The sequence below is a fragment of the Microbacterium sp. ACRRU genome, from assembly GCF_022346945.1.
Lineage (GTDB): Bacteria > Actinomycetota > Actinomycetes > Actinomycetales > Microbacteriaceae > Microbacterium > Microbacterium mcarthurae.
The window spans coordinates 1-83,873 of record NZ_JAKRNI010000010.1 but is presented as its reverse complement, the minus strand read 5'-3'; the positions used below and the strand labels follow the sequence as shown (position 1 = coordinate 83,873).

Genomic DNA, 83,873 nt, shown 5'->3' with positions numbered 1-83,873 from the left:
GGGCAACGCCGAACAGTGAGCCGTGGCAGCACGTAGACCTGTCCCACCTTCGGGAGGCGACGAAGCACCTTGTGGCGGTGGCCGGCTGACGCTCAATCCACGAGCGTGCCGTGCCCGATCACGGGGAGGTCGCACCCACGACAGCGCCACGCCCGCCCATCGCGATAGCACCGGGTGCCGCAGGCGGGACAGTCCGGGTCTGTGATGAAGAGACCGTCATCTTCCATGTCCGGATCGTTTCATGGTGGGTCGGGGTTGGGAGAGTTATCCCCAGCCTCGGTCCTAGCCCTGCGGCGATCGGAGCCTCGCTGCCTGTTCGAAGATCGGTTGGATTAGGTTCGTCGGGACATCGTCGCCCGACGACTTCCCGTCCGGCGGCGACTCAAGGACGCGCTTGCCGAACAGCGTGAACATCGTCTGTCTCGCCTCCCCGTCCTCGATCTCGTTCACAAAGCCCAAGAAGGCCTTGAGCTGGATCTGTATGCCGTGGGCCCACGTCCCCAGCCGGGCGTAGTTGCCAGCTTGACGTCCGAGATAGGCCGCGAGAGCCCCCAACCCTGACAGCACTGCCAAACGATAGGTGATGCCGTACCAATCGACTGCCTGGCCTTGCACGGGTGCATGACTGAGCGCGAAAACTATCGCAAGCACAATGACAATCCCCAGCACGAAGATCGTCGCGGAACGGAACCAAAACGCTGCCCTGAAATTCTTAGACGCTGTGGTCTGAAATTCCTCCTCGAGGGCTGTGGTAGCTGCTTCGGTGGCCGCCTTCTTCGCCAATCCGACGGCGGTTTCGGCGCCTTCGGCAGCCTTCTTGGCAGCGGCGAGGGCCGTCTGGGCACCCTTCGCGGCTTCTTCCACCTTCGCGATTTGATCACTAACGTAAACCATCACGCCGAGAGCGTGCTCAGATTCGACCGAGGCGCGTTCAATCTTCTTCCGTAGCGTGTCGAGGTCAGTATCCTCAAAACCTGCGCTCTCGCGGTCGGTGAATAGCGCCAGAAACACGTCGAGAGCTCCACGCATCGCCAGGAGTTCGAATCGCTTCTCTCTTCCGTTGGCATGCGTGTATCTGCCGTAGTGCTCGGACGCCTCTTGTCCTGACTCGGCGACGTTGCGCGCCTGCTCCTTTGTCAAGCCCGCATGGCCAGCCCACTCCAAACACGCGTACCACGCGTCCACCAACGGGGTGATCGCGATGTCGTCAATACCCCCGTCTCGGTCGCGGAGGTTCGTCAATTCCCGGAAGAAGTGCCGGTCCAACTCCCCGATTCGCTGCAGATCACTCATGGGTCTTTCCTACCGCTACACGGGCCCCTGCTCGACCGCATCGACCTCGATCTCCGGCTGCAGCGGGTGTCGGACGCGCGTCGTTCGAGTGCCGCGACCGCCGTGACGACGCGAGATGCGCGTACGACCGTGCGGTGCGCGCGCGAACGGGCCGCGCGCCGGTGGGCCGAGACTCCGTGGCGGCGCAACGCGGATGTGCCTGGCACGTGGCTGCGCGGCGCGGCCGCACCCGACCCCGAGGTGTTGCGGCCCCTTGATACCGCGCTTCGCCGGGGCACCCTCACGCTCCGTGGCTACGACCGCCTCCTTCGCGTGCGCAAAATTGACTTTTCGCCTATCTCAGCTAGGGGTCGATCCGGGAATCGGTAACGCCATCAGATGAGCCGCGATCCTCACGACTTGCAGCTCGTTGGGCCCAGTCGGACCACTCCTGCCCGTGGGAGGTTCGCATCAGGGACCACTGCATCGAATGCGTTCCGTCATACCGAGAATCGTCGAGATTCTGCATGCGCGTGTGGTCCTTTATGAGCATCATCTCGATCACCTGCGCCGCGCGCACCAGCTGATCGGCCACATCTTCCTCTTTGAACCGATCGGGTGTGCTCAGGCCATCGGCGGTCAGGTCGACGTAAAAGCCGCTTTGCTTGTCCGCATTCGCAGCACGCGCCGCCTCGAGAGATCTTGCCTGCTGCTCGTCGTGCCACGACTTCCACTCGTTTGCTCCCCAGCTCTCCCACCCGTCGCCGTCGGGTAGCTGGGTCTCGTATCCGCCGCCCCAGAACGCATCGAGCTCGCGTCCAAACTCGTAGGCCGCGGCGTACTTTGCGAGATGGTGCCGGGCGGTCTCGGTGGGCAGGTCGCGTGGGGTCGGCTCTCCCGTCGTCCACGCGTCGGCGAATTTGTCATAGACCGTGGTGGCCTTGCCGAGTTCCTCCTCGGCGAGAACTGCGAGCGATCGAGCCCGGCCGAACGATGCAATGTCGTACAGAGCGTGCGCATCGCGAATCAATCCCGTCGCATTCTCTACTAGGGCGCGCCAGTATTCACGTGCTGCATTGGGGTTCATCACGACCATGGCGTCATCTTGTCAGGACGGCGCATGTTTCCCAGCTTTGGCGCGGCAGCGTTCCGCGCCTCTACGCTTCAAGGGTGCGCGACCTGAACGAGTCCCCCCGCCCGCGTGTTCTTGTGATGCTTCCGGATCATCTCCGCGACCCCGTTCTAAGCATCCTGGGGGAGATATCGGGAACCCAGAAATCCATAGACAGCTTCGAAGAGGTGGATCCCACCGAGTGGGATGCGATCGTGATGATGGGCCGGGCGGGATGGGCGTTCGAATCTTTCGCGGGGCAGTGGCATCCCACCCGGACGGTTCCGACCAATCTGAAGCTCGTCGCGTTGATGGCAAGCGGCGCTCAGTTCGAGGACGTTCTCACTGATGAGAAGGACCGAGCCCACCATGCCCTGCAACTGGTTTGGGGAGAGGGCAAGCGGGCGTTTTTTCCGTCACCCCTCGACGAAGAGCTTGAGGAGTTTGTCAAGAGGTCGCTCTTGCCGGTAGTTCGGGAACGCGAACACCAGTTCGGAGTCAAGGTGGTCGCTCTGACGGATGAAGGCGAGCGCATGGGGCCACCGTTTGAGACGCTTCTGGCGGGTTCGAATGGACTCATCTACGCGGCGCGCTATCAGCGCGCTCCTGGCTCATCGGCTTGGGTCATCCCGAGCGATGTGAATGACCTCCGGCCGTGGCTGGGCCGAATTTTCAAAGAGTGGCATGCCGAGGACCCGGCAACGTTTTTCGGCGCACCGGAATGGATCGAAGATGAGAGGTGGTCCACAGCCGACGAGCGCTCGAAACTGGCTGAAATTCAGCGAGAGAAGAGCGATTTTGAGGCGCGACGGGCCGCGCACGAACGTGAGCTCGCGACACTCTCCGAGGCGTACGAGACCCTGCGCGCCTCGTCTGCGCAGCACGAACGACTGTTGCTCAATGGTCAGGGGATCGAGCTGCAGAACGAAGTCCGCGACGTTCTTCGGGAGATCGGATTTGACGTGGAGGACATGGACCCGACTTGGCACGAGCGTGAGCCTCGTGAGGATTATCGGATTCGCGACGAAGACGAGCCTGGATGGATGGTGATTGGAGACGCCACGGGAACGACTAAGGGCGTCAAGGGAACCAAGCTCATGACGACGCAGCGCTTCGTGACCAAGTTCGTATCGGAGAATCGCACTGCACCTGTGCCGAACTTCTGGCTGATAGCGAACCAGTTTGCCGAACGCGACCCCAGCCAGCGACCTGCTCTGTTGAGGGGCGACGAACTGGCTGTCGTCAAGGATGAAGGCAATCTCGTTCTGGACACTGTGGCGTTGTTCCACCTCATCACGGCTGCGCGCAGCAATCCCGCACTGAAAGAACCGATGCGAACGATGTTGCGAAAGGCCTCCGGCACGCTGTCCGGGGAGGACGCGCTCAACTGGATCACGGCGAACACGACCGCCTGATCGGGCGACGTCCCGATGACGCGTCATCGCTGGACGGGTGGGCGGCAACAGTCACGCGCCCACCCGCCCAGGGACGTCACCCGAGCAGGTCGACAGAGACGAAGTCGAACGGCTTCCTGGTGCGGAAGCCGTAGCGGCCCTCGAACATGAGCCGGAAAGTGTTGTTCTCGGTACGGTTCTTGCCGTCGAAGATCAGCTCGTCGTCTCCCACCGGCAGCAACTCAGCCTGATTCCAGTCCGCGACAATGGCGCGACCCACGGGGAGGCCGAGCGACGTCACGATGGGTGCTCCGAGGAAACCCTCGATCTCGCTACGCGACTTGAACAGGAACGCCCCATTCGTTCCGTTCTCGCGCAGCATCTCGAGCGCCTGCAGGTCGAGAGGGTTGAAAGCCCATCCGGTGATGGTGCGCTCCTGGCCGAGCATCTTGTACTTGGCGGTGGAGAGGGTGCTGAGGAGGTCGCCCACGTATTCCTGGATCTGGAGGCCGGAGGCTTCGAGGATGCCGGTGAAGCGGTCGTCCTCGCCGTCGCCGGAGAGCACGTCCCGCTCGATTGCGGTGAGGGTGTCGTCGCGCAGCTGGACCTCCACCGAGGGGCGCACCATTGCTTTTCTCGCCGGGGGTGTGGACCGCGCCTATCCCCGCGGACACGAGAGCCTGCTCGCGTCTATCACGAAGTCGGGCGCGGTGGTCAGTGAGACCCCGTGTGGCGCTGCGCCGACGACGTGGCGCTTCCTGTCACCCAAACCTCTGATATGACTGCCAGCGCGCGACAATCACAATCTGAGGTCAGGTGCACCAAAAGTCAAGTTGTGATCATTGGCGCGTCAGTGCGCCTTATAGATTGGCCTTGATCTCGAGTCGAGCCGCCTTGGAGAGAAGATGACCGACGACGCACTCGCCCAGGCTGCCGAAGCCGCTCAGCCCACCATCCAGCCTTACGAGCCATTCCCGCCGTTCGAGCATTGGCTCTCCGCGCCGTTTGACTCTTCGGCGTTCGACCGCTTCGTTTCACAGCTGGATGATCTCAGGGCTTCGACTCAACCTGCGATGCTGGAGGACGCCGTGCGCATCGCCACCAAGTGGGCGGCGATCAACACCGGTGCTATCGAGGGCCTTTTCCAGGTAGACCGTGGGTTCACCTACAGCGTTGCGGTCAGCTCTGCAGCCTGGGAGAACATTCACGCGGTCAAGGGCGAGTTTGCTGCTGCGTCAATCGAGGACGCTGTGCGCGCGTACGACTTCGTTCTCGACGCCGCGACCGGTGCGCACCCGATCACCGAGGTCTGGGTGAGGGAGTTGCACCAGATTGTCACCTCCTCGCAAGAGAAGTACACCGTCATCACGGAGGTCGGCTCGCAGGAGCAGGATCTCCCGAAGGGCGAGTACAAGCTCTACCCAAACAACCCATTGAACTTCGACTCCAACGTAGTTCACAGCTACGCGCCGCCTATCGATACGCCTAGCGAGATGGCTCGCCTGATTGAGGAGATGCGTTCAAAGGCGTTCGCCGACGCTCACCCGGTCGTTCAAGCCGCCTACGCACACTATGCCTTCGTCTGTATCCACCCGTTTGCCGACGGCAACGGTCGGGTGGCTCGTGCCCTAGCGGCAACATTCCTCTATCGAGCTTTTGGTGTACCTCTTGTGATCTTCGCGGACCAGAAGGCCGATTACCTTGACGCGCTCGAAGCCGCCGACGCAGGCTCACCGGCCCAGTTCCTTCGTTTCGTGAGTGAACGAGTCATCGACACCGTTGCCATGATCAAGGAGCAGGTGTTGACGGCGGCAACCCCTGCGGTCAGCGATCAGCTCGCCGTTATGCGATCTATGCTCAGCGGTCACGGGGGCCTGTCTCATGGGGAGATCGATGCCATCACCGTGAGGATGAAGCAGGCGTTCGGCGCGGCCCTCGCTAAGCAACTCAAAGAGGAGGCACTTTCCGCACCGCTGTCCGGGCAGGCGATCACCGTGAGCGCATCAGTCAGAAACAGGCCGACGGACTATCGGCTCGTGCCATCCGACGGGTCATATGTCGGTATCCAGATTCAGGGTGAGGCCCCGGCAGCGGCGAATACGGCTGCCTACTACATCGGGATGACCAGGCTGCCGAGCGCCTCGGTGCCGGACTTTGCAGTTGTGCGCCAGGACGGCCATGTAGCACTCACTGCCGAACTGCGCGAACTCCATCCCACCATCTCGCAAGCCTTCGTTTTCCGAGCGGAGGCTGCAGCCCTGCGCGAGTTTCGGCGACTAGTGCTAGAAGCGGCGGCCCAGGCCGAGTACTCGCTTCGTGAGGCTGGGTACCTCTGAAGACGAGCCCATCGCGACCCTCACGGCGCTGTGACCGGTCCGCACGACAGATAACGCCAGCAAGTATTGAACGAGGCGCCCAAGGCCTCCGGTCGCACGAGGCAATTCGTACAGGTTGGCAAGGCTGCCAAAGGGTAATTGGCAGCGAAGGTATGCGGAAATGGTCGCGAGCTGCGCGAGAGCCCACAGGATTGGGGCGGGATCATCGCACGCTGCGGGAGTGAAGGCATGCGCGCACTGCGGCGGCGAACTGACGACGACGAGACCGAAGACCCTGTGCTGAACAAGGCTATGCAAGCTGAACGCCTTCAAAGCCCGCAAGGCGAGGGGGTGAGGTGCTTCCCCCGGGAAAGCGAGCTGCGGCGGCGTGCGAGGCGGCGTCGATCACCAAGCCGATGACCTGCGATAGGCGGGCGTGGCTCAAAGCACTCGCCGGCGAATTCATCGGGGGGCGCTCCGATTGGTCGTACGTGATCGAGTTGGCGCGGGGAGGGTGCCGAGCTGCGCGAGCGCCGGGGCGAGCTGGCTGCAGGAGGGTTCTGAGCGCGGCGCTAGCCGGTTTCAGGTCGCGGCGCCCGTCATGCCGACGGGTCAAGGCCATATTGTCGAGGACATGACTACCCCAGCTGTGCCGCACTCGTTGCATGCCGTCAAGAACTTTGGTTCCAATGCCGCAGACGCCGACCGCCTGCTGAAGACTTGTTTCGAGCGGCATCCCGTGTACGACTCCGTATTGAACGGCGATACCTACCTCGTGTTGGGCCGAAAGGGCGCGGGCAAGACGGCCATCTTTTCCAAGATCACCGAGGACTTCGATCCAACAAAGTCGTTCGCCGCTGCACTGAGCTACAGCGACTATCAGTGGGCGCACCACGCGCTTCAGGCTGAGGCGGGCGCTCAGCAGCAGTTGCGCTTCCGCGCGAGCTGGCGATACCTACTCCTGCTCACACTGGCGTCCGCCATCGTCGGTCGTTCCGGTTCTGCGGGCGACATGTCTGGGGCCGTCTGGGAGGCAACGACGGCGTTGGAAAACTTCTTGGTTGACTCATACGGGTCCGCCAATCCTTCCTTCACCACAGTGTTCGCGCCGACTCGCAGGCTCGATCTGAGCGGCACTTTAGGCTCCTCTCATTTCGGAAAGTTGACTGTCAAGAGCGTCGAGATGAGCCACCTGCCGGTCCACTTCAACGAGGTGAATGCCGCGATGCAGGCCGCGGTCTTCACAGCCAGCGATCCCGAGGTGAGCTACTACATCTGCTTCGACGAGCTCGATCTCGGCTTCAACCCCGACGACAAGGACTACGCCGACCAACTCAGCGGGCTAATCCTCGCCGCGCGAGGCCTCTTTTTGGCTGCACGCAAGGCTGGGCGCGCGATCTACCCAGTTGTGTTTTTGCGGGACGACATCTTCGCGCGCATTCAGTTCGAGGACAAGAACAAGGCCGACGATGAGTCGGTGACGCTTCACTGGGATTACGAAGACGCACCAGTGACGCTCCGGTCTCTCATGGAGAGTCGTTTCAGGGAAGAGCTGGGCACTGATTCGAAGCCGGATGTCGCTTGGGGAGATGTATTTGACGAAAGCGAGCTGACTCGCGGCTCGAAGCCGAAGTACACGTTCATGCTCGACCGCACCTTGCTGCGGCCTCGCGATGTCATCAAGTTCTGCAATGAGTCGCTCGCGGCATACAAAAAAGATCCTGCGGGCGCAGGATTGATTGCCAACAAGCACTTGTACGAGGCGCGAAACGCCTACTCCAAGTATCTGCTGAAGGAGTTTCGCGATGAGATCCACAAACAGATGCCTGAGCACGAGACGGCGACCTCCATCCTGCAGCGAATCGGACTAACGACGTTCTCTCGGGTCGAGTTCGTGGCAGCGGCGAAGCAACAGAAGCTTGACGAACCCGCTGCCGAAGCCATGCTTCGGTCGCTCTTCGATTTCTCGATCATCGGCGTTCGACGCGTAGGTGGCCCGAAGTCCGGTTCGGGGTGGGTTTGGAAGTACCTAGATCCGGAGGCCACCTTCACCGCGAACGAGCAGCAAATCAAGGTCCATCCGGGGCTGAAGGAAGCGCTTCTGCTGAAGGAGCCGCGAGAGAAGCTAGGGCCTGGTTCTAGCATCGACGCGGAAGTCTTGGTGGGCGCCGACGATGGAGATGAAGACTGACGCTCGTCGAACGTTCGCTCAGCTCAGCACGTTAGCGAGCGTGTACGCGGAGGACTTCTCCAAGCGGCGACGAGCGCGGTCATAGCGGCGCGTCGTGCGGGGGTCGGCGTGGCCCATCGAGTCCTGGAGGTCGTGCAGGGTGACGCCGTTGTCCAGCGCGAGGGTGCCGTGCGTGTGGCGGAGCGAATGGGGCGAGATCGAGCCCTCAATGCCCGCACGACGAGCGAGTCGCTGCACGGTGCGGAATGCCTCGGATGCTGCCCACGCCTTGCCGGTGCGGGTCGTGAAGATGTGCGGATTAGCGCTCGCCGCGTCGGTCGTCGTGAGCTGTGTCCCCTCGGCTACGGCCTGCCCCATGTACGCGGCCAGGGCGTGGACTACGGGCGCGTTCAGGACGAGCTTGGACACCTTGCCCCCCTTGCGGCGGACGACGAGCACGCGGTGCCCGGTGTCGCGCTGGAGGTCGTCTACGCGGGCGTTCAGCACTTCAGCGAGGCGGGCTCCAGTGTGGAGGAGGAGGGAGACGAGCGCGTGGGAACGGGGACCGTCCTCGCGGGCGGCGTCGATGAGGTCGCGCGCCTGCTGCCGGGTCATGCCGTTGGTTGAGGAGTGGTCGGCATCCACCTTGGGGCGGGTGACGAGCTGCACCGGGTTCACCTGGAGGATGTTCTCGGCCTGGGCATATCGGTAGAACGACGAGATGGCGGCGAGCTTTCGCGCGACGGTGCTCAGGGCGCTGCCGGTATCGGTCAGCCAGTTGCGCCACCAGTCGAGGTGACGGCGCTCCACGGTGAGGGCATCGAGGTCGCGGGCATCGAGGAACGCGAACCACTCCACGAGGTCTACCTTCTCGCTGATACGTGCGTAGCTGGCGGCGGGCTTCTTCATCTTCTCGGTTCCCATGCGTATCTCCCTTCAGGGTGTGCTACGCGGCAGGGGCGAGGTCCAACCAACACATTTGAAGTTCGGGTCGCGCAACCGCCTCATCGCGGCGCTGGCGGACGCCGTCATCGTTGTCGAGGCGGGGCACCGGAGCGGCTCGCTCAACACCGCTGCGCACGCCGCCCAGCTCGGCCGTGCGCTCGGCGCCGTGCCGGGGCCGGTGACGAGCGCCGCCTCGGCAGGAAGTCATCGTGTGCTCCGCGAATTCGGCGGGGTGTGCGTGACCTCGGCCGCGGACGTGCGCGAGATGCTGGGTGGCCCCGTGGCCGCACCCCCGACACCGGACGGGCGCACGGACGAAACGAGCCGACTCCTCGACGCTCTGTCCTCCCGGGTCGGACGGGACACCGAGGACGTCGCCCGGCGCGCAGGCTTCGCGTATGCCGACGCCCAGGCGCTCCTGGGTCTCGCGGAACTCGACGGGCGCGCCGCGCGCGGAGAGGACGGGCTGTGGAGGTCGGTGAAGCGAGGAAGGTGAGGTCGAGGGAAGGCCCGGGAGCGCCGCTCCGCTGGCGGCAAGCGCGCCCTGCGGTTCCGGAGCGGTCCGAGGGCGCATTCTTGATCTGTGCGTATCTCGGAGGCGATTGAGGGCTACCTGAGCCACCTTGCCGACGTGCGCCGTCTCTCGCCGGCGACGGTTCGAGGTTATCGATCCGACCTCGCACACCTCGTCCGCGTGTCCGGCGACCCGGACATCCGAGACCTCGACGTCGAGGCCCTACGGGAATGGCAGTGGGATGCCACGACCAACGGGCTCAGCAAGGCCACGGCCGCCCGCCGGACCTCTGCTGTGAAGGGCTTCTTCCGGTGGGCGCGGGAGGAAGGCCTCATCGACGCCGACCCGAGCGGTCGCCTCGTCGCGCCCAAACGCGGACGCACGCTCCCCACGGTCGTCACGGCACCCGCGCTCGACGATGTGCTCGCGGCAGCGGAGGCCGAGGCGAGGACGGGCGAAGCCGTTGCCCTCCGCGACCATGCGCTCCTCGAATTGCTGTACGGCACGGGTGCCCGCGTCTCGGAGATCTGCGACCTCGACATCGACGATGTCGACCACGACCGCCGCACCCTGCGCCTGCACGGCAAGGGCGACAGGGAACGAGTGGTGCCGTACGGCGTGCCGGCGGCTCGCGCTCTGAACGCCTACCTGGTCCGGGGCCGACCCGCCCTCGCCCGGCGCGGCGAGAGCGCGGCGAGCGCCGTTTTCTTCGGCGTTCGGGGCGGGCGGCTCGGTCCCCGGGCGGTGCACGCCCTCGTGTCCCGCGTCGTGGCGCCGACGGTGGGGGCGGAATCGTTGGGCCCGCACGCGCTTCGCCACTCGGCGGCGACCCACCTTCTCGACGGCGGTGCGGATCTGCGCTCGGTGCAGGAGATCCTCGGGCACGCCAGTCTCGGTACGACCCAGATCTACACTCACGTCTCCGCGGAGCGTCTGCGCGAGGCCTACCGGCTCGCTCACCCGCGGGCGTGAGCGCGCGGGCCGTCCCGCAACGTTCACCCGCGGGCGTGAGCGCGCGGGCCGTCCCGCAACGTTCACCCGCGGGCGTGAGCGCGCGGGCCGTCCCGCAACGTTCCTCCGCGGGCGTGAGCGCGCGGTTCGTCCCCGCAGCGTTCCTCTCCGGGCGTGTGTGCACGGGTCGTCCCGGCGACGTGGCTCCCCGGGCGTGAGCGCACCGTCCCTTTTCCCGCGCTCGTCGTCTTGGCGTCGAGCGATCCGGCGCCGTACGGTGGCCTCGTGAATCGCCGCCCTCGACTCGTCGCCTCATCGTGCGGGCTGCTCGTCGGCCTCGCGGTGCTCGCGGGCTGCAGCGCGGCACCGGGCCCGCTCATCACCCGTCTCCCGCCGCCGGCGACCTCGGCTTCTCCCACCGCGGCGACTCCATCGTTGACGCGTCCGCCTTCCTCGCCCTCGCCGACAGAGCAAGGAAGCCCTCCCGCCCCGGCGCCTCCGGCGACGTCTCCGGACGGGGCAGCTTCCATCTGCGCGGAGGGCGGCTCGGCATCCGTCTCCGGTGCCGAGAAGACGGTGCGAGTCGAGGGCACCTGTGCGGAACTGTCCGTCTCCGGGTCGGCGCTGACGGTCGACGCGAGCAACGCGACCATCGGCTCGCTCGTCATGTCCGGAGACCGTATCCGGGTCACAACCGCATCGGCGGACACCGTCATCATCCAGGGCAACGACACCGCCCTCACGACCGCTGGCGCGATCGGGCGGCTCGAGATCAGCGGCGACCGGGCAACCGTCACCATCGGTGGCCGGCTTGATTCCGTTCTCGTCCGCGGTCAGGACAGCACCCTCACCGCGACCGGGGGCATCGGCGACAGCACCATCGAAGGACGCGGCAACAGCGTGAGATGACGGGCGCGACGAACCCGACCGGCGTCCGCCGGCGAGTCAGCAGCACGGCAGGAGAACAGCCCGCGGAACCCCGCCGAGCAACCGGAGCGGGTTGACATACTCGCCCTGCCACCGCACGCCGAAGTGAACCGTCTCGGGAGCGGTGTGCCCTCCCTCGGAGATCTCGCCCACCGCGGCACCGCGAGCCACGGGATCGCCGGCGTGGAGATCCGTCGTCACCGGCTCGAGCGTGGTCACGAGGCCGTCACCGTGGTCGATCGTCACCACCGGTCGTCCGGCGACCGGTCCGGCGAACGCGACGGTCCCAGCCGCAGGGGGCCGCACGCGCACGACGGAGCCGAGGTCGATTCCCCGATGGCCCGGTGCATATCGATGGGCGGGGGCCTCGAACGCGCGCACGATCTGAACCACCTCCACGGGCCAGACCCACCCCCGATCGGCCAGGGGATCCGCGTCGTCCGCGACCGAGGGTGCGGGAACGAGGGCGGCCACCACGAAGAGCGCCGTCACCACCATCAGGGTGGAGGCTCTCCGCGTGTCCCATGACGACGAAGAGCGGTGCGCGACCGATGTCATGCGCCGATGGTGCCCGCGAGGGTGACCGCCGCGCAGCCGGTTCTCGCCGATCCGTGCGGACAGCTGCGTTCCGCCCTCGTGGGGAGGAGCGGTCCTGTATGCTGGAGCACGCATCCCGTGTATCGGGATGACTCCGCGTGCCCACAGCGCACCGCACTGGTCTTCGGATCAGCGCACCGCGCGGCATCCACACCCCACGGTCCTCCGCCCCGGCGGAAGGCGGGTGTGTGCCGGGCACCAGGCTCGCCGCTCGATGGAACGGCGCGAAACAACCGCAACCACGGCGCGAGAGCGCCCAGAACAGGAGTACGACCATGGCCGTCGTCACCATCCGCCAGCTGCTCGACAGCGGCGTGCACTTCGGACACCAGACCCGCCGGTGGAACCCGAAGGTCAAGCGCTTCATTCTGACCGAGCGCTCCGGCATCCACATCATCGACCTCCAGCAGTCGCTGTCGTACATCGACAAGGCGTACGAGTTCGTGAAGGAGACCGTCGCGCACGGCGGCACCATCCTCTTCGTCGGCACCAAGAAGCAGGCGCAGGAAGTCCTCGCCGAGCAGGCGACGCGCGTCGGCCAGCCCTATGTGAACCAGCGTTGGCTCGGTGGCCTCCTCACCAACTTCTCGACCGTCTCCAAGCGCCTCGCGCGCATGAAGGAGCTTGAGGAGCTCGACTACGAGAACCCGGCCGAGAGCGGCTTCACCAAGAAGGAGCTCCTGCTGAAGAAGCGCGAGCTCGACAAGCTGCACAAGTCGCTCGGTGGTATCCGCAACCTGCAGAAGACCCCCTCGGCGATCTGGGTCGTCGACGCCAAGCGCGAGCACCTCGCCATCGACGAGGCCAAGAAGCTCGGCATCCCCGTGATCGGCATCCTCGACACCAACGCCGACCCCGACGAGTTCCAGTACCCGATCCCCGGCAACGACGACGCGATCCGCTCGGTGAGCCTGCTCACGCGCATCATCGCCGACGCCGCCGCCGAGGGCCTGATCCAGCGTCACCAGCCCGCCGGTGAGGACGAGGCCGCCGAGCCCCTCGCCGAGTGGGAGCGCGAGCTGCTCGAGACCAACGCCGAGACGACCGAGGCTGCGACCGAGTCCGCTGACGACGCCGCCGGCGCCGAGGCCCACGACGAGGCCGTCGCCGACGCTTCGGGCGAGGAGACCTCCGAGGTCGCCGCCGCCGAGGCCGCCGACAGCAAGTAAGCGAAGCCGCCGCTCACCGCGGCGTCACCCGCACAGGCTACGATCCGGCGGGGTCGTGACTGCGCCCCCGGGCGCGCACGGCCCCGCCGGTCTCACATCAGAACGCACAACGACAAGGAGACGCCACACCATGGCAAACTTCACGATCGCCGACATCAAGGCGCTGCGCGAGCAGCTCGGCACCGGCATGGTCGACACCAAGAAGGCGCTCGAAGAGGCCGACGGTGACGTCGAGAAGGCCGTCGAGATCCTGCGCCTCAAGGGCGCCAAGGGCAACGCCAAGCGCGCCGACCGCTCCACGAGCGAGGGCCTGGTCACCGCTCGCGAGTCCGACGGTGCCGTCACGCTGCTCGAGCTCGCCTGCGAGACCGACTTCGTCGCCAAGAACGACCGCTTCATCGCGCTGGCCGACAAGGTCGTCACCGCGGCGGCCGCGGCCGGTGCCGACTCGGTCGAGGCCGCCCTCGCCGCCGACGCCGACGGCCAGACCGTCGACCAGCTCATCTCCGACGAGGCCGCCATCATCGGCGAGAAGGTCGAGCTGCGTCGCGTCCGCACCATCCGCGGCGACAAGTTCGAGGTCTACCTGCACAAGACCAGCAAGGACCTCCCGCCCCAGGTCGGTGTCGTCCTCGCCTACACCGGTGACGACGCAGAGACGGCCCGCTCCATCGCGCAGCACATCTCGTTCGCGAACCCCTCGTTCCTCACCCGCGACGACGTGCCCGAGGCCGACGTCGAGAAGGAGCGCGAGATCGTCACCGAGATCTCCCGCAACGAGGGCAAGCCCGAGGCTGCTCTCCCGAAGATCGTCGAGGGGCGTGTGAACGCGTTCTTCAAGCAGGTCGCCCTCCTCGACCAGGACTACGCGAAGGACAACAAGCTGTCCGTCGCCAAGGTCGCCTCCGACGCCGGTCTCACCCTGACCGACTTCGCCCGCTTCAAGGTCGGCGCGTAAGCACCGATGACAAGGCCCGGGATGCCACGGCATCCCGGGCCTTTTCCCTGCGCGAGCGGCGTATCGGTCGCGGTGGCGGGGGAGATAGTTTGAACCAGACGAGAGGACATGACACGTGATCGATGAAGCGACCCGGCGCCGCCGCGTTCTGCTCAAGCTTTCCGGTGAGGCCTTCGGTGGGGGACAGCTCGGGGTCAACCCCGACGTCGTCAGCCAGATCGCCCGAGAGATCGCCGAGGCGGTGGATCGCGTCGAGATCGCGATCGTCGTCGGCGGCGGCAACTTCTTCCGCGGCGCTGAACTCAGCCAGCGCGGCATGGACCGCGGCCGGGCCGACTACATGGGCATGCTCGGTACCGTGATGAACTCCCTCGCCCTGCAGGACTTCCTCGAGCAGGCCGGAGCCGCCACGCGGGTGCAGTCCGCCATCTCGATGACCCAGGTCGCCGAGCCCTACATCCCGCGTCGTGCGCAGCGGCACATGGAGAAGGGACGCGTCGTCATCTTCGGAGCAGGCGCGGGCCTGCCGTACTTCTCGACCGACACCGTGGCCGCCCAGCGCGCCCTCGAGATCGGGGCGACCGAGGTGCTCGTCGCCAAGAACGGCGTCGACGGTGTCTACACCGCGGACCCGCGCGTCGACGCCAGCGCCACCAAGCTCGACCACCTCACCTACGGCGACGCCCTGCAGCAGGGCCTGAAGGTCGTGGACTCGACCGCCTTCAGCCTGTGCATGGACAACGGGATGGACATGCGCGTGTTCGGCATGGAACCCGCCGGCAACGTCACACGGGCGCTGCTGGGCGAGACCATCGGTACCCTCGTCACTTCGTGACGCGCGGCGCGGGCCCGGGCGCCGGGCCCGCGCGCGACTAGACTGAATCGATAGTTCCAACGAATGGAGTCACCGTGATCGCCGATGTCCTCGCCGATGCCGGAGCGCGTATGGATCGCGCCGTGGAGGCCGCGAAGGAGGACTTCGCGACCGTCCGCACCGGGCGCGCGAACCCCCAGATGTTCCAGAAGATCCTGGTCGACTACTACGGCTCGCCCACGCCGCTCGCGCAGCTGGCGTCGCTGAACAACCCCGAGGCGCGCACGCTCGTGGTCAACCCGTACGACAAGTCGGCTCTGAAGGCCATCGAGCAGGCGATCCGCGACATGCCGAACCTCGGTGTCAACCCCACCAACGACGGCAACATCGTTCGCGTGACCATGCCCGAGCTCACCGAGGACCGTCGCAAAGAGTACGTCAAGCTCGTCCGCGGCAAGGGCGAAGACGCCAAGGTTCAGGTTCGCAACCTCCGTCGCAAGGCGAAGGACGATCTGGATGCGCTCAAGAGCGAGGTCGGCGAAGACGAGCTCGTGCGGGCCGAGAAGGAGCTCGATTCTGTGACGCGCGCGCACGTCGACGCGATCGACGAGGCGCTCAAGCGCAAAGAGGCCGAGCTGCTCGAGGTCTGACCCATGCCCGAGGCCCCCGACGCCGACGAGACGGCTCCTGCCGCGCCGCCCCTCCGCCGGAGGGCGGATGCGGTGCGCCGTGCACCGGCCAGCGGTGAGTCGGTGACCGCGATCGAGTCGCAGCTCCGCTCCATGCGATCGGATGCCGAGCAGCACATCGCACAGGCGCGAGCGGAGTTCGATCAGGCGAACGAACGGATCAAGCAGCGCACCGGTCGCGATCTGATCGTCGCCATCCTCATCGGAGTCGCGATCGGCGTCGTGGTCGTCGCGTCGCTGATCTTCGTCAAGAGCCTGTTCGCGCTCTTCGCGCTCGGTGCGATGGTGCTCGCGGTCTTCGAGTTCTCGCGCGCACTGCAGGTGTCGGGGCGGCGCGTCGACGTCGGACCGCAGCTCGCCGCGGGTGTCCTGCTTCTGGCGAGCGGGTTCCTGGCTGGACTGTGGCTGCACTGGGTGGCCACCCTGGTGGCCGTCGCTTTCGTGATCGTGTGGCGACTGACCGCTCAGCTTCTGGCGGCGGACGAGCGTTCGCACAACGACGTCCTCGCCGATGTCTTCGTCGCGGTCTTCGTCCAGCTGTACGTCCCGTTCCTCACCAGCATGGCCATGATCCTGCTGGCCCAGGACCGTGGTGAGTGGTGGGTGCTGTCCTTCCTGGTCCTGGCCGTCGTCGCCGACACGGGGGCCTACGTGTCGGGGCTGACGTTCGGCCGTGGGGGGCGGCATCCGATGGCGCCCCGGATCAGCCCGAAGAAGACGTGGGAGGGTTTCGCCGGCGCCTGTGTCGCCGCACTCGTCGCCGGCGTTCTCCTGGCACTCTTCATGCTGCAGGTGCCGTGGTGGGCCGGACTCATCTTCGGTGCCGTGGTGCTCGCGACAGCCACCGTGGGTGACCTCGGAGAATCCATGCTGAAGCGCGACCTCGGCATCAAGGACATGAGCTCGTGGCTCCCCGGTCACGGCGGCGTCCTGGACCGGCTGGATTCGATCCTGCCGTCCGCGACGGCCGCCCTTGCCATGTACTACGTCCTCTCGCCGCTGGGGGTGGCATGACCGACACCGAACGCGACCGACGGACGGCGACGACGCCTTTCCCCGATGCCCCCGGCCGGAAGAAGGGGTACGAGAAGCGGGCGGTGGACACATTCCTAGAAAAGGCGCGTGCGGCCTTCGAGGCCGACGAGCCGGGTGCCCTGCGCTCGACGGAAGTGCGCTCGGCGTCCTTCCCGCTGGTCCGCGGAGGATACGCGATCGGACCCGTCGACGCGGCTCTGGGACGCGTCGAGGACGCCTTCGCCGCTCGGGAGCGCGAGTACGCGCTGTCCCGACTCGGAGCGCGCGCGTGGGTCGCCGAGACGCGCGACACCGCGCAGGTCATCCTTGACCGTCTCGCGCGTCCTCGGGGTTCGCGCTTCGACCGGGTCGGCATCCTGAGTTTCGGATACAGCGTCGACGAGGTCGATGTCGTGGCCGACCGGATCGCCCGCTACCTCGCGACCGGTGATCCCGTCACGCCGGAGCAGGTGCGGTCGGTGGCGTTCCGCGCGCAGCGCGGAGGCTACCGCGAAGCGCAGGTCGACGCGGTGCTCGACGCGGTGGTCGAGGTCATGCTCGCCGTGGGCTGAGCCGGCGTCGCGACCCGAGGAAGGCACCGGTAGAATCGTGCGCACTGTGACTTCCGGATCCGATCTCACGCGCGCGACCTCCCGTCGTGTGGCCCGTCGCGGCCCCGCGGTCGTCGACGTCGTTCACCCGGCTCCGAGCCGTCGGCGCGAGCCGCACTGGACCCGTCGGCGCGGAGTCGTCGCCGTGTTCGCCGCGTGCGCGGCGCTGGCTTTCACCGGGGCCTACGTGGGTCCGATGGGAGGCGCGATCCTGCGCGCGCAAGCCGACGAACCGCAGACGGTGACGCTGTACGCCGAAGGGCTCAGCGATGCGCAGCGGGTGTCGACCGGGGGAGAGAAGCAGGCCCCGACGCTCGACCGCTCCAGCTACAACGTGTACGTCAAGCCGAAGCCGACCCCGACGCCGACGCCGAAACCCACGCGCTCATCCTCGGGGTCCGAGGCATCCACCGGTGGCGGCGGCGGCCCGCTGTTCTACTCGGGTGGCGGCGCTCCGGCGGAGTGGATGGCCGCCGCCGGGATCTCCGAGGCCGATCGCGGATACGTCGACTACATCGTGAGCCGCGAGAGCGGATGGAACCCCAACGCCACCAACCGGTCGTCGGGTGCGTGCGGTCTCGTCCAGGCGCTGCCGTGCAGCAAGGTCCCGGGCAACGGATACGACCCCGTCGACAACCTGCGCTGGGCGACGGGGTACGCCACGGGTCGGTACGGCAGCTGGGCCGCCGCATACGACTTCTGGACCAGCAACCACTGGTGGTGACGGGTCCGTGCCCCGTTCCCGCAAGCGTCGGACGTCGAGCGAGCGTGCCAATGTCTCCCTCGATCGTTTGATCGCCGGCTGGAAACGTACCGAGGTCAAGCGCGGAGTCGAGTGGACCGTGCAGCCCATCTCGGCGCCGCAGGCACAGAAGCCGTACGTGTGCCCTGGCTGCGGGCGGACGGTCGACGTCGGCGTCGCCCATGTCGTCGTCTGGCGGGCGGACGGTGTTCTCGGAGATTCGGCCGATCTGGCTGCCCGCCGCCATTGGCACACCCACTGTTGGAGGATCGCCTGATGGAGATACGCGGACCGATGCTGCTGCCCGCTCATCGCGAGGATGTGGCGTTGACGACCGTCGACGGTTTGACGCTCGTCGGCGAGCTCGCTCTTCCCGAGCGCACCGCTCCCGTGGCGACGCTCGTGACGTTGCATCCGCTGCCGACAGCCGGTGGTTTCATGGACTCCCACATCCTGCGCAAGGCGGCGGGGCGGTTGCCGGCGCTGGCGGACCTGGCGGTTCTGCGCTTCAACACCCGGGGAACGACGTCACCGCGCGGCACGAGCGAGGGAGCGTTCGACGGGGGAGCGTCCGAGGTCTTCGACGTGGCCGCTGCGATCGACTTCGTCCGTGAACGCGGGCTTCCGCGTCCGTGGCTGGTGGGGTGGTCTTTCGGTACGGAGCTGGCGCTGAAGTACGGCCGCGACCACGACATCGAGGGTGTGATCCTGCTTTCGCCGCCGCTGCATCGGGCGACGGCGGAGGAGGTCGCCGCCTGGGCGGGGGACTCGCGCCGCATGGTGGTGCTCGTGCCGGAGTTCGACGACTACCTGCGTCCCGACGAGGCGCGTGAGCGCTTCTCCTCGGTGCCGCACGCGCAGCTCATCGCCGTCGAGGGGGGCAAGCACCTCTGGGTCGGCGAGAACCAGACTCGTCGTGTCCTCACCGAGATCGTCGCGGCGGTGAACCCCGACGCACTCCCGCTCCCCGTCGAGTGGGAAGGTCCCGTCGAAGGCTGAGTCTCAGCGCTCGTTCTGGCGCGGGATGATCACCTCGCGGTAGATGATCAGGATGCTCGCCGCCACGGGGATGGCGATGAGCGCGCCGAGCAGGTTCAACAGCGCGCCGCCGGCGAGGGCGGAGATGACGACGACCGAGCCCGGCACCGAGACGGCACGGTTCATGATGCGGGGCGAGATGACGTACGCCTCGATCTGCATGTAGACGAGGTAGTAGATCGCCGCGGCGAAGATCGCCCACGTCGGCGTCCCGAGGCCCGGGATGAGGCAGGTGAGCACGATGATCGTCGAACCGGTGAGCGTGCCCACGAGCGGGATGAGGGAGAAGAAGAAGGCGATCACGGCGAGCACCGCGGGGAACGGAGCGCCGATGATCGACAGGAAGATCGCGCTCAGGATGCCGTTGATGACGCCGAGGCTGACCTGCCCCATGACGTAGTAGCCGACGGAATCGGTGATCTTCTCCGCGAGTTCGATGAAGCGGGCACGACGGGACGCCGGCACCAACTGGTAGACGGCCGACTTCAGCGACGGCGTCGACGCGGTGAAGTAGATCGTCAGGATCAGTACGATGAACGCGCCGCCGATGCCCGCGGCCACCGCGCCACCGATGGTGAGCAGGCTGTTGCCGACCATCGTCGAGATCGAACCGACATCGAGGGTCGTGAACCAGTTCTGCACCCCTGCCCAGACCTCGTCGATGCGCAGCCACGGGAAGGTCGTCGTCGCCCAGTCCTGCACATTGGCGACGATCTCGTTCCAGCGTCCCGGCTGCAGGAGCTGCTCGATCTGGGTCACGAGCTGCGTGATCTGGCTGACGATGATCGGAACCACCATGAGGATGATGCCCGCGAAGATCCCGAGCACCCCGAGGATCGTGAGCAACACGGCAGCCCAGCGAGGAAGTCCCCGGCGCTCGAGGAACGACACCACGGGGTCGAGACCGAGCGAGAGGAACAGGGCGGTTCCGACGTACAGCAGGATCGTGGAGAGGTTCTGCACACTCCCGATCAGGAGCAGACCAACGCCGACGCCCAGGGTCGCGAGCAGTGCGACTCGGAAAGGGTTGTGGATCTTCATCGCCAGCGACTCCTGCCTCGAAGACGCGTGCGCGCCTCTCTCGAAAGGATACTGAGCGCATCGTGTCCGGATGGGACCGCCGTGCCTCGCCGCGAACTTTCAGCCGGCCTCGGCTAGTCTGAAACGTCGATTCTTCGGTGGCCGCCCGAGTCGCCGGTGGGGATGGTGTGTAGCGTGAGATTCGTCTGGGCCGTGGTGGCGTTCGTCATCGCCGCCGCCATGATCGGCGCGGGCATCGCTCAGCGCACCGTCTTCCAAGGACCGTCCGAGGCGACCGAGTCGATTCAGACGGACGGCGCGACGGCGTACACGCTCATCGATGGGGCCGTGCTCGGAAGCCTCCCCGGCGCGCAGTCTCTGCGGGTCGAGGGCGACGGCGAGGTCTTCGTCTCGTATGGCCGCACCACCGACATGCAGGCGTGGCTCGCCGACGTCCCCTACACCGCGGTGACCCTCGGCGCCGAGGACGCCGTGCAAACCGCCCTCGTGCCCGCCTCGGCCGACACCGCCGCCACCGAGGCGGCGGGCACGCGCACACCCGTCGGCTCGGACCTCTGGCTCGACGAGTACCAGCAGACCAGTTCGCTCAGCACGACCCTGCAGCTTCCCGCGGACATGAGCGTCCTCGTCGCGAGCGACGGCATCGCACCCGCGCCCTCCAACATCACCGTCACCTGGCCGATCGACAACGCGACGCCGTGGGCAGGACCCCTGATCGCGGGCGGCGCCATCGCCCTCCTCGCCGGCATCGTGCTGTACATCCTCGGCATCCGGCACGTCCGCCGTTCGCGGCGCCCCCGGCGCAAGGGACTGCCGCTTCCCGTGACCGAGCCGATCTCGATCGCCGACGCCGATGCGGCGGAGAAGGGCGTGATCAGCGCGTCGCCCGCCCGCCGAGGCCGCGGAGCTCTCGGTCCCGGGCGCCGGGCGCTCGTCGCCGTGCCGGCGCTCGGGCTCTCTGCGGCTCTGTTCGCGGGCTGCTCGGCGGACGCGTGGCCGCAGTTCGGCGCCAGCGAGACGCCGAGTCCGACACCGTCAGTCATCGTGCCCGAGGGGCAGTTCCCGCCTGCCGTGACGGAGAACCAGGCCGAACGCATCGTCTCGCGCATCGCGACGACCGTCGCGGAGGCCGATTCGTCGTTGGATGCCGCTGTGGCCGAGACGCGACTCGCAGGCCCCGCCCTCGCTGAGCGACAGACCAATTACACGCTTCGTGCGGCGCTGCCGGATCGGCCCGCGCTCCCCGCGATCCCGGCCGAGCCGGCGCAGATCATCCTGCCGCAGACGACCGGCACGTGGCCGCGCACGGTGATGATGGTCGTCGAGTCTGCCGAGACAGACGCGCCGACAACCTCCATCATGATGATGACGCAGGAAGACCCGTGGGCGGATTACCGGGTCTCGTTCATCGGCAACCTGGAGGCCTCCACCAATCTTCCGGAGTTGGCCGCGCCCTACGTCGGCGCGACGCAGGTGCCGCCGGACTCCTCCTTCCTCGTGATGCCTCCGGACCAGGTCGCCGCGGCTTACGCCGACCTCATCAACAACGGGCAGAACAGTCCGTCCTGGGGAGCGTTCGACACCGCAAACGACCTGCTCCTGCCGGCGATCGAAGACAACAAGCGCAAGCGCACCGACGAGCTCAACCAGACGGGGCAAGGCACGGCCGAGATCAGCTTCTCCGCGACCGCGGGACCCGCGGAGCCGATCGCCCTGGCGACCCTGGACACGGGCGCGATCGTCGCCGTCAACGTCTACGAGAGCGACACCGCCAAGCCCACCAACGCGGATGCCGTCATCAAGCTCGACAACAACCCCGCGGTGAAGGCACTCACCGGTGTCGACCAGTCGGCGACCGGCTTCACCACCACCTATACCGACCAGATCTTCTTCTACGTGCCCAGCCAGGGATCGGATGACAAGATCCGGCTCCTCGGCTACCGTTCCAGCCTCCTCGAAGCGAAGGTGTCCCCGTGAGCACTCCCACCCCCGGTTCCGTCCTGCGCGGCGCGGTCGATCTGTCGTCGTTGCGCAACCGTCCGCAGCCTCCGGCCGCGACGGGCGAGGCTTCGGCGCCGACCGACTCTGGCGCATCCTCCTCGTCGCTCGTCTTCGACGTCACGGACGCGTCGTTCGGGCAGGTGCTGGAACTCTCGCGCAGTGTTCCCGTCGTGGTCGACCTGTGGGCCGAGTGGTGCGGTCCGTGCAAGCAGCTCAGCCCGGTGCTCGAGAAGGTCGTCGTCGAGCTCGCCGGCAAGGTCGTACTCGCCAAGGTCGATGTCGACGCCAATCCGCAGCTCGCGCAGGGCTTCCGTGCGCAGTCCATCCCGATGGTGGTCGCGCTCGTCGCCGGGCAACCGGTGCCGCTGTTCACCGGCGCTGTGCCGGAGCAGCAGGTGCGCGAGGTGTTCGCGCAGCTCCTCCAGCTCGCGGCCCAGCATGGCGTGACCGGAACGGTCCCCGTCGAGGGCGCCGAGCAGCCGGCGGACGAGCCGGCGGAGCAGCCCCTGCCGCCGCTCCACGCGGAGGCGTTCGCCGCGATCGAGGAGGGCGACTACCCTCGCGCGATCGCGGCCTACGAGCGTGCTCTCGCGGAGAACCCCCGCGATGCCGACGCGCGCGCGGGCCTGGGCCAGGTCCGCTTGCTCGACCGTGTGCAGGGCGTCGATCTCCACGCCGCCCGGGCCGCGGCAGCGGCGGCCCCGACCGACCCGGACGCGCAGTTCGTGGTGGCCGACCTCGACGTCGCGGGTGGGCACGTGGACGACGCTTTCGAGCGACTGCTCGACCTCTTCGCGGCTCTGCCGTCGGACGAGCGTGCCCCCGTCCGGGAGCGGCTTCTCGAGCTGTTCGGTCTCGTCGGCGACGAGGACGCTCGGGTGATCCGCGCGCGATCGCGCCTGGCATCCCTGCTCTTCTGATCCCTGGATTGACGAAGGCCCCGTCCGCGGACGGGGCCTTCGTGGTTCACCGGGTCGTCAGCCGGCGCGGTGGTGCAGCCAGAGCACGCCGAGCGGCGGGACGGTCAGGACGGCGCTTCCGCGCGCGTCGGTCGTGACGGAGCCGAGGTTGCCCTGCCCCGATCCACCGAAGGCCGCCGCGTCGCTGTTCAGCACCTCGGTCCATGTGCCGGCCTCGGGCAGATCCAGGGGGAAGTCGCCGAGCGGAACGCCCGAGAAGTTGCACACGACGGCAATCGTGTTGCCGTGATGGTCGCGCCGGGCGAAGGCCAGAACATTCGGGTTCCACGCCGGGGCGCCCAAGCGCGAGAACGCCGCGCCGTCATGGTCGCGCGACCACAGCGGAGCGTGCTCGCGGTAGACACGGTTGAGCTCCGCGACGAAAGAGTGCAGCTGTGCATGCGACGGTTGGTCGAGCATCCACCAGTCCAGGCCGCGCGACTCGGACCACTCGGACATCTGCCCGAACTCCTGCCCCATGAACAGCAGCTGCTTGCCCGGGTGCCCCCACATGTAGGCGAGGAAGGCGCGCATGTTCGCCAGCTTCTGCCAATGGTCGCCCGGCATGCGTCCGAACAGGCTGCCCTTGCCGTGGACGACCTCGTCGTGGCTGATCGGGAGGATGAAGTTCTCGCTGAACGCATAGACGAAGGAGAACGACAGTTCGCCTTCGTGGTGCGAGCGGAACATGGGATCGCGCCCGATGTACTGCAGCGAGTCGTTCATCCAGCCCATGTTCCACTTGAAGCCGAAGCCCAGACCCGCGTGCGCAGTGGGCGCGGTCACGCCGGGGAAGCTGGTGGACTCCTCGGCGATCATCGCGATGCCGGGGTAGCGCTTGTAGGCGGTGGCGTTGACCTCCTGGAGGAAGCGGATCGCCTCGAGATTCTCGCGACCGCCGAACTGGTTCGGCGCCCACTCGCCCTCGTTGCGGGAGTAGTCCAGGTAGAGCATGGATGCCACGGCATCCACACGCAGTCCGTCGACGTGGAACTCCTCGAACCAGTACAGCGCGTTGGCGACGAGGAAGTTGCGCACCTCGTTGCGGCCGTAGTCGAAGATGAGCGTTCCCCAGTCCTTGTGCTCGCCGCGTCGCGGGTCGGGGTGCTCGTAGAGCGCCTCGCCGTCGAAACGGGCGAGGGCGAAGTCGTCCTTGGGGAAGTGGCCGGGAACCCAGTCCATGATCACGCCGATCCCGGCCTGGTGGAGGCGGTCGATCAGGTACCGCAGGTCGTCGGGGTCGCCGAACCGACTGGTCGGCGCGTAGTAGCCCGACACCTGGTATCCCCACGAGCCGCCGAACGGGTGCTCCGCGAGGGGGAGGAATTCCACGTGGGTGAATCCCTGCGCCGTCACGTACTCGATGATCTCGTCGGCCGCGTCGCGGTAGGACAGCCCGGGGCGCCACGAACCGAGGTGCAATTCGTAGATCGACATGGGCCGGTCGATCGGGGCCGTGCGCGAACGCTCGTCGACCCACGCATCGTCGCCCCAGTGGTAGTCCGATTCGGTCACGACCGACGCGGTGGCGGGGGGCGTCTCCGCCAGTCGGGCCATGGGATCGGCCTTCTGGATCCACGCTCCCGCGCGCGTGAGGATCTCGAACTTGTAGCGGGCGCCGACATCGACACCGGGGAGGAAGAGTTCCCAGACACCGCTGCCGCCCATCGAGCGCATGGCGCTGCCGCTGCCGTCCCACCCGTTGAAGTCGCCGATCACGCGAACCGCGCGGGCATCCGGCGCCCATACGGTGAACGCCGTTCCCGTCGAGCCGTCGAGCTCGCGGAGGTGGGCGCCGAGAACGCGCCACAACTCTTCGTGGCGTCCCTCCGAGATCAGGTGCAGGTCGAGTTCGCCGAGTGAGGGCACGTGGCGGTAGGGGTCGTCGGCGACGTGTTCGCCACCGCCGTCGTAGGTGGCGCGCACGCGGTAGGACCCGGGGGCTGCGGTGTGCACGGCCTCCCAGATGCCCGCGCGGGTGTGGCTCAGCTCGACCGTCGAGCCGTCCGCGAGCTCGGCGACGACCTCCCGTGCGAGGGGGCGCCGGGTACGGATGACCCAGCCGTCGGCGCTCTGGTGCACGCCGAGCACGCTGTGAGGGTCGTGGTGAGCGCCGTGGGCGACGGCATCCAGGAGTTCGGGGGGAAGAGAGGTCATCGCGACTCCTTCACGTGCAGGATGTGCACGGGTTCGGCGAATGCGTCCAAGCGCACGAAGTTGTGGTCGGCCCAGGTCCAGACCTGGCCGGTGATGAGGTCTTCGACCTCGTAGGAAGCGCCCGGCTCGACGCCCCAGATCGTGGTGTCGAGGTGCACGGTCGTCTCGCGCGTCGAGTGCGGGTCGACGTTCGCGACCACGACGATCGTGTCTGCCACGCCGGTGGGCGAGAGCGCCGCGTCCAGGTGCTTGGCGTACACGAGGATGGCGTCGTCGTCGCTCCACTGCACGTGGAGGTTCCGCAGCTGTCGCAACGCCGGGTGATCGCGCCGGATCTCGTTGAGTCGTCGCAGATACGGGGCGAGCGAGTCACCGGCCGCTTCCGCGCCGGTCCAATCGCGGAACTTGTACTCGTACTTCTCGTTGTCGATGTTCTCTTCCGAGCCGGGACGGGCGACGTTCTCGTAGAGCTCGTAGCCGGCGTACACGCCGTAGGTGGGGGCCGCGGTCGCCGCGAGAGCGGCGCGGATCTTGTACGCGGGTCGCCCGCCGAACTGCAGGTACTCGGTCAGGATGTCGGGGGTGTTGACGAAGAGATTCGGCCGCAGGAAGTCGGCCGTCTCGTGGGCGAGACCGTCGAGGAACTCCGCGAGCTCTTCCTTCGTGTTGCGCCACGTGAAGTAGGTGTAGCTCTGCTGGAAGCCGGCCATCGCGAGCCCCTGCAGAGGAGCCGGACGGGTGAAGGCCTCGGCCAGAAACACCACGTCGGGGTCTTCGGCGCTGACGGTCGCGATCAGCCACTCCCAGAACTGCAGGGGCTTGGTGTGCGGGTTGTCGACGCGGAAGATGTGGACGCCCTGCGCGATCCAGTGCCGCACGATGCGCAGCACCTCCGCCCGGATGCCTTCCGGATCGTTGTCGAAGTTGACCGGGTAGATGTCCTGGTACTTCTTCGGGGGGTTCTCGGCGAAGGCGATCGACCCGTCCGGGAGCGTGGTGAACCACTCGGGGTGCTCGGTGACCCAGGGGTGGTCGGGTGAGGCCTGCAGTGCGAGGTCGAGGGCCACCTCGATGCCGTTCGTGCGCGCCGCCTCGACGAACGCGCGGAAGTCCTCGAGCGTCCCGAGATCGGGGTGCACGGTGTCGTGTCCACCCGCGGGGCCCCCGATCGCCCACGGGGAGCCGGGGTCGCCGGGGGAGGTGACGAGGGTGTTGTTGGGTCCTTTGCGGTTGCGTTCGCCGATCGGGTGGATGGGCGGGAGGTAGAGCACGTCGAAGCCCATTCCCGCGACACCGGGGAGCCGGTCGATCGCCGTGCGGAACGTGCCGCTGACGACGGTGCCGTCGTCGGCGCGGGACGCCCCCTCGGAACGGGGGAAGAACTCGTACCAGGCTCCGACACCGGCGCGCTCGCGCTCGACGAGGAGCTCGGCATCCTTGCCGGCCGAGACGAGCCCCATCACCGGACGGTCGGCGAACAAGGCGGCGATGTCGGGGTCGCGGACGACTGCCAGAGCGACGTCGTCGTGCGTGTCGGGGTCGCGGAGCGTGCGCGCGGCCGCGTACAAGAGATCCTTGTCGCTCGCGGGGCGCTTCTTCTCTCCGCGGGCACGGTCGAAGAGCTGCGCGCCCATCTCGCGCATCAGGGCCGCGTCGACGCCGGCAGCGATCTTGACGTCGGCCGCGTGCTTCCACGTCGCGAAGTCATCGGCGAAGGCTTCGAACCGGAACCGCCACACGCCCTGCTCGAGCGGAGCGATCAGAGTCGACCAGCGGTCGAACCCGTCGTTGAGAGGCGACAGGCGGTGCAGGGATTCGTCGCCCGAGGGCGAGAAGAGCCGCACGTGCACGCCGATGCGATCGTGCCCCTCGCGGAAGGCGGTCACCGTGAACGGGACGGCCTCACCGACGAACGCGGACGGACGGAAGCGACCGCCGGGAACCTGCGGGTGGGGGAGCGCCATCGGGATGCGCGGCGTCACCACCCCACGGGAGGGCGTCGGTTTGATCGGACGCACCGGGATCGAGGCGGCGCTGCGCCAGGGGAGAACGGGCGAAGGGGTCGTCGTCGTGGTGGCCACCGTCCGAACCTATCGTGGGCGGACGGGGTTCCCGCAGGGCTTGCCCGGGGCCTTGACAGGACGCTCCGCGTGAACGACGGCGCCTCAGCCGCCCGGTTCGACGCGGAAGAGACGCATCGAGGTCCCCGAGAGCGCGACCGTGTCACCGGGCGAGAAACGGGGCGAGTCGTCGGAGGGCGCCTCGTCCGCGCTGGACCACAGCTCCACATACTCGCCCTCGTCCTCGAGGGCCGGCAGCGTCACATCGACCGGGCTCTCGTTTCCGTGCACGATGAGCAGGATCCGGTTGAGCTCCTCGTGCTCGGGTGTGGACGTCGCCAGATACTGCAGCGTCCGGTGCGAGGGATTGGTCCACCGTTCGCTCGACATGGTCGCGCCGTTCTCGTCGAACCACTCCATGACCGAGGCGGACGGGATGCGTTCGCCGAGACGGGCGAAACGGACGGGGCGCAACGCCGGGTTCTCTCGGCGCAGGGCCAGCAGTCGGCGGGTGTGGGCGAGGAGGTCGTGCTGCCAGGGCGCGAGATCCCAGGAGAGCCAGGTCAGCGGCGAGTCATGGCAGTACGCGTTGTTGTTGCCGCGCTGCGTGCGGCCCATCTCGTCGCCGGCGGTGATCATCGGCACGCCCGCCGAGAGCAGCAGAGTCCCCATCAGGTTGCGCATCGCCTTCCGGCGCGTGGCGAGGATGCCGGGGTCGTCGGTCTTGCCCTCGGCGCCGTGGTTGTACGACCGGTTCGTCTCGGCGCCGTCGCGGTTCTGTTCGCCGTTGCCGAAGTTGTGCTTGACGTCGTACGAGACCAGGTCGCGCAGAGTGAACCCGTCGTGCGCGGTGACGAAGTTGACGCTCGCGAGCGGGCCGCGCTCATCGGAGAAGGTGTTCGACGACCCCGCCAAGCGGGTGGCGAAGCCCCCGATGCCGACCGGGGCGGTGCTGGCGCGGCGGGCGTAGTCGACATCGCTCAGCCAGAAGTTGCGCACGCGATCGCGGTAGCGGTCGTTCCACTCGTGCCATCCCTCACCGAAGCTGCCGGTCTGCCAGCCCCCCATCCCGATGTCCCACGGCTCGGCGATCAGCTTGACGTCCGACAGCGCGTCGTCGTCGCGGATCGCGCGCAGCAGCGGGTGATCCGGGGTGAAGGAGTGGGTCGCGTCGCGACCGAGTGTCACGGCGAGGTCGAACCGGAACCCGTCGACCTGCACGTCGTTCGCCCAGTACCGCAGCGAGTCCAGGACGAGGCGAGCCGCGGCATCCGTGGCGGTGTTGACGGCGTTGCCGCAGCCGGTCTCGTCGATGTAGACGCCGTCGTCGGTCTGACGGTAGTAGGAGCGGTTGTCGATCCCGCGCAGACTCGTGCGGGGCCCGCCGATCCCCTCCTCCGCGGTGTGGTTGTAGACGACGTCGAGGATCACCTCGAGGCCCGCTTCGTGCAACAGCTTCACCATGCCCTTGAACTCCCGAAGGACCGCCTCCGGTCCCTCAGCCCGGCTCGCGGCCGTCGCGTAGGGGGCGTGGGGTGTGAAGAAGTTGACGGAGTTGTACCCCCAGTAGTTGCTCAGTCCGAGCTGCAGCAGCCGGGGTTCTGTGGCGAACGCGTGGACCGGCAGGAGCTCCACGCTCGTCACGCCCAGAGAGAGGAGATGCTCGATCATGGCGGGGTGCGCGAGCCCGGCGTACGTTCCGTGCAGCGCCGGCGGGACCAGCGGATGCCGCTTGGTCAGGCCCTTCACGTGTCCCTCGTAGATGACCGTGCGGTCCATCGGGATCCGCGGCTTGCCGACTCCACCCCAGTCGAAGGACCCGTCGATGACGACCGATCGCCAGTCGCCGAACCCGCCCGAGACGAGCCCGCGGGAGTACGGCTCGATAAGGAGGGAGGCGGGGTTGAAGGTGTTCCCCGGGCCGTGCGGCCCACCGACCCGGATCGCGTAGCGTGCGCCCGGGCGGAGCAGTGGCGTGGATGCCTCGAACACGCCGCCGCCGGTGGGGGTCATGGGCAGGGTCTCGACGGCCCAGTCCAGGTCGACGTCGTCGAAGACCACGAGCTGCATGGTGTCGGCGTGGGCCGACCAGACCCGCAGAGTCCCGCCGTCGGGGCCCAGCCGCACGCCGAGGTCGTCGAGAGTCGACGTGAGCAGGGCAGGGCGCGAGGACGCGGCCGCTTCGGGTGGGACCATGCGTCCTAGGGTAGTGAAGGACATATCCGGGACGCGGGGAGGGTGCATGACCGTCTATCTCGATCATGCGGCCACGACTCCGCTTCGACCCGAAGCACGGGACGCCTGGCTCGCCGCCCATGAGGTGCTCGGCAATCCCTCGTCCATCCACGGTGCCGGGCAGTCGGCGCGGCGACTCCTCGAAGATGCACGCGAACGTCTGGCCGAGGTGCTGGGATGTCAGCCCATCGAGGTCGTCCTCACCTCCGGGGGCACAGAGGCGACGAATCTGGCGCTCAAGGGGTTGTGGTGGTCTCGCTCCGACTCGGCGGAAGCCCTCGTGCTGCCGGACGGCGAGCACCACGCCACGCTCGACACCGTGGGCTGGCTGACCGCTCACGCGGGCGCCGCGGTGCGCCCCGTCGGACTCGACGCGCTCGGCCGCATCCCGATCGACGACTTCTCGGCCGCGCTTTCCGGATCCGCGCTCGCTACGGCGCTGGTGGCCAACAACGAGGTCGGCACGGTGCAGGATGCCGCCGGCCTGGCGCACGCCGCGGCCGAGGCGAGTGTGCCGCTGCATCTCGACGCGGTGTCGGCGCTCGGGCACATCGACGTCGACTTCGCGGCGTGGCGAGGATCGGTATCCTCTTCCTCGGGCCTGGTGGCGCTGTCGGTGTCGGCCCACAAGGTCGGGGGACCGGTCGGTGTCGGCGCGGCGGTGGTGTCACGCCATGCGCGCATGACACCGCTCCTCCATGGGGGCGGCCAGCAGCGCGGACTGCGCGCGGGCACGCAAGACGTCGCGGGGGCGGCCGCGTTCGCGGCGGCGGCCACGGCCGCGGAGGCTCAGCGCGAGCGCGAGGCCGCGCGGCTGCGCGCGCTGCAGGAGCGGCTGGTGCACGGCATCCTGACTTCGATCCCGATGGCGCGACTGCTGGGCGATCCCGAGGACCGGCTCCCGGGCAACGCGCACATCCTGTTCCCGGATGCCGCGGGCGAGACGCTGCTGTTCCTGCTGGACATGGCGGGGATCGCGGTGTCCACCGGGTCGGCGTGCCAGGCGGGGGTCGCCGAGCCGTCGCACGTCGTCCTCGCCCTCGGGCTCGATGACCGCGCCGCGCGTTCGGTGCTGCGCTTCTCGCTCGGGCACACCTCCACGGAGGCGGACATCGAGGCGGTTCTGGCCGCCCTCCCGTCGGCGTACGAACGGGCCGTGGCATCCGGTGCCCGTTCAGCGAGCGCTTCGTAGACTGGGACGATGCGAGTTCTTGCGGCGATGAGCGGTGGCGTCGACTCCGCAGTGGCCGCGGCGCGCGCGGTCGAGGCGGGGCACGACGTCGTCGGGGTGCACCTGGCCCTTTCGCGCGCGGGCGGCACGCTGCGCGCGGGAAGCCGCGGGTGCTGCACCATCGAGGACGCGATGGACGCCCGGCGGGCGGCCGACAAACTCGGCATCCCCTTCTACGTATGGGACTTCTCGGAGCGGTTCCGAGACGACGTGATCGAGGACTTCGTGTCCGAGTACCGCGCCGGTCGCACGCCGAACCCGTGCATGCGGTGCAACGAGAAGATCAAGTTCGCCGCTCTCCTGGAGCGGGCGCTCGAGCTCGGCTTCGACGCCGTCTGCACGGGGCACTACGCCACGCTCGTGGACACTCCCGCGGGGCGTGAGCTGCACCGGGCCTCCGATGCCGCGAAGGACCAGTCGTACGTGCTCGGGGTGCTCACGGCCGCGCAGCTCGCGCACACGTACTTCCCGCTCGGATCGACCCCGTCCAAGGCCGTCGTCCGTGCCGAGGCGGAGGAGCGCGGTTTGTCGGTCGCGCAGAAGCCCGACAGCCACGACATCTGCTTCATCCCGGACGGCGACACGCGAGGCTGGCTGGCCGACCGCGTGGGCGCGGAGACCGGCGAGATCCTCGACCGCTCCGGCGCCGTCGTCGGTCGTCACGAAGGGGCCCACGCGTTCACCGTCGGGCAGCGCCGCGGTCTTCAGCTCGGCGTGCCCGCGCCGGACGGCAAGCCGCGCTTCGTCCTCGAGGTGCGCCCGGTGAACAACACGGTGGTCGTCGGTCCGAAGGAGGCGCTGGCGTGCGCCGAGATCGCCGGGGATCGTTTCACCTGGGCCGGTCGTGCCCCCGAGGCATCCGAATTCTCCTGTCACGCGCAGATCCGCGCGCACGCCGACCCGGTCCCCGCCACCGCGACTGTGCAGGACGGCGTGCTCACGGTGCGTCCCGATGAGCCCTTCGACGGCGTGGCGCCGGGGCAGACGGCCGTCCTCTACGACGGCACCCGGGTCATCGGGCAGTTCACGATCGCGCGTACGGTGTCGGCGGTTCCGGTCGACGCCTGACGACCGTCGGTCCGCGCGTCTCCGGCGGAGGCGCCTCGCAACCCCGCGGGCGATGTCGGAGCCGCTCCCTAAGCTGGGGAGGTGACCGAGCACGACCAGCTTCCCGACGTGTCCCTCGATGAAGCGCGCACCGAGGCCGCGGATCTGACGCAGCGCATCGTCGACGCGCGCGACGCTTATTACGGGCGCGATGCCGAGCTGGTCGACGACGCGACGTACGACTCCTGGATGCATCGGCTCGAGGCTCTCGAGCGGCTCTACCCCGAGCTCCAGGGCCAGGACAGCCCGACGCTCTCGGTCGGCGCCGCCGAGGCGACCGATCTGGTGACCATCGAGCACGCCGAGCGGATGCTGAGCCTCGACAACGTCTTCTCCCCGGAAGAGCTGCGTGAGTGGGCCGTCAAGACCGAGGCGGCGGCGGGTCGTCCGGTGCACTGGTTGAGCGAGCTCAAGATCGACGGTCTGGCCATCAGCCTGCGGTACGAGAACGGCGTGCTCACCTCGGCGGCCACCCGTGGTGATGGCCGGGTGGGCGAGATCGTGACCGAGAACGCGCTGCGGGTCGCGGGGGTCCCGCGGGAGCTCGACGGTGAGGGGCACCCCGCGCTCGTCGAGGTGCGCGGCGAGGTGTTCATCCCGGTCGCGGCGTTCGAGAACCTCAATCGCCTGCAGGGCGAGTACCGTGATCGGGCGGTCGCCGAGGCGCGGGAGCGCGCGAACGCCCGCCGGGGAGGGGCCAAGGCTTTCGACGAGGAGAAAGCCGAACAGGCCGCCGCCCGCCGCTTTCCGGCGTTCGCCAATCCTCGGAACGCTGCCAGCGGCGGGCTCCGGCAGCAGATCGAGAAGAAGTCGGGGCTCGAGCTCGAGGCCGGTCGCGCGCGCATCGCGTCCCTCGCGCTGTACGTGCACGGGATCGGCGCCTGGCCCGACCCGCCGGTGGCCGCGCAGAGCGAGGTCTACGACCTGCTGAAGTCGTGGGGCCTTCCCACCTCGCCGTACAGCCGCGTCGAGTCGACGGTCGAGGGTGTCCTCGACTTCGTGGCGCACTACGGCGATCACCGGCACGACGTCGAGCACGAGATCGACGGTGTCGTGGTCAAGGTCGACGAGCTCTCGCTCCACGATGAGCTCGGTGCCACCAGTCGCGCTCCGCGCTGGGCCATCGCCTACAAGTACCCGCCCGAGCAGGTGAACACCCGCCTCCTCGACATCGTCGTGTCGGTCGGGCGGACAGGGCGTGCTACTCCCTTCGCCGTGATGGAGCCCGCTCGGGTCGCCGGCAGCGTCGTGCGGCAGGCGACCCTTCACAACCAGGACGTCGTCAAGGTCAAGGGCGTGCTCATCGGCGACACGGTCGTGCTGCGCAAGGCCGGTGACGTGATTCCCGAGGTGCTCGGCCCCGTCGTCGAGTTGCGCGACGGAACGGAACGCGCGTTCGTCATGCCGACGGAATGCCCCGAGTGCGGCACGCCGCTGCGCCCCGCGAAAGAGGGCGACATCGATCTGCGCTGCCCGAACGCGAGATCATGCCCGGCGCAGGTGCGCGGACGGGTCGAGCACATCGGTTCGCGCGGCGCTCTCGACATCGAAGCGCTCGGCGAAGTGACCGCCGCCGCGTTGACCCAGCCCGATGTGCCGGCCGAGCCGCCGCTCGACACCGAGGCGGGACTGTTCGATCTCACGGTCGAGCAGCTCGTCCCCATCGAGGTCGTGGTGCGCGACGCTGAGACGGGCGAGCGGAAGATCGACGAGAAGACCGGCGACGAGGTGCGACGGGCGCCGTTCCAGAAGCTCGGGGCCGCGACGTATCCGCCCGGGACGGAAGAGCTCGACCTCACCGAGCGACGCCGTCGCGGAATCCGCAAGGACTACCGTCCGGTGCTTCCGTCCGAGCAGGCGATCAAGCTCGTCGCCGAACTCGAGAAGGCGAAGACGAAAGACCTCTGGCGGCTGCTCGTCTCGCTGAACATCCGGCACGTCGGCCCCGTGGCCGCTCGCGCCCTCGCGCAGTGGTTCGGTTCGTTGGATGCCATCCGCCAGGCCTCCCGCGAAGAGCTCGCCGCCGTCGAGGGGGTCGGCGGGATCATCGCCGACGCCGTCATCGATTGGTTCGAGGTCGACTGGCACCGCGAGATCGTGGAACGCTGGACAGCCGCGGGGGTGCGCTTCTCCATCCCCGGCCATCCCGGCCCGGGCGCGGCAGCCGCAGCAGGCGGCGTGCTGGCGGGCGTCACGGTGGTGGCCACGGGATCGCTCGAGGGCTACACCCGGGAGGGCGCGCAGGAGGCGATCATCCAGGCCGGCGGCAAGGCGGCCTCGAGCGTGTCCAAGAAGACGGACTTCGTCGCCGCCGGGCCCGGTGCCGGATCGAAGCTCGCGAAGGCGGAAGAGCTCGGCATCCGGATCCTGGATGCCGCGCAGTTCCACGTCCTCGTCACCCAGGGGCCTGCCGCTCTCGGTCCGGTTGAGGACGCGGCCGCGGACGGATGACGACGAGCGGGGCGAGGCCGAAGCCCCGCCCCGCTCGTCGGTCGATCCGGTGTCAGCCCTCGCAGGCCTCGCCCGCGGCAGTGAAGCTGTCCTGCAGCGCGGTGACCTGCGGGCCCAGCTCGCTGGCCTTGTTCGGATCGGCGGCGACCTCCTGGAGGAACGTCGAGTAAGTGCGAAGCGTGTCGCTCGCGTTCTGCGCGAGAGGTGCGATCTCTTCGTTCGTGATGCCCGAGAAGTCGTTCTGCACCTTCGTCGCGAGTTCTTCGAACGTGGCGAGGGCGGCCTGCGGGTCTGAGGAGCTGATCGTGCTGCTCGCTTGGGACACGTCCGTGAAGGATGCGCGGATGATCTCGCACGCGTCGTCCTTCGACTGCTCCGTGACGGTCGCGGTCGCCGCCGGTGAGCTCGCCGCCGCCTGACTCGGCGCGGCGCTGTCGTCGGCGCTCGTGGACGAGCCCGCTCCGGAACAGCCCGCGAGCGCGAGGAGCGTCGCGGCAGCGACCAGAGCGAAGGGTGTGCGGGTGGTCTTCATGTGGTGCCCCCAGGGTTCTGTCGGGGCCCGGTACGGCCCCGCGATCAACGTATCGAGGGCGCGGCGCCGCTCGCCGAAACGCTTCCCCCCTTGCGCGGGAGGGGCGCGATGGGGCAGGGGAGGTCACTCGGCGAGGAGACGTTCCTTCACCTGACGTCGAAGGACTTTGCCGATGAGCGATTTGGGGAGTTCATCGACGACGACGACGCGACGCGGCACTTTGTACGGGGTCAGGATGCCGCGAGCGAACGCGCGCACCTCGTCCGGGTCGACGGTCGACCCCTCGGCGGCGACCACCGCGGCCACGACCTCCTCGCCGGAATGATCGCTGGGCACACCGACCACCGCGACATCGGCGACGGACGGGTGCTGCCGCAGCACGTTCTCGACCTCGGTGGGTGCCACGTTGAAGCCGCCGGTGATGATCAGTTCTTTGATGCGGTCGACGATACGGACGAAACCGTCCTCATCGATCGTGACGATGTCGCCGGTCCGGAACCAGCCGTCCACGAACACCGCTTCGGTCTCTTCGGGTTTGCCGTAGTAGCCGGAGAAGACCTGCGGGCCGCGGACGACCAGCTCGCCGCGCCCTCCGGGCTCGACGTCGGAGTGCGGGTCGTCGGGGTCGACGACGCGGCACTCGGTGCCCGGCAGGGGGAGTCCGACGGTCCCCGGCACGCGGTTCTCCGCGACGGGGTTGGCCATGAGCACCGGGGAGCACTCGCTCAAGCCGTAGCCCTCGACGAGGTAACCACCGGTGGCCTTCTCGAACGGCACCACCAGGTCGTGGGGGAGTGCCATGGCGCCCGAGATGGCGATGTCGGTGCCGGCGAGCGAGACGCCCTGCGCCTCGGCGGCCGCGAGCAGACGTTCCGCGATCGGCGGCACGAGCGGCAGGAACGTCGCGGGATGCCGCTTCGTGACCGCGAGGACGAGGTCGGGGTCGAACTTGGGGAACAGCACGAGGCGCGCCCCCATCGACATCGCGAAGGTGAGGCATAGGGTCAGGCCGTACGCGTGGAACATCGGCAGCACCGCGTAGACCACGCAGCCCTCCCCGCGCACGATGGAGGGCACCCAGGCCCGGGCTTGCGCCGCATTGGCGAGCAGGTTCGCGTGTGTCAGCATCGCGCCCTTGGGGGTGCCCGTCGTGCCGCTGGTGTACTGGATGATCGCCAGGTCGGCGGTCGACGGGCGCGGATGCGCATCCGGCAGCGGGTCGTGGCGGACGAGTTCGGCCCACGGTGTGGCATCCGTGGTCTTCTCCGTGAGCGCGGCGCGCGCCTCGCGGGCCTTGGCGATGGGGAGGCGGAGAGCGAGGCGCATGCGCACCGGCATGGCCCGGGTCACATCGACCGACACGAGGGTGTTCACGCGGAGGTCGGCGGGGAACTCCTGCACGGTCTTCACGACCTTGCTCCACACGATCGCGTGCTTCGCTCCGTGGTCTTCAAACTGTTTGCGCAGCTCGCGCGGGGTGTAGAGCGGGTTGTGCTCCACGACGACGGCCCCGAGCCGCAGCACGGCGTAGAAGGCGACGATGTGCTGCGGGCAGTTGGGCAGCACGATCGCCACCGGGTCTCCGGCGCGTACCCCGTGCGCGGTCAGGGCGGCCGCGACCCGTGAGACCTCCGACGACAGCTGGGCATAAGTGGTCTCGCGGCCGAAGAACTCCAGGGCGGGGGCATCGGGGTAATCCCGTGTCGAGGCGTCGAGGATGTCGACGAGCGATCCCGTCTGCGGGTCGAGATCCTCCGGTACTCCGGCGGCGTAGCTGGCGGTCCAGGGGCGAGGCGGGTCGAAGCTCGTCACCGTTCCAGCGTAGGGCGGGGCCGGTCTCGGCGCGCGGTGGGCGCGAACTAGACTTGCCGGGTGTCTGAAATCACCCCTGAACTCGTGCGCCATCTCGGTGTGCTCGCTCGGATCCAGTTGAGCGACGAAGAGGTGCAGAGCCTCACCGGGCAGCTGGATGCCATCGTCGACAACATCGCGAAGGTGTCCGAGGTGGCCACGCCCGACGTCGTCGCGACGAGCCACCCGATCCCGCTGCAGAATGTCTTTCGCCCCGACGTCGTGGGCGACACGCTCACGCGCGACCAGGCGCTGCAGAACGCGCCCGATCAGGCCGACGGACGGTTCCGCGTCACCGCGATCCTGGGGGAGGAGCAGTGACCGATCTCACGCGCCTGAGCGCCGCCGACCTCGCCGTCGCACTGACGTCGAAGGAGGTGTCGAGCGTCGAAGCGACGCGCGCGCACCTCGACCGCATCGCCGCCGTCGACGGTGACGTGCACGCCTATCTCCACGTCAGCGACCACGCTCTCGAGGTCGCGGCCGACATCGACCGGCGTCGCGCCGCGGGCGACGAGCTCGGCGAGCTCGCGGGCGTGCCGCTGGCCGTCAAGGACGTGCTGGTCACGACCGACATGCCCTCCACGAGCGGATCAAAGATCCTCGAGGGGTACATGTCGCCGTACGACGCCACCGTCGTCGCACGGTCTCGTGCCGCGGGTCTCGTTCCCCTCGGCAAGACCAACATGGACGAGTTCGCCATGGGGTCCTCGACGGAGTTCTCCGCCTACGGCCCGACCCGCAACCCGTGGGACCTCGATCGCATCCCGGGCGGCTCGGGCGGAGGGTCGGCCGCGGCCGTCGCCGCCTTCGAGGCGCCCCTCGCCCTCGGTTCCGACACCGGCGGCTCGATCCGCCAGCCAGCGCACGTCACCGGGACCGTGGGGGTCAAGCCCACCTACGGCGGAGTGAGCCGGTACGGCGCGATCGCCCTGGCATCCAGCCTCGATCAGGTCGGTCCGGTCACCCGCACCGTGCTCGACGCGGGTCTGCTGCACGACGTGATCGGCGGGCACGACCCCCACGACTCCACCTCGCTCGCCGACGCGTGGCCGTCGTTCGCCGCGGCCGCGCGCGAGGGGGCCACCGGGCAGGTGCTGAAGGGTCTCAAGGTCGGCGTCATCCGCGAGCTCGACGACAGCGGCTTCCAGAAGGGCGTGTCCGCGTCCTTCCGTGCAGCGCTGGCGGCGATGGAGGCGCAGGGTGCCGAGATCGTCGAGGTCAGCGCCCCGCACTTCGAGTACGGCGTCGCGGCCTACTACCTGATCCTTCCGGCCGAGGCATCCAGCAACCTCGCCAAGTTCGACTCGGTGCGGTTCGGTCTCCGGGTCACCCCGCAGGGCACGCCGACGGTCGAGAACGTCATGGCCGCCACGCGCGACGCGGGCTTCGGACCCGAGGTGAAGCGTCGCATCATCCTCGGTACCTACGCCCTGTCGGCCGGCTACTACGACGCCTACTACGGCAGCGCGCAGAAGGTTCGCACGCTCATCCAGCAGGACTTCGACGCGGCGTTCGCCGAGGTCGACGTCATCGCGACCCCCTCGGCGCCGACCACCGCGTTCCGCCTGGGCGAGAAGATCGACGACCCGCTGCAGATGTACCTCAACGACGTCACGACGATCCCGGCGAACCTGGCCGGCGTGCCCGGCATCTCGGTCCCGAGCGGCCTCGTCGAAGAGGACGGGCTGCCGGTCGGCATCCAGTTCCTCGCTCCCGCGCGTGAGGACGCGCGCCTGTACCGCGTCGGTGCGGCGCTCGAGGCGCTGCTCGTCGACCAGTGGGGCGGTCCTCTTCTCGACCGAGCCCCCTCTCTCACGAACGGAGCGACGCGCTAGTGGCCAAGGACGCGCTGATGGACTTCGACGAGGCGCTCGAGCTGTTCGAGCCGGTCCTCGGGTTCGAGGTCCACGTCGAACTGAACACCGCGACGAAGATGTTCTCCGCCGCACCCAACCCGGCCAACGAGGCGAACCACGGCGCCGAGCCGAACACGCTCGTCGCCCCGGTCGACATGGGTCTGCCGGGCGCACTTCCCGTCGTGAACGAAGAGGCGATCCGATCCTCGATCAGCCTGGGTCTCGCGCTCGGCTGCTCGATCGCCCCGTCAAGCCGTTTTGCACGAAAAAACTACTTCTACCCCGACCTCGGCAAGAACTATCAGATCTCGCAGTACGACGAGCCCATCGCGTTCGAGGGTTCCGTCGAGGTCGAGCTGGAGGACGGCACGATCGTCACCGTGCCGATCGAGCGCGCGCACATGGAAGAAGACGCCGGCAAGCTCACGCACATGGGCGGGTCCACGGGCCGCATCCAGGGAGCCGAGTACTCGCTGGTCGACTACAACCGTGCCGGCGTGCCTCTCGTCGAGATCGTGACGAAGCCGATCTTCGGCGCGGAGCACTCGGCTCCGGCGTTGGCGAAGGCCTACGTTGCGACCATCCGTGACATCGTGCGCGCCCTCGGTATCTCCGAGGCGCGGCTCGAGCGCGGCAACCTCCGGTGCGACGCGAACGTCTCGCTGCGTCCGCGCGGTCAGGAGAAGCTCGGCACGCGGACCGAGACGAAGAACGTCAACTCCATGCGCTCGGTCGAACGCGCGGTGCGGTACGAGATCCAGCGGCAGGCCGCGATCCTGGCCGCGGGCGGGACGATCACGCAAGAGACGCGTCACTGGCACGAGGACACGGGGCGCACGTCGCCGGGCCGTCCGAAGTCGGATGCCGACGACTACCGCTACTTCCCCGAGCCGGATCTGCTGCCCGTCGTCCCCGCGGCGGAGCTGATCGAGGAGCTGCGCGCTGCTCTGCCCGAGCCGCCGGCCGCACGTCGTCGCCGGCTCAAGGCCGACTGGGGCTTCGCCGACATCGACTTCCAGGGCGTCGTCAACGCCGGCCTCCTGGACGAGGTCGAAGCCACCGTCGCCGCGGGTGCGACGCCGGCCGCCGCGCGCAAGTGGTGGATGAGCGAGATCAGCCGCATCGCCAACGCCGAGGAGCGTGAGCCCGCCGAGCTGGTCAGCCCCGAGAACGTCGCGGCGCTGCAGAAGCTCGTCGATGCGGGCACGCTCACCGACAAGCTCGCGCGCCAGGTGCTCGAGGGCGTCATCGCCGGTGAGGGAACGCCGCAGGAGGTCGTCGACGCCCGCGGTCTCGCGGTCGTCTCCGACGACGGTGCCCTGATCGCGGCGATCGACGACGCCCTGGCCGCGCAGCCCGACGTCCTGGCGAAGATCCGCGACGGCAAGGTGCAGGCCGCCGGCGCGGTCATCGGCGCGGTGATGAAGGCGATGAAGGGCCAGGCCGACGCCGCGCGCGTGCGCGAGCTCGTGCTGGAGCGCGCCGCCGCTCAGTAAGGCTCCGGATGCCACGGCTCCCCGGTTCGGATGACCGGGGGCCGTGGCATCCGTCGTTCCGGGCGTCGTGGGGCCGTCCACCTCGATGTCGGAGGCCCGGGGGAGAATGGATGCCATGGGACGCGGAGACGGCACGGGGCGCATCGTCTCGCCGCCCGGCGCCGATGACACGGGGACGGGAATCCTGCACGTCGACATGGATGCGTTCTTCGCCTCCGTCGCCGTCCTGGACGATCCGTCCCTGGCGGGCAAGCCGCTCATCATCGGGGGATCCCAGGGTCGGGGAGTCGTGTCCAGCGCGTCGTATGAGGCGCGCCGCTACGGCGTCAAGTCAGCGATGCCCGTCGCGATCGCCCTGCGCCTGTGTCCCACCGCGATCGTGGTGAACCCGCCCTATTCGCGGTACACCGAGATGTCACGTCAGGTCATGGCGATCTTCGACGAGATCACGCCGCTGGTCGAACCGCTCTCGATCGATGAGGCGTTCCTCGATGTGCGCGGCGCCCGGCGGCTGTGGGGGAGCCCCGGGAAGATCGCCCGCGATCTTCGCGTGCGCGTGAAAGAGCGTACGGGTCTCACCTGCAGCGTCGGGGTCGCCGCGACGAAGCACGTGGCGAAGATGGCGTCGACCATCTCCAAGCCCGATGGCCTGCTCATCGTCGCCGAGGCCGACACCGAAGCGTTTCTGCGACCCCGATCGGTACGCGCTCTGTGGGGCGTCGGGCCCAAGGCCGCCGAGGCTCTCGAATCGCGCGGCATCCGGCTCATCTCCGATGTCCTCGACACGCCGGGCCCCGTGCTCGAGCAGGTGCTCGGGCCGGCGATGGGTCAGCGGATCTGGCATCTCGCCCGCGGCATCGACGCCCGCGAGGTGCACACCGGACGCGCCGAGAAGAGCGTCGGACACGAAGAGACGTTCCACACCGACATCTCCGACACCGCCACCCTGCACGTCGAACTGCGCCGGCTCGCCGATCGGGTCGGGGCACGCCTGCGTCAACAGCACTTCGAGGCGTCGACGATCTCGATCAAGGTCCGCTTCAGTGACTTCACGACCCTGAGCCGTTCCCGCACGCTTCCCGAGCCGACGTCGGTGGGGCAGCGCATCGGCGATGCAGCGATCGAGCTGTTCGACGGGATCGATCGCCGGCAGGCGGTGCGTCTCGTCGGCGTCCGGGGCGAGAAGCTGCGGCCGGCGACGGCCGCCGCGACGCTGTGGGATGACGATGCGGAGTGGCGTCGCGTCGAGGGCGCTCTGGACGGCGCGACCGCACGGTTCGGACGGGGGGCCGTCACACGCGGATCGCTCCTGGGCCCCGCGCGCGGCGGCGGGGCTCTCCCGACGAATCCGCGCCCCTCCTACGAGCACTGACACGGACGCCGTCGGCGCGCAACACCCCTGGGCGCCGCTACGACAGCCGGGTACGGTGGCACCATGCCCAACATCGCATTGGAACTCGGCCAGCAGTCCACGAACTTTGGCGTCACCGCCGCCTACGGGGAACAGCAGGACGTGGGCGGGATCCGTCTCGTCCCCGTCGCCCTGACCTGGGCCGGCTACGGTGGCGGCTCCGACGAGCAGGGCAACGGCGGTGGGGGAGGCGGAGGCTACTCGGTTCCGCTCGGTGCGTACATCCGCCGGGGAGATGACCTGCGGTTCGAGCCGAACGTCGTGTCGTTCCTGGCGGTCGCCATCCCGTTCGTGTGGGTGGCCGGTCGCGCCCTCAGCCGTGTCATCCGCGCCCTCAAGAAGTAGCGCCGACCCCCTCGACGACGCCCTGACCGCGGGGCTCGGGACTGTCCTGTCGAGCATCGCGGCGGTCGGAGCGACGAACCCCGCGGTTCTCATCGACGGGCGCAGCGGCGCAGGCAAGACCTCGCTGGCGCGTCGTCTCGCCGCCGCGTGGCCGATCCCGGGGCGGGTGCAGCTCGTCGCGCTCGACGACCTCTACCCGGGATGGGACGGCCTCGCCGCGGGCGCGGACTATGCGCGCGAGAACATCCTCGTGCCGCACGCCAAGGGGCTGGTCGGGGTGTGGCAACGCTGGGATTGGGAGCGGGACGAACGCGCGGAGGCCCACGCGGTGGACCCGTCGCTGCCGCTCATCGTGGAGGGCGCGGGAGTATTGACCCCCGAGGCCGCGCGCCTGGCCGATGTGCGGGTGTGGGTCGACGCGCCGGATTCCGCCCGGCGCGACCGTGCGTTGCGCCGTGACGGCGACACCTATCGACCGCACTGGGACCGCTGGGCGGCGCAGGAAGACGCACACCTCGCCGTCCACGCCCCCCGCGACCTGGCATCCGTCGTCGTCCGCCTTCCGTGACGGCGTGACGCGGCCCCCCGGCCGATGCCGTCAGCGTGTCGCGGGAGGGTCGTCGAGGCGTCGGTCGAGGGCCGCGACCAGTCCGTCCAGGCGGTAGCCGATCCAGTCGTAGATTCCGAAGCGCGCGTCGCCGGGGCGGTGCTCGTCGTCGTCCTGGATGCCGAGTCGTGTGGCGAGGACGAGACGCACCGCCGAGAGGGTCCGCATCCACGCGCGTGCCTCGCTCTCGCCGAGAGCGACGGCGATCGTGGAGTCCGGGTCGCTGGCCGGGTCGAGCTCTGCACCGTCCATGCCGAGGGTGTGGAGCACGGTGCGGGCGTCCTCTGCGCGGCGATCCAGCATGTCGGCGCCGGTGAGCCGGCGGAACTCGCGGCTCGCGGCCTCATCGTCGGGGTAGGCGTCGGGCATCAGCCGGGCCACGGCGGGGTCGTCCTCCCGGCCGGCGTCGACGACGAGGTCGCGGAACTGGCCGACGATGCCCGCGAGGTGCAGGGCCTCGAGGCCGCTCACCTCGAGCACGACGATGCGGTCGTTCATGTCGGGTCCTTTCGCACGGTGGCCCACAGGCCGAAGTCGTGCATCGCCTGCGCGTGGGCCTCCATGAGTTCGCGTGGACCGCGCGCCACGACGGCGTGTCCATCGTGGTGCACCGACAGCATGAGGCGGTGGGCGGTGGCCGCGTCGAAGCCGAAGTACGTGCGGAAGACGTGCACGACGTAGCTCATGAGGTTGACGGGGTCGTTCCAGACCACCGTCTGCCATCCGACCGGCGGGCCGACCTCGATCTCGGTCGCCTCATCGATGTCAGGGGATGCCAGACCCGCCATCACGCCCAACCCAGTTCGTGCAGTCGCGCGTCGTCGATGCCGTAGAAGTGCGCGATCTCGTGTACGAGCGTCGTGTGGATCTCGTCACGGAGCTCGTCCTCGTCGGCGCACGCGGCGAGGTGCGGCTCCCGGTACAGGATGATGCGGTCGGGGAGTTCCCCCGAACCGTAGCGCTCCCGTTCCGTCAGAGCCCACCCGTCGTAGAGGCCGAGGAGGTCGAGCGACCCGTCCTCCGGCCGGTCCTCGACCACGAAGATGACGTTGTCGAGTCCCTCGACCATGTCATCGGGCAGCCGGTCGAGTTCGCTGACGACGAGAGCCTCGAACGCCGCGGCGTCGAGATCGAGCCGCGCGTGCTCTTCGACGTCGTCGTGCATGGGGTCTCCCGCTCCTGTGGACGGCGGTGAGGGATGCCATCCGCCCGTCCGCTCGATTCTATGAGCCGTCGGCGGGCTGTGGCCGGAACCACGAAGGCCCGCCGGGGAGGCGGGCCTTCGGATGTGGGGTGGCTAACGGGACTTGAACCCGCGACCCCCGCGACCACAACGCGGTGCTCTACCAACTGAGCTATAGCCACCATGTGTCTGCCGCAGCGGACAACTGAACGATTATGTCATACGTCCCGCGCGAACGACGAAACGACCGACGACGCGGCATCCTTCGCCTCGTCGCTGGTGGGTCCGGGCTCGGCGACGAACACCGCCTTGCGGTAGTAGGCGAGTTCTCGGATCGACTCGAGGATGTCGGCGAGGGCTCGGTGTCCGCCGTTCTTGGCGGGGGCGTTGAAATAGGCACGCGGGTACCAGCGGCGCGAGAGCTCCTTGATGCTCGACACGTCGACATTGCGATAGTGCAGCCAGCGGTCGACGCGCGGCATGTACTTCGCGAGGAACATGCGGTCGGTTCCGATCGTGTTGCCGGCGAGCGGAGCCTTGCCCTCGAGGGGCGCGAACCGCTGGATGTACTCGAGAGCCTGGAACTCGGCGTCCGCCAGGCTCACCCCGTTCGGAATCTCGTCGAGCAGACCCGAGGAGCGGTGCATCTCGGTGACGAAGTCACCCATGTTCGCCAGCGCCGACGCATCGGGCTTGATGACGACCTGGAAGCCGGGGTCGAGGACGTTCAGCTCGAAATCGGTGACGACGACGGCGATCTCGACGAGCTCATCGACCGCGAGGTCGAGACCCGTCATCTCGCAGTCGATCCACACGAGCCGGTCGTTCTCAGAGGCGCTTACCATCCCGTCATCCTACTGACGGGTCTGTGCGGCGAGTTGGTCCCCCAGGCACGATTCGAACGTGCGACCGGCGGATTAGAAGGCCGCTGCTCTATCCACTGAGCTACTGGGGGTCGTCCTCCAGGATATCGGTGCCCGTCGACGCCGCGCGCGACCCCCTGGCGACCCCGCGCGGGTGGGCGTACTCTCCCGCCAGGTCGAACGAGAGGAGCACCATGTCCGAAACGACCACTCGACGCCTCTGGGTCGCGTACGGTCCGAGCGGCGTCGTGGGAAAGATCCAGAAGGATGCCGAGGGCTACGCGGTCCACATGGCCGGAAAGGACGAGCGACTCGGCGTGTATCCGACGATGGAGATCGCCAAGAGCGCCCTGCACTGGCATCTCAAGCCGGGCAGTGAGCGACCGGAGTTCCGGGAGCACTGACGCGGCGATCGCCGTCGGCCCGCACCGCGATGATGCGGTGCGGGCCGACGTGCGAACGGTCGGCCGGGCTCGCGTCACACGCGTGCCACGGAGCGCGGCGCGGGTGGGGATATCGGCGCGGCCAGCAGGGGAAGCGCCAGGTGAACGAGCGGGCCGATACCCAGGGCGAACACGACGGTGCCCACGCCGACCGTGCCGCCCAGCAGCCACCCCGCGACCAGCACGGTGCCCTCGACGGAGAGTCGGCACGACCAGATGGGCCAGCCGAATCGCGCGTGGAGTCCGGTCATCAGGCCGTCGCGCGGTCCCGGGCCGAAGTGTGCGCCGATGTAGAGACCGGATGCCACGGCCACGGTGACGACGCCGGCCACGAGCATCGCAGCCTGCCACACCAGGTGCGTCGGCTGCGGCAGCACGCCCAGCGCGAGCTGCATGGTCGTGCCGACGAGCAGGATGTTCGCGACCGTGCCGACGCCCGGTCGCTGATGCAACGGAATCCACAACAGCAGGACCGCGAGACCGACGATGTTCGTGATCCACCCGATCCCGACACCGGTGACGCGCGAGAGTCCCTCGGCGAAGACGGTCCACGGGTCGACGCCGAGCCCGGCCGCGACCGTCAGGGCGCAGCCGAAGCCATACAGAGCCAGGCCGATGAGGAGACGGGAGATCCGGGACAACACATCAGAATCCAATCACGAGATTGGTCTTCAATCACCGGTCCAATTATCCTATGGTGGCCCCATGGACTCCCGGATCTCCGCCCGCGCCCTGGCCGAAGCGCTCGGCGGGTGGCGTGGTCGAGGGCCCGCCTATGAAGCGCTGGCCGATGGCATCCGTCTCCTGTGCCTCGACAATCGGATCGCGCCACGAACCGCCCTCCCCGCGGAGAGGGAGCTCGCGTCGGCCCTCGGGCTCAGCCGCACGACCGTCGCCGCCACCTACCGCAGCCTTCGCGACACCGGACACATCGAGAGCCTGCGCGGCAGCGGAAGCATCACGCTCCCGCTGCGGCGTACCGACCCCGGCGCAGGGGAGCGCCGAGACGGCGTGATCGACCTGCAGCAGGCCAGTCCCGCGGCGTGGCCGGGGCTCCCCGCGGTCATGGCGGAGGTGGCGGAGGACGCGGCGGCCCTCGTGGCACGGACGGGGTACGACGTCGTCGGCGACCCGGTGCTGCGCGACACGATCGCACAGCACTACCGCGAGCGAGGGCTCGCGACGAGCGCCGATCAGATCCTCGTGACCACAGGAGCGCAAAGCGCCCTTCACCTCGTGGCATCCGTGCTGCTCTCACGAGCGGACCGCGTCCTGATCGAGACACCGACGTATCCCCACGGTGCGGACGCGTTCCGCGCCGTCGGAGCCCGACTCGTGGGGGTGCCGGTGTCACCGAGTGACGGCTGGGACCTCGACCGCGCCGCGCAGACGTTCGGGCGGGTGCTGCCCGCGCTGGCCTACCTGATGCCCGAGTTCCACAACCCCACGGGGCGGACGATGACGGCGGCCGAGGTCAGTGCGTTCGTCGACGGGGCGCAGAGAGCGGGTACGTACCTCGTGCTGGACGAGACGACGGCCGGACTCGACATCGACCGTCCGTCGGAGGCGACCGCCTTCCCCGACCTGGACCGGATCGTGCGCGTGGGATCCCTGGGCAAGACCGTGTGGGGCGGACTCCGCGTCGGATGGGTGCGGGCGCATTCCGACGTGGTGCGCCGCCTCGCCAGTGGGCGGCCCGTGCACGACCTGGGGACCCCCGAGTTCGAGCAGTCGGTGGCCGCGCGCCTCGTCGGTCGTCTGGACGAGATCACGGCCCAGCGAGCGGATTTTCTGCGCCGTGGCCGCGACGCGGTGACGTCCGCGCTGGCGGCGACGTTCCCGGAGTGGGAGGTCCCGACCACGTACGGGGGAGTCTCCCTCTGGGTCGGGATCGGCGAGCCGGTGAGCACACCGCTCGTCATGAACGCCCGGGCACGGGGGCTCCTCCTCTCGGCGGGTTCCCGCTTCGCGGTGGAGGGGGGACACGACCGTCGCCTCCGCATCCCCTTCACCGCCGCGCCCCACACGCTCGAGCGTGCGGTCGAGGTGCTGCGCGCGTCGTGGGACGACGTGCGCGGAACGACCACCGGTGCGCCCCTCGACGACCTCGCGACCGTGGTCTGATCGGCGGTGCGGCTCCGGGCCTGGCGTGACTCACCGCGCGTAGCGCAGGCACTCCAGGGCATCGGCCGACGACCAGAACTCGCCGAGGCGCCGAAATCCACCCGTCGCGGCGTGAAAACGCTCGGCGGCGAAGCGCCAGCCGCCCTCGGTGGCGATGGCGCGCACGTGCCCGACGACGACGCCGCGCGGGTCGGCGATGCGCCACAGGCCGACGGCGACGTGCGTCGCCGCACCCCACCCGGCCGGGCGCGGGGCCGGGGCGAGGTCGTTCCACAGTGCGGTGGTCATGGCCACACGGTACGACGGACCTCCGACATTCCCGCTCGGCGCCTCGAACGCCCATCCTCCCCACCCAGCAGAAGTCGGGGCCTCTCCACGAGAGGGGCGATTGCCTCCGCGGACCGTGGAGACGCCGAGTCATCCTGGCCGTGGCTCCGGCATCCGTCGGGCACGCGGATGCCGGAGCGCACATCTCAGAGAGGACACACCATGAGCGACCACATCACCCTCGTCGGCAACATCGTCGGCGATCCGGAAGAGCGGTCCACCCGGACGGGCGAGGCGATCGCGGCGTTCCGGCTCGCCGTGAGCGAGCGACGGTTCGATCGAGAACGCGGCCAGTGGGTGGACGGGCACACGAATTACTACGGCGTGTCGGTGTTCGGCGAGCTGGGGCGCAACGCCCTCGCCTCACTGCGCAAGGGTGAACGGGTCATCGTGGCGGGTCGATTGCGACTGCGCGAGTGGGAGACCGAGGCGAAACGGGGGGTCAGCGCCGATGTCACGGCGGATGCCGTCGGGCACGATCTGCGCTGGGGGGTCTCGTCCTTTGCTCGCGGGGCGCGTTCGCAGTCCTCCGCCGCGCGGGGCGCGGACGACGACGCGACGACCGCCGAGAGCAGCGACGAGGCATGGGCCGTACCCGGCGCTGCGCCAGAAGACCCTCGCGCTGCGCTCACCCCCACCGCCGATGCGGACGACCGCGAGGCGTCCGCGCTAGTCGAGGCTGCCGACTCGACGCCGTTCTGAGCGCGTCGGCGGGGTCTTCGGCGGTCCGTAGACTCGAGCGCGTGATCGAGAACCGACGCCCGGCCGTCCTGCTTGTGCTCGCGGCGGCTCTCACGCTGGTGGGATGCGCCCCCGATGGCCTGTCGGGCACCACCGACGACGCGACGCCCTCCGCGGTGACGTCGACGCCCACGCCGACGGCTGCAGAGACCCCCTCGACGCCGTCGTTCATCGCTTCGGGTTCCGCCGCCGACAATCTGCCGCTGTTCACGCAAGTGGTCCAAGCCGTGTGGGCGGGGCCGGATCGTGCCGCGGGACGTGCGTACGTCGACGGGCTGGTGTCGGCCGGCTTCGACAAGACGCAGATGCAGCTCACCCCCGACGAAACCACGATCGGGAACCCCGCGGAGAGCATCGAGTTCTCGGTGCGGTGGGGAGAAGACTGTCTCGTCGGCCAGGTGGGGCCGTCCACCGGCGACCCCGTCACCACGGTGCTGCCGGGTCTCGCTGCGGGCGGGTGCCTCCTCGGGCAGACTCGCGCGATCGACTGGTGACCAGCCCTCCGGCGGCGGGGCAGTGAGGGAGGGACCGACCCCGGGTCCGAAACCGCAACCGGAGCCAGAGGCGGGGCGGGGGGATCCGGGCGCGCGTGCGCGCCGAGAGTCGGCGTCCAGGTGGCATTGCTAGGCTGGATACGACTTCCCGCGAGCCCGGGCGCCTCGCTGAGATTCTCCTCCGCGACCCGGGACGGCGCGGCCCTCATCCCCGATCGAAGGTGGTACGTCCTCGATGGCCGAATACATCTACTCCATGGTCCGCGCCCGCAAGGCCGTGGGCGACAAGCTCATCCTCGACGACGTCACCATGGCGTTCCTGCCGGGCGCCAAGATCGGCATGGTCGGTCCCAATGGTGCGGGTAAGTCGACGATCCTCAAGATCATGGCGGGTCTGGACACCCCGTCGAACGGTGAAGCCAAGCTGAGCCCCGGCTTCTCGGTCGGAATCCTCATGCAGGAGCCCGAGCTCGACGAGAACAAGACCGTGTTGGAGAACATCCAGGACGGTATCGCCATCAAGGCCAAGGTCGACCGGTTCAACGAGATCTCCGCCCTGATGAGCGACCCCGATGCCGACTTCGACGCGCTGCTGGCCGAGATGGGCACCCTCCAGGAAGAGATCGACGCCGCCGACGCGTGGGACCTGGACTCGCAGCTGGAGCAGGCGATGGACGCCCTGCGCACCCCGCCGGGAGATGCCGCCATCGGCCCGCTCTCGGGAGGAGAGAAGCGCCGTGTCGCGCTCACCAAGCTGCTGCTGCAGAAGCCCGATCTCCTGCTCCTCGACGAGCCGACCAACCACCTCGACGCGGAGAGCGTTCTCTGGCTCGAGCAGCACCTCCAGAAGTACCCCGGCGCTGTCATCGCCATCACCCACGACCGGTACTTCCTCGACAACGTCGCGGAATGGATCGCCGAGGTCGACCGCGGCCGGCTGATCGGCTACGAGGGCAACTACTCGACCTACCTCGAGAAGAAGGGCGAGCGGCTCGAAGTTCAGGGCAAGAAGGATGCCAAGCTCGCCAAGCGTCTGAAGGAAGAGCTCGAGTGGGTGCGCTCGAACGCCAAGGGGCGTCAGGCGAAGTCGAAGGCACGTCTGGCTCGCTACGAGGAGATGGCCGCCGAGGCTGACCGCACGCGCAAGCTGGACTTCGAGGAGATCCAGATTCCGCCGGGGCCCCGCCTGGGCAGCATCGTGATCGACGCCAAGAAGCTCGAGAAGCGATTCGGTGACCGTTCCCTCATCTCCAACCTCAGCTTCAACCTCCCGCCCAACGGCATCGTCGGCGTCATCGGCCCGAACGGCGTGGGAAAGACCACCCTGTTCAAGACGATCGTCGGGCTGGAGCCCCTCGACGGCGGCACGCTGAAGATCGGCGAGACCGTGAAGATCAGCTACGTCGACCAGTCGCGCGCCAACATCGACCCGAACAAGACGCTGTGGGAGGTCGTGTCCGACGGACTCGACATCATCACGGTCGGCAAGACCGAGATCCCCTCGCGCGCGTACGTGTCGAAGTTCGGCTTCAAAGGACCCGACCAGCAGAAGAAGGCGGGCGTGCTCTCGGGCGGTGAGCGCAACCGCCTGAACCTCGCGCTGACGCTCAAGGAGGGCGGTAACCTCCTCCTCCTCGACGAGCCCACCAACGACCTGGACGTCGAGACCCTGCAGTCCCTCGAGAACGCGTTGCTGGAGTTCCCCGGGTGCGCGGTGGTCATCACGCACGACCGGTGGTTCCTCGACCGCATCGCCACGCACATCCTCGCGTACGAGGGGACCGACGAGCACCCCGACCAGTGGCACTGGTTCGAGGGCAACTTCGAGGCGTACGAGGCGAACAAGGTCGAGCGACTCGGCCCTGATGCCGCGAACCCGTCGCGTTCGAGCTACCGCAAGCTCACGCGTGACTGACGCCGCTGACAGCGCGGGTCCCGTCGAGGCGGGGCCCGCGCGGGTGCACGTCCCCATCCCGCTGCGATGGGGCGACCTCGACGCGCTGGGGCACGTCAACAACACCTCGATGCTGAAACTGCTCGAGGAGGCGCGACTGCGAGCGTTCTGGCGGGGAGACGGCCCCGGGGAATCCCTGCCGACCGCCGTGTTCGACATGAGCGTGCTCGAGAGCGGGGGCGAGCGCGCGACGCTCATCGCGCGGCAGGAAATCGAGTACCTGCGCCCGGTGCCCTACAGCCAGCGCCCCCTCGACGTGCGCCTCTGGATCGGCGCGATGGGCGGTTCGAGCGCCGACATCTGCTTCGAGGTCTTCAGCCCCGCGGGCGAGGACGAGCCCGTGCTCTACGCCCGCGCGACCGCGGTCGTCGTACTCGTGGACACCGCGAGCGGTCGGCCGATCCGCTGGACCGAGACCGAGCGCGCAGCATGGGCTCCGTACATCGGCGACCCGATCGAGTACCGCCGCCGCGGACGCTGAAGCAGCTGCCGCCGTCGCCCACGCGCGAGTCGCCAAGATTCGTCGCCGTCGAGCGTCCAGAAGCGACAATTCTTGGCGACTCGTGCCTCGGCAGTGGCATCTACTTGGCCGGCACGCGCACCATGACCTCTTGCGCGACGCTCGCGAGCAGAAGTCCATCCCGCGTGTAGATCCGGCCGGTCGAAAGTCCTCGACCGCCCCGCGCGTTCGGCGACTCCTGCACGTACAGCAGCCACTCGTCCACGCGCCCGGGCCGGTGCCACCACATCGCGTGGTCGAGGCTCGCCACGCGCAGACCCGACGTGCTCCACGGCACACCGTGGCCGCGCAGGATCGTCTCCTGGATGGTGAGGTCGCTCACATAGGCCAGCGCCGCCCGGTGCACCGCCGCGTCATCCGGCAGCGGGCTCCGGGTGCGCATCCAGACGGCTTGTCGCGGCACGTGAGGACCCTCGACGGAGGTGTACACCGGCGAGGGCACGTGCCGCACCTCGACCGGGCGCTCGGAGAACAGGCGCCGACTCATCGGGTGCAGCTCGGCGTCGTCGAACGACGGTAGATCCTCGGGCTGAGGGATGCCTTCGGGCATCGGTTCGGCGTGTTCGAGGCCGGGATCCTCGTCCTGGAACGACGCGATCATGGAGAAGATCGGCACACCGCCCTGGAACGCCTGCGTCCGCCGGGTCGAGAAGGAGCGCCCGTCGTGGATGCGGTCGACCGAGAACGTGATGCCTTCGGCAGGATCACCGGGGCGCAGGAAGTAGCCGTGCATGGAGTGCACGGTGCGCTCGGCGGGCAGGGTGCGGGAGGCCGCGACGACGGACTGGGCGAGGACCTGTCCGCCGTAGACGCGCCCGAAGGGCATGGGCTGCGAAGAGCCGGTGAAGATGTCTTCGGTGGTCCGTGCGCCCGCGTCGCGGAGATCGAGTACCGCGAGCAACGAGGCGACAGGATCGATGGCGTCGGTCACGCTCACTCCCGTTCCGGCGCAGAAGCCTGTGTCACTTGATAGCTTAGGGCGAGTGTCCGCGCGCCTGATGTTCCCCGACCCGCAGGCGGCCGCCGACCTGCTGACCTTCGCCTCTCGGGCCGTCCGCCTCGGTGACGGTGTCGTGCGGCTGCGCGCCGCGGCGGGTGTGCTCGTGACCACCGCGGCGCCGCTGGCGCCCCGCGGGCTCCTGGATGCCACGCCCACCGTGCTCGGACTGCGTATCTCCGAGGTCGACCCCGAACTCGAGTGCGACCTCGGGGTCGAGGCATCCGCCCTCTCCCTCGCCCCCGATGACGCGTCCGCGATCGTCCTCCCCGAGACGGCCGTCGCCCCCGCGTGGGCCGGGATCTCGCCGCCGCGGGGAGGATGGGAGCAGACGGCGTCCCTCGACAGCTCGATCCTCGCCGCCCGCGCCCAGTACGGCATCGCCGCCGTCGCCGACGCCCTGCCCGCCGACCCCGGCGAAGACGTCGTGCGCACGGTCCGCGGCCAGGTGTGGGGGCAGCCCGATGAGCAGCTCGGCGGTCTGCCGTTGGGCACCGCCTTCGCGGCGTTCGCCCTGGGATTCATCGCCGGTGCGGAACAGGCGACGGTTCGCTCGAGCGGGGCATGGACCCGCGTGACCTTGAACCGCGGTCACGTGCTCGTGCGCGGCCCGGTGCGCTCCGGCTTGACGGCGGTCCGGTCCACCGGTCGGTGATCCAGCGTCTTCATAGCCACGACCGTTAGCGTCGTGTCCACAAGGGGAGTACTCCCTCGCGACAGCCTCGTCATCACGGTCCCACCACGGGACCCGGGGCCGCCGGTTCCTCGGAACGGAAGAGACCTTGACGCCGCGGCATCCATGCCGCCCCGTCGAAAGGCTTCCCATGTCCTCGTTCTCACGTTTCCTCGATATGGCTTCCCGCGCCGTCGACAAAGCGTCATCCGCTCGACCGTCCGGTTCCGCGGCCAGTCGCGATTGGCGCGATGTCGTCCGCTCGGCGGCCGATGCGGTGACCGGTGGTCAGCGCGATGCCCGTCCCGCGCCCGGCGCCCCGGGGGCGCCCTCGGCGGAGGGCGGCGGGTATGCGCCGCCGGCGTGGGGGACCGACGCGCCGCGAAACCCCACGGCGCGATACGCACCTCCGCCGGCAGGCGGCCGTCGGCACGACCTCTCCGCAGCCGACAGAGAGGCGATCGCCCGTTACGACTACCTCGTCCGGACCGCGTCGCCGGAGCAGGTCGAACACCTGCACCGTGACGCGTTCGCCCGCCTGACCCCCGCGCAGCGGGCGCACGTGCGTTCCCGGATGGATGCCGACCTGGCACCGCACGAGCGCCCCCGGTCGGACTCCGCAGCCGACCTGGCGCGCGCCGCGGGACGCGCGGAGGCCCAGCGACCCGGACGGATGCGCCAGCTGCTCGCGCGCGCCGGCGGCACGGGTGCCGTCGTCGCGGGCGCGGGAGGAGCGGCAGCCCTGCTCGCCGTCGTGGCCGGCGGGGCCGTCGTGAGCGCCGTCGCCGCGCCGCTCTTGGCGCACGCCGCCCAGGCCGGCGTCGACTTCGCGGCTCTCGCCGAGGGCGTCGACCTCGAGGCTCTCGCGACCGGAATCGACGTGGAGTCGCTGGCCTCGGGCGTCGGCATCGACGGTGTCGCAGACCTCGGCGGCACGGTGCAGGACGGCATCTCGGGCGTCGGCGAGCAGATCAGCGGGATCGGCGAGAGCCTCGGCGAGTGGCGCCTTCCGGGCCTCGGGGACTTCTTCGGACGCTGAGCTCCCGTCGAAAGGGGGTCCCGCTCTCAGCGGTGCGCCGTCCGAGGGGCGGTGCGCCACTCGTCCGGTCCGGGAATCGTCCGTTCGTGGCCCACACACACCGGTGCGATCAGGGTCGCGGCGTCGCCCCGTCCGCGGGACGGATCGGCAACCCACCGCTCCCGCGACCGTCGGATGTCGGTGCGATACCGCGCGGCTCGAAGGTGTTGACCATGGCGTGCGCGGCGCGCTCGAGGTAATCCCACAGCGGTGCTTCGAGCGCGGGCGGCAACGCGATCTCGTCGACCGCCGCGCGCATGTGACGCAGCCACCGGTCGCGGGCGTCAGGGTCGACGTGGAACGGCATGTGCCGCATACGGAGGCGCGGATGACCGCGATTCTCGCTGTACGTGGTCGGGCCGCCCCAGTACTGCGCGAGGAAGAGCGTCAGGCGTTCGGCTGCGGGGCCGAGGTCCTCCTCGGGATACATGGGCTTGAGGACGTCGTCCCCGGCGACGCCGCGGTAGAAGGCGTCGACGAGGCGGCGGAACGTGTCCATACCGCCGGCCTGCTCGTAGAAGGAGATGGGTTCGCTCACGCGGAGGCTCCGTCGTCATCGGCCCGCACGGCGGGAGGAGTGGGCTTGTCGACGCCGTCGCCCGAACGCGGGGCCGGTCCGCCAGTCGAAGTCGGGGGAGAGGTGACATCGGTGGGCTTCGGTGTGCGCGCGGGAGGGGAGGGCTTTTTGGCCGCTGCGACGTCGGACGCCGCCACCTCCGACGCCGCGACCTCGGCTGCCGTGGCGTCCGTGTCCAGGACCGTGTCGCTGACCGCGAGCTTCTTGCGCCGCGGGCGCCAGACGGGTCGTTCGACAGCGGGAGGCACCGGCGTCGGCTTCGTCTTCGGAGGGTTGGCCCCGCGGACGCTCTGCGCGCCCTCGGCCCCCGTCAGGATGATCGAGTTGAGCTGCGGAAGCGTGACGCCGAGCGCGTCTATGGCTCTCTTCAGTCGCACGCGCAGTTCTCGGGCGACATCGTCCTTCGCGCTTGACCGGGTCTTCATGACCAGCCGGATCACCAAGGCGTCGCCACTGATGGACTCCAGACCCCAGATCTCGGGCTGCTCGATGATGCGGGACCGCCACTTCGTCTCCTTGGCGAGCCCCTTGGCGGCACCGAGCATCGCCTTCTCGACCTCTTCGATGTCGGCGTCCACGGGAACGGCCAGGTCGATGATCACGCGAGACCAGCCCTGCGACATGTTTCCGATCCGGGTGATCTCGCCGTTGCGCACGTACCAGAGCGTGCCGTTGACGTCGCGGACGTGAGTGATCCGTACGCTCACGAATTCGACGATTCCGGTGGCGAGACCGAGGTCGACGACGTCTCCGATACCGATCTGGTCCTCGGCGACGATGAAGATGCCGTTCAGGACGTCCTTGACGATGTTCTGCGCGCCGAAGCCGAGCCCCGCACCGACCGCCGCGGTGAGGAGCGTCAGGGATGCCAGGGCGTTGGGGGCGACGATCCCGGCGATCCAAACCAGCGCGACGACCACCAGGACGACGTTGACGATGTTCTGCAGGATCGTGCCGAGCGTCCGTGTGCGCTGCACGAGCCGGACCGCGGCGAGCGGCGACCGATCGAGCGCTTGCGTGTCGTCCACGCGCGCGTTCTTCTTGGCTCCGTTGACGATCCGGTCGACGACGCGGCGAATGATCGAGCGCAGGATCCACGCGGCGACGACGACGCCGATGATGACCCCGGCCACGCGCAGCGCGACACCGCCGAACTCGAGCAGCCGTGCACCGACCCACGCCCAGGTGGAGGGGTCGACGAGGTCGGCGGGAGACGTGGGCGAGGTGGGCGACGGTTCTGGTGCGCTGGCGAGAACAGACATCGACCTCATGCTAACGAGGGATGCCTCGGTGCCACCTGAGCACCGAGGCATCCCTCGAATCCGGTCGGGTCACGCGTCCCGACGCTCCAGCAGGATCAGCCCGGTACCGATGAGCGTCACGACCCACGCCACGAGGGTGAGCGCGGGGACGAGAACGTCGCCGGTGGGGATCGCGGTCAGGTCGCGTCCCGCCGCCACGGGGAGGTAACGGCCGAGGTCGACCATCCACTGCCACGACTCTCCGCCGAACTGGAAGAGACTCACCGCGACCGGGGCGACGAACAGCACACCGACGGTCGCGGCGATCGCGCCGGCGCCATTGCGGACGAGAAGTCCGAAACCGGTCCCGATGAGCGCGTACGCGATCATCGCGGCGACGCCGAGGAGCAGCGGGATGAGGGCCTGGGTCGGCTCCGACCAGACGATCGGCACCGTGGACACCGGAATCGTGACCGCCAGGCAGACCAGGGAGGTCACCACGGTCGCGCCCCCGACGAGGAGGGCGACGGCGAGACTCTTCGCGAGGGCCACGGGAATCCGCCGGGGGTTGGCGGTGAGGGTCGAGCGGATCATTCCCGTGGCGTACTCGCCGGTGATCGCGATCGCCCCGAGGACGCCGGCGACGAGCATCGTGAACTGCGCCGACACGAGGACGCCCAGAACCGGGTAAGCGCCATCCACGGCGGATACGTACAGGAAGGCGATGGCCACGGACAGGGCTGCGCCGATGCCGAGCGACCACCAGGTCGAGCGCAGGGTGGTGAGCTTGATGAGTTCACTGCGAAGCGTCCGGGCGAAGGTCGGTCCGCCCGCGGCGCGGGTGAAGGTCGTGCGGCGCGGGGATGTCAGGGCGGTCATACGAGTTCCTTCGTCTTGTACTCGATCACGTCGTCGGTCAGCGCGAGATAGGCGTCCTCGAGCGAGCCTTGTCGCGGGGTCAGTTCGTGCAGGGGGATGCCGTGCTGCGCGGCGATCTCTCCGATGTCGGTCGCGGATGCCCCCGTGAGGGTGGCGGCGCCGGGTTCCACGGCCGTCGCCGTCGCGCCGACGGGGGCGAGCACCTCGATCAGGCGCGACAGGTCGGGGGAGCGTACGAGCACGCTCGCGGACGTCCACGACCGGACCAGGTCAGCCAGTGCCGCGTCGGCGAGGACAGCGCCGCGGCCGAGGACGATGACGTGATCCGCCGTCTGAGCCATCTCGCTCATCAGGTGGCTCGACAGCAGCACCGTGCGCCCCTCGGCAGCGAGGTGGCGCACGAACTCCCGCACCCACCGCACGCCCTCGGGGTCCAGCCCGTTCACGGGCTCGTCGAGCACCAGCGTGTGCGGGTCGCCGAGCAGCGCCGCGGCGAGCCCCAACCTCTGGCCCATGCCCAGCGAGAAGCCACCGGCACGCTTGTCGGCGACGGAGGCGAGCCCGGTGAGCTCGATCACCTCGTCGACGCGGCGGCGGTCGATTCCGTGCGTCGCCGCCATCGCCCGCAGGTGGTTGCGCGCGGTTCTTCCCGTGTGCACGGCCTTGGCGTCGAGCAACGCCCCGACTTCGGTGAGGGGGGCAGCGAGCCGGGCGTACGGGGTGCCGTTGACAGTCACGTGCCCGGACGTGGGGCGGTCGAGCCCGACGATCATCCGCATCGTGGTGGACTTGCCCGCGCCGTTCGGACCGAGGAACCCGGTGACGCGTCCCGGGGGAACGGTGAAGGAGACATCGGACACGGCGGTGCGCGATCCGTATCGCTTGGTGAGGTGGTCTGCGACGATCATGCCTCCACGGTAGGAAGCGCACCGACACCGGCGCGTCCTCCCGGAGGACTATCCCCGACCACCGCGTACATCCGAAGAAGTACGCCCCCTCCCACGGAAGCGGGAGGGGGCGTACGACGCTACTGCGGATTACTGCGCGTCGCGCTCCTGCACGGCAAGGGCGCGCTCCACGCCGGCGAGGTTCTCGCTCACGAGGCGGCGCAGTGCGGGCGCGGCGTCCTTGTTCGCGGACAGCCACGCGCGAGTGGCATCCCGCAGCTCGACGTTCGCCAGAGCCGACGGGTAGAGACCCACGATGAGGTACTGCGCGATCTGGTAGCTGCGGCTCTCCCAGATCGGCAGGAGCATCTCGAAGTAGGGTCCGACGAACTCGGCGAGGACGTCGACTGTCGCCGGGTGGGTGAAACCGAGCGCCGCGGAACGGACGATGGTGTTGGGCGCGTCGGCGCGGTCGATGAGGGCGCTCCATGCGTCCTGCTTGGCTTCACGGCTGGGCAGGGCTGCCTTGGCCTGCGCGGCGAACTCGCCGCCCTTGGCCGTGTTGTCGGCGGCACGTGCCTCATCGATGTCGGCCGCCGTCGCCGCGCCGCCCGCGGCCAGCGCCACGAGAAGCTGCCACGATAGGTCGGTGTCGATGTCGAGTCCGTCGAGCACGGTCTCGCCCTCGCGGAGAGCGCGCACCGTTTCGACGTGCGCGGGAGTCGCCGCCGCCGAGGCGAACGCCGTGACGAACTGCAGCTGGCTGTCGCTGCCGGCCTCGGCCGCCTGCGCCAGCTCCCAGAGCCCGTCGGCGACACGCTCGCGCGCGGCCTCCCGCGTCGCGGGAGCGACGTAGCTGTTGGCGGCGAGCTGCAGCTGCGCGAGGGTCGTGCGCACGGTGGTGGACTCGGTCTCGGCGCCGATGTTGCGCAGCACGAGATCGATGTAGTCGGTCGCCGAGGCTTCGGCATCCCGGGTCTGATCCCACGCGGCACCCCAGACGAGCGACCGGGCGAGCGGGTCGGCGATGTCTTTGAGGTGCGCGATGGCGGTGGAAAGCGATCGCTCGTCGAGGCGGATCTTCGCGTACGCGAGGTCGTCGTCGTTGAGCAGGACGAGGTCGGGACGCCGGGTGCCACGCAGCTCGGGCACCTCGGTGCGGTCGCCGTCCACGTCGAGCTCGACGCGGTGCACCCGCTCGAGGACGCCACCGCGCAGCGAGTAGAAGCCGACGGCCAGACGGTGCGGACGGATCGTCGGATAGTCCGACGGCGCGGTCTGCACGATCGCGAAGCGCGTGAGCGAGCCGTGGTCGTCCTGCTCGATGAGCGGGGACAGCGTGTTCACGCCGGCCGTCTCGAGCCACTTCTTCGCCCAGTCGCCGAGGTCGCGTCCGCTCGTGGCCTCGAGCTCGGCCAGCAGGTCGCCGACCTCGGTGTTGGACCACTGGTGCTTCTGGAAGTAGGCGGCGACGCCCGCGAAGAACTGCTCGATGCCCACCCACGCGGCCAGCTGCTTGAGAACCGAACCGCCCTTGGCGTAGGTGATGCCGTCGAAGTTGACCTGCACGTCTTCGAGGTCGTTGATCTCCGCGACGACGGGGTGGGTGGAGGGCAGCTGGTCCTGGCGGTACGCCCAGGTCTTCTCCATCGCGTTGAAGGTCGTCCAGGCGGCCTCCCACTCGGTGGCTTCCGCGGTGGCGATCGTGGAGGCCCACTCGGCGAACGATTCGTTCAGCCAAAGGTCGTTCCACCACTTCATGGTGACCAGGTCGCCGAACCACATGTGCGCGAGCTCGTGCAGGATCGTGACGACGCGACGCTCCTTGACGGCATCCGTCACCTTGCTCCGGAACACGTACGTCTCGGTGAAGGTGACCGCGCCCGCGTTCTCCATGGCGCCCGCGTTGAACTCGGGCACGAAGAGCTGGTCGTATTTGGCGAACGGGTACGGGAAGCCGAACTTCTCCTCGAAGTAGGCGAAGCCCTGACGGGTCTTCTCGAAGACGTAGTCGGCGTCGAGGTACTGCCACAGGCTCTTGCGGGCGTAGACGCCGAGCGGGATCACGCGGCCGTCGGCGCTGGTCAGCTCGGAGAACGTGCTCTCGTAGGGGCCGGCGACCAGGGCGGTGATGTACGACGAGATGCGCGGCGTCGCGGGGAAAGTCCACCGGGCGGCACCGTCGCCGGCGTCCACTGGCTCGGGGGTGGGGGAGTTGGAGACCACCTTCCACGCAGCCGGGGCCGTCACGTCGAACGTGAACTCGGCCTTGAGGTCGGGCTGCTCGAACACCGCGAAGACACGGCGAGAGTCAGGCACCTCGAACTGCGTGTAGAGGTAGACCTCGCCGTCGACGGGGTCGACGAAGCGGTGCAGACCCTCACCGGTGTTCGTGTACTCGCAGTCAGCGTCGACGACGAGCTCGTTCTCGGCCGCGAGACCGTCGAGCGCGATGCGCGAATCCGCGAAGACCTCGGCGGGGTCGAGCGAGCGGCCGTTCAGGGTGACCGCGTTCACGGAGCGTGCGATCAGGTCGATGAAGGTGGAGGCACCCTCGGTGGCGGCGAAGCGGGCGGTGGTCACGGAACCGAAGACCTCGTCGCCGCGGGTGAGGTCGAGACGCACGTGGTACTCGTGCGTGTCGACGATCGCGCGGCGCTCCTGCGCTTCGATGCGGGTGAGGTTCTCTCCTGGCACTGGTGTTCTCCCGAGGATGTGGGTGGGTCGTCGCGGATGGCACTGCTGGCGCCGACGACAACCGTATAAGCCTAGTGTCGAGATACCCCAGGGCCGGGCTCACCGCGTAAGTGCGAGGATGTCGGGGTGAGCACGACCGATATGGACAGCACCCCTGAGACCGTCCTCTACGCGTCTCCGGCCGCGGCATCCGGGCCCAAGTGGGTCGAGACGCCCGTGGCGTACGACGCCATCCTCCTCGCCGGCTTCGGCGGCCCGGAGGGGCAGGACGACGTCATCCCGTTCCTCCGCAACGTCACGCGCGGCCGCGGCATCCCCGACGAGCGTCTCGAGGAGGTCGCGCACCACTACCGCCACTTCGGCGGTGTGAGCCCGATCAACGCGCAGAACCGTGCCCTGAAGGCGGCCCTCGAGGCCGAGATCGCGCGGCGCGGGCTCAACCTGCCCGTCTATTGGGGCAACCGCAACTGGGCCCCCTACCTCGAGGAAGCCGTGACCCAGGCGGCGGAAGCCGGCGACACGACGCTGTTGGCGATCGCCACGAGCGCCTACAGCTCGTTCTCGAGCTGCCGTCAGTACCGCGAGGACTACGCCCGCGTGCTCGAGGCGACCGGTCTGGGCGACACCGTCACGATCGACAAGGTGCGCCAGTTCTTCGACCACCCGGGGTTCGTCTCGGCGTTCGTCGACGGTGTGAAGGATGCCGTGTCGACGTACATCGCCGACGGCATCCCCGCCGAGAAGATCCGGGTGCTCTTCTCCACTCACTCCATCCCGACCGCCGACGCGCAGCGCTCGGGCCCGCGTGACGTCGACTTCGGCGAGGGCGGGGCGTACGAGGCCCAGCACAAGGCCGTCGCCGCGTACGTCATGGCCGAGGTGGCCGCCGCCGTGGCCGACGTGGAGTGGGAATTGGTCTACCAGTCGCGCTCGGGCCCTGCGTCGCAGCCGTGGCTCGAGCCGGACGTGAACGACGTCATCGCCGAGCTGCCCGGTCGGGGCGCCGAGGCGGTCGTGATCGTGCCGTTGGGTTTCGTCAGCGACCACATGGAGGTGCTCTGGGACCTCGACACCGAAGCGATGGAGGCGGCCGAGGAGGCCGGCATCCGCGCGGTTCGCACGCCCACGCCCGGCGTCGACCCCGCCTACGTGTCCGGGCTGATCGACCTGGTCGAGGAGCGCCTCGCGGGGACGCCGAAGGCCGAGCGCCCGCACGTCACCGACCTCGGACCCTGGTACGACGTGTGCCGCCCCGGCTGCTGCGAGAACATCCGTGCGGGGTTCAAGCCCGTCGCCGCGGGTCTGCGTCCCTGAGAGGTTCCGGCGCCGCTCGTCCCCGCGCGGGACGGGCGGCGCCGTCATGTCCACCCGCGGCATCCGCGGCCGTCAATAGGATGACCCCATGCGCATTCACATCGGCACCGATCACGCCGGTCTCGAGTTCTCCACCCAGCTTCAGCACCACCTGGCCGAACAGGGCCACGAGGTCGTCGACCACGGCCCCATCGAGTACGACCCGCTCGACGACTACCCGGCCTTCTGCATCCGCGCGGCGCAGGCCGTCGTGCGCGACCAGGCTGACGGCGTCGAGGCGCTCGGGGTGGTCTTCGGCGGCTCGGGCAACGGCGAACAGATCGCGGCGAACAAGGTGCTCGGCGTCCGCGCGGCGCTGGTGTGGAACATGGCCACGGCCGAGCTCGCCCGCGAGCACAACGACGCCAACGTGATCGCCATCGGCGCCCGGCAGCACACGTTCGACGAGGCCGCGTCGTTCATCGATCGCTTCATCGCGACCCCGTTCTCGGGCGAAGAACGTCATGCGCGCCGCATCGCGCAGCTGGCCGCCTACGAGCAGGACGGCATTCTGCTCCCCGACCCGCGCGAGGGGCAGCGTCAGCCCGACGTTCTCGACGCGAGCGACTCCTTCGATCCCGAGGCAGGCTGATGCCCGAAGGGCATTCCGTCCATCGCATCGCGCGGCAATTCGACCGCAACATCGTGGGCCGGTCGGTCGCGGCATCCAGTCCCCAGGGGCGATTCGCGGAGGGCGCGTCGGTCATCGACGGACGCGAAGCGGTCGAGGTGCGCGCCGTCGGCAAGCAGATGTTCCTGCGGTTCGACCCGGACGTGTGGCTGCGCGTCCACCTCGGCATGTACGGCGCGTGGGACTTCTCGGGCGAGGTCGCCGTCGACGCCACGATCGCCGCGGCGAACGGCCGCATGGGCCAGACCAACCAGCGCGGCACGGTCCTCGGCGAGCCGATCCTGGATGCCGCCGGCGAGAACTCCCTGACCTCGATCGGCGCCCCGCGGCGCGCTCGTGTGCGCATGTCCGAGCAGACCACCGGACTGGAGGAGCAGAGCGAGTGGCCGCCGCCCGTGGTCGGTGCGGTGCGGCTCCGCCTGCTCACCGAGACGACGTGCGCCGACCTGCGCGGACCCACGGCGTGCCAACTGCAGACCCCGGACGAGGTCGTCGCGACGATCGCCAAGCTCGGACCGGACCCGCTCGTCGACGACGTGGCGGAGGGGGAGGAACGGTTCGTCGCGACCGTGCGGCGCAAGCCCACCGCGATCGGCCTCCTGCTCATGGATCAAGCCGTGGTCAGCGGTATCGGCAACGTCTATCGCGCCGAGATCCTCTTCCGGGCCCGCCAGAACCCGCACACGCCCGGCCGCGACGTGCCCGAGGAGACCGTCCGCGCGATGTGGCGCGATTGGGTGCGGCTGCTCGCCATCGGCGTCGAGACGGGTCAGATGATGACGATGGACGACCTCGACCCCGAGGCCTACCGTCGCGCCATGGCCCATCGCGACGACCGGCATTGGGTGTATCACCGCGCGGGTCTGCCCTGCCGAGTCTGCGGCACCACCGTGCTCGTCGAGGAAGCCGCCGGGCGCAAGCTCTACTGGTGTCCGAACTGCCAGGCGTGAGCGATCTAGGCTGAACCGGTGCGGCAGAATCCGAGTTTCGCGATGACCGATGTCGGCGAGATCCGACGTCTCATCGAGCAGCATCCCTGGGTGACCCTGGTCTCGTCCGGTGCGGACGGGCTCGTCGCCTCCCACTACGCGGTGCTGTTGGACGACGCGCGCGACGATCTCACGATCGTCGGTCACGTCGGCAAACCCGACGACATGATCCTGGGCCTCGGAGAGCGCGAGCTCCTCGTCGTGGTGCAGGGGCCGCACGGCTACGTCTCGCCCCGGTGGTACGGCGATGTTCCCGCCGTCCCCACGTGGAACTTCGTCTCGGCGCACCTGAGCGGCATCCCGGAGCTCCTCGAGCCGGAAGAGAACCTCAGTGTTCTCGACCGGCTCGTGGAGCGTTTCGAGGGCGAGGACGGTCGCGGGCTGTATCGCGCACCGAACGACCCGGCGTTCGTCGATCGGCTCGCCGCGGGCACCGTCGGCTTCCGGCTGACCCCGACCCGCGTCGTCGGCAAGCGGAAGCTGAGCCAGAACCGCCCCGCCGACGTCGTCGAAACGATCATCGACGGGTTGTCGGACGGGCCGTACGCCAACCCGGCTCTCGCCGCCGAGATGCGCCGCGCCGCCGACGCGCGCCCGCGCGCATGATCGGCGAGACCGCGGCGTTCGTCCGGGCCGTACGCGTCTCCGGTCCCGGCCGCGAATTCCTGCCGACGCCCGGCGAGCCGGTCGACCTCGTCCTCGCCGACGGCCGCATCCTCGACATCGCCCCGACCGGGAACCTCCGACCGCGCGGCGTCGTCGTGGACGGTGACGGAGGGTGGCTTGTCCCGGGGCTGTGGGACCACCACGTGCACGTCGTCCAGTGGGCCCTCTCGGTCGGCCGTATCCCGCTGGGATCGGCGACGTCGGCGCGGGAGGCCGCCGCGATCATGGGCGCGGCCCCCTTCGTCGACGGACTGCGCATCGGCGTCGGGTTCCGCGACGGCCTCTGGGCCGACGAGCCGAGCCTCGACCTCCTGGATGCCACCACCGGCGACGTCCCGACCTATCTCGTCAATGCCGACGTCCACAGCGTGTGGCTCAACTCCGCGGCGTTCCGGCGCGAGGGCATCGAGCCCCCGGCATCCGGGGTCCTCCGCGAAGAAGATGCGTTCGAGATCTCGCGCCGCATCAACGCCGTCGAACCCGAGATCGCCGACCGCGCCGTGGACCGGATGGCGCGAGCCGCTGCGGCACGGGGCGTCGTCGGTCTCGTCGACCTCGACATGACGTGGAACGACGAACCGTGGCAGCGCCGGGTCGCCCGCGGTTTCGATGCGCTGCGGGTGTCGTACGGCACGTACCCGCAGCACCTGGACCGCGCGATCGCGGAGGGCCTGCGCACGGGCGATCCGGTGCGCGGCGCTTCGCACGATCTCGTGCGCGTCGGACCGCTCAAGGCCATCACCGACGGCTCGCTCGGCACGCGCACTGCCGCCTGTGCTCATCCTTACCCGGATGATGTCGGCAATCACGGGCTGCTGACGATCACGCCCGATGAGCTCGAGCAGCTCATGACGCGCGCGACGGCCGCGGGCCTCGAGTGCGCGATCCACGCCATCGGCGACGTTGCCAACGCCCACGCCCTCGACGCGTACGCCCGCACCGGGGCGGTCGGCACGATCGAGCACGCACAGCTCGTCGCGCACGCCGACATCCCGCGTTTCGCCCGGCTCGGCGTTGCTGCGAGCGTGCAGCCCGAGCACGCTCTCGACGACCGCGACATGACGGATGCCATGTGGGCCGAGCAGTCGTCTCAGCCGTATCCGCTGCGTGCGCTGGCCGACAGCGGTGCGAACCTCCGGTTCGGCTCCGACGCCCCCGTCGCACCCCTGGATCCGTGGGCGGCGATGGCATCCGCGGTGTTCCGCACGCGCGATGGGCGCGACGCCTGGCAGCCGCACCAGCGGATCGACATCGACACCGCGATCGCGGCATCCACCTCCGGCGGCTCGACGGCGCCGGCCGAGATCGCTCCCGGTGCCCTGGCGGATCTGGTGATCGTCGACGCCGATCCGCGGACCGCCGACGAGCGCGCCCTCCGGGCGATGCCGGTGCGCACGACCCTGCTCGCGGGCCGCGTCACCCACACGTCCTGACCCTGCCCCCGCGCAGCAGAAGCGTGAGTTGCCAAGATTTGTCGCCGGGCTGCGCCCGAAGGCGACAAATCTTGGCAACTCACGCAAGAGGAGAGGGGCGACGCCGAAGCGCCGCCCCTCGTCGGAAGGAGGTGTTCAGGCCGCGAGGTGCGCGAAGAGGAACCAGCGGTCCTTGTCGAGGCCGCGCTTGATCTCGATCGCGACGTCCTGGCTCGACAGGTCGGTCTCGTCGAGACCGTCGATGGCGGTCTGGATGTCGACGAGAACGGCGTCGATGTCGGCGATCACGGCGCGGATGATGACGTCGGACTGCGCGAAGCCGGCGGGAACCGCGGTCTCCCTTGCCTTGGCGGCGACGGTCGACAGGCGCGAGTCGATCGGGAGGCCGAGGGCGACGATCCGCTCAGCGGCCAGATCGGCCCAGTCCTGCGCGTGGGCCACGACGGTGTCGAGCAGCTCGTGTACACCGATGAAGTTCGAACCGCGCACGTGCCAGTGGGCCTGCTTGCCGTTGACGACGAGAGCCTCGAGGCCGAGGACGACGGGCGAGAGGAACTGGGCGGTGCTGGAGGCCATGGTCGAGTCGACGGTGGTCGCGGCGGGGGTCTGAACGGTGCTCATGGGGTCTCCTCGAGTTCTTCGGAAGTCGTTCTGACAGCAACGCTACTCAGCAGAGAACATTCCGCAAGCAAGATGAGGCTGGGCTAAATGCCTGGTAGAAAGGCAATCCTCACCTCACTCCGGCGGTAGTCTCGGCGGCATGACGATCGCCCCGGATGCCACTGTCCTCGCCCTTCCCGACGCGACCCCGCAGGTGCACGAGACGGCCTTTGTGGCATCCGGTGCGCGGGTGGTGGGTGACGTGACGCTGAGCGAGGGGTCGAGCGTCTGGTACAACGCGGTCGTCCGTGGGGACAGCGCCGCGATCGTGGTCGGCCCGCGCAGCAACCTGCAGGACAACGTGTCGGTCCACGTCGACCGCGGGCGCCCCGTGACGATCGGCGCCGACGTCTCCGTCGGGCACAACGCGGTGGTGCACGGGTGCACGATCGGCGACGGCTCGCTCATCGGGATGGGGAGCGTCGTGCTCTCGGGTGCGGTGATCGGCCCCGGATGCCTCGTGGCCGGGGGAGCGGTCGTGCTCGAGGGCACGGTGGTGCCGGAGGGGTCGCTCGTCGCCGGAGTCCCCGCCAAGGTGCGGCGGTTGCTCACGACGGAGGAGCGGGAGGGCATCCTGCGGAACGCGCAGACGTATCTCGCGCATGTGGAGCGGCACGCGGGGGCCGTGCGGGGCGACTGACCGAGCGGGGCTGCGGTTCGGTGACGCGCCGGAGGTCTGTGCAGCCACGATGATGTGCCGCTTCGGCTCGCGAGGCGCAGCGAACTGCCGTCCTTCGATCGTTCGGCGGGCCCACGACGCGCTGCCGGCGGGAACCTCCCCACCGCAACCCCGTGGCGCGTCTCGCCGCCGCGCGTAGCGTGTCGCCATGCGCATCGACAGTCTGGAACCCGGTGAGGTCTTCGTCTTCGGCTCGAACGCGTCCGGAGCTCACGGGGGTGGGGCGGCGCGGTTCGCCCTCGATCGCTTCGGTGCCGTCTGGGGGCAGGCGGAGGGGTTGCAAGGCCAGTCGTACGGCATCGACACGATGTCGGGGCTCGCCGTGTTCGAGGAGCAGGCGCGGCGGTTCGTCGCCTTCGCGGCCGAGCATCCCGAGCTGCGGTTCCTCGTCACCGAGGTGGGCTGCGGGATCGCGGGGTACCGGCCGTTGCAGGTTGCGGCGTTCTTCGCCGGGGCGGGCGAGAACGTGGTTCTCCCGGAGTCGTTCCAGGCGGTTCTGAGCGAAACCGGAGGGACCGAGTGATGTGGAGGGGATGACGGGAATCGAACCCGCACCATCAGTTTGGAAGACTGAGGCTCTACCATTGAGCTACATCCCCGCGGCGGCGAACCGCAGCATCCACAACTCTACTTCACGCCAGACGATGTCACGAACACCCGCGTCGCAAGAACAGGGGATGTGCCCGCAACAGGCGAATCCCGTCCGCGACGGCCTGTTCTCGAGCCCCCGCCTGGTCTCGCGACCGCGGACACGGCGTCCGCGACGAACCACACGGCATCCGATCGTCTCTCAGATCGGCCCCCGCACCTCGATCGACTAGACTTTCAGGGGTCGTTTCGTCGAACGCGTCTTGCGCGTCGCCCCGGGGCGTAGCTCAGCTTGGTAGAGCGCCCGCTTTGGGAGCGGGAGGCCGCAGGTTCAAATCCTGTCGCCCCGACGCAACGGCCCCACAGACCACAGGCCTAGCCGGCCCCCGCGTGCGCGCGGGCCACACGAGGAGAACACACCGCATGGTCAACAGCACCGTCGAGAAGCTCAGCCCGACCCGGGTCAAGCTCCACATCACGGTCTCGCCCGAAGAGCTCAAGCCGAGCATCACCCACGCCTACGAGCACATCGCTCAGGACGTACAGATCCCCGGCTTCCGCAAGGGCAAGGTGCCCGCGCCGATCATCGACCAGCGCATCGGCCGCGGCGCCGTCATCGAGCACGCCGTCAACGAGGGTCTCGACGGGTTCTACCGCCAGGCCGTCGAGGCGCAGGAACTCCGCGTCATCGGCCGTCCCAGTGCCGAGATCGTCGAGCTCCCCGAGCTCAAGGACTTCTCGGGCGACCTGGTCGTCGACGTCGAGGTCGACGTGCGCCCCGAGTTCGACCTGCCCGCCTACGACACGATCACCGTGACCGTCGACGCCGTCGAGACCGACGAGGCCGCGGTGGATGCCGAGCTCGACCGCCTGCGCGCCCGCTTCGGCACGCTCGTGACCGTGGACCGTCCCGCCGCGAAGGGCGACTTCGTCGAGCTCGACCTCGTCGCCACGATCGACGGCAACGAGATCGACCGCGCCGAGGGCGTCTCCTACGAGGTCGGCTCCGGCGAGCTGCTCGAGGGCATCGACGAGGCCATCGACTCGCTCACCGCCGACGAGCAGACCACCTTCCGCTCCAAGCTCGTCGGTGGCGACCACGCCGGTGAAGAGGCCGAGGTCGCGGTCACCATCACCGCCGTCAAGGAGCGCGAGCTCCCCGACGCCGACGACGACTTCGCGCAGATGGCATCCGAGTTCGACACCCTCGAAGAGCTCCGTGCGTCCCTCGCCGAGCGCGTGTCCGAGCAGTCGGTGTTCACGCAGGGTGCCGCGGCACGCGACAAGTTCGTCGAGGCCCTGCTCGAGGCCGTCGAGATCCCCGTGCCGCCGCAGCTCATCGAGGACGAGGTGCACAACCACCTCGAGGGTGAGAACCGTCTCGACGACGACGCGCACCGCGCCGAGGTGACCGAGGCCAGCGAGAAGCAGTTCCGCACGCAGATGGTCCTCGACAAGATCGCCGAGGATGCCAACGTCCAGGTGTCGCAGGACGAGCTGACGCAGTACCTCATCCAGTCGGCCGCCCAGTACGGCATGGCCCCGCAGGACTTCGTCAACGCGCTGCAGCAGGGCAACCAGCTGCCCGCCATGGTCGGTGAGGTCGCCCGCAACAAGGCGCTCGCGATCGCCCTCGGCAAGGTCACCGTCGTCGACACCAACGGCAAGCCTGTCGACCTGACCGGTTTCGTCGCCGTCGAGGGCGAAGAGCCCACCGACGCCGAGGACGAGGTCGTCGAGGAGGCGCAGGAGAACGCCGACGCCGCCGCCGACGCGGACGCCGTCGTCGAGGCCGAAGAGGCCCCGGCGGAGGAAGCCCCCAAGAAGGCTCCCGCCAAGAAGCGCGCCCCGGCGAAGAAGAAGGCCGCCGACAGCGAGTAAAGCTCGTCCGTCACGTCGACAGGGGGTGGATGCCATGGCATCCGCCCCCTGTTTTCGTCGCCGCCTCGCCGATCGAGTGTCCACGACACGCCGACCGCGTCGGCGCGCAACCGCGTGTCTTGGACACTCAACGGGGAGTGCCGGGCAGGCGCGACTCAGGACGAAGGGAGAACACGGGTGAACGACTGGCAGAGCCGCGTCGATGCGGTCTGGGATGACGCGGCGCTGACCGAGGATGAGGTGATCGCGGCCATCGATGCGCTGGCCGCCGAACGCTCGGAGGACGACCCCGTCGCCTTGTTCGAGCGCGCCGGGGCCCGTGACTCCGCGGGCCTCGAGGCCGAGGCAGAGGTGCTCTACCGACGCGCGCTAACCGGCGGCCTGGACGAGAACCGCCGTGCGCGGGCGACGATCCAGCTGGCGAGTACGATCCGCAACCTGGGAAAGGTCGACGAGGCCCGGGAGATGCTTCGCGGGGAGTACGAGCGCGAGCCGCGAGGACCGCTGCACGACGCGGCCGCCGCGTTCTACGCGCTCGCGTTGGTGTCCTCCGGAGACACGGAGCGGGCGGCATCCATCGCCCTCCTGGCTCTCGCCCCGCACCTGCCGCTCTACACCCGCTCCGTGACCGGATACGCCCGCGAGATCGCGGACGGACACGCCTGATCCGCCCGCGGCGAACACGGCGACCGGTCCCGAACCACGCCGGTAGATTCGTTGCAGATCACCGGAAGAGGAGCACACATGCCCGAACCCCTTATGGCAACGAGCGTCTTCGACAGGCTGCTCAAGGACCGCATCATCTGGCTCGGTTCGGAGGTGCGTGACGAGAACGCCAACGAGATCTGCGCCAAGATCCTGCTGCTCGCGGCGGAAGACTCGCAGAAGGACATCTACCTCTACATCAACTCGCCCGGCGGCTCGATCACGGCCGGCATGGCCATCTACGACACCATGCAGTTCGTTCCGAACGACATCGTCACCGTCGGTATCGGTATGGCCGCGTCGATGGGTCAGCTGCTGCTCACCAGCGGCACCAAGGGCAAGCGCTACGTCACCCCGAACGCGCGCGTGCTGCTGCACCAGCCGCACGGTGGCTTCGGCGGAACCGCGAGCGACATCCAGACGCAGGCGCAGCTCATCCTCGACATGAAGAAGCGTCTCGCCGAGATCACCGCGGCGCAGACCGGCAAGAGCGTCGAGCAGATCAACGCCGACGGTGACCGTGACCGCTGGTTCACCGCCGACGAGGCGCTCGAGTACGGCTTCGTCGACCACATCCGCGAGCACGCGACCGACGTCGCCGGCGGCGGCGGGACCGCGGCCTGAGGCCGAGGGCGAGAGGAAAGGACACCGCAATGCACACTCCCACCTTCGGCGGCGGCGCCGCGCACATGCCGAGCAGCCGCTACATCCTGCCCCAGTTCGAGGAGCGGACGGCCTACGGCTACAAGCGCCAGGACCCGTACAACAAGCTGTTCGAAGACCGCGTCATCTTCCTGGGCGTCCAGGTCGACGACGCCTCGGCCGATGACGTGATGGCCCAGCTGCTCGTGCTCGAGTCGCAGGACCCCGACCGCGACATCATCATGTACATCAACTCGCCCGGTGGCTCGTTCACGGCCATGACCGCGATCTACGACACGATGCAGTACGTGTCGCCGCAGATCCAGACGGTCGTGCTCGGCCAGGCCGCCTCCGCGGCATCCGTGCTGCTTGCGGCCGGTGCCCCGGGCAAGCGTCTGGCGCTGCCGAACGCCCGCATCCTGATCCACCAGCCCGCGGTCGGCGAGTCCGGTCACGGTCAGGCGTCGGACATCGAGATCCAGGCGGCCGAGATCATGCGCATGCGCACGTGGCTGGAGGAGACGATGGCCCGCCACACCGGACAGGACGTCGCCAAGGTCAACAAGGACATCGATCGCGACAAGATCCTCTCCGCCCAGGAGGCGATGGAGTACGGCATCGTCGACCAGGTGCTGACGACCCGCAAGCGCGTCCCGGCGGCCCTCACCGCCTGACCGCCCGCGTCACGATGCCCCGCCGGAACACCGGCGGGGCATCGTCGTCTCTGCCCGCCGCGAATGCGTGAGTCGCCAGGATTTGTCGCCTGCGCGGTGCGCATGGCGACAAATCCCGGCGACTCACGCCGGGGAGGGGGGCGTCCGTGTCCGCCCGTGGCGATCACAGCGACGGCACTCGCGCAAATGCCCTCGAATGTCACGGGCAGCGGTTAGGCTCAAAGTCACTCGGGCGAGTGGCCGGGGATAGGGAGGCACGGGCATGGCACGCATCGGGGAGAGCGCCGATCTGTTCAAATGCTCCTTCTGCGGCAAGAGCCAGAAGCAGGTGCAGCAGCTGATCGCCGGTCCGGGCGTGTACATCTGCGACGAGTGCGTCGAGCTGTGCAACGAGATCATCGAAGAGCGCATGGCCGAGTCGTCCTCCGGCGAGGTCACCGACTTCGATCTGCCGAAGCCCCGCGAGATCTTCGGCTTCCTCGAGGAGTACGTGGTGGGCCAGGAGCCCGCGAAGCGTGCCCTGGCGGTCGCCGTGTACAACCACTACAAGCGCGTGCGCGCCCACGGCACCCTTCAGCCCGCCGAGCAGCGCGCCGAAGAGATCGACATCGCCAAGAGCAACATCCTGCTCCTCGGTCCGACCGGCTGCGGCAAGACGTACCTCGCGCAGACGCTCGCGAAGCGCCTCAACGTGCCGTTCGCGGTCGCGGATGCCACGGCGCTCACCGAGGCCGGCTATGTCGGCGAAGACGTCGAGAACATCCTCCTCAAGCTCCTGCAGGCCGCCGACTTCGACGTCAAGCGCGCCGAGACGGGCATCATCTACATCGACGAGGTCGACAAGATCGCCCGCAAGGCCGAGAACCCCTCCATCACCCGTGACGTCTCCGGCGAGGGTGTGCAGCAGGCGTTGCTGAAGATCCTCGAGGGTACGGTCGCCTCGGTCCCGCCGCAGGGCGGCCGCAAGCACCCGCACCAGGAGTTCATCCAGATCGACACGACGAACGTGCTGTTCATCGTGGCCGGTGCGTTCGCGGGTCTCGAAGAGATCATCTCCGCCCGCGTGGGCAAGCACGGCGTCGGCTTCGGCGCGCCGCTGCACCGCAAAGAGGACGCACCCGATCTCTTCAGCGAGGTGCTCCCCGAAGACCTGCACAAGTTCGGTCTGATCCCCGAGTTCATCGGTCGCCTGCCCGTCGTGGCATCCGTGTCGCCTCTCGACCAGGACGCCCTGATGGAGATCCTCACGGCGCCGCGGAACGCGCTCGTCAAGCAGTACCAGCGCATGTTCGAGCTCGACGGTGTCCAGCTCGAGTTCGAGGAAGAGGCGCTGCGCGCCATCGCCGATCTCGCTGTCGCCCGCAAGACGGGTGCCCGCGGCCTTCGGGCGATCCTCGAAGACGTCCTCGGCCCGGTCATGTTCGACATCCCGTCCGCCGATGACGTGGCGAAGGTCGTCATCACGCGCGCGTCGGTCGAAGACGGAGCGGCCGCGACCGAGGTGCTCGCGCAGAAGCGCAAGAGCGCCTGAGTTCCCGCTGACGATGGCCCCGACCGCTCCGCGCGGCCGGGACCATCGCCGCTCTATGCGGTAAGGCCTCGTCGCTCGAGCAGCGGCTGGATCTCGGCATCCCGGCCGCGGAAGTCGCGGTAGGCCTCGAGCGGGTCGCCTGAACCGCCGACCCCGAGAAGACGGTGACGGAACCGGTCGCCGTTCTCGCGCGTGAGCCCGCCGTTCTCGCGGAACCACTCGACGGTGTCGGCGTCGAGCACCTCGCTCCAGATGTACGAGTAGTACCCGGCGCTGTAACCGCCGCTGAAGATGTGCGCGAAGTAGGTCGAGGCATACCGTGTCGGGACGGCGGGATTGTCGAGCCCGATGTCCGCCAGAGCAGCGGCCTCGAACGCGGCGACGTCGATGTCCTCCGAGGCTTCGGCGAGGCTCAGGCCGTGCCAGGCCTGGTCGATCCAGGATGCCGCGAGGTACTCGCTCGTGGCGAATCCTTGATTGAACGCCTCCGAGGCGTGCAGGCGCTCCACGACATCGTCCGGAAGGGGCTCGCCGGTTTCGTGGTGTCGCGCGTAGTGCGCGAGGATCTCGGGCCAGAAGATCCACATCTCGTTCACCTGGCTGGGGAACTCCACGAAGTCGCGGTGCACCGCGGTGCCGGCGAAATGCGGGTACGTCACCGTCGCGAAAAGACCGTGCAGCGCGTGCCCGAACTCGTGGAACAGCGTCGTGACCTCGTCGAGGGTCAACAGCGTCGCCGTCCCCGGCGCGGGCTTGTTGACGTTGAGATTGTTCACGACGACAGGCTTGGTGCCGCGCAGGCGCGACTGCGTCACGATGGAGTTCATCCACGCCCCGCCGCGCTTGGAGTCGCGGGTGTACAGGTCGAGCAGGAACAGCCCCAGCTCGCTGCCGTCGGCGTTGTGCACCTCGAACACGCGCACGTCGGGGTGGTAGCCCTGCAGGTCGTGGCGCTCCGCGATGCGGACGCCGTAGAGCTGTTCGGCGGCGGCGAACACACCGTCGCGCAGCACGCGCTCGGCCTCGAACCAGGGCCGCAGGGCAGCGCGGTCCAGGTCGTACTGCTCCGCGCGCACCTTCTCGGTGTAGTACGCCCAGTCGTGCGCCTCGACCTGGATGCGGTCGACGTCGGCGATCCGCTGCAGCGCCGCCTGCTCGGCGCGTGCGTTGCGGGCGGCGGGGACGGCGAGGCGGCGAAGCAGGTCGTGCACGGCATCCGGTGAGCCCGCGGTCTGGTCGGCGAGAACGGCCGCCGCGTGTGACGGGTAGCCCAGCAAAGCCGCGCGCTCGGCGCGCAGCCGCACGATCTCGCGCAGCGTCGCGCGGTTGTCGTTAGCGTTGCCGCGGGTCCCACGGGCGCGCGACGCCTCCAGCAGCCGACGCCGACTCTCTCGGTTCGTCAGCGACGCAAGGAACGGGTGGCCGGTGTACAGCGTCAAGGTGACGACGTACCGGCCGTCGAGTCCGCGCTCGGTCGCCGCCTGTGCCGCGGCGGACATCTCACCCTCGCTCAGGCCGTCGAGCTCGGCGGCGTCGTCGAACACCACGGCCAGGTCATTGGTGTCGGCCAGGAGGTTCTTCTCGAACGTCGTGGTCAGGGTCGAGAGGCGCTGGTTGAGGTCGGTGAGCCGTTGCTTCTGCTCGTCGTCGAGCCCGGCGCCGGCGAGCGACATCTCGCGGTGCCGACGCTCGACGAGGTATCGGCTCTCGGCATCCAGGTCCTGCGTGTCCCGGGTCTCGAACACGGCCGTGACACGGGCGAACAGGGCGGCATCCAGCTGGATCGCGTCGCGGTGGGCCGACAGGAGCGGGGCGAGCTCTTCTTCGACGGCCTGGACCTCGGGCGTGCCGTCGGCGGATGCCACCGTGTAGAAGGTCCGCGCGACGCGATCGAGCAACGCACCACTGCGCTCGAGCGCGACGAGGGTGTTCTCGAACGTCGGAGCCTCGGTCTGCGCGGTGATGGCGTCCACTTCGGCGCGTTGCGCCGCGAACGCCTCGCGGAACGCGGGCAGGTAGTGCTCGACCCGGATGCTCCCGTAGGGGGGCAGGTCGTAGGGGAGGGGCGTCGGAGCGAGGAGGGGATTGATCACGGCATCCGTCATCGTTCCAGCGTAGTCACGCGTGCCGGGCCGGACGCCGGGGCCCGAGGTCTCGAAGGACCCCGAGCCCGCGACGGTTCAGGCGAACTCGGCGTCGTCGTCGTAGCGCACGACGACCTCGCCCGAGGCGTCCTGCGCGACGATCACACCGGTGTCGAGCTCGGCGACCGGGCGTCCTTCGAGGAACGTCAGCGTCCAGCGCGGTGCCGGGGCACTGAGTCCGTCGGGGTTCAGCGCCGCCTCGACGGCCGCGATCTGTGCGTGCAGGACCGCGGGCACGGCAGCCGGCGGCTGCTCACGAGCGGTCCAACGGGTTCCGAGCTGCATCAGTCCTCCTGGGGTGTGAACACGATGTCGGTGACGGCGGTCGTCTCGGCGTCGGCGAACGTGATCTCCTCGATCCGTCCGACCGCACGCAGGTCGCCCTCGGCCGAACGAAGGGCCGCGACGTGGGGGCTGTGCACGGTGAGCGAGGTCACCGGCGTCTTCTGCGAGGCCTTGGCCTCGGTCTTGGCGCGCCGGATGCCGATGAGCGCTTCGCCCACGGCCGTGAGCACACCGGGGTCGCCGTCGATACCCATCGGCGCGGGCCAGGCGGCGGTGTGGACGGAGCCCTCCTCGAACCACGACCACACCTCCTCGGCCGCGAACGAGAGCACCGGGGCGAACAGCCGCACGAGCGTCGAGAGGGCCGTGCGCAGCGCGAGAGCCGCCGACGCCTGACCGACGTCGGAGCGGTCGTACGCGCGCTCCTTGACCAGTTCGAGGTAGTCGTCGCAGAACGTCCAGAAGAAGGACTCGGTGATCTCGAGCGCGCGGGCGTGGTCGTACGCTTCGAGCGCCGCGGTGGCATCGACGACGACTCGGTCGAGGGTCGCCAGCATCGAGGCATCCAGGGCGTGCGTGACCTCGGCACCCTCGGGCACCGGGAACGAAAGCACGAACTTCGCCGCGTTCAGCAGCTTGATCGCGAGTCGACGACCGATCTTGATCTGCGTCGGGTTCTGCGGGTCGAAGGCCGCGTCGGTGCCGAGTCGGCTCGAGGCCGCCCAGTAGCGGACGGCGTCCGAGCCGTGCTGCGCGAGGATGTCGGCCGGCGTGACGACGTTGCCCTTCGACTTGGACATCTTCTTGCGGTCGGGGTCGACGATGAAGCCGGAAATCGCGGCATCCGTCCACGGCACGCGGTCGTCCTCGAGGGCGCTGCGCAGCATCGTGGAGAAGAGCCACGTGCGGATGATGTCCTGACCCTGCGGACGCAGGTCGAACGGCGCGACGAGGTTCCAGAGCTCCTCGTCGCGCTGCCAGCCGCCGGCCAGCTGCGGGGTGAGAGACGACGTCGCCCACGTGTCGAGGATGTCGCGCTCGGCGTCGAAGCCGCCGGGCACTCCGCGCTGCTCCTCCGTGTAGCCCGGGGGAACATCGGTGGTCGGGTCGACCGGGAGCGCCGCGAGGTCGGGCGTCAGCACGCGACCGTAGTCGCGCTCCCCGTTCTCGTCGAGGGCGTACCAGACCGGGATCGGCACGCCGAAGAAGCGCTGGCGCGACACCAGCCAGTCACCGGTCAGCCCGTTCGTCCAGTTCTCGTAGCGCACGCGCATGAAGTCGGGATGCCACGACATCTCGCGGCCGAGGCCCACGAGGCGCTCGCGCAGCTCGGCGTCGCGCGCGCCGTTGCGGATGTACCACTGACGCGTCGACACGATCTCAAGGGGCCGGTCGCCCTTCTCGAAGAACTTCACGGGGTGGGTGAAGGGCTTCGGGGCGCCCTCCATCTCACCCGACTCCTGCAGCAGCTCGACGATGCGCTTCTTGGCGCTGAACACGGTCTTTCCGGCCAGCTCGGCGTACGCCGCTTTCGCGGCATCCGTCACGATGACGTCCGGGGCCTCGGCGATGATGCGACCGTCCTTGCCGATGATCGTGCGGTTCGGCAGGTCGAGTTCGCGCCACCAGATGATGTCGGTCACGTCGCCGAACGTACAGATCATGGCGATGCCCGAGCCCTTGTCCTGCTGCGCGAGCGGGTGGGGGAGCACCGGCACCTCGACGTCGAAGAGCGGCGTGCGCACCGTGCTGCCGAACAGGGGCTGGTACCGCTCGTCGTCGGGGTTGGCGACCAGGGCGACGCACGCGGCGAGCAGCTCGGGGCGGGTGGTCTCGATGAACACGTCGCCCGAGCCGTCGGTCTTGTGGAAGCCGAGGCGGTGGTACGCGGCGGGCTGGTCGCGGTCCTCGAGCTCGGCTTGCGCGATCGCGGAGCGGAAGTCGACGTCCCACAGGGTCGGTGCGAGCGCCTGATGCGCCTCGCCGCGCTCGACATTGCGCAGGAACGCGAGCTGGCTGGTGCGCATCGCCGCGTCGGAGATGGTGCGGTACGTCTGGCCCCAGTCGACGCTGAGTCCGAGGTCGCGCCACAGCGCTTCGAACGCCTTCTCGTCCTCGACGGTCAGCTGCTCGCACAGCTCGATGAAGTTGCGGCGGCTGATGGGCACCTGATCGGCGGCCTTGGTGCTCTTGTTGTCACCGCCGGCGAACGGCGGGGTGAAGTCGGGGTCGTACGGGAGCGACGGGTCGCACCGCACGCCGTAGTAGTTCTGGACGCGACGCTCGGTCGGCAGGCCGTTGTCGTCCCACCCCATGGGGTAGAAGACCGTCTTGCCGCGCATGCGCTCGAAGCGCACCTTGACGTCGGTGTGGGTGTAGCTGAAGACATGCCCGATGTGCAGGCTTCCGGATGCCGTGGGCGGCGGCGTGTCGACGGAGTACACGCCCGCGCGGCCGACTTCGGCGGCACGAGCGCGGTCGAAGACGTACGTCCCGCGCTCGGTCCACGCGGCATCCCACTTCTTCTCGAGGCCCTCCAGCGCGGGCTTGTCCGGAATCTGCGACATGGGTACTCCTCGAGCGATATGTGCGGCACCGTGTGTGCGTGCCTGACTGTGGTCGCACCCAGGATACCGAGTTGCAGACGGTCGGCTGGCCGCGCCCCGGGTCACTGGCGGTCGGGGCGCGGCACCCGAACCCCGTCGCTGATTTCGAGACTGCGTCCAGGAAGTCGGTAGAATGGATGCTTCCCCACCAGCGATTCCGAGGTCGTTCCATGCCGTCCGTGCTGCTCCGCCGCCTTCTCTCCGCGACCGCCGTCGCCGCCGTCTCCGCGCTCGCCCTCTCGGCCTGCTCGGGAACGGATGCCGCTTCCTCCAGCGACGGCGAGATCGTCTGGGCCATCGAGGGGGCGAACCTCTCGGCGGGGCACATGGACCCGCAGACCAGTCAGCTCGATGTCTCCGCGATGGTGCAGCGGTCCGTTCTCGACTCGCTGGTCTTCCAGGAGGCCGACGGGTCGTTCTCGCCGTGGCTCGCCGAGTCGTGGGACATCGAGGACGAGGGCGCGACCTACGTCTTCTACCTGCGCGAGGGCGTGACGTTCCACGACGGCCGGGCATTCGACGCGGCCGCCGTCAAGGCGAACTTCGACCGCATCGCCGACCCGGCCACCGCCTCGGCGCAGGCGGCGAGCATGCTCGGTGGCGAGCTGTACGCCGGCACCGACGTCGTGGACGAGCGAACCGTGCGCGTGCGCTTCGCCGAGCCCTACGCCCCGTTCCTGCAGGCCGCGAGCACCGCGCTCCTCGGCTTCTATTCGCCCGCGGTTCTCGAGAGCTCGGCCGACCAGCTCAAGGCGGGCGGTCCCGACGTCACCGTCGGCACGGGGCCGTTCGCGCTCACCTCGTACACCCCGGATCAGGAGATCGTGTACACCCGCAACGACGATTACGCCTGGGGCCCGCACGGCGGCGCCGCGCCGGAGGTCGAGACGCTCCGCGTCCAGATCCTTCCCGAGGCCTCGGTGCGCCTCGGCGTGCTCTCCAGCGGCGAGGCCGACGTGGTCACGAACCTGCCGCCGAACCTCGTCGACCAGGTGCCCGCCGACGTCACCGTCGAGGCCCTCGAGTACCCCGGCTTGCCGTACTCGCTGTACCTCAACGAGAAGTACGGCGTCTTCGCCGACCAGCTCGTGCGACAGGCCTTCTCGCGGGCGATCGATGTGAACACCGCGGTCGAGGAGATCTTCTTCGGCCAGTTCCCCCGTGCCTGGAGCATCCTCGGGGCGACCACTCCCGGCTATGACGCGGGCCTGGAAGGATCGTGGCCCTTCGACCCCGCCGCGGCGAACGCGCTGCTCGACCAGGCAGGGTGGACCGAGCGGGATGCCGAGGGCTTCCGCACCAAGGACGGGCAGCGCCTCAGCGCCCGCTGGATCGCCTGGACTCCGGTGCCCGACGACCGCGCGGCTCTCGCGAACGCGATCCAGTCCGACCTGCGTGCGGTCGGCTTCGACCTTCAGCGCGAGGTGCTCGAGCCGGGGGCGTACAACGAGCAGTACGGCCCGAAGACCTTCGACCTGACCGACTGGGGCTTCTCGGGTGTCGACCCCGACCTGTTGCGCAGCCACCTCGCCACCGACGGGTTCCAGAACGCCTCTCAGGTCAGCGACCCGGCTGTGGACGCTCTCCTCCAGCAGGGGGCCCGTACGACCGACGCCGAGGCGCGTGCTGACGCGTACGGCCAGGTGCAGCGGTGGAACGCCGACCACGTGGCGATCGTGCCCCTGTACAGTCCCGCGCTGATCACCGCGGTGCGTCCCGACGTGTCCGGCCTGACCTTCGACCTCTACGGTCGTCCGCTGTTCGCGACCGCCACGCGCGGCTGACCCGCGTCCCCGGATGCCACGGTCCTCCTCGCGCGCCCGCGCCGTGCTCGCGCGTCTCGGGGGGATCGTGGCATCCGTCGTTTTGGTGCTGTGGGGAGCGGCGACCCTGGCGTTCCTGGCGTTTCGGATCATCCCCGGCGACGCGGTCGATGTGATCCTCGGCCCGCAGGCGCAGGCGAGCCAAGAGGTGAAGGACGGCATTCGACGCGAGCTGGGCCTGGATCGGCCCGTGGGGGAGCAGTACGTGGCGTTCCTCGGTCGGCTCGCGAGGGGCGACCTGGGCGAGTCGTACCAGTTGCGGCTCCCCGTCACCGAGGTGATCGGACGCCAGCTCGGGTCTACCGTGCAGCTCACGGCCCTCGCGCTCCTCATCGCGGTCGTGCTGGCCCTCGCCTCGGTGCTCCTCGTTCGTGGCCGGACGGGCCGGGCGGCCGCCGCCGCGGTCGAGCTCGTCGTGCTGTCGTCGCCGGTCTTCTGGACGGGACTCGTGCTCCTGTCGGTGTTCTCGTTCCAGCTGGGATGGCTCCCCGTCTCCGGGGCGCGTGATCCGACGACGATCGTCTTGCCGGCGGTCACCCTCGCTCTCCCCGTCGCCGCGCTCTTGGCGCAGGTTCTGCGCGACGGCGTGGAGGCGGCCGAGCGCGAGCCGTTCCTCCTCACCGTCCGGGCCCGCGGCGCTTCCCCCTTGCGGGAGAGCACGCATCACACCCTGCGGCACGCCGGGGTCGGGGGCGTGACCCTTGCGGCGTACCTGGTGGGGTCGCTTCTCGGCGGAGCCGTGCTCGTGGAGACCGTGTTCGCCCGGCCCGGGATCGGGCGGGTGACCCTCACTGCCATCACCGACCGCGATCTGCCCGTCGTCACGGGCGTGATCCTGCTCAGCGCCCTGGTGTTCGTCATCGTCAACACTGTCGTCGACCTCGTGGTCCCGCTGCTCGACCCGCGCCTTGCGCGTTCCGCCCCGGCGCGGCGGATCGAGACCGGGGTTCCGGCATGACCGGCCCGGCGACGCGCGTCCGGAGGGCCACTCGCACCTCGGCCGCAGGTGTCATCGCGCGCCGCGTGACTCTCGGCGCTGCGGCGGTGATGCTGGCCGTCATCGCGCTCGCGGCGCTCGCGCCGGGCGTGCTGGCCACGCACGACCCGCTTCTCACCGACGTGCGGGCGTCGCTGCAGCCGCCGAGCGGGGCGCACTGGTTCGGTACCGACCAGAGCGGACGCGACGTGTACTCCCGCGTCGTGTTCGGCACCGGACGCTCGGTGGGTATCGGCCTGCTGGCCACCGGCCTGGCCCTCCTGGTGGGGGTCATCGCCGGCACCCTTGGGGCGATCGCACCGCGACCGGTCGACGCGGCCGCGATGCGCATCACCGACGTGCTGCTGGCCTTCCCGGAGTTCCTGCTCGCGCTCCTGGTGGTCGCGGTGCTCGGCCCGGGGCCGGTGAACGTCGCGGTGGCGGTGACGTTGGCGGCGCTCCCCGTGTACGTGCGCCTCGCCCGCGCGCGGACACGCGCGCTCTCGACGACGGAGTACGTCGAGGCGGCGCGTATCGTCGGCGTGCGTGCTCCCGTCGTGCTGGCCACCCATGTGCTTCCGGGCGTCGTGGCCTCGGTGAGCGTGCTGGCCGTGATCGGCGTCGGCACGAGCATCCTCGCGGCGGCGGGACTCAGCTTCCTCGGACTGGGGCCCACCGAACCGACGCCCGAGTGGGGGCTCATGCTCTCCTCGGGCCGGAATCTCCTCGTGCAGGCGCCGTGGGTCGCGGTGTTCCCGGGCCTGGCGATCACGCTCACCGTCGTGAGCGTGAGTGTGGTGGGGCGCGCCCTGCGCGCACGGTCTGAGGAGCGTGGCGCATGAGCGGTGTTCGGCTTCGCGGATTCGGCATCGACGGCCCCGACGGGGCGATCGTCCGGGCGCTCGACCTCGACGTCGCCCCGGGGGAGTGCGTTGCGCTCGTCGGAGAGTCCGGTGCCGGCAAATCTCTGACGGCGCGCGCTCTGCTGGGGCTACTCCCACGTGGGCTGGGCTGGACCGCCGACCTGGCGGAGATCGACGGCACCGACGTGCGGGGATTCACCGAGCGCCAGTGGCGCACGATGCGCGGGGCGCGGGTGGCACTCGTCGCCCAGGACGCCCTGGTCTCCCTCGATCCGCTGCGGCGCATCGGTGCGGAAGTCGCTGAGCCGGTCCGCATCCACGAACCCGCCGCGCGCGGTGCGGCGCTGCGCGACCGCGTGCGCGACGTGCTCGAGCGGGTCGGTCTCCCGGAGCCGGATCGGCGGGCTCGGCAGTACCCCCACGAACTCTCGGGTGGTCAGCGTCAACGCGCGCTCATCGCCTCGGCGCTGGTGACAGAGCCCGCCGTGCTGATCGCCGATGAGCCGACGACGGCCCTGGATGCCACGGTGCAGGCCCGCGTGCTCGACCTGCTGCGCGAGATCGCCGACACCGGCGTCGCGGTGGTCCTCATCACGCACGACCTCGCTGCGGTGCGGCGCGTGGCAGATCGGATGGTGGTGCTGCACGGCGGGCGCGTGGTCGAGACCGGCGAGACCCGCGCGGTCCTCACCGCACCGCGCGATCCCCACACCCGCGCCCTCGTCGCGGCGCTCACCCCCGCCGAACGGCACCGGCCGCCGCGTGCGGAGCCGCCGGTGATGACGGGCACGGGGCTCGCCAAGCGCTTCGGCGACCGCGTCGCCCTGGACGGGGTCTCGTTCGAACTGCGACGCGGGCGCACGCTCGCCGTCGTCGGGGAGTCCGGATCAGGGAAGACGACCCTTGCCCGGCTCATCGTCGGGGTCGCCGGGGCCGATGCCGGGTCGCTGCGTTTTCACGGGCGGCCCTGGACCCCGAGGGAGGCGCGCGGACCCGATCGCCGTCGGGTGCAGCTCGTGCAGCAGAACCCGTGGGGAGCGCTCGATCCGCGCTGGAGCGTCGGACGCACCCTCTCCGAGGCGGTTGCGGTCGCGGGGGTCCCGCGCGCGGACCGCCGCGGCGCGGTCGCCGACCTGCTCCGGGAGGTCGGGCTCTCTCCGGCGTTCGGGCGTCGTCGTCCCGCGCAGCTGTCGGGTGGCCAGCGTCAGCGCGTGGCGATCGCCCGCGCGCTGGCGGTCTCGCCGGAGCTGCTCGTGCTCGACGAGCCGGTGTCGGCCCTGGACGTCTCGGTGCGCGCGCGCATCCTCGACAGGCTCGCGGCCCTGCAGCGTGAGCGCGATCTTGCGATGGTGTTCGTCACGCACGACCTCGACGTCGTCCGCGGCATCGCGGATGAGGTGCTCGTCCTGCAGGAGGGACGGGTGGTGGAGTCGGGGACGGTCTCGCGCGTGTTCGACGAGCCCCGGCATCCGTTCACGCGGGAGCTGCTCTCGGCCGCGGGTCTCTCGCCCGCCGGCCCCGGCGCAACGGCGTAGACTGTACCCACCAGCACCGATCCGGCCATCACCGGGGAGCTCTCGGAAGAACAGGGTCCGTCCCTCAGTAGAACCGAGCGGGTCAGGCCCGTCACAGCCGCCGTGAGAGAGGTGCCCACCCCGGTGGGCGCAATGCGGGGTGGTACCGCGGTCCGACCGGATCGTCCTCGCAGGTGGATCGCGACCTGCGGAGAGACATGACCTACCCACGCCCCTCATCCTTCGGACCGGCGGCCGACGCCGCGGCATCCGTCGTTCCCAGCCCCCGGTTCCCCGAGATCGAGCACGACACGCTCGCCTTCTGGGACGCCGACGACACCTTCCGCGCCTCGATCGCTCAGCGCGACGGCGCCGAGGAATGGGTGTTCTACGACGGACCCCCGTTCGCCAACGGTCTCCCGCACTACGGGCACCTGCTCACCGGGTACGCGAAAGACGTGTTCCCGCGCTTCCAGACCATGCGCGGCAAGAAGGTCGACCGCGTGTTCGGGTGGGACACGCATGGTCTGCCGGCCGAGCTCGAGGCGATGAAGCAGCTCGGGATCACCGAGAAGGACGAGATCGAGCGCATGGGCGTCGCCGTGTTCAACGGCAAGGCCCGCGAGTCCGTGCTCGAGTACACGCGCGACTGGCAGGACTACGTCACCCGTCAGGCACGCTGGGTCGACTTCGAGCGCGGATACAAGACGCTCGACACGTCGTACATGGAGAGCGTCCTGTGGGCGTTCAAGACGCTGCACGACAAGGGCCTCGCCTACGAGGGCTACCGCGTGCTGCCGTATTGCTGGCGTGATGAGACGCCGCTGTCGAGCCACGAGCTGCGCATGGACGACGACGTCTACAAGATGCGCCAGGACCCCTCGGTCACGGTGACGTTCCCGCTCGTCGGCGCCAAGGCCGAAGCACTCGGCCTCACCGGCGTGCGGGCGCTCGCCTGGACGACGACGCCGTGGACGC

General features: G+C 69.1%; 80 protein-coding genes and 5 tRNA genes. 55 read left to right on the top strand and 30 right to left on the bottom strand.

Annotation, left to right across the window (positions count from 1 at the left end; translation table 11 throughout):
* Nucleotides 1-282: 282 nt before the first annotated feature.
* Nucleotides 283-1,293 (bottom strand): hypothetical protein, encoded by a 1,011-nt coding sequence (locus MHY30_RS07455; protein WP_239276238.1) that lies wholly within the window; start codon nucleotides 1,291-1,293, stop codon nucleotides 283-285.
* Between MHY30_RS07455 and MHY30_RS07450 the strand changes: the two genes are divergently transcribed.
* Entirely contained in the window at nucleotides 1,255-1,662 is a 408-nt protein-coding gene (locus MHY30_RS07450; RefSeq protein ID WP_239276237.1) for a hypothetical protein, read from the top strand. The two genes, MHY30_RS07455 and MHY30_RS07450, sit on opposite strands and share 39 nt — an antisense overlap.
* Here the strand turns inward: MHY30_RS07450 and MHY30_RS07445 are convergent.
* On the bottom strand, nucleotides 1,637-2,368 hold the full coding sequence (locus MHY30_RS07445; RefSeq protein ID WP_239276236.1) for an AbiV family abortive infection protein: 732 nt from the start codon (nucleotides 2,366-2,368) through the stop codon (nucleotides 1,637-1,639). The two genes, MHY30_RS07450 and MHY30_RS07445, sit on opposite strands and share 26 nt — an antisense overlap.
* Nucleotides 2,369-2,442: 74 nt before the next feature.
* On the opposite strand from MHY30_RS07445, the gene MHY30_RS07440 reads away from it, so the two are divergent.
* Entirely contained in the window at nucleotides 2,443-3,798 is a 1,356-nt protein-coding gene (locus tag MHY30_RS07440) for a hypothetical protein (RefSeq protein ID WP_239276235.1), read from the top strand.
* Between the two features lie 76 nt (nucleotides 3,799-3,874).
* On the opposite strand, the gene MHY30_RS07435 is transcribed toward MHY30_RS07440, so the two are convergent.
* The gene (locus tag MHY30_RS07435; protein WP_239276234.1) at nucleotides 3,875-4,405 is read right to left on the bottom strand and encodes a phage major capsid protein; all 531 of its coding nucleotides are present in this window, start codon (nucleotides 4,403-4,405) and stop codon (nucleotides 3,875-3,877) included.
* On the opposite strand from MHY30_RS07435, the gene MHY30_RS07430 reads away from it, so the two are divergent.
* The 3 genes from MHY30_RS07430 (at nucleotide 4,302) to MHY30_RS07420 (ending at nucleotide 8,283) form a co-directional block, all read left to right on the top strand.
* Entirely contained in the window at nucleotides 4,302-4,559 is a 258-nt protein-coding gene (locus MHY30_RS07430; RefSeq protein ID WP_239276233.1) for a DNA-processing protein DprA, read from the top strand. The genes MHY30_RS07435 and MHY30_RS07430 overlap by 104 nt on opposite strands.
* Nucleotides 4,560-4,682: 123 nt before the next feature.
* Nucleotides 4,683-6,113: a Fic family protein gene (locus tag MHY30_RS07425; protein ID WP_239276232.1), complete on the top strand. Its 1,431-nt coding sequence runs from the start codon at nucleotides 4,683-4,685 to the stop codon at nucleotides 6,111-6,113.
* Between the two features lie 613 nt (nucleotides 6,114-6,726).
* Nucleotides 6,727-8,283 carry a P-loop ATPase, Sll1717 family gene (locus MHY30_RS07420; RefSeq protein ID WP_239276231.1) on the top strand — a complete coding sequence of 519 codons (1,557 nt, stop codon included), beginning with the start codon at nucleotides 6,727-6,729 and terminating at the stop codon, nucleotides 8,281-8,283.
* An 18-nt stretch (nucleotides 8,284-8,301) separates the two neighbouring features.
* Here MHY30_RS07420 and MHY30_RS07415 read toward each other — a convergent pair whose 3' ends face one another.
* Complete coding sequence (locus MHY30_RS07415; protein ID WP_239276230.1) at nucleotides 8,302-9,186, bottom strand: tyrosine-type recombinase/integrase; 885 nt, start codon at nucleotides 9,184-9,186, stop codon at nucleotides 8,302-8,304.
* On the opposite strand from MHY30_RS07415, the gene MHY30_RS07410 reads away from it, so the two are divergent.
* The 3 genes from MHY30_RS07410 to MHY30_RS15320 all read left to right on the top strand — a co-directional run bounded on the left by MHY30_RS07410 (nucleotide 9,185) and on the right by MHY30_RS15320 (nucleotide 11,581).
* Complete coding sequence (locus MHY30_RS07410; protein ID WP_275438190.1) at nucleotides 9,185-9,703, top strand: DNA-processing protein DprA; 519 nt, start codon at nucleotides 9,185-9,187, stop codon at nucleotides 9,701-9,703. The genes MHY30_RS07415 and MHY30_RS07410 overlap by 2 nt on opposite strands.
* 87 nt (nucleotides 9,704-9,790) lie before the next feature.
* Nucleotides 9,791-10,693 carry a tyrosine recombinase XerC gene (locus MHY30_RS07405; RefSeq protein ID WP_239276228.1) on the top strand — a complete coding sequence of 301 codons (903 nt, stop codon included), beginning with the start codon at nucleotides 9,791-9,793 and terminating at the stop codon, nucleotides 10,691-10,693.
* 153 nt (nucleotides 10,694-10,846) lie between these two features.
* The gene (locus MHY30_RS15320) at nucleotides 10,847-11,581 is read left to right on the top strand and encodes a DUF3060 domain-containing protein (RefSeq protein WP_308192651.1); all 735 of its coding nucleotides are present in this window, start codon (nucleotides 10,847-10,849) and stop codon (nucleotides 11,579-11,581) included.
* 36 nt (nucleotides 11,582-11,617) lie between these two features.
* Here MHY30_RS15320 and MHY30_RS07395 read toward each other — a convergent pair whose 3' ends face one another.
* Nucleotides 11,618-12,157 carry a murein hydrolase activator EnvC gene (locus MHY30_RS07395; protein ID WP_239276226.1) on the bottom strand — a complete coding sequence of 180 codons (540 nt, stop codon included), beginning with the start codon at nucleotides 12,155-12,157 and terminating at the stop codon, nucleotides 11,618-11,620.
* A 314-nt stretch (nucleotides 12,158-12,471) separates the two neighbouring features.
* Between MHY30_RS07395 and rpsB the strand changes: the two genes are divergently transcribed.
* The 9 genes from rpsB (at nucleotide 12,472) to MHY30_RS07350 (ending at nucleotide 19,192) form a co-directional block, all read left to right on the top strand.
* The gene (gene rpsB / locus MHY30_RS07390; protein ID WP_239276225.1) at nucleotides 12,472-13,365 is read left to right on the top strand and encodes a 30S ribosomal protein S2; all 894 of its coding nucleotides are present in this window, start codon (nucleotides 12,472-12,474) and stop codon (nucleotides 13,363-13,365) included.
* 130 nt (nucleotides 13,366-13,495) lie between these two features.
* Complete coding sequence (gene tsf, locus MHY30_RS07385) at nucleotides 13,496-14,323, top strand: translation elongation factor Ts (protein ID WP_239276224.1); 828 nt, start codon at nucleotides 13,496-13,498, stop codon at nucleotides 14,321-14,323.
* Nucleotides 14,324-14,438: 115 nt separating this feature from the next.
* Nucleotides 14,439-15,158 carry a UMP kinase gene (pyrH, locus tag MHY30_RS07380; protein WP_239276223.1) on the top strand — a complete coding sequence of 240 codons (720 nt, stop codon included), beginning with the start codon at nucleotides 14,439-14,441 and terminating at the stop codon, nucleotides 15,156-15,158.
* 74 nt (nucleotides 15,159-15,232) lie between these two features.
* Nucleotides 15,233-15,787 (top strand): ribosome recycling factor, encoded by a 555-nt coding sequence (frr, locus tag MHY30_RS07375; RefSeq protein ID WP_239276222.1) that lies wholly within the window; start codon nucleotides 15,233-15,235, stop codon nucleotides 15,785-15,787.
* Between the two features lie 3 nt (nucleotides 15,788-15,790).
* Nucleotides 15,791-16,840: a phosphatidate cytidylyltransferase gene (locus tag MHY30_RS07370; protein WP_239276221.1), complete on the top strand. Its 1,050-nt coding sequence runs from the start codon at nucleotides 15,791-15,793 to the stop codon at nucleotides 16,838-16,840.
* Nucleotides 16,837-17,412 carry a DivIVA domain-containing protein gene (locus tag MHY30_RS07365; RefSeq protein WP_239276220.1) on the top strand — a complete coding sequence of 192 codons (576 nt, stop codon included), beginning with the start codon at nucleotides 16,837-16,839 and terminating at the stop codon, nucleotides 17,410-17,412. Before MHY30_RS07370 ends, MHY30_RS07365 begins: the two co-directional genes overlap by 4 nt.
* 46 nt (nucleotides 17,413-17,458) lie before the next feature.
* Complete coding sequence (locus tag MHY30_RS07360; RefSeq protein WP_239276219.1) at nucleotides 17,459-18,175, top strand: transglycosylase SLT domain-containing protein; 717 nt, start codon at nucleotides 17,459-17,461, stop codon at nucleotides 18,173-18,175.
* 7 nt (nucleotides 18,176-18,182) lie between these two features.
* Nucleotides 18,183-18,470, top strand: coding sequence for a hypothetical protein (locus MHY30_RS07355; RefSeq protein WP_239276218.1), 288 nt, complete (start codon nucleotides 18,183-18,185; stop codon nucleotides 18,468-18,470).
* Complete coding sequence (locus MHY30_RS07350) at nucleotides 18,470-19,192, top strand: alpha/beta hydrolase (RefSeq protein ID WP_239276217.1); 723 nt, start codon at nucleotides 18,470-18,472, stop codon at nucleotides 19,190-19,192. The genes MHY30_RS07355 and MHY30_RS07350 overlap by 1 nt, the downstream gene beginning before the upstream one ends.
* A gap of 3 nt (nucleotides 19,193-19,195) precedes the next feature.
* Here the strand turns inward: MHY30_RS07350 and MHY30_RS07345 are convergent, their stop codons facing one another.
* Nucleotides 19,196-20,272 (bottom strand): AI-2E family transporter, encoded by a 1,077-nt coding sequence (locus MHY30_RS07345; RefSeq protein ID WP_239276216.1) that lies wholly within the window; start codon nucleotides 20,270-20,272, stop codon nucleotides 19,196-19,198.
* A gap of 174 nt (nucleotides 20,273-20,446) precedes the next feature.
* Here MHY30_RS07345 and MHY30_RS07340 point away from each other — a divergent pair, with 174 nt between their 5' ends.
* Entirely contained in the window at nucleotides 20,447-22,249 is a 1,803-nt protein-coding gene (locus MHY30_RS07340; protein ID WP_239276215.1) for a glycosyl transferase, read from the top strand.
* The gene (locus MHY30_RS07335) at nucleotides 22,246-23,193 is read left to right on the top strand and encodes a tetratricopeptide repeat protein (protein ID WP_239276214.1); all 948 of its coding nucleotides are present in this window, start codon (nucleotides 22,246-22,248) and stop codon (nucleotides 23,191-23,193) included. Before MHY30_RS07340 ends, MHY30_RS07335 begins: the two co-directional genes overlap by 4 nt.
* Nucleotides 23,194-23,250: 57 nt before the next feature.
* Here the strand turns inward: MHY30_RS07335 and glgB are convergent, their stop codons facing one another.
* The 3 genes from glgB to glgX form a co-directional block, all read right to left on the bottom strand.
* Nucleotides 23,251-25,389 (bottom strand): 1,4-alpha-glucan branching protein GlgB, encoded by a 2,139-nt coding sequence (gene glgB, locus MHY30_RS07330; RefSeq protein WP_239276213.1) that lies wholly within the window; start codon nucleotides 25,387-25,389, stop codon nucleotides 23,251-23,253.
* A complete protein-coding gene (locus MHY30_RS07325; protein ID WP_239276243.1) occupies nucleotides 25,386-27,353 on the bottom strand; it encodes a maltotransferase domain-containing protein in 1,968 nt (655 codons plus the stop codon). The genes glgB and MHY30_RS07325 overlap by 4 nt, the downstream gene beginning before the upstream one ends.
* Before the next feature lie 201 nt (nucleotides 27,354-27,554).
* Nucleotides 27,555-29,645 carry a glycogen debranching protein GlgX gene (gene glgX, locus MHY30_RS07320; RefSeq protein WP_239276212.1) on the bottom strand — a complete coding sequence of 697 codons (2,091 nt, stop codon included), beginning with the start codon at nucleotides 29,643-29,645 and terminating at the stop codon, nucleotides 27,555-27,557.
* A gap of 46 nt (nucleotides 29,646-29,691) precedes the next feature.
* Here glgX and MHY30_RS07315 point away from each other — a divergent pair, with 46 nt between their 5' ends.
* The 3 genes from MHY30_RS07315 (at nucleotide 29,692) to ligA (ending at nucleotide 34,473) form a co-directional block, all read left to right on the top strand.
* Nucleotides 29,692-30,876, top strand: coding sequence for a cysteine desulfurase family protein (locus tag MHY30_RS07315; protein ID WP_239276211.1), 1,185 nt, complete (start codon nucleotides 29,692-29,694; stop codon nucleotides 30,874-30,876).
* 9 nt (nucleotides 30,877-30,885) lie between these two features.
* A complete protein-coding gene (gene mnmA, locus MHY30_RS07310; protein ID WP_275438187.1) occupies nucleotides 30,886-31,983 on the top strand; it encodes a tRNA 2-thiouridine(34) synthase MnmA in 1,098 nt (365 codons plus the stop codon).
* Nucleotides 31,984-32,064: 81 nt separating this feature from the next.
* A complete protein-coding gene (ligA, locus tag MHY30_RS07305; RefSeq protein WP_239276210.1) occupies nucleotides 32,065-34,473 on the top strand; it encodes an NAD-dependent DNA ligase LigA in 2,409 nt (802 codons plus the stop codon).
* A gap of 52 nt (nucleotides 34,474-34,525) precedes the next feature.
* On the opposite strand, the gene MHY30_RS07300 is transcribed toward ligA, so the two are convergent.
* Together MHY30_RS07300 and MHY30_RS07295 are read right to left on the bottom strand one after the other, a co-directional pair.
* Entirely contained in the window at nucleotides 34,526-35,005 is a 480-nt protein-coding gene (locus tag MHY30_RS07300) for a hypothetical protein (RefSeq protein WP_239276209.1), read from the bottom strand.
* Nucleotides 35,006-35,128: 123 nt separating this feature from the next.
* Nucleotides 35,129-36,817: a long-chain-fatty-acid--CoA ligase gene (locus MHY30_RS07295; protein WP_239276208.1), complete on the bottom strand. Its 1,689-nt coding sequence runs from the start codon at nucleotides 36,815-36,817 to the stop codon at nucleotides 35,129-35,131.
* A gap of 60 nt (nucleotides 36,818-36,877) precedes the next feature.
* Between MHY30_RS07295 and gatC the strand changes: the two genes are divergently transcribed.
* The 6 genes from gatC to MHY30_RS07265 all read left to right on the top strand — a co-directional run bounded on the left by gatC (nucleotide 36,878) and on the right by MHY30_RS07265 (nucleotide 42,535).
* A complete protein-coding gene (gene gatC, locus MHY30_RS07290; protein ID WP_239276207.1) occupies nucleotides 36,878-37,177 on the top strand; it encodes an Asp-tRNA(Asn)/Glu-tRNA(Gln) amidotransferase subunit GatC in 300 nt (99 codons plus the stop codon).
* A complete protein-coding gene (gene gatA / locus MHY30_RS07285) occupies nucleotides 37,174-38,694 on the top strand; it encodes an Asp-tRNA(Asn)/Glu-tRNA(Gln) amidotransferase subunit GatA (protein ID WP_239276206.1) in 1,521 nt (506 codons plus the stop codon). Before gatC ends, gatA begins: the two co-directional genes overlap by 4 nt.
* Nucleotides 38,694-40,211: an Asp-tRNA(Asn)/Glu-tRNA(Gln) amidotransferase subunit GatB gene (gene gatB, locus MHY30_RS07280; RefSeq protein ID WP_239276205.1), complete on the top strand. Its 1,518-nt coding sequence runs from the start codon at nucleotides 38,694-38,696 to the stop codon at nucleotides 40,209-40,211. Before gatA ends, gatB begins: the two co-directional genes overlap by 1 nt.
* A 115-nt stretch (nucleotides 40,212-40,326) precedes the next feature.
* Entirely contained in the window at nucleotides 40,327-41,583 is a 1,257-nt protein-coding gene (gene dinB / locus MHY30_RS07275; RefSeq protein ID WP_239276241.1) for a DNA polymerase IV, read from the top strand.
* A 63-nt stretch (nucleotides 41,584-41,646) separates the two neighbouring features.
* Entirely contained in the window at nucleotides 41,647-41,967 is a 321-nt protein-coding gene (locus MHY30_RS07270; RefSeq protein WP_239276204.1) for a hypothetical protein, read from the top strand.
* Nucleotides 41,942-42,535: a hypothetical protein gene (locus tag MHY30_RS07265; RefSeq protein ID WP_239276203.1), complete on the top strand. Its 594-nt coding sequence runs from the start codon at nucleotides 41,942-41,944 to the stop codon at nucleotides 42,533-42,535. Before MHY30_RS07270 ends, MHY30_RS07265 begins: the two co-directional genes overlap by 26 nt.
* Nucleotides 42,536-42,565: 30 nt before the next feature.
* Here MHY30_RS07265 and MHY30_RS07260 read toward each other — a convergent pair whose 3' ends face one another.
* From MHY30_RS07260 to MHY30_RS07235, 6 genes are all read right to left on the bottom strand, one after another.
* Nucleotides 42,566-43,072 carry a DUF2017 family protein gene (locus MHY30_RS07260; RefSeq protein ID WP_239276202.1) on the bottom strand — a complete coding sequence of 169 codons (507 nt, stop codon included), beginning with the start codon at nucleotides 43,070-43,072 and terminating at the stop codon, nucleotides 42,566-42,568.
* The gene (gene clpS, locus MHY30_RS07255) at nucleotides 43,069-43,362 is read right to left on the bottom strand and encodes an ATP-dependent Clp protease adapter ClpS (protein ID WP_239276240.1); all 294 of its coding nucleotides are present in this window, start codon (nucleotides 43,360-43,362) and stop codon (nucleotides 43,069-43,071) included. Before clpS ends, MHY30_RS07260 begins: the two co-directional genes overlap by 4 nt.
* Entirely contained in the window at nucleotides 43,362-43,739 is a 378-nt protein-coding gene (locus MHY30_RS07250) for a metallopeptidase family protein (protein ID WP_239276201.1), read from the bottom strand. Before MHY30_RS07250 ends, clpS begins: the two co-directional genes overlap by 1 nt.
* 124 nt (nucleotides 43,740-43,863) lie before the next feature.
* Nucleotides 43,864-43,939 (bottom strand) — tRNA-His (locus tag MHY30_RS07245).
* A gap of 36 nt (nucleotides 43,940-43,975) precedes the next feature.
* Nucleotides 43,976-44,602 (bottom strand): oligoribonuclease, encoded by a 627-nt coding sequence (gene orn / locus MHY30_RS07240; protein ID WP_239276200.1) that lies wholly within the window; start codon nucleotides 44,600-44,602, stop codon nucleotides 43,976-43,978.
* 34 nt (nucleotides 44,603-44,636) lie between these two features.
* Nucleotides 44,637-44,712: transfer RNA gene (locus MHY30_RS07235), tRNA-Arg, on the bottom strand.
* Between the two features lie 102 nt (nucleotides 44,713-44,814).
* Between MHY30_RS07235 and MHY30_RS07230 the strand changes: the two genes are divergently transcribed.
* Nucleotides 44,815-45,024 carry a methyltransferase gene (locus tag MHY30_RS07230; protein ID WP_239276199.1) on the top strand — a complete coding sequence of 70 codons (210 nt, stop codon included), beginning with the start codon at nucleotides 44,815-44,817 and terminating at the stop codon, nucleotides 45,022-45,024.
* A 74-nt stretch (nucleotides 45,025-45,098) separates the two neighbouring features.
* Here MHY30_RS07230 and MHY30_RS07225 read toward each other — a convergent pair whose 3' ends face one another.
* Complete coding sequence (locus tag MHY30_RS07225; RefSeq protein WP_239276198.1) at nucleotides 45,099-45,707, bottom strand: YitT family protein; 609 nt, start codon at nucleotides 45,705-45,707, stop codon at nucleotides 45,099-45,101.
* A 61-nt stretch (nucleotides 45,708-45,768) separates the two neighbouring features.
* Between MHY30_RS07225 and MHY30_RS07220 the strand changes: the two genes are divergently transcribed.
* Nucleotides 45,769-47,187 carry a PLP-dependent aminotransferase family protein gene (locus MHY30_RS07220; RefSeq protein ID WP_239276197.1) on the top strand — a complete coding sequence of 473 codons (1,419 nt, stop codon included), beginning with the start codon at nucleotides 45,769-45,771 and terminating at the stop codon, nucleotides 47,185-47,187.
* A 30-nt stretch (nucleotides 47,188-47,217) separates the two neighbouring features.
* Here the strand turns inward: MHY30_RS07220 and MHY30_RS07215 are convergent, their stop codons facing one another.
* Nucleotides 47,218-47,475 carry a hypothetical protein gene (locus MHY30_RS07215; RefSeq protein WP_239276196.1) on the bottom strand — a complete coding sequence of 86 codons (258 nt, stop codon included), beginning with the start codon at nucleotides 47,473-47,475 and terminating at the stop codon, nucleotides 47,218-47,220.
* Nucleotides 47,476-47,676: 201 nt separating this feature from the next.
* Between MHY30_RS07215 and MHY30_RS07210 the strand changes: the two genes are divergently transcribed.
* From MHY30_RS07210 to MHY30_RS07195, 4 genes are all read left to right on the top strand, one after another.
* Nucleotides 47,677-48,216, top strand: a complete 540-nt coding sequence (locus MHY30_RS07210; protein ID WP_239276195.1) for a single-stranded DNA-binding protein — start codon at nucleotides 47,677-47,679, stop codon at nucleotides 48,214-48,216.
* 41 nt (nucleotides 48,217-48,257) lie between these two features.
* Nucleotides 48,258-48,749 (top strand): hypothetical protein, encoded by a 492-nt coding sequence (locus MHY30_RS07205; RefSeq protein WP_239276194.1) that lies wholly within the window; start codon nucleotides 48,258-48,260, stop codon nucleotides 48,747-48,749.
* 235 nt (nucleotides 48,750-48,984) lie between these two features.
* On the top strand, nucleotides 48,985-50,664 hold the full coding sequence (gene ettA, locus MHY30_RS07200; protein WP_239276193.1) for an energy-dependent translational throttle protein EttA: 1,680 nt from the start codon (nucleotides 48,985-48,987) through the stop codon (nucleotides 50,662-50,664).
* A complete protein-coding gene (locus MHY30_RS07195) occupies nucleotides 50,657-51,184 on the top strand; it encodes a thioesterase family protein (RefSeq protein ID WP_239276192.1) in 528 nt (175 codons plus the stop codon). Before ettA ends, MHY30_RS07195 begins: the two co-directional genes overlap by 8 nt.
* A 100-nt stretch (nucleotides 51,185-51,284) precedes the next feature.
* Here MHY30_RS07195 and MHY30_RS07190 read toward each other — a convergent pair whose 3' ends face one another.
* Nucleotides 51,285-52,154, bottom strand: a complete 870-nt coding sequence (locus MHY30_RS07190) for an acyl-CoA thioesterase II (RefSeq protein ID WP_239276191.1) — start codon at nucleotides 52,152-52,154, stop codon at nucleotides 51,285-51,287.
* Nucleotides 52,155-52,206: 52 nt separating this feature from the next.
* On the opposite strand from MHY30_RS07190, the gene MHY30_RS07185 reads away from it, so the two are divergent.
* Nucleotides 52,207-52,875: a hypothetical protein gene (locus MHY30_RS07185; RefSeq protein WP_239276190.1), complete on the top strand. Its 669-nt coding sequence runs from the start codon at nucleotides 52,207-52,209 to the stop codon at nucleotides 52,873-52,875.
* Nucleotides 52,876-53,044: 169 nt separating this feature from the next.
* Nucleotides 53,045-53,932 (top strand): DUF3106 domain-containing protein, encoded by an 888-nt coding sequence (locus MHY30_RS07180; RefSeq protein ID WP_239276189.1) that lies wholly within the window; start codon nucleotides 53,045-53,047, stop codon nucleotides 53,930-53,932.
* Between the two features lie 109 nt (nucleotides 53,933-54,041).
* On the opposite strand, the gene MHY30_RS07175 is transcribed toward MHY30_RS07180, so the two are convergent.
* The 4 genes from MHY30_RS07175 to MHY30_RS07160 all read right to left on the bottom strand — a co-directional run bounded on the left by MHY30_RS07175 (nucleotide 54,042) and on the right by MHY30_RS07160 (nucleotide 57,246).
* A complete protein-coding gene (locus MHY30_RS07175) occupies nucleotides 54,042-54,509 on the bottom strand; it encodes a globin (protein ID WP_239276188.1) in 468 nt (155 codons plus the stop codon).
* Nucleotides 54,506-55,810 carry a mechanosensitive ion channel family protein gene (locus MHY30_RS07170; protein WP_239276187.1) on the bottom strand — a complete coding sequence of 435 codons (1,305 nt, stop codon included), beginning with the start codon at nucleotides 55,808-55,810 and terminating at the stop codon, nucleotides 54,506-54,508. The genes MHY30_RS07175 and MHY30_RS07170 overlap by 4 nt, the downstream gene beginning before the upstream one ends.
* Before the next feature lie 69 nt (nucleotides 55,811-55,879).
* Nucleotides 55,880-56,668, bottom strand: coding sequence for an ABC transporter permease subunit (locus tag MHY30_RS07165; protein ID WP_239276186.1), 789 nt, complete (start codon nucleotides 56,666-56,668; stop codon nucleotides 55,880-55,882).
* Complete coding sequence (locus tag MHY30_RS07160; RefSeq protein ID WP_239276185.1) at nucleotides 56,665-57,246, bottom strand: AAA family ATPase; 582 nt, start codon at nucleotides 57,244-57,246, stop codon at nucleotides 56,665-56,667. Before MHY30_RS07160 ends, MHY30_RS07165 begins: the two co-directional genes overlap by 4 nt.
* Here MHY30_RS07160 and MHY30_RS07155 point away from each other — a divergent pair.
* A tRNA-OTHER gene (locus tag MHY30_RS07155) sits at nucleotides 57,214-57,287 on the top strand. The genes MHY30_RS07160 and MHY30_RS07155 overlap by 33 nt on opposite strands.
* Nucleotides 57,288-57,705: 418 nt before the next feature.
* On the opposite strand, the gene pepN is transcribed toward MHY30_RS07155, so the two are convergent.
* The gene (gene pepN, locus MHY30_RS07150) at nucleotides 57,706-60,252 is read right to left on the bottom strand and encodes an aminopeptidase N (protein ID WP_239276184.1); all 2,547 of its coding nucleotides are present in this window, start codon (nucleotides 60,250-60,252) and stop codon (nucleotides 57,706-57,708) included.
* A gap of 141 nt (nucleotides 60,253-60,393) precedes the next feature.
* On the opposite strand from pepN, the gene MHY30_RS07145 reads away from it, so the two are divergent.
* The 5 genes from MHY30_RS07145 to MHY30_RS07125 all read left to right on the top strand — a co-directional run bounded on the left by MHY30_RS07145 (nucleotide 60,394) and on the right by MHY30_RS07125 (nucleotide 65,324).
* Nucleotides 60,394-61,566 carry a ferrochelatase gene (locus tag MHY30_RS07145; RefSeq protein ID WP_239276239.1) on the top strand — a complete coding sequence of 391 codons (1,173 nt, stop codon included), beginning with the start codon at nucleotides 60,394-60,396 and terminating at the stop codon, nucleotides 61,564-61,566.
* 88 nt (nucleotides 61,567-61,654) lie between these two features.
* Nucleotides 61,655-62,197, top strand: a complete 543-nt coding sequence (locus tag MHY30_RS07140) for a ribose-5-phosphate isomerase (protein WP_239276183.1) — start codon at nucleotides 61,655-61,657, stop codon at nucleotides 62,195-62,197.
* Nucleotides 62,197-63,186, top strand: a complete 990-nt coding sequence (locus tag MHY30_RS07135) for an Fpg/Nei family DNA glycosylase (RefSeq protein ID WP_239276182.1) — start codon at nucleotides 62,197-62,199, stop codon at nucleotides 63,184-63,186. The genes MHY30_RS07140 and MHY30_RS07135 overlap by 1 nt, the downstream gene beginning before the upstream one ends.
* Nucleotides 63,187-63,204: 18 nt before the next feature.
* Nucleotides 63,205-63,831 (top strand): FMN-binding negative transcriptional regulator, encoded by a 627-nt coding sequence (locus MHY30_RS07130; protein WP_239276181.1) that lies wholly within the window; start codon nucleotides 63,205-63,207, stop codon nucleotides 63,829-63,831.
* On the top strand, nucleotides 63,828-65,324 hold the full coding sequence (locus MHY30_RS07125) for an amidohydrolase (protein ID WP_239276180.1): 1,497 nt from the start codon (nucleotides 63,828-63,830) through the stop codon (nucleotides 65,322-65,324). Before MHY30_RS07130 ends, MHY30_RS07125 begins: the two co-directional genes overlap by 4 nt.
* 135 nt (nucleotides 65,325-65,459) lie before the next feature.
* On the opposite strand, the gene MHY30_RS07120 is transcribed toward MHY30_RS07125, so the two are convergent.
* Nucleotides 65,460-65,945, bottom strand: coding sequence for a Dps family protein (locus tag MHY30_RS07120; protein ID WP_239276179.1), 486 nt, complete (start codon nucleotides 65,943-65,945; stop codon nucleotides 65,460-65,462).
* Nucleotides 65,946-66,084: 139 nt separating this feature from the next.
* Between MHY30_RS07120 and MHY30_RS07115 the strand changes: the two genes are divergently transcribed.
* Nucleotides 66,085-66,624, top strand: a complete 540-nt coding sequence (locus MHY30_RS07115; protein WP_239276178.1) for a gamma carbonic anhydrase family protein — start codon at nucleotides 66,085-66,087, stop codon at nucleotides 66,622-66,624.
* Between the two features lie 187 nt (nucleotides 66,625-66,811).
* Nucleotides 66,812-67,186, top strand: coding sequence for a hypothetical protein (locus MHY30_RS07110; protein WP_239276177.1), 375 nt, complete (start codon nucleotides 66,812-66,814; stop codon nucleotides 67,184-67,186).
* Nucleotides 67,187-67,188: 2 nt separating this feature from the next.
* Here MHY30_RS07110 and MHY30_RS07105 read toward each other — a convergent pair.
* A tRNA-Gly gene (locus MHY30_RS07105) sits at nucleotides 67,189-67,262 on the bottom strand.
* A gap of 265 nt (nucleotides 67,263-67,527) precedes the next feature.
* On the opposite strand from MHY30_RS07105, the gene MHY30_RS07100 reads away from it, so the two are divergent.
* From MHY30_RS07100 to clpX, 6 genes are all read left to right on the top strand, one after another.
* Nucleotides 67,528-67,601, top strand: a tRNA-Pro gene (locus MHY30_RS07100).
* Between the two features lie 73 nt (nucleotides 67,602-67,674).
* Nucleotides 67,675-69,132 (top strand): trigger factor, encoded by a 1,458-nt coding sequence (tig, locus tag MHY30_RS07095; protein WP_239276176.1) that lies wholly within the window; start codon nucleotides 67,675-67,677, stop codon nucleotides 69,130-69,132.
* A 177-nt stretch (nucleotides 69,133-69,309) separates the two neighbouring features.
* On the top strand, nucleotides 69,310-69,798 hold the full coding sequence (locus MHY30_RS07090; RefSeq protein WP_239276175.1) for a tetratricopeptide repeat protein: 489 nt from the start codon (nucleotides 69,310-69,312) through the stop codon (nucleotides 69,796-69,798).
* A gap of 78 nt (nucleotides 69,799-69,876) precedes the next feature.
* Complete coding sequence (locus MHY30_RS07085; protein WP_239276174.1) at nucleotides 69,877-70,461, top strand: ATP-dependent Clp protease proteolytic subunit; 585 nt, start codon at nucleotides 69,877-69,879, stop codon at nucleotides 70,459-70,461.
* Nucleotides 70,462-70,490: 29 nt separating this feature from the next.
* Nucleotides 70,491-71,153, top strand: coding sequence for an ATP-dependent Clp protease proteolytic subunit (locus MHY30_RS07080; protein ID WP_138172345.1), 663 nt, complete (start codon nucleotides 70,491-70,493; stop codon nucleotides 71,151-71,153).
* 262 nt (nucleotides 71,154-71,415) lie between these two features.
* The gene (gene clpX / locus MHY30_RS07075; protein ID WP_239276173.1) at nucleotides 71,416-72,684 is read left to right on the top strand and encodes an ATP-dependent Clp protease ATP-binding subunit ClpX; all 1,269 of its coding nucleotides are present in this window, start codon (nucleotides 71,416-71,418) and stop codon (nucleotides 72,682-72,684) included.
* 53 nt (nucleotides 72,685-72,737) lie between these two features.
* Here clpX and MHY30_RS07070 read toward each other — a convergent pair whose 3' ends face one another.
* The 3 genes from MHY30_RS07070 to valS all read right to left on the bottom strand — a co-directional run bounded on the left by MHY30_RS07070 (nucleotide 72,738) and on the right by valS (nucleotide 77,680).
* Complete coding sequence (locus MHY30_RS07070) at nucleotides 72,738-74,789, bottom strand: M3 family metallopeptidase (protein WP_239276172.1); 2,052 nt, start codon at nucleotides 74,787-74,789, stop codon at nucleotides 72,738-72,740.
* Nucleotides 74,790-74,864: 75 nt separating this feature from the next.
* Nucleotides 74,865-75,113, bottom strand: coding sequence for a hypothetical protein (locus MHY30_RS07065; protein ID WP_239276171.1), 249 nt, complete (start codon nucleotides 75,111-75,113; stop codon nucleotides 74,865-74,867).
* Nucleotides 75,113-77,680, bottom strand: coding sequence for a valine--tRNA ligase (valS, locus tag MHY30_RS07060; protein WP_239276170.1), 2,568 nt, complete (start codon nucleotides 77,678-77,680; stop codon nucleotides 75,113-75,115). The genes MHY30_RS07065 and valS overlap by 1 nt, the downstream gene beginning before the upstream one ends.
* A gap of 209 nt (nucleotides 77,681-77,889) precedes the next feature.
* Here valS and MHY30_RS07055 point away from each other — a divergent pair, with 209 nt between their 5' ends.
* The 5 genes from MHY30_RS07055 to MHY30_RS07035 all read left to right on the top strand — a co-directional run.
* Entirely contained in the window at nucleotides 77,890-79,503 is a 1,614-nt protein-coding gene (locus tag MHY30_RS07055; protein ID WP_239276169.1) for an ABC transporter substrate-binding protein, read from the top strand.
* A gap of 13 nt (nucleotides 79,504-79,516) precedes the next feature.
* Nucleotides 79,517-80,500 (top strand): ABC transporter permease, encoded by a 984-nt coding sequence (locus tag MHY30_RS07050; RefSeq protein WP_239276168.1) that lies wholly within the window; start codon nucleotides 79,517-79,519, stop codon nucleotides 80,498-80,500.
* A gap of 65 nt (nucleotides 80,501-80,565) precedes the next feature.
* Nucleotides 80,566-81,360 carry an ABC transporter permease gene (locus tag MHY30_RS07045; RefSeq protein ID WP_239276167.1) on the top strand — a complete coding sequence of 265 codons (795 nt, stop codon included), beginning with the start codon at nucleotides 80,566-80,568 and terminating at the stop codon, nucleotides 81,358-81,360.
* Nucleotides 81,357-82,916: an ABC transporter ATP-binding protein gene (locus MHY30_RS07040; RefSeq protein ID WP_239276166.1), complete on the top strand. Its 1,560-nt coding sequence runs from the start codon at nucleotides 81,357-81,359 to the stop codon at nucleotides 82,914-82,916. The genes MHY30_RS07045 and MHY30_RS07040 overlap by 4 nt, the downstream gene beginning before the upstream one ends.
* 197 nt (nucleotides 82,917-83,113) lie before the next feature.
* Nucleotides 83,114-83,873, top strand: a 760-nt coding sequence (locus MHY30_RS07035) for a class I tRNA ligase family protein (RefSeq protein WP_239276165.1), incomplete at its 3' end; no start/stop codon positions are given.

Excerpts from the sequence above, each read along its gene's own strand:
- glgB (WP_239276213.1), bottom strand. The coding sequence starts at position 25,389 with ATGACCTCTCTTCCCCCCGAACTCCTGGATGCCGTCGCCCACGGCGCT.
- clpS (WP_239276240.1), bottom strand. The coding sequence starts at position 43,362 with ATGGCGGGTCTGGCATCCCCTGACATCGATGAGGCGACCGAGATCGAG.
- MHY30_RS07050 (WP_239276168.1), top strand. The coding sequence starts at position 79,517 with ATGCCACGGTCCTCCTCGCGCGCCCGCGCCGTGCTCGCGCGTCTCGGG.
- dinB (WP_239276241.1), top strand. The coding sequence starts at position 40,327 with ATGGGACGCGGAGACGGCACGGGGCGCATCGTCTCGCCGCCCGGCGCC.
- MHY30_RS07370 (WP_239276221.1), top strand. The coding sequence starts at position 15,791 with ATGCCCGAGGCCCCCGACGCCGACGAGACGGCTCCTGCCGCGCCGCCC.
- MHY30_RS07315 (WP_239276211.1), top strand. The coding sequence starts at position 29,692 with ATGACCGTCTATCTCGATCATGCGGCCACGACTCCGCTTCGACCCGAA.
- valS (WP_239276170.1), bottom strand. The coding sequence starts at position 77,680 with ATGTCGCAGATTCCGGACAAGCCCGCGCTGGAGGGCCTCGAGAAGAAG.
- MHY30_RS07140 (WP_239276183.1), top strand. The coding sequence starts at position 61,655 with ATGCGCATTCACATCGGCACCGATCACGCCGGTCTCGAGTTCTCCACC.
- ettA (WP_239276193.1), top strand. The coding sequence starts at position 48,985 with ATGGCCGAATACATCTACTCCATGGTCCGCGCCCGCAAGGCCGTGGGC.
- MHY30_RS07445 (WP_239276236.1), bottom strand. The coding sequence starts at position 2,368 with ATGGTCGTGATGAACCCCAATGCAGCACGTGAATACTGGCGCGCCCTA.
- tig (WP_239276176.1), top strand. The coding sequence starts at position 67,675 with ATGGTCAACAGCACCGTCGAGAAGCTCAGCCCGACCCGGGTCAAGCTC.
- MHY30_RS07260 (WP_239276202.1), bottom strand. The coding sequence starts at position 43,072 with ATGAACGACCGCATCGTCGTGCTCGAGGTGAGCGGCCTCGAGGCCCTG.
- MHY30_RS07070 (WP_239276172.1), bottom strand. The coding sequence starts at position 74,789 with ATGACGGATGCCGTGATCAATCCCCTCCTCGCTCCGACGCCCCTCCCC.
- orn (WP_239276200.1), bottom strand. The coding sequence starts at position 44,602 with ATGGTAAGCGCCTCTGAGAACGACCGGCTCGTGTGGATCGACTGCGAG.
- MHY30_RS07430 (WP_239276233.1), top strand. The coding sequence starts at position 4,302 with ATGCCGGTGAAGCGGTCGTCCTCGCCGTCGCCGGAGAGCACGTCCCGC.
- MHY30_RS07170 (WP_239276187.1), bottom strand. The coding sequence starts at position 55,810 with ATGTCTGTTCTCGCCAGCGCACCAGAACCGTCGCCCACCTCGCCCACG.
- MHY30_RS07435 (WP_239276234.1), bottom strand. The coding sequence starts at position 4,405 with ATGGTGCGCCCCTCGGTGGAGGTCCAGCTGCGCGACGACACCCTCACC.
- MHY30_RS07415 (WP_239276230.1), bottom strand. The coding sequence starts at position 9,186 with ATGGGAACCGAGAAGATGAAGAAGCCCGCCGCCAGCTACGCACGTATC.
- mnmA (WP_275438187.1), top strand. The coding sequence starts at position 30,886 with ATGCGAGTTCTTGCGGCGATGAGCGGTGGCGTCGACTCCGCAGTGGCC.
- MHY30_RS07215 (WP_239276196.1), bottom strand. The coding sequence starts at position 47,475 with ATGACCACCGCACTGTGGAACGACCTCGCCCCGGCCCCGCGCCCGGCC.
- MHY30_RS07220 (WP_239276197.1), top strand. The coding sequence starts at position 45,769 with ATGGACTCCCGGATCTCCGCCCGCGCCCTGGCCGAAGCGCTCGGCGGG.
- MHY30_RS07365 (WP_239276220.1), top strand. The coding sequence starts at position 16,837 with ATGACCGACACCGAACGCGACCGACGGACGGCGACGACGCCTTTCCCC.
- MHY30_RS07425 (WP_239276232.1), top strand. The coding sequence starts at position 4,683 with ATGACCGACGACGCACTCGCCCAGGCTGCCGAAGCCGCTCAGCCCACC.
- MHY30_RS07165 (WP_239276186.1), bottom strand. The coding sequence starts at position 56,668 with ATGACCGCCCTGACATCCCCGCGCCGCACGACCTTCACCCGCGCCGCG.
- MHY30_RS07065 (WP_239276171.1), bottom strand. The coding sequence starts at position 75,113 with ATGCAGCTCGGAACCCGTTGGACCGCTCGTGAGCAGCCGCCGGCTGCC.
- MHY30_RS07125 (WP_239276180.1), top strand. The coding sequence starts at position 63,828 with ATGATCGGCGAGACCGCGGCGTTCGTCCGGGCCGTACGCGTCTCCGGT.
- MHY30_RS07120 (WP_239276179.1), bottom strand. The coding sequence starts at position 65,945 with ATGAGCACCGTTCAGACCCCCGCCGCGACCACCGTCGACTCGACCATG.
- MHY30_RS07395 (WP_239276226.1), bottom strand. The coding sequence starts at position 12,157 with ATGACATCGGTCGCGCACCGCTCTTCGTCGTCATGGGACACGCGGAGA.
- MHY30_RS07300 (WP_239276209.1), bottom strand. The coding sequence starts at position 35,005 with ATGAAGACCACCCGCACACCCTTCGCTCTGGTCGCTGCCGCGACGCTC.
- tsf (WP_239276224.1), top strand. The coding sequence starts at position 13,496 with ATGGCAAACTTCACGATCGCCGACATCAAGGCGCTGCGCGAGCAGCTC.
- MHY30_RS07420 (WP_239276231.1), top strand. The coding sequence starts at position 6,727 with ATGACTACCCCAGCTGTGCCGCACTCGTTGCATGCCGTCAAGAACTTT.
- MHY30_RS07270 (WP_239276204.1), top strand. The coding sequence starts at position 41,647 with ATGCCCAACATCGCATTGGAACTCGGCCAGCAGTCCACGAACTTTGGC.
- clpX (WP_239276173.1), top strand. The coding sequence starts at position 71,416 with ATGGCACGCATCGGGGAGAGCGCCGATCTGTTCAAATGCTCCTTCTGC.
- MHY30_RS07250 (WP_239276201.1), bottom strand. The coding sequence starts at position 43,739 with ATGCACGACGACGTCGAAGAGCACGCGCGGCTCGATCTCGACGCCGCG.
- MHY30_RS07145 (WP_239276239.1), top strand. The coding sequence starts at position 60,394 with ATGGACAGCACCCCTGAGACCGTCCTCTACGCGTCTCCGGCCGCGGCA.
- MHY30_RS07135 (WP_239276182.1), top strand. The coding sequence starts at position 62,197 with ATGCCCGAAGGGCATTCCGTCCATCGCATCGCGCGGCAATTCGACCGC.
- MHY30_RS07345 (WP_239276216.1), bottom strand. The coding sequence starts at position 20,272 with ATGAAGATCCACAACCCTTTCCGAGTCGCACTGCTCGCGACCCTGGGC.
- MHY30_RS07410 (WP_275438190.1), top strand. The coding sequence starts at position 9,185 with ATGCGTATCTCCCTTCAGGGTGTGCTACGCGGCAGGGGCGAGGTCCAA.
- MHY30_RS07230 (WP_239276199.1), top strand. The coding sequence starts at position 44,815 with ATGTCCGAAACGACCACTCGACGCCTCTGGGTCGCGTACGGTCCGAGC.
- MHY30_RS07350 (WP_239276217.1), top strand. The coding sequence starts at position 18,470 with ATGGAGATACGCGGACCGATGCTGCTGCCCGCTCATCGCGAGGATGTG.
- MHY30_RS07210 (WP_239276195.1), top strand. The coding sequence starts at position 47,677 with ATGAGCGACCACATCACCCTCGTCGGCAACATCGTCGGCGATCCGGAA.
- glgX (WP_239276212.1), bottom strand. The coding sequence starts at position 29,645 with ATGGTCCCACCCGAAGCGGCCGCGTCCTCGCGCCCTGCCCTGCTCACG.
- MHY30_RS07040 (WP_239276166.1), top strand. The coding sequence starts at position 81,357 with ATGAGCGGTGTTCGGCTTCGCGGATTCGGCATCGACGGCCCCGACGGG.
- MHY30_RS07080 (WP_138172345.1), top strand. The coding sequence starts at position 70,491 with ATGCACACTCCCACCTTCGGCGGCGGCGCCGCGCACATGCCGAGCAGC.
- MHY30_RS07180 (WP_239276189.1), top strand. The coding sequence starts at position 53,045 with ATGTCCTCGTTCTCACGTTTCCTCGATATGGCTTCCCGCGCCGTCGAC.
- MHY30_RS07085 (WP_239276174.1), top strand. The coding sequence starts at position 69,877 with ATGCCCGAACCCCTTATGGCAACGAGCGTCTTCGACAGGCTGCTCAAG.
- MHY30_RS07055 (WP_239276169.1), top strand. The coding sequence starts at position 77,890 with ATGCCGTCCGTGCTGCTCCGCCGCCTTCTCTCCGCGACCGCCGTCGCC.
- rpsB (WP_239276225.1), top strand. The coding sequence starts at position 12,472 with ATGGCCGTCGTCACCATCCGCCAGCTGCTCGACAGCGGCGTGCACTTC.
- MHY30_RS07455 (WP_239276238.1), bottom strand. The coding sequence starts at position 1,293 with ATGAGTGATCTGCAGCGAATCGGGGAGTTGGACCGGCACTTCTTCCGG.
- MHY30_RS07325 (WP_239276243.1), bottom strand. The coding sequence starts at position 27,353 with ATGGCGCTCCCCCACCCGCAGGTTCCCGGCGGTCGCTTCCGTCCGTCC.
- MHY30_RS07110 (WP_239276177.1), top strand. The coding sequence starts at position 66,812 with ATGCGCATCGACAGTCTGGAACCCGGTGAGGTCTTCGTCTTCGGCTCG.
- MHY30_RS07115 (WP_239276178.1), top strand. The coding sequence starts at position 66,085 with ATGACGATCGCCCCGGATGCCACTGTCCTCGCCCTTCCCGACGCGACC.